97 protein-coding genes, 2 pseudogenes and 1 riboswitch (1 of these 100 only partly in view) are annotated in these 113,949 nt (G+C 72.3%); of the genes and pseudogenes, 37 read left to right on the top strand and 62 right to left on the bottom strand.

Annotation, left to right across the window (positions count from 1 at the left end):
* Positions 1-545 precede the first annotated feature (545 nt).
* Positions 546-2,081 carry a N,N-dimethylformamidase beta subunit family domain-containing protein gene (locus AB0F29_RS19595; RefSeq protein WP_361873610.1) on the top strand — a complete coding sequence of 512 codons (1,536 nt, stop codon included), beginning with the start codon at positions 546-548 and terminating at the stop codon, positions 2,079-2,081.
* A 178-nt stretch (positions 2,082-2,259) separates the two neighbouring features.
* On the opposite strand, the gene AB0F29_RS19590 is transcribed toward AB0F29_RS19595, so the two are convergent.
* The 4 genes from AB0F29_RS19590 to AB0F29_RS19575 all read right to left on the bottom strand — a co-directional run bounded on the left by AB0F29_RS19590 (position 2,260) and on the right by AB0F29_RS19575 (position 6,948).
* Positions 2,260-3,294, bottom strand: coding sequence for a hypothetical protein (locus AB0F29_RS19590; RefSeq protein WP_361873608.1), 1,035 nt, complete (start codon positions 3,292-3,294; stop codon positions 2,260-2,262).
* 10 nt (positions 3,295-3,304) lie between these two features.
* Positions 3,305-4,237: an N-acetylneuraminate synthase family protein gene (locus AB0F29_RS19585; protein ID WP_018956009.1), complete on the bottom strand. Its 933-nt coding sequence runs from the start codon at positions 4,235-4,237 to the stop codon at positions 3,305-3,307.
* A 12-nt stretch (positions 4,238-4,249) separates the two neighbouring features.
* Complete coding sequence (locus AB0F29_RS19580) at positions 4,250-5,491, bottom strand: acylneuraminate cytidylyltransferase (RefSeq protein WP_361873690.1); 1,242 nt, start codon at positions 5,489-5,491, stop codon at positions 4,250-4,252.
* 74 nt (positions 5,492-5,565) lie between these two features.
* Entirely contained in the window at positions 5,566-6,948 is a 1,383-nt protein-coding gene (locus AB0F29_RS19575) for a DUF6716 putative glycosyltransferase (RefSeq protein WP_361873606.1), read from the bottom strand.
* 208 nt (positions 6,949-7,156) lie between these two features.
* Here AB0F29_RS19575 and AB0F29_RS19570 point away from each other — a divergent pair, with 208 nt between their 5' ends.
* Entirely contained in the window at positions 7,157-8,140 is a 984-nt protein-coding gene (locus tag AB0F29_RS19570) for a glycosyltransferase family 2 protein (protein ID WP_361873604.1), read from the top strand.
* A complete protein-coding gene (locus AB0F29_RS19565; RefSeq protein ID WP_361873602.1) occupies positions 8,137-9,555 on the top strand; it encodes a polysialyltransferase family glycosyltransferase in 1,419 nt (472 codons plus the stop codon). The genes AB0F29_RS19570 and AB0F29_RS19565 overlap by 4 nt, the downstream gene beginning before the upstream one ends.
* Before the next feature lie 49 nt (positions 9,556-9,604).
* Here AB0F29_RS19565 and AB0F29_RS19560 read toward each other — a convergent pair whose 3' ends face one another.
* From AB0F29_RS19560 to AB0F29_RS19540, 5 genes are all read right to left on the bottom strand, one after another.
* Positions 9,605-10,678, bottom strand: coding sequence for an acyltransferase (locus AB0F29_RS19560; protein ID WP_361873600.1), 1,074 nt, complete (start codon positions 10,676-10,678; stop codon positions 9,605-9,607).
* Between the two features lie 58 nt (positions 10,679-10,736).
* Positions 10,737-13,163 carry a polysaccharide pyruvyl transferase family protein gene (locus tag AB0F29_RS19555; RefSeq protein WP_361873598.1) on the bottom strand — a complete coding sequence of 809 codons (2,427 nt, stop codon included), beginning with the start codon at positions 13,161-13,163 and terminating at the stop codon, positions 10,737-10,739.
* On the bottom strand, positions 13,160-14,548 hold the full coding sequence (locus AB0F29_RS19550; protein WP_361873596.1) for a tetratricopeptide repeat protein: 1,389 nt from the start codon (positions 14,546-14,548) through the stop codon (positions 13,160-13,162). Before AB0F29_RS19550 ends, AB0F29_RS19555 begins: the two co-directional genes overlap by 4 nt.
* Positions 14,549-14,618: 70 nt before the next feature.
* Positions 14,619-16,001: a polysialyltransferase family glycosyltransferase gene (locus AB0F29_RS19545; protein ID WP_361873594.1), complete on the bottom strand. Its 1,383-nt coding sequence runs from the start codon at positions 15,999-16,001 to the stop codon at positions 14,619-14,621.
* Between the two features lie 3 nt (positions 16,002-16,004).
* Complete coding sequence (locus AB0F29_RS19540; RefSeq protein WP_361873592.1) at positions 16,005-16,970, bottom strand: glycosyltransferase family 2 protein; 966 nt, start codon at positions 16,968-16,970, stop codon at positions 16,005-16,007.
* A 216-nt stretch (positions 16,971-17,186) separates the two neighbouring features.
* Here AB0F29_RS19540 and AB0F29_RS19535 point away from each other — a divergent pair, with 216 nt between their 5' ends.
* On the top strand, positions 17,187-17,648 hold the full coding sequence (locus AB0F29_RS19535; RefSeq protein WP_361873590.1) for a MarR family winged helix-turn-helix transcriptional regulator: 462 nt from the start codon (positions 17,187-17,189) through the stop codon (positions 17,646-17,648).
* Between the two features lie 9 nt (positions 17,649-17,657).
* On the opposite strand, the gene leuE is transcribed toward AB0F29_RS19535, so the two are convergent.
* A complete protein-coding gene (gene leuE / locus AB0F29_RS19530; RefSeq protein ID WP_361873588.1) occupies positions 17,658-18,350 on the bottom strand; it encodes a leucine efflux protein LeuE in 693 nt (230 codons plus the stop codon).
* Between the two features lie 239 nt (positions 18,351-18,589).
* Between leuE and AB0F29_RS19525 the strand changes: the two genes are divergently transcribed.
* Positions 18,590-19,630 carry a L,D-transpeptidase family protein gene (locus AB0F29_RS19525; RefSeq protein ID WP_361873586.1) on the top strand — a complete coding sequence of 347 codons (1,041 nt, stop codon included), beginning with the start codon at positions 18,590-18,592 and terminating at the stop codon, positions 19,628-19,630.
* A gap of 467 nt (positions 19,631-20,097) precedes the next feature.
* Here AB0F29_RS19525 and AB0F29_RS19520 read toward each other — a convergent pair whose 3' ends face one another.
* Both AB0F29_RS19520 and AB0F29_RS19515 read right to left on the bottom strand, forming a co-directional pair.
* Positions 20,098-21,270: a hypothetical protein gene (locus tag AB0F29_RS19520; RefSeq protein WP_361873584.1), complete on the bottom strand. Its 1,173-nt coding sequence runs from the start codon at positions 21,268-21,270 to the stop codon at positions 20,098-20,100.
* Entirely contained in the window at positions 21,270-22,061 is a 792-nt protein-coding gene (locus AB0F29_RS19515; protein ID WP_361873582.1) for an RNA polymerase sigma factor, read from the bottom strand. Before AB0F29_RS19515 ends, AB0F29_RS19520 begins: the two co-directional genes overlap by 1 nt.
* 578 nt (positions 22,062-22,639) lie before the next feature.
* Here AB0F29_RS19515 and AB0F29_RS19510 point away from each other — a divergent pair.
* Positions 22,640-23,815, top strand: a complete 1,176-nt coding sequence (locus tag AB0F29_RS19510) for a UDP-N-acetylglucosamine--N-acetylmuramyl-(pentapeptide) pyrophosphoryl-undecaprenol N-acetylglucosamine transferase (RefSeq protein ID WP_361873580.1) — start codon at positions 22,640-22,642, stop codon at positions 23,813-23,815.
* Positions 23,816-23,834: 19 nt separating this feature from the next.
* On the opposite strand, the gene AB0F29_RS19505 is transcribed toward AB0F29_RS19510, so the two are convergent.
* The 4 genes and pseudogenes from AB0F29_RS19505 to AB0F29_RS19490 all read right to left on the bottom strand — a co-directional run.
* The gene (locus AB0F29_RS19505; protein WP_361873579.1) at positions 23,835-24,020 is read right to left on the bottom strand and encodes a hypothetical protein; all 186 of its coding nucleotides are present in this window, start codon (positions 24,018-24,020) and stop codon (positions 23,835-23,837) included.
* Positions 24,021-24,117: 97 nt separating this feature from the next.
* A pseudogene (locus tag AB0F29_RS19500) lies at positions 24,118-24,255 on the bottom strand (low molecular weight phosphotyrosine protein phosphatase); the annotation flags it as partial.
* Positions 24,255-24,389, bottom strand: coding sequence for a hypothetical protein (locus AB0F29_RS19495; protein WP_361873578.1), 135 nt, complete (start codon positions 24,387-24,389; stop codon positions 24,255-24,257). The pseudogene AB0F29_RS19500 and the gene AB0F29_RS19495, both read right to left, overlap by 1 nt.
* 61 nt (positions 24,390-24,450) lie before the next feature.
* Positions 24,451-25,035 (bottom strand): annotated as a pseudogene (locus AB0F29_RS19490) (DegT/DnrJ/EryC1/StrS family aminotransferase); the annotation flags it as partial.
* Between the two features lie 124 nt (positions 25,036-25,159).
* Here AB0F29_RS19490 and AB0F29_RS19485 point away from each other — a divergent pair.
* The 3 genes from AB0F29_RS19485 to AB0F29_RS19475 all read left to right on the top strand — a co-directional run bounded on the left by AB0F29_RS19485 (position 25,160) and on the right by AB0F29_RS19475 (position 29,172).
* Positions 25,160-26,578: an AAA family ATPase gene (locus tag AB0F29_RS19485; RefSeq protein ID WP_173315280.1), complete on the top strand. Its 1,419-nt coding sequence runs from the start codon at positions 25,160-25,162 to the stop codon at positions 26,576-26,578.
* Positions 26,575-27,207 carry a hypothetical protein gene (locus tag AB0F29_RS19480; RefSeq protein ID WP_361873576.1) on the top strand — a complete coding sequence of 211 codons (633 nt, stop codon included), beginning with the start codon at positions 26,575-26,577 and terminating at the stop codon, positions 27,205-27,207. The genes AB0F29_RS19485 and AB0F29_RS19480 overlap by 4 nt, the downstream gene beginning before the upstream one ends.
* Positions 27,208-28,101: 894 nt before the next feature.
* Positions 28,102-29,172 (top strand): methyltransferase, encoded by a 1,071-nt coding sequence (locus AB0F29_RS19475; protein ID WP_361873575.1) that lies wholly within the window; start codon positions 28,102-28,104, stop codon positions 29,170-29,172.
* A 219-nt stretch (positions 29,173-29,391) separates the two neighbouring features.
* Here AB0F29_RS19475 and AB0F29_RS19470 read toward each other — a convergent pair whose 3' ends face one another.
* The 7 genes from AB0F29_RS19470 to AB0F29_RS19440 form a co-directional block, all read right to left on the bottom strand.
* On the bottom strand, positions 29,392-30,063 hold the full coding sequence (locus AB0F29_RS19470; RefSeq protein WP_361873573.1) for a potassium-transporting ATPase subunit C: 672 nt from the start codon (positions 30,061-30,063) through the stop codon (positions 29,392-29,394).
* 6 nt (positions 30,064-30,069) lie between these two features.
* Positions 30,070-32,184 (bottom strand): potassium-transporting ATPase subunit KdpB, encoded by a 2,115-nt coding sequence (kdpB, locus tag AB0F29_RS19465; protein ID WP_361873571.1) that lies wholly within the window; start codon positions 32,182-32,184, stop codon positions 30,070-30,072.
* A complete protein-coding gene (kdpA, locus tag AB0F29_RS19460) occupies positions 32,181-33,845 on the bottom strand; it encodes a potassium-transporting ATPase subunit KdpA (protein ID WP_361873569.1) in 1,665 nt (554 codons plus the stop codon). The genes kdpB and kdpA overlap by 4 nt, the downstream gene beginning before the upstream one ends.
* Positions 33,846-33,854: 9 nt before the next feature.
* Positions 33,855-33,944, bottom strand: coding sequence for a K(+)-transporting ATPase subunit F (kdpF, locus tag AB0F29_RS19455; protein ID WP_018955984.1), 90 nt, complete (start codon positions 33,942-33,944; stop codon positions 33,855-33,857).
* Entirely contained in the window at positions 33,941-34,093 is a 153-nt protein-coding gene (locus AB0F29_RS19450; RefSeq protein WP_199787770.1) for a hypothetical protein, read from the bottom strand. The genes kdpF and AB0F29_RS19450 overlap by 4 nt, the downstream gene beginning before the upstream one ends.
* A gap of 131 nt (positions 34,094-34,224) precedes the next feature.
* Positions 34,225-35,559: a diaminopimelate decarboxylase gene (lysA, locus tag AB0F29_RS19445; RefSeq protein WP_361873566.1), complete on the bottom strand. Its 1,335-nt coding sequence runs from the start codon at positions 35,557-35,559 to the stop codon at positions 34,225-34,227.
* A gap of 38 nt (positions 35,560-35,597) precedes the next feature.
* A complete protein-coding gene (locus AB0F29_RS19440; protein WP_361873564.1) occupies positions 35,598-35,933 on the bottom strand; it encodes an SAV_915 family protein in 336 nt (111 codons plus the stop codon).
* Between the two features lie 201 nt (positions 35,934-36,134).
* Between AB0F29_RS19440 and AB0F29_RS19435 the strand changes: the two genes are divergently transcribed.
* Positions 36,135-36,632 carry a universal stress protein gene (locus AB0F29_RS19435; RefSeq protein ID WP_361873563.1) on the top strand — a complete coding sequence of 166 codons (498 nt, stop codon included), beginning with the start codon at positions 36,135-36,137 and terminating at the stop codon, positions 36,630-36,632.
* 124 nt (positions 36,633-36,756) lie between these two features.
* Here AB0F29_RS19435 and AB0F29_RS19430 read toward each other — a convergent pair whose 3' ends face one another.
* From AB0F29_RS19430 to AB0F29_RS19420, 3 genes are all read right to left on the bottom strand, one after another.
* Positions 36,757-37,335: a hypothetical protein gene (locus AB0F29_RS19430; RefSeq protein ID WP_361873561.1), complete on the bottom strand. Its 579-nt coding sequence runs from the start codon at positions 37,333-37,335 to the stop codon at positions 36,757-36,759.
* A 52-nt stretch (positions 37,336-37,387) separates the two neighbouring features.
* Positions 37,388-38,257: a DUF4328 domain-containing protein gene (locus AB0F29_RS19425; protein ID WP_361873688.1), complete on the bottom strand. Its 870-nt coding sequence runs from the start codon at positions 38,255-38,257 to the stop codon at positions 37,388-37,390.
* 145 nt (positions 38,258-38,402) lie between these two features.
* Positions 38,403-40,013, bottom strand: coding sequence for a glycoside hydrolase family 20 protein (locus AB0F29_RS19420; RefSeq protein ID WP_361873559.1), 1,611 nt, complete (start codon positions 40,011-40,013; stop codon positions 38,403-38,405).
* Positions 40,014-40,472: 459 nt separating this feature from the next.
* On the opposite strand from AB0F29_RS19420, the gene AB0F29_RS19415 reads away from it, so the two are divergent.
* The 9 genes from AB0F29_RS19415 (at position 40,473) to AB0F29_RS19375 (ending at position 47,260) form a co-directional block, all read left to right on the top strand.
* Positions 40,473-41,066: a 2-oxo-4-hydroxy-4-carboxy-5-ureidoimidazoline decarboxylase gene (locus AB0F29_RS19415; protein ID WP_361873557.1), complete on the top strand. Its 594-nt coding sequence runs from the start codon at positions 40,473-40,475 to the stop codon at positions 41,064-41,066.
* A 226-nt stretch (positions 41,067-41,292) separates the two neighbouring features.
* Entirely contained in the window at positions 41,293-41,673 is a 381-nt protein-coding gene (gene sdhC / locus AB0F29_RS19410; protein ID WP_361873555.1) for a succinate dehydrogenase, cytochrome b556 subunit, read from the top strand.
* A gap of 5 nt (positions 41,674-41,678) precedes the next feature.
* The gene (locus AB0F29_RS19405) at positions 41,679-42,161 is read left to right on the top strand and encodes a succinate dehydrogenase hydrophobic membrane anchor subunit (RefSeq protein ID WP_361873553.1); all 483 of its coding nucleotides are present in this window, start codon (positions 41,679-41,681) and stop codon (positions 42,159-42,161) included.
* Between the two features lie 30 nt (positions 42,162-42,191).
* Positions 42,192-43,946: a succinate dehydrogenase flavoprotein subunit gene (gene sdhA / locus AB0F29_RS19400; RefSeq protein WP_361873551.1), complete on the top strand. Its 1,755-nt coding sequence runs from the start codon at positions 42,192-42,194 to the stop codon at positions 43,944-43,946.
* A complete protein-coding gene (locus AB0F29_RS19395; protein WP_215110459.1) occupies positions 43,946-44,722 on the top strand; it encodes a succinate dehydrogenase iron-sulfur subunit in 777 nt (258 codons plus the stop codon). The genes sdhA and AB0F29_RS19395 overlap by 1 nt, the downstream gene beginning before the upstream one ends.
* Positions 44,723-44,864: 142 nt before the next feature.
* Positions 44,865-45,467: a hypothetical protein gene (locus AB0F29_RS19390; RefSeq protein ID WP_361873548.1), complete on the top strand. Its 603-nt coding sequence runs from the start codon at positions 44,865-44,867 to the stop codon at positions 45,465-45,467.
* Between the two features lie 113 nt (positions 45,468-45,580).
* Positions 45,581-46,015 (top strand): hypothetical protein, encoded by a 435-nt coding sequence (locus AB0F29_RS19385; RefSeq protein WP_361873547.1) that lies wholly within the window; start codon positions 45,581-45,583, stop codon positions 46,013-46,015.
* A complete protein-coding gene (locus tag AB0F29_RS19380) occupies positions 45,988-46,494 on the top strand; it encodes a DCC1-like thiol-disulfide oxidoreductase family protein (protein ID WP_361873545.1) in 507 nt (168 codons plus the stop codon). Before AB0F29_RS19385 ends, AB0F29_RS19380 begins: the two co-directional genes overlap by 28 nt.
* Positions 46,495-46,504: 10 nt before the next feature.
* Complete coding sequence (locus tag AB0F29_RS19375) at positions 46,505-47,260, top strand: TetR family transcriptional regulator (RefSeq protein WP_361873543.1); 756 nt, start codon at positions 46,505-46,507, stop codon at positions 47,258-47,260.
* 10 nt (positions 47,261-47,270) lie between these two features.
* On the opposite strand, the gene AB0F29_RS19370 is transcribed toward AB0F29_RS19375, so the two are convergent.
* The 3 genes from AB0F29_RS19370 to AB0F29_RS19360 all read right to left on the bottom strand — a co-directional run bounded on the left by AB0F29_RS19370 (position 47,271) and on the right by AB0F29_RS19360 (position 50,783).
* Positions 47,271-48,824, bottom strand: a complete 1,554-nt coding sequence (locus tag AB0F29_RS19370; RefSeq protein WP_361873541.1) for an ABC transporter substrate-binding protein — start codon at positions 48,822-48,824, stop codon at positions 47,271-47,273.
* Positions 48,825-49,113: 289 nt separating this feature from the next.
* Positions 49,114-50,487: a metallophosphoesterase gene (locus tag AB0F29_RS19365; RefSeq protein ID WP_361873687.1), complete on the bottom strand. Its 1,374-nt coding sequence runs from the start codon at positions 50,485-50,487 to the stop codon at positions 49,114-49,116.
* A 50-nt stretch (positions 50,488-50,537) separates the two neighbouring features.
* Positions 50,538-50,783, bottom strand: a complete 246-nt coding sequence (locus AB0F29_RS19360) for an SCO4848 family membrane protein (protein ID WP_228922465.1) — start codon at positions 50,781-50,783, stop codon at positions 50,538-50,540.
* A gap of 133 nt (positions 50,784-50,916) precedes the next feature.
* Here AB0F29_RS19360 and AB0F29_RS19355 point away from each other — a divergent pair, with 133 nt between their 5' ends.
* The gene (locus AB0F29_RS19355; protein WP_361873539.1) at positions 50,917-52,254 is read left to right on the top strand and encodes a D-alanyl-D-alanine carboxypeptidase; all 1,338 of its coding nucleotides are present in this window, start codon (positions 50,917-50,919) and stop codon (positions 52,252-52,254) included.
* 76 nt (positions 52,255-52,330) lie between these two features.
* Here AB0F29_RS19355 and AB0F29_RS19350 read toward each other — a convergent pair whose 3' ends face one another.
* Positions 52,331-53,308 carry a YihY/virulence factor BrkB family protein gene (locus AB0F29_RS19350; protein ID WP_361873537.1) on the bottom strand — a complete coding sequence of 326 codons (978 nt, stop codon included), beginning with the start codon at positions 53,306-53,308 and terminating at the stop codon, positions 52,331-52,333.
* Positions 53,309-53,481: 173 nt separating this feature from the next.
* Between AB0F29_RS19350 and AB0F29_RS19345 the strand changes: the two genes are divergently transcribed.
* Together AB0F29_RS19345 and AB0F29_RS19340 are read left to right on the top strand one after the other, a co-directional pair.
* Positions 53,482-54,846 carry an FAD-binding oxidoreductase gene (locus AB0F29_RS19345; protein WP_361873535.1) on the top strand — a complete coding sequence of 455 codons (1,365 nt, stop codon included), beginning with the start codon at positions 53,482-53,484 and terminating at the stop codon, positions 54,844-54,846.
* 52 nt (positions 54,847-54,898) lie between these two features.
* Positions 54,899-55,654 carry a decaprenylphospho-beta-D-erythro-pentofuranosid-2-ulose 2-reductase gene (locus AB0F29_RS19340; RefSeq protein WP_361873533.1) on the top strand — a complete coding sequence of 252 codons (756 nt, stop codon included), beginning with the start codon at positions 54,899-54,901 and terminating at the stop codon, positions 55,652-55,654.
* 43 nt (positions 55,655-55,697) lie between these two features.
* Here AB0F29_RS19340 and AB0F29_RS19335 read toward each other — a convergent pair whose 3' ends face one another.
* Together AB0F29_RS19335 and trpS are read right to left on the bottom strand one after the other, a co-directional pair.
* On the bottom strand, positions 55,698-56,297 hold the full coding sequence (locus tag AB0F29_RS19335; RefSeq protein ID WP_361873531.1) for a 2'-5' RNA ligase family protein: 600 nt from the start codon (positions 56,295-56,297) through the stop codon (positions 55,698-55,700).
* Positions 56,298-56,421: 124 nt separating this feature from the next.
* Positions 56,422-57,480 carry a tryptophan--tRNA ligase gene (gene trpS, locus AB0F29_RS19330; RefSeq protein ID WP_361873529.1) on the bottom strand — a complete coding sequence of 353 codons (1,059 nt, stop codon included), beginning with the start codon at positions 57,478-57,480 and terminating at the stop codon, positions 56,422-56,424.
* Between the two features lie 236 nt (positions 57,481-57,716).
* Here trpS and rocD point away from each other — a divergent pair, with 236 nt between their 5' ends.
* Complete coding sequence (gene rocD / locus AB0F29_RS19325) at positions 57,717-58,922, top strand: ornithine--oxo-acid transaminase (protein WP_361873527.1); 1,206 nt, start codon at positions 57,717-57,719, stop codon at positions 58,920-58,922.
* A 54-nt stretch (positions 58,923-58,976) separates the two neighbouring features.
* Here rocD and AB0F29_RS19320 read toward each other — a convergent pair whose 3' ends face one another.
* The 3 genes from AB0F29_RS19320 to AB0F29_RS19310 all read right to left on the bottom strand — a co-directional run bounded on the left by AB0F29_RS19320 (position 58,977) and on the right by AB0F29_RS19310 (position 61,947).
* Complete coding sequence (locus AB0F29_RS19320) at positions 58,977-60,164, bottom strand: glutathionylspermidine synthase family protein (RefSeq protein WP_361873525.1); 1,188 nt, start codon at positions 60,162-60,164, stop codon at positions 58,977-58,979.
* Positions 60,165-60,169: 5 nt separating this feature from the next.
* Positions 60,170-60,442, bottom strand: a complete 273-nt coding sequence (locus AB0F29_RS19315) for a hypothetical protein (RefSeq protein WP_026290180.1) — start codon at positions 60,440-60,442, stop codon at positions 60,170-60,172.
* Positions 60,443-60,546: 104 nt separating this feature from the next.
* Positions 60,547-61,947: a PLP-dependent aminotransferase family protein gene (locus AB0F29_RS19310; protein WP_361873522.1), complete on the bottom strand. Its 1,401-nt coding sequence runs from the start codon at positions 61,945-61,947 to the stop codon at positions 60,547-60,549.
* 47 nt (positions 61,948-61,994) lie between these two features.
* Here AB0F29_RS19310 and AB0F29_RS19305 point away from each other — a divergent pair, with 47 nt between their 5' ends.
* Entirely contained in the window at positions 61,995-62,510 is a 516-nt protein-coding gene (locus tag AB0F29_RS19305; RefSeq protein ID WP_361873520.1) for a carboxymuconolactone decarboxylase family protein, read from the top strand.
* A gap of 80 nt (positions 62,511-62,590) precedes the next feature.
* Here the strand turns inward: AB0F29_RS19305 and AB0F29_RS19300 are convergent, their stop codons facing one another.
* The 4 genes from AB0F29_RS19300 to AB0F29_RS19285 form a co-directional block, all read right to left on the bottom strand.
* The gene (locus tag AB0F29_RS19300; RefSeq protein WP_361873518.1) at positions 62,591-63,580 is read right to left on the bottom strand and encodes a malate dehydrogenase; all 990 of its coding nucleotides are present in this window, start codon (positions 63,578-63,580) and stop codon (positions 62,591-62,593) included.
* Positions 63,581-63,819: 239 nt separating this feature from the next.
* Positions 63,820-65,088 (bottom strand): DUF2690 domain-containing protein, encoded by a 1,269-nt coding sequence (locus AB0F29_RS19295; RefSeq protein WP_361873516.1) that lies wholly within the window; start codon positions 65,086-65,088, stop codon positions 63,820-63,822.
* A 484-nt stretch (positions 65,089-65,572) separates the two neighbouring features.
* On the bottom strand, positions 65,573-66,262 hold the full coding sequence (locus AB0F29_RS19290) for a DUF3017 domain-containing protein (protein WP_361873514.1): 690 nt from the start codon (positions 66,260-66,262) through the stop codon (positions 65,573-65,575).
* A 23-nt stretch (positions 66,263-66,285) separates the two neighbouring features.
* Positions 66,286-67,167 carry a bifunctional methylenetetrahydrofolate dehydrogenase/methenyltetrahydrofolate cyclohydrolase gene (locus AB0F29_RS19285; protein ID WP_361873512.1) on the bottom strand — a complete coding sequence of 294 codons (882 nt, stop codon included), beginning with the start codon at positions 67,165-67,167 and terminating at the stop codon, positions 66,286-66,288.
* Positions 67,168-67,387: 220 nt separating this feature from the next.
* On the opposite strand from AB0F29_RS19285, the gene AB0F29_RS19280 reads away from it, so the two are divergent.
* Complete coding sequence (locus tag AB0F29_RS19280) at positions 67,388-68,026, top strand: RDD family protein (protein WP_361873510.1); 639 nt, start codon at positions 67,388-67,390, stop codon at positions 68,024-68,026.
* Positions 68,027-68,172: 146 nt separating this feature from the next.
* On the opposite strand, the gene AB0F29_RS19275 is transcribed toward AB0F29_RS19280, so the two are convergent.
* From AB0F29_RS19275 to purN, 3 genes are all read right to left on the bottom strand, one after another.
* Positions 68,173-69,702 carry a DUF2079 domain-containing protein gene (locus AB0F29_RS19275; protein WP_361873508.1) on the bottom strand — a complete coding sequence of 510 codons (1,530 nt, stop codon included), beginning with the start codon at positions 69,700-69,702 and terminating at the stop codon, positions 68,173-68,175.
* 224 nt (positions 69,703-69,926) lie between these two features.
* The gene (purH, locus tag AB0F29_RS19270) at positions 69,927-71,480 is read right to left on the bottom strand and encodes a bifunctional phosphoribosylaminoimidazolecarboxamide formyltransferase/IMP cyclohydrolase (protein ID WP_361873506.1); all 1,554 of its coding nucleotides are present in this window, start codon (positions 71,478-71,480) and stop codon (positions 69,927-69,929) included.
* The gene (gene purN, locus AB0F29_RS19265; RefSeq protein ID WP_361873504.1) at positions 71,467-72,123 is read right to left on the bottom strand and encodes a phosphoribosylglycinamide formyltransferase; all 657 of its coding nucleotides are present in this window, start codon (positions 72,121-72,123) and stop codon (positions 71,467-71,469) included. The genes purH and purN overlap by 14 nt, the downstream gene beginning before the upstream one ends.
* A gap of 261 nt (positions 72,124-72,384) precedes the next feature.
* On the opposite strand from purN, the gene AB0F29_RS19260 reads away from it, so the two are divergent.
* The gene (locus AB0F29_RS19260; protein WP_361873502.1) at positions 72,385-73,404 is read left to right on the top strand and encodes a hypothetical protein; all 1,020 of its coding nucleotides are present in this window, start codon (positions 72,385-72,387) and stop codon (positions 73,402-73,404) included.
* Here the strand turns inward: AB0F29_RS19260 and AB0F29_RS19255 are convergent.
* Entirely contained in the window at positions 73,394-75,277 is a 1,884-nt protein-coding gene (locus tag AB0F29_RS19255) for a DUF6350 family protein (protein WP_361873685.1), read from the bottom strand. The genes AB0F29_RS19260 and AB0F29_RS19255 overlap by 11 nt on opposite strands.
* A 126-nt stretch (positions 75,278-75,403) precedes the next feature.
* On the opposite strand from AB0F29_RS19255, the gene AB0F29_RS19250 reads away from it, so the two are divergent.
* Complete coding sequence (locus AB0F29_RS19250) at positions 75,404-76,690, top strand: helix-turn-helix domain-containing protein (protein WP_361873500.1); 1,287 nt, start codon at positions 75,404-75,406, stop codon at positions 76,688-76,690.
* 151 nt (positions 76,691-76,841) lie between these two features.
* Here AB0F29_RS19250 and sucD read toward each other — a convergent pair whose 3' ends face one another.
* The 6 genes from sucD to AB0F29_RS19220 all read right to left on the bottom strand — a co-directional run bounded on the left by sucD (position 76,842) and on the right by AB0F29_RS19220 (position 85,144).
* On the bottom strand, positions 76,842-77,726 hold the full coding sequence (gene sucD, locus AB0F29_RS19245) for a succinate--CoA ligase subunit alpha (RefSeq protein WP_018955930.1): 885 nt from the start codon (positions 77,724-77,726) through the stop codon (positions 76,842-76,844).
* Positions 77,727-77,747: 21 nt separating this feature from the next.
* On the bottom strand, positions 77,748-78,929 hold the full coding sequence (sucC, locus tag AB0F29_RS19240) for an ADP-forming succinate--CoA ligase subunit beta (RefSeq protein WP_018955929.1): 1,182 nt from the start codon (positions 78,927-78,929) through the stop codon (positions 77,748-77,750).
* A 470-nt stretch (positions 78,930-79,399) separates the two neighbouring features.
* Positions 79,400-80,644 (bottom strand): VWA domain-containing protein, encoded by a 1,245-nt coding sequence (locus AB0F29_RS19235; RefSeq protein ID WP_361873683.1) that lies wholly within the window; start codon positions 80,642-80,644, stop codon positions 79,400-79,402.
* Between the two features lie 101 nt (positions 80,645-80,745).
* Positions 80,746-83,355 carry a DUF5682 family protein gene (locus tag AB0F29_RS19230; protein ID WP_361873497.1) on the bottom strand — a complete coding sequence of 870 codons (2,610 nt, stop codon included), beginning with the start codon at positions 83,353-83,355 and terminating at the stop codon, positions 80,746-80,748.
* Positions 83,352-84,476, bottom strand: coding sequence for an AAA family ATPase (locus AB0F29_RS19225; RefSeq protein ID WP_361873495.1), 1,125 nt, complete (start codon positions 84,474-84,476; stop codon positions 83,352-83,354). The genes AB0F29_RS19230 and AB0F29_RS19225 overlap by 4 nt, the downstream gene beginning before the upstream one ends.
* 203 nt (positions 84,477-84,679) lie before the next feature.
* The gene (locus AB0F29_RS19220; RefSeq protein WP_361873493.1) at positions 84,680-85,144 is read right to left on the bottom strand and encodes a hypothetical protein; all 465 of its coding nucleotides are present in this window, start codon (positions 85,142-85,144) and stop codon (positions 84,680-84,682) included.
* Positions 85,145-85,296: 152 nt separating this feature from the next.
* Between AB0F29_RS19220 and AB0F29_RS19215 the strand changes: the two genes are divergently transcribed.
* Both AB0F29_RS19215 and AB0F29_RS19210 read left to right on the top strand, forming a co-directional pair.
* Positions 85,297-86,703: an SWIM zinc finger family protein gene (locus AB0F29_RS19215; RefSeq protein WP_361873491.1), complete on the top strand. Its 1,407-nt coding sequence runs from the start codon at positions 85,297-85,299 to the stop codon at positions 86,701-86,703.
* Positions 86,704-87,203: 500 nt separating this feature from the next.
* The gene (locus AB0F29_RS19210) at positions 87,204-88,895 is read left to right on the top strand and encodes a DUF5691 domain-containing protein (protein WP_361873489.1); all 1,692 of its coding nucleotides are present in this window, start codon (positions 87,204-87,206) and stop codon (positions 88,893-88,895) included.
* Between the two features lie 318 nt (positions 88,896-89,213).
* Here the strand turns inward: AB0F29_RS19210 and AB0F29_RS19205 are convergent, their stop codons facing one another.
* Positions 89,214-89,627: a cobalamin B12-binding domain-containing protein gene (locus tag AB0F29_RS19205; protein WP_003966859.1), complete on the bottom strand. Its 414-nt coding sequence runs from the start codon at positions 89,625-89,627 to the stop codon at positions 89,214-89,216.
* A 338-nt stretch (positions 89,628-89,965) separates the two neighbouring features.
* Here AB0F29_RS19205 and AB0F29_RS19200 point away from each other — a divergent pair, with 338 nt between their 5' ends.
* Positions 89,966-90,877, top strand: coding sequence for an alpha/beta fold hydrolase (locus tag AB0F29_RS19200; RefSeq protein ID WP_361873487.1), 912 nt, complete (start codon positions 89,966-89,968; stop codon positions 90,875-90,877).
* Positions 90,878-91,082: 205 nt separating this feature from the next.
* Positions 91,083-92,891, top strand: coding sequence for a M23 family metallopeptidase (locus AB0F29_RS19195; protein ID WP_361873485.1), 1,809 nt, complete (start codon positions 91,083-91,085; stop codon positions 92,889-92,891).
* A 96-nt stretch (positions 92,892-92,987) separates the two neighbouring features.
* On the opposite strand, the gene pcrA is transcribed toward AB0F29_RS19195, so the two are convergent.
* A complete protein-coding gene (gene pcrA, locus AB0F29_RS19190) occupies positions 92,988-95,429 on the bottom strand; it encodes a DNA helicase PcrA (protein WP_361873483.1) in 2,442 nt (813 codons plus the stop codon).
* A gap of 297 nt (positions 95,430-95,726) precedes the next feature.
* Positions 95,727-95,876, top strand: a riboswitch (cyclic di-AMP (ydaO/yuaA leader).
* Between pcrA and AB0F29_RS19185 the strand changes: the two genes are divergently transcribed.
* Positions 95,875-97,083: an NlpC/P60 family protein gene (locus AB0F29_RS19185; protein WP_361873481.1), complete on the top strand. Its 1,209-nt coding sequence runs from the start codon at positions 95,875-95,877 to the stop codon at positions 97,081-97,083. (Overlaps the previous riboswitch by 2 nt.)
* Before the next feature lie 45 nt (positions 97,084-97,128).
* On the opposite strand, the gene AB0F29_RS19180 is transcribed toward AB0F29_RS19185, so the two are convergent.
* Positions 97,129-97,482, bottom strand: a complete 354-nt coding sequence (locus AB0F29_RS19180; RefSeq protein WP_003966864.1) for a hypothetical protein — start codon at positions 97,480-97,482, stop codon at positions 97,129-97,131.
* Between the two features lie 246 nt (positions 97,483-97,728).
* On the opposite strand from AB0F29_RS19180, the gene AB0F29_RS19175 reads away from it, so the two are divergent.
* Positions 97,729-98,808, top strand: coding sequence for a C40 family peptidase (locus AB0F29_RS19175; protein ID WP_361873478.1), 1,080 nt, complete (start codon positions 97,729-97,731; stop codon positions 98,806-98,808).
* A gap of 42 nt (positions 98,809-98,850) precedes the next feature.
* Positions 98,851-99,621: a GNAT family N-acetyltransferase gene (locus AB0F29_RS19170; protein ID WP_361873476.1), complete on the top strand. Its 771-nt coding sequence runs from the start codon at positions 98,851-98,853 to the stop codon at positions 99,619-99,621.
* A 9-nt stretch (positions 99,622-99,630) separates the two neighbouring features.
* Here AB0F29_RS19170 and AB0F29_RS19165 read toward each other — a convergent pair whose 3' ends face one another.
* Positions 99,631-100,326 carry a response regulator transcription factor gene (locus AB0F29_RS19165; protein WP_007450924.1) on the bottom strand — a complete coding sequence of 232 codons (696 nt, stop codon included), beginning with the start codon at positions 100,324-100,326 and terminating at the stop codon, positions 99,631-99,633.
* Entirely contained in the window at positions 100,323-101,609 is a 1,287-nt protein-coding gene (locus AB0F29_RS19160) for a PspC domain-containing protein (protein ID WP_361873474.1), read from the bottom strand. The genes AB0F29_RS19165 and AB0F29_RS19160 overlap by 4 nt, the downstream gene beginning before the upstream one ends.
* Before the next feature lie 229 nt (positions 101,610-101,838).
* On the opposite strand from AB0F29_RS19160, the gene AB0F29_RS19155 reads away from it, so the two are divergent.
* Complete coding sequence (locus tag AB0F29_RS19155) at positions 101,839-103,191, top strand: PspC domain-containing protein (protein WP_361873472.1); 1,353 nt, start codon at positions 101,839-101,841, stop codon at positions 103,189-103,191.
* Positions 103,178-103,438 carry a hypothetical protein gene (locus tag AB0F29_RS19150; RefSeq protein ID WP_361873470.1) on the top strand — a complete coding sequence of 87 codons (261 nt, stop codon included), beginning with the start codon at positions 103,178-103,180 and terminating at the stop codon, positions 103,436-103,438. The genes AB0F29_RS19155 and AB0F29_RS19150 overlap by 14 nt, the downstream gene beginning before the upstream one ends.
* Here the strand turns inward: AB0F29_RS19150 and AB0F29_RS19145 are convergent.
* From AB0F29_RS19145 to guaA, 6 genes are all read right to left on the bottom strand, one after another.
* Positions 103,348-103,854: a DoxX family protein gene (locus AB0F29_RS19145; RefSeq protein ID WP_361873468.1), complete on the bottom strand. Its 507-nt coding sequence runs from the start codon at positions 103,852-103,854 to the stop codon at positions 103,348-103,350. The two genes, AB0F29_RS19150 and AB0F29_RS19145, sit on opposite strands and share 91 nt — an antisense overlap.
* A gap of 117 nt (positions 103,855-103,971) precedes the next feature.
* On the bottom strand, positions 103,972-105,240 hold the full coding sequence (locus AB0F29_RS19140) for a hypothetical protein (RefSeq protein ID WP_361873466.1): 1,269 nt from the start codon (positions 105,238-105,240) through the stop codon (positions 103,972-103,974).
* A 113-nt stretch (positions 105,241-105,353) separates the two neighbouring features.
* Positions 105,354-106,142, bottom strand: a complete 789-nt coding sequence (locus AB0F29_RS19135; protein WP_361873464.1) for a class II aldolase/adducin family protein — start codon at positions 106,140-106,142, stop codon at positions 105,354-105,356.
* A 101-nt stretch (positions 106,143-106,243) separates the two neighbouring features.
* On the bottom strand, positions 106,244-106,999 hold the full coding sequence (locus tag AB0F29_RS19130; RefSeq protein ID WP_361873462.1) for a class I SAM-dependent methyltransferase: 756 nt from the start codon (positions 106,997-106,999) through the stop codon (positions 106,244-106,246).
* Positions 107,000-107,083: 84 nt separating this feature from the next.
* A complete protein-coding gene (locus tag AB0F29_RS19125; RefSeq protein ID WP_361873460.1) occupies positions 107,084-107,695 on the bottom strand; it encodes a Uma2 family endonuclease in 612 nt (203 codons plus the stop codon).
* A 128-nt stretch (positions 107,696-107,823) separates the two neighbouring features.
* On the bottom strand, positions 107,824-109,410 hold the full coding sequence (guaA, locus tag AB0F29_RS19120; RefSeq protein WP_361873458.1) for a glutamine-hydrolyzing GMP synthase: 1,587 nt from the start codon (positions 109,408-109,410) through the stop codon (positions 107,824-107,826).
* A 358-nt stretch (positions 109,411-109,768) separates the two neighbouring features.
* On the opposite strand from guaA, the gene AB0F29_RS19115 reads away from it, so the two are divergent.
* Complete coding sequence (locus AB0F29_RS19115) at positions 109,769-110,077, top strand: chorismate mutase (RefSeq protein ID WP_361873456.1); 309 nt, start codon at positions 109,769-109,771, stop codon at positions 110,075-110,077.
* Positions 110,078-110,464: 387 nt separating this feature from the next.
* Here the strand turns inward: AB0F29_RS19115 and AB0F29_RS19110 are convergent, their stop codons facing one another.
* Both AB0F29_RS19110 and AB0F29_RS19105 read right to left on the bottom strand, forming a co-directional pair.
* Positions 110,465-112,249, bottom strand: coding sequence for a peptidase (locus AB0F29_RS19110; protein ID WP_361873454.1), 1,785 nt, complete (start codon positions 112,247-112,249; stop codon positions 110,465-110,467).
* 101 nt (positions 112,250-112,350) lie between these two features.
* Positions 112,351-113,949 carry the 3' portion of a GMC family oxidoreductase gene (locus AB0F29_RS19105; RefSeq protein ID WP_361873452.1) on the bottom strand. Its footprint extends 282 nt past the window's final position, so the window shows 1,599 of its 1,881 coding nt (coding positions 283-1,881); its start codon lies off the right edge, out of view; the stop codon is at positions 112,351-112,353.

The following is a 113,949-nucleotide window of genomic DNA, read 5'->3' as shown; positions in this document are numbered from 1 at the left end:
GTTGCGGGTATACCCGTTCGTCTTCCGGACCGGGGTCCGTGCGCTTGAGGTCGCGGTCAGCGAGGAGCGGCGAGGTGCCCGTCGCGAGACGGCGAACGTCTCCACCCACGACGACTGGCCCGCGACACCCCCTACAGGGGCGATGCCCTGTCCGGACGTTCTGCGACACGCCTCGAACGCTGTCCCGCGATGGCCGCTCACGGCTCCGGAACGGCGGGGTGCCGTCCATCATCCGCAGCAGCTTCCGGACCCCGGAGACGCTCCTCAACAGCCTTCCCACGTCCTGCTCCGCATCAGATCGTCGCGCTGGGGCGTGACCGGCTGATCGACCGGGCCTGGTCATCAGCGTGTGATGACGCATGGACCAAGATGTGACCACTGTGTGTTCGGACACATAGTGGTCACATCTCTATCCCGTGCTCTCCACACTCGTACGATGAGTGATCGTCGACAGGCATCACACGAACCTCTTGTGCTCCCCCCGTCGCACACGTATCGACGCGTGGGGCGCGAGGCCCGGCGTCCAGGCCTCGGAAGGTTCTTCCATGTCTTCTGTCTCGCGCCGTGCTGCCCTGGGCATTCTCGGGGTCGGGGCGGTGGGTGCCACCGGGCTGGTCTACGACTATGTGAACGATGACGTTCCGACCGATGTCCTGCCCACCCGCGCCGCCAGCCGCACCGGCAAGAACCCCGTGGTCACCGAGAACGCCCGCAGCGGCACCCGCGCCTGGCAGATCGAGGGCGACGAGACGCGCGCGGCGAACGACCGGGACGGGCAGATCCAGGGGTACGCCTCCACGACCTCGGCCGCGGCCGGGGAGTCGGTGGCTTTCCACGTATCGGTGCGCCCGGCCCAGGAGTTCACTGTCGCGGTGCACCGGATGGGGTACTACGGCGGGCAGGGCGGCCGTGAGGTGGCGCAGAGCCCCGCGTTGCGCGGTGTCGCCCATGCCGTGCCGGAAGCCCATCCGGAGCACGGGATGATCGACTGCGGCTGGCCCGTCTCCTGGACCCTGGACATCCCCGACAACTGGGTCTCCGGTATCTATCTCGCGGTGTTCACGACGAAGGACGGACACCGCGGCAGTACGCCGTTCGTCGTCCGGGAGACCGAGCGGGCGTCGGACATCCTGGTCGTTCTGCCCTTCACGACCTACCAGGCCTACAACGCCTGGCCGCAGGACGGGCGGACCGGCAAGAACCTCTACAAGGGATTCGACGCCCAGGGGAAGAACGGGGGGAACGTCGAGCGTGCCCTCAAGGTGTCGTTCGACCGCCCGTATTCCGACGGCGGACACCCTCTGTGGTTCGAGATGGACAGCAGTCTCGCCCGGTGGGCCGAGATGTCCGGCTACGACGTCACCTACGCCTCCAGCCTCGATCTGCACGAGGGCCGGGTCGATCCCACGAAGTACGCGGCCATGGTCTTCCCCGGGCACGACGAGTACTGGTCCCGGCAGATGCGTGACGTCGCCGAGAAGGCCGTCACCTCGCGCACCCATCTCGCGTATCTGGGCGCCAACAACATCTACTTCCACATCCGCATGGAGAAGTCGCCGTCAGGCACCGAGAACCGCGTCGTCGCCTGCTACAAGCAGGACCCCGACCCGACGCCGGACGAGCACGGTCCGACCGTGCGCTGGCGCGATCTGGAGAAGAAGCGCAAGCACGCCGAGCAGCGTCTGCTCGGCGTGCAGTACAACGGCATGCTCGCCAAGCCCGTACCGCTCGTCGTGCGCCGGTCCGACCACTGGCTGTGGAAGGGCACGGGACTCGCCGACGGCGACGAGATACCGGACCTCATCGGTATCGAGGCCGACGGTCGCGACCGCAAGACCAAGCTGCCGCGCAGGGCGGCCCAGCAGTTGCTGTCCCACTCGCCCTACCCGGACAGCATGGGGCGCGGTGAGCGGATCCAGAACACCAGCCTGGTCCAGCACCGCGACGGGACCATGGTGTTCGTCGCGGGCACCTTCTTCTGGCCGCTGGCGCTCATCTCCCCCGACCACATCGACAGCCGGATACAGACGGCGACCAGCAACCTCTTCGACCGGATGCTGACCCGCACCGTACGGGCGTAGGTCCTGTCGTCGAACTCCCGCCGTCGCCCGGAGGGCGGCCCCGCGGGGGCAGGTGCGTGCTCTCGGCGTGCCGGGCGCACGTCCTCGTACTGGACGTACTCGGGCGGGTGCCCGGTGCGGCGAGAGTGCGTGCAGGGCGCCGCGGGGCAGACGGCAGCTCGACGACAGGGCCTGGCCCTCAGGTCGCCACCGACGACAGCCGCTGCACCCCCCGCGCCGTCTCCGTGACCCCGCTCAGGAAGCCCTGGGCGCGGGGCGAGGCCGTGGCGCGGAGCCATTCCGGGGCGATGTCGCAGACCGCGACGTTCACGCCCGTGCCGGCCAGGGCCAGCGGGAGGGTGTGGACGACCGTGGAGGGGAAGCTGACGATCGTGCGGCCGATGGGGCCGCGGCGGGCGATGAGCTCCAGGGGGAGGTCCGGGCGGACGATTTCCAGGCCGGTGGCGGCTTCCAGGGCGTGGAGCTTCTCGGCGGACTCGCGGCGGTGGGCGAAGTAGCGGGTGGCGCCGTGGGCGCGGGCCAGGGCCGTGACCGCCTCCTGGTACGGGACGGGGTCGACGACGCCCGTCTCGACCAGGGAGGTGCCGACCAGGTCCGCGCCCTTGCCGATGCTGGGCGGGCCGAAGCGGGCGCGGGTCCAGGCGAAGGTGTTCGGGGTGACCGCGATGCCGGGCGGAGCCTCGACCGGCATCGCGGTGAACACCTCGACCGTGTGGTTCGCCGTCGGGGTGAATCGGCGGCGGGCCGTCGCCGTGACCGGGGCCAGGACCAGTTCGCGCGGTCCCGTGCGGCCTCCTCGGCGGTGCCAGCGCGTCAGGCGCTCGCCCCGGGCCAGTTGGGCGACGAACTCCATGGTGGCCGTGCCGTCGTCGACCACCGTGAGGCGGTCGGCGCGGACGAGGGTCAGCAGGAGCTGCACATAGCGGGAGAACGGGTCGCCGATCACTATGTGGTCCGCACGTCTGACCAGGCCGGCCAGGGCGCGCAGGGCCTTCAGGGGGGCGCCGGACTCGCCGCGCGCCTCCTGCCAGCGGACGGTGACGCCCTCGTCGCGGGCCAGCTCCGCCATCCGGCGCAGCTGACCGCGCGACATCGGGTCGACCGGGGGGAGGACGACGACCGTGGTGTCGGCCGGATCGTCTCCCCCCTGGGTGTGAACCCACTCCAGGACGTTCAGGAGCTGGACCGGGCTCTCGACGAAGGCGAGGTTCACCGGTCGGCGCTCAGACCGCGACCGGCTCGGGGGCCGGCGCGTTCTCGGTCTCGGCGACGACGCCCGCGACCCGGCGGAGCTTCTTCATCGGGCCGAGCTCGGACTCGTACACCTTCTTGACGCCGTCACCGAGGGAGGCCTCGATGGTGCGGATGTCGCGGACCAGGCGGGTCAGGCCCTGCGGCTCGACGGAGGCGGCCTGGTCGGAGCCCCACATGGCGCGGTCCAGGGTGATGTGGCGCTCGACGAACGTGGCGCCGAGCGCGACGGCGGCGAGGGTGGTCTGGAGGCCGGTCTCGTGGCCGGAGTAGCCGATCGGGACGTTCGGGAACTCCTGCTGGAGGGTGTTGATGACCCGCAGGTTCAGCTCCTCGGCCTTCGCCGGGTACGTGGAAGTGGCGTGGCAGAGCAGGATGTTGTCGCTGCCGAGGACCTCGACCGCGTGGCGGATCTGCTTCGGGGTCGACATGCCGGTGGAGAGGATGACCGTGCGGCCGGTGGCGCGCAGGGCGCGCAGCAGCTCGTCGTCGGTGAGGGAGGCGGAGGCCACCTTGTGGGCGGGGACGTCGAACTTCTCCAGGAAGGCGACGGCCTCGGTGTCCCACGGGGAGGCGAACCAGTCGATGCCGCGCTTGGCGCAGTGCTCGGCGATGGCGGTGTACTCGGCCTCGCCGAACTCGACGCGGTGGCGGTAGTCGATGTACGTCATCCGGCCCCAGGGGGTGTCGCGCTCGATGTCCCACTGGTCGCGCGGGGTGCAGATCTCCGGGGTGCGCTTCTGGAACTTCACGGCGTCGCAGCCGGCTTCGGCGGCCGCGTCGATCAGCGCGATGGCGTTGTCGAGGTCGCCGTTGTGGTTGATGCCGATCTCGCCCGTGATGTAGACGGGGTTGCCGGGGCCGGCGGTGCGGGTGCCGAAGGTGCGCAGGCGGGAGGTGCTCATGGTGGTGCTTCCTTACTCGGTGGGGACTGTGGGGACAGAGGGAGTGGTGGTGAGGGTGGGGCCGAGCAGCCAGGCCGCGATCTCGCGGATGGCGCCGTAGCCGCCGGGGGTGGTCGTGACGGCGCGCGCCGCGGCGCGTACCGAGTCGTGGGCGCTCGCGACGGCGACGGGCCAGCCGGCGAGCGAAAAGCAGGGCAGGTCGTTGACGTCGTTGCCGACGTAGAGGACCCGGTCGGGGGCGATGGACTGCTCGTCGCACCACCGCTTCAGCGCCTCGTCCTTGCGGTCGATGCCGTGCAGGACGGGGATCTGGAGCTTGCGGGCTCTGGCCGCGACGACCGGGTTCTGCTCGGTGGAGAGGATCAGGAGGGGGACTCCCGCCTTGCGCAGCGCGGCGATGCCCAGGCCGTCGCCCCGGTGCACGGCGACCGTCTCGCGGCCCTCGGAGTCGATCATGACCCGGTCGTCGGTCTGGGTGCCGTCGAAGTCCAGGACGACCGCGTCCACGTCCGCGAGGGAGGGCAGCGGGGAGGGGTCCAGGAGCGGGGCGAGCGCGCGGGCGCGGGCCAGGTCGTGCGGGTCGTCGATCTCCAGCACCCGCGCCGGGTCGGTGGGGACCAGGGCGGTGTGGCCGAAGAAGCGGTGGCGGTGGGTGCGGAAGCCCGCCGCGTCCATCGCGTAGGCGGCGCCGGTCTCCAGGTGGTCCTGGGGGCGGTCCTGGCGGCGGGGGCGTACGGACTTGTCGTGGTTGACGCCGTACGTTCCCTCCTCGACCGCGTGCCCGTCGCGCCAGACGAAGCCGTGGAACGGGGCGACCGTGACGGCCGTGTCCGCGCCCTCGTGGGCCACCGCCCTGGCGACGCCGTCGATGTCCTCGCGGGAGACGAACGGGCTGGTGCACTGGACGAGGAGGACCACGTCGACGCTCCGGGCCCGCTCGGCCTCGTAGACGTCCATCGCGTGCAGCACGGCCGCTTCGCTGGTGGCCGTGTCGCCCGCGATGGCGGCGGGGCGCTCGACGCAGTGCAGCCGGTGGGCGGCCCGCAGGTCGGCGGCGGCGCTCCGGGCGGCCTCCGCGATCGCCCCGTCGTCGGTGGTGACGACGACGTCGGTGACCTCGGGGGCGGCGAGCGCGGCACGGACGGCGCGGGCGACCAGGGGGATGCCGCCGACCTCGGCGAGGTTCTTGGCGGGGACGCCCTTGGATCCGCCGCGGGCGGGGATCACGGCGAGGACGGTCGGGGGCGGTCGCATCGTTGTCCCTGGGGTCATGGTGGCTGCTCCTGGAGTCGTGGGCCCCGAGGCCCCGGGGGTTCCCGCGGGGGTGGTCACAGCTCCCCCATCCGGCGGATCACGGGGGCGACGCGCTGGACGCCCTGGCGGTAGGCGCCCCGGGCCGCGTTGCGGACGGTTTCGCGCACCGCGCCCCGGACCCGGCCGGGCTCCTGCGGTGCGGCGGCCCCGGGCAGGGGCGTGCCGTCGGGGGCCAGGTGGTGGCGGCCGAGGATTCCGGGGAGGTAGCCGGGGGCGGTGGCGGGTGTGTAGTAGGGGGCCAGTGGCGGGAGTTGGCCGGTGGCGAGGAGGCCGGTCACCTTGGCGCGGGCCGTGTCGTAGGCGGTGCCGTACGAGCCGTCGGCGGCGACGCCCTGACCGGCCAGCCACTGGCCGTCGGGCCGGGGGCGAATCCCGCCGTCGAGCCGGTCCCAGGAGGTGAGGAGCCCGGAGCCGACGAAGTGGTGGTTGCCGAGCGTCTCGCGGACGCCGAGGTCGGTGAGGACGGCGGTCGGGATGCGGCGGTGGAGGGACTCCAGCGCGGCGGTCGAGGAGACCGTGACGAGGAGGTCGGTGCGGTCCAGTACCTCGCCCATGTGCCCGTACACCAGGCGGAAGTTGGGCGGCAGCCCGCCGGGCAGCTTCTGCGCGAGCTTCTGGTAGGGCAGTTCCTCGATGTGCGTGGTGTGCTCGCCGGGCTTGGAGCGCAGCTTCAGCAGCACCTCACGGCGCGGATGCAGCCGGGCGTGCTCGACGAGCCTGCGGAGCAGGTACGTACGGTCGGCGCGGGAGGCCGGCACGGAGGGCTGGGCGGCGAACACCACCGTGTCGCGGCCCTCTTCGGGGCGGTACGGGGCTCCGCCCAGGAAGGGGAGGGCTGCCTCCGTGACGGCCGAGGCGTCGGCGCCCACTCCCTCGTACACCGCGCGGAAACGCTCCGCGTCGTGGGCCGAGTTGGCGAGGACGACGTCCGCGCCGTGGCGGAGGAGGAGCCCGTCGGCGAGCTTCTCGTAGACGACGCCGACGTATCCGGTGACGACGACGGGCCGGCGCGGCAGGCCGAGGGCGGCGAGACCGTGCAGCATGGCCTGGACGCCGCCGCCGACGAGGGCGAGGACGACGAGGTCGTACCCCTCGTCGCGCACGGTGTGCAGGAACTCGACGGCGGTGACCTCGCGGACCCGCCCTGCGTCGATCCCGACCTCGCCGACCTCCGCGAGCTGGCGGGGCGTCGGGGTGGCCCGGCCGCGCAGCAGCAGCCCGCTGACCTCGACGGGCCGCGCGTCCGGGCCGTCCGCACCGGCGGTCAGGCGGCGCGCGGTGAGCGCGCCCCATTTCCACCGGGTGTCGGAGTCGGCGAGGACGGCGACCCGCAGCGCCGGTCGGGGCGCGGCGGGGGTTTCGGCCGGTACGGCCTCATTGCTGGTACGTGGGGGCACGTCCTAGAAGTTAGGAAGGCATTTCGATGCGCGGCCCAACGTGATGGCAACAGATGGTTAACAGCGAGCCGACGATTGGGGGGACGGACCGAAAAGGGCCTCAATTCCGGTTCCGGCAAAGGTGATTCACCTGAGCGACGGGCGTTGTTCACCTCCTGGGCGCATTACGGAAAAGGAATGAGCCGGAGCCGCACCTAACGTGATGCGCGTGGTTAAGCTCTCCGTCATCGTGCCGTTCTTCAACGTGCGGGCCTACGCGCCCGACACGCTCAGAAGTCTGCGGGCCAACGCCCGCGAGGACTTCGAGTTCCTTCTCGTCGACGACTGTTCGACCGACGGGACACCCCAGCTGCTGCGCCGGGCCGCCGACGAGATCCCCGGGGCCGTAGCCCTGCGGCACGAGGTGAACGGCGGTCTGGCGACCGCGCGCAACACCGGTCTGGAGGCCGCCCGCGGCGAGTACATCGCTTTCCTGGACGGCGACGACTGGCTGGCCCCCGGGCACTACGAGCGGCTGGTGGCCCGGACCGAGGCGCTGGGCTGCGACTTCGTGCGCACCGACCACGTCCAGGTGAACGGCAGGTCGCGGACCGTACGCCGGGTGCCGCACGGGCCGCACGGGGTGGTGAGCGACCCCCGGGCCGCGATCCTGCCCGCGCACCGCACCACGTCGGTGGACTACGCGTTCGCCTGGGCGGGTCTCTACCACCGGCGGCTGCTGGACCGGGGGCTGCTGCACTTCACCGACGGGCTGCGCACGGCCGAGGACCGGCCGTGGATCTGGCGGCTGCACCGGGAGGCGGAATCCTTCGCCGTCCTGGGCACGCTCAGCCATTTCTACCGGCGCGGGGTGGCCACGTCGCTGACACAGATCGGCGATGTGCGCCAACTCGATTTCCTGCGCGCTTTCGACCAGGTGATCGCCGAGACGGCCGCCGACCGTGACGCGGACGCTCTGCTGCCGAAGGCCGTGCGCACGTATTGCGCGGTCATCGCCCACCATCTGGGCGCCCTCGGAAAATTCGAACCGGCCGTGGCCCGCGAACTGAAGTCGCGCGGCGCGGCGGCCCTGGGACGCCTGCCGCAGCCTCTGCTGGACGAGGCTCTCGACGCCATGGACGTGACACGAGCGACCCGGGTGCGCAGGCTGCGCCGCCGCATGGTCGCCACGAAGGGGGCCTCGGCCGCATGACCATTCGGATCTTCCACGCCTCCTCGCCCGCCGCGACGGTGCTGCTCGCCGCGGCGGTCGACGCGGGCTGCTTCACCGGGCCCGACCGCCGGATCCTGCTGCTGTCCCGGACGGGGCCGGCCCCGGAGGCCGTCGCCGGCGTCACGGAGACCGCCGGTTTCGAGCGGCTGCGCGCCCGGTTCGACGAGGTCCGCTCGTGGAACGACGCGGTCTTCCCCTTCCACCCGGCCGGCTGGCTGCCCCGGGCCGACGACGCCCCGCTGTGGGAGCGCCACTTCCGGCGCGCCTGGGGTCTCGGCGACGAGGAGCTGGAGCTGGTCGTGGACTCCCCGCACGCCGGTCCCGCCCGCGCCCTCACCCAGATCTTCGCCGGTGTCCCGGTCGATGTGTACGCGGAGGGGCCCGGCGGCTACGGCCCGACCGGGGAGAAGATCCCCCCGCTGACCGGGGTCCGGGTGCGGCGGCTGCTCCATCCGGACCTGGTTCCCGGGGCGCGCCTGTTGTTGCTGGGCGAGTACGGGGTGGAGCAGCGGACCGTGCCGGCCGAGGCGATCACCGAGGTCGTCGCAGAACTGGCGGACGCGGCAGTGGAGTTGCCCGCCGTGGAGTCGCCCGCGCTGCTGCTCGGGCAGGATCTCGCGGGGGCCGGGCTGATCACGGTGGCCGAGGAGGCGGGGCTGCGGCTGGAGATGGTGCGCGGGGCCGCGGCCCTCGGCCACCGCCGGCTGGTGTTCGCGCCGGACCCGTACGCCCCCTGGGAGGACCCGGCGGAGCTGCGCGCCGAGGCGGACCTGCTGGGCGTCGAGCTGACCGTGCTGGACACCGCGCGGCCCGTCGTGGCCGATGTGCTGCTGCACCGGCTGCGGCCCGCGCTGGTCGTCGGCTGCACCTCGGCCGCCCTGTTCGGGGCGGCCCGGTTCCACGGCCTCCCGGTGGCGACCGCCGGCACGGGGCTGCTCCTGGAGCGGCTGACCCCGTACGAGAACGCCGAGCGGATACCGGCGACGCTAGCCGACGCCCTGTTTCCGGGGCTCGGTGACGCGGAGGCGGTCGCCGCGCAGCCGCCGTACTCCGGTGCGGAGATGCCGCACAACGGTGCGCAGCCGCCGTACACCGGTGTGGAGATGCCGCGCAACGGTACGGAGATGCCGTACGCCGGAGCGGAGTTGGACGGTCTACTCGCGGCCGTCGGCTTCGCGATGCGGCCGAGGGTCCGCCCTGATCTGCGCGCGGCGGCCGAGCGCTATCTGTCCACGCACCTGGACGACCACACCTGGCGCTACTTCAAGCGCCGCCGCCTGGCCTCGCTCGCACTGCCCGGAGTGGTCCCGGCCCGGCTGGCGTTCCTGCGGAGCAGTCCGGCCCTGCGCCGGGTGGCCCGGCGGGCCAGGGCGTTGCGGAACGGCCGGGGCTGAGCAGCGGCTGGGGGGGGGTGGGGAGTCCCTCCCGGCGGACGCGGCAGGGTCAGCCCAGCACCTTGCTCGCGCCCGCGCGGCCCCACAGCATGGCCGCGCCGAACGACAGCGCCGTCGTGGCCACCGTGATCCCGGCCACGAGCGCGGCGGCGGCCGGGCCTCCCAGGTCCGCCCGGACGAAGGCGTCGGTGAGGACGCCGAGCACGAGCACGTGCACCAGGTAGGCCCCGAACGACGCGTCGGCCAGCCGGGTCAGGGTGGGGCGCAGCCGCTCCGGGACGCGCAGGCCGTGCAGGGAGATCAGAACGCCGCAGCTGAACAGCGCCACCAGGACGTGGGCGTACGGGATCGCGTAGTGCACCTCGTGCTGGTACGCGATCACCCCGGCCAGTCCGGCCGCCGCGAGCAGCAGCCACGGGAGCCGCCGTCGGCCGAACGTACCGGCAGGGGCGGCGAGCAGCAGCGCCCCGAGCACCGCGTAGATCAGCTGGTACGGCCCGAACGCCCAGCCGAAGCGGGGCAGTTCACGGCCGGTGGCCTCGGCCAGGTCACCGAACAGCGACGGCGCGGACGCCAGGACCAGCAGCACCGCGCCGAGTCCCCACGGCCGCTTGCCCGACCTGACCAGCACGATCAGGCCCAGGACCATGATCACGGGGAGGTAGGCGTAGAGGTACCAGAGGTGGTAGGCGGGGCGGACCGAGGCGAACACGGAGTCCAGCGCCAGCTCGCCCACCGGGTCGTCGTTGGTTCCGCGCAGCCTGCCCCAGGCGAGGTAGAGCGCCGTCCAGACGGCGAGGGGCACCACGATCCGCACGATGCGCCGCCGCAGCCGTGCGCCGTCCTTCGGCGGGGCCCCGACCAGGACCACCCAGCCGGCGATGGCGAAGAAGAGGGGCACGGCGAAGCGGCCGACGGAGTCGGCGGTCAGCCCGGCCCAGTAGGTGCCGGACCCCTGCGAGGCCGTCCGGCCCACGGCGTTCACGAAGGCCGATCCGGCGTGCAGGCCGATCACACCGACCGAGCAGAGCAGCCGGATCAGGTCGATGTCGTAGCGGTGCTCGCGGACGGGACGGGGGGTCTCCGGGACCGTCGGGGCGGGGGCGGGGGGTGTGGTCGGCATGGTCCTCAGGGGGTGGACGGGGCGCACAGCAGGGATTCGGGCGGGGTGGGGCCGGGCGTCACGTCCGGCCCCCGGGGCGGGCGGCGTGGTCCCGGTCGGCGGCGGACCTGGGCGCGGGCACCGCGCGGCCCGCGCCCGGGTCGCCGAACGGGTCCGGCAGGCCGGTGAGTTCACGCAGTCGGGCGAGGTTTTCCCGGGTCACCGACCAGAGCAGGTCCTGCCGGTCGTGGACGTCGGCCACCGCCGCCGGGTGGTCGGCCAGGACCGCGCGGGCCCGTTCCGCGAGCCGGGCGCCGAGGGCGCGCTCGTGGACGGAGACGCCCCAGTCGGGCCGGTCGATGTCGGCCAGGAAGTAGGCCAGTTTGGGGTGCGAGACCAGGCTGACGACGGGGGTGCCGCAGCCGAAGGGGATCATCCCGGCGTGCCCGCGCATCCCGATCACCAGCCGGGTGCGCCGGTAGAGGTCCCTGATGGCGTCGTTGGAGAGCAGGTACAGGGGCTCCACGGGAATCGTGAGGCCGTGCTCCCGGCGCAGGTCGTCGACGAAGCGTTCGTCGGCGGGCATGTGCGCGGCGTAACGGACCTCGGCCGACGCGGACACGGCACGGATCGCCGAGGCCATCTCGGCGAGGAAGTGCCCGTAGTCGTGGCCGAAGCGGAGCCCGGCCCGGTCGTAGGCGCAGTTGACGAGCACGGTGTCCTCACGCGCGGCCGGTTCGGCGAGGCGGGGGTCGAGGTGGCGGGCGACCGTGGTGGGGCAGGGCTGGTAGCGCACCTTCTCGCGCAGCGACGCGGGCAGCAGTTCCCTGACCCGGGCGACGGAGCCGTGGTTGCGCAGCCCGAAGAACGCGGACCGCTCGACCAGGGCCCGCAGGGAGGCCGCGAACCGCTCGCGGCGGTAGCGCTGGCCGTCGAAGACGTTGTAGCCGACGGCGAAGACCGCCAGCGGGGCGGTGATCCGGGCGAGGACATCGTCGGGGATGTTCCACTGCCAGCCGCTGTTGCCGTTGGGCGCGGTGTCGGGGAGGAAGAGCCCGCCGCCCCCCACGATCACCGCCCGCCGGGCGTTGAGGCGTTCGAGGGAGGCCTCGTCGACCAGCAGGTGCGCGTGCTGCTGGTGCCAGCGGTCCGGGCCGGTGTCGGCGGTGAAGCAGCTGCGGACCGCTTCGGGCAGCACCTTGTCGCCCGCGTTCTCCTCCCCGTCCGCGAACAGGGCGACGTGGGCGAGCTGTTCAGCGGGCCGCGTACTGACGGGCTTGCGTTCGACTGCGGTCAAGGCGGCCGTACGGGCGTACCAGGCCCGGCAGTTGGCGTCGGCCGGGTCGGTTTCCAGGCCCGCGAGCGCATAGCCGCGGGCATCCTCGGTGCGGCCCAGCAGCCAGGCCAGCCGGGCCAGTTGGCCGAAGGCGCGGGGTGCGAAGTCCGGGGAGGCGGTCGCCAGCAGCAGGTGTGTCTCGGCTTCCTCGTACCGGGACAGCGCCATCAGGCAGACGCCGAGCGTCTCGTGGCAGCGCGGCAGGTCGGGGCGGCCCGCGACGGCCTCGCTCAGCAGGGCGACGGCCTCGTCGTGCCGGCCGCGTCCCCGGTGGATCTCGGCGAGCTGCCGGACCAGGTCGATCGGCGGCCGGGGCCCGGAGGGGAACGGGAGCGCGAGGTGCAGCAGCAGATCGGGGTGCTTGGAGCCGGGCAGGGCGAGGAAGGCGGCCCGGAACGCCTCGTCGTCCAGGTCGAAGCGCGCCCTGGCCGCCTGGGAGGGGGCGAAGCCGGCACGGGTCGCGGGAACGCCCGCGAAGTTCAGGACGACGACGTCCTCGGGGACCGGCAGGTCGTCGTGGAGCCGCCGCGCCGGGAAGTCGTCGCGGGAGTCCAGGGGTACGAGAGGTACGAGGAGGCCTGCCGGGATGTCCTTCGCGGCGGGCGGCACCGGACCGAGGTCCTGGCGCTGGATCACCAGCAGCCCGTCGTCGGGGACGCCGCCGCGCGGGTCCGGGGCGCCGTCGGGTCCGGGGCGCGGCACGGCGGCCACGCCCGTACGGAGTCTCAGCAGGGCGTCGAGCCGGCCGAGGACGACCATGGCGGGGGTGAGGGCGACCACGGTGTCGTACCCGTCGAGGCGGAACACGTCGTCGCGTCCGCCGGCCGGGCGCGGGATCAGCCGGGGGTGCAGTCGGCGCGCGGCGTCGAAGGCGGCGTCCGGCAGGCCGGGGTGCGGGACGACGACGTCCTCGCAGAGGGCCGGGTCGCTCAGCGCGAGGCTGCGCAGGAGGGCGTGGAGCCCGGGCAGTTCGTCCGCGTCGGCGACGTACACGGCGAAGGCGATCCGGCGCTTCCCGGTGACGGCGCGGCGGTCGTCGGCGGCCGCGGTCGCCGGGGTGGAGTCGGCCACCGTCGCGGATGCGGTCGCCGTGGCCAGGGGCCCCGTTGTGGGGCCGGTCGAGGAGCCGGGCGTGGAGTCGTTCGTCGTCGCGGGGTCGGGGTGTGTCATCGCAGGGTGATCCTCACCGCGGTGTCGTCCGTGTTCGCGGTCCGTGTCCCGACCCATTCCCGTTCGCGCGGGGACAGGGCCGCCGGTCCTTCGAACCCGATGAGGTCCACCCGGGCCGGGGTGCCCAGGAAGTCGAGGAGCCGCAGCACGGTGTACGCGGTGCTCGCGGGTCCCGCGCCGCCGGGCTCCTCGCCGAGCAGCGCCGGGTCGTGCAGCGGGCGGCGCAGCGTGGCGTCGCCGACCCGGTCCTGGGCGCCGGGGACGAGCCGGCTGCGCAGGGCGAGCCGCCAGTGCGGGAGCGGGTCGCCGAAGACCAGCCGGGCGCCCGCCCGCCGGTCCCAGCGGGGGCCCTTCCACGGGGTGTCGCCGCGCAGGGTGCAGGCGTGCAGGTCGGTGCGGGCGGCGGGGGCGGTGTGGCGCGGCTCGTCGCAGCGCACGACGAGGTCGTAACCCTGGATCAGGGCGGCCAGCGGGCTGCCGGGCCGCAGTTCCTGCTCGGCGGTGCGCGGGGTGTCGGCGACCAGGCACACCGTGCGGCCGGCGACGAGCCGGCGCAGCCCGGGTACGCCGATGGGCTCGGCCCCGCCCAGCAGCGGGTCGCCCATCGGGTCGCGGTCCGAGAGCCGGCGGTGCTCGGCGTAGAGCGCGGCGAGCCGGCGGACCGCCGGGTCCCCCGCCCCGTGTTCGGCGGTACGGAGCCGGACGAGGTCGGTGAAGGCGGCGCGGGCCTCGGCGGCGGGCAGGCGGCGCGACAGGCGGGCTGCGGCGCGGGACGCCTCCGTGTCCGCGCCGGACGCCTCCGTAACCGCGCCGGACGCCTCCGTGCCGGTGGCCCCCGCCGTGTCCCGGAACAACGTCAGCGCCTCGTCGATGCGGTCCCCGGCGGCGCGGAGGGTGGCGATCCGGCGTTCGACGTCGCGGGAGGCGGCGGTGTTCTGCTGGAGCGCGAGGTGGCGTTCGTAGGCGGTGATCGCCTCCTCGCCCCGGCCGAGCGCGTCCAGGGCGTTGCCGCGAAGCCGCCAGGCGCCCTTGGAGCGGGGGCGCACGACGGTCGCCTCGTCGGCCAGGGCCAGGGAGAGGCGGGCCTCGGCCTCGCCCCCGCTGTCCAGGGCCTGCTGCCCGGTCCGCAGCAGCGCGTCGAAGGCGTCGGCGCCCGGGGTGGAGCACGCGGTGGTCAGGGCGCCGATCGACGCGATGAGCCGGGTGCGGCGGGCGTCGGTGAGGGGGCCGGTGGCGGCGAGGGCGGCGAGGTGGTCACCGCAGAGCCGCAGGGCGGCCGGGAGCGCCGGGTCCGGTCCGCCGCCGGGGCGTCCCGCAGCCGGTGTTCCCGGCCGCCCCGCCAGGGCACGTACTGACGTGAGCAGCCCGGTGAGGGTCTGGCCCATGCTCGTTCCGCCGTTCTGTGAGTCGGGCTGTGGGTCGGACGCCGGCCCGGGTCCGCGCCCCGGCCCCGGGTCAGAGGCCCAGGGTGCTGCGGGTGCGCCGTACGGTGCGGCGCAGCCGGACCGCCGCGCCCCGGGGGCCGCCGCCGGGCAGGGTGAGGCTCTGGAGGCGGCGGCGTTTGAAGTAGTGCTGGGTCGTGGGGTCGAGCCGCTCCCGCAGCCAGGTCTCGGCGTCGGGGCGCAGCCCGGGGTTGAGCTTGGCCTGCATGCAGTAGCCGACGGTCCTCACCAGCGGGGCGAGGGTGTCCGGGGCGGTGCGCGGCAGCAGGGGGACGGCCCCGGCGCCGTGCGCGTCCAGGTCGGGCACGAGGTGGTCGGTGATCGTCAGCGGGACGCGGTTGCTGTTCTCGTACGGGGTGATGCGGTCGAGGACCAGGCGGGTGCCGACGCGGGCGACGGGGATGCCGTAGTAGGCGGCGGCGGTGAACATCGCGGTGGAGAAGCAGCCGACGACCAGGGTGGGCGCGCACCGCTCGTACAGCGTCTCCGCGAGCAGGGGGCCGTCCAGGGTGGTGAGCCGTACGCCGGCCTCGGCGGCGGCCTCGTCCAGGGCGCGGGAGTAGGTGGCCGGGGCGGTGGGATGGGGCTTGAAGAGGATGGAGGTGTGCCCGGCGCGGGCGGCTCCGCGCAACATCCGCACGTGCAGGTCCTCTTCCTCCTCGGGGGTGAGGATGCTGAGGGCGGCGAGGTACTGGCCGAGCAGCATCGCGGTGGGGGCGGCGGCTGCGGCGGCGGCGAGCTGCCTGTCCCCGTCGGCGGCGGCGGCGATCTCGGAGAGGACGGCGCGGAAGGCGTCGTCGGGGACGAGTTCCGGTTCGACGCCGGCCTCGGCGAGGAGGAGCGGGCGCAGCCCGGTGACCAGGTCGAGGTGGAGGACCCGCCGGACGCGGCAGGCGATGGACTGCGGCAGCCGGTTGCGGGTGGGGCCGTAGCTCATCAGGCCGTCGGCGTAGACGTGGACGGCGCTCTCGGAGAAGATCGCGGCCAGCGCGCGGGCCGGGTTGACCTGGATGGACTCGACGGCCAGGTCCACAGGGGCGTCGGGGGCGATGTCCCAGGCCAGGCGGAAGGCCCGCTGCCACAGGACGGTCTCCTCGGAGCGGGGACCCCAGCCGCTGGGGTGGTGCGGGCTGATCGCCTCGTTCCAGTCGACGACCGCGTCGAAGCGGGCGGCGAGGGAGCCGTAACCGCGCATCTCCTCCAGGCGCAGGGCCGTTTCGGGGACGGCCGCGTTGTTGGAGACCAGCAGGATGCGGTGGCTGTCGGTGGCCCGGCCGAACTGTCCGGCGTCGAGCGCGGCGGCGAGGGTGGCAGCCCCGTACAGGGTGGACACCTGGAAGATCTGGGTGCGCGGGGGCGTACGTACGGGCGTGGGTACGGGCGTGGGTACGGACATCGGTCAGGCGGCCTTCTGCTTGGTGCGCAGACGGCTGAGGAGCGTGCCGCGCTTGTCGTCGATCATCGTCAGGGTGCGGTCGAGCACGTCCTGCGGCATCCGGTGCAGTGCGGCGGCCGACTCGGAGCGCAGCCGCCGGGCGGTGGCGGGCTCGTAGTCGTCGGCCTTCTCGTTGTGGAAGGCGATCATCGCGCAGTAGGTGCGGACGGCCTTGGGCAGCAGGGTCTTCGCGTCCCGGTCCGTGCGCAGCTGGTCGAGCAGCGTGTCGTAGGCGGGGAAGAAGTCGAGTTGGCGGGCGTCCTTGATCTGGGTCAGGGAGGTGGTGACCCCGCGCCGGTAGAAGATGCCGTACAGCCCGAGCGCCGCGTAGGTGCGGGCGCGCAGATGGAGCTGCCAGATCCACAGCCGGTCCTCGGCGGTGCGCAGTTCGGTGGCGAAGCGCTGGGCGCCGTCGGCGAAGAGCCGCCGGTGGTAGATGCCGGCCCAGACGAACGGGTAGTCGACCATGGTCTCGCGCTCGGGCACCCCGATCCCGTCGCGGGGGTCGAGCAAGGTGTCCCGGAGGGGCGCGGGGGCGCGCCGCACGACGCGGGTGGTGCCGGTGGACTGGACGTGGTCGGTGCGGGCGAAGTCGCAGTCGAGGTCCTGGGCGGCGCGCACGAGCCGGTCCAGATGGCCGGGGGCGTACCAGTCGTCGCCGTCGAGGAAGGTGAGGTAGTCGCCCTCCGCGGCGTCGATGCCGCTGTTGCGGGCGGCCGCGATGCCGACGTTCGTACCGTGTCTGATCACCCGGGCGCGCGGCAGCCGCTCGGCCCACTGGTCGACGATGTCCTGCGTGCCGTCGGTGGACGCGTCATCGACCAGCAGGAACTCGATGTCCGGGTCCGCGTTGCGGGCCAGGCTGCCCAACGTGGTCGGAGCGTAGGGCGCGACATTGTGGAGCGGTACGACAACGGACAGTTTCGGCACGCGTGCCCTCGCCTTCGATCATGGTCCCGACAACCTAGTGAGACGGCGGGAGGATCGGGTGACGCCCGCCACGACAGCGGGTGAACTCTGCGCGTCCGCGGAATGACCGGGCACGCGCGCCGGGGAACGTCCCGGGCGCGCGGGCCGGAGAACGCCGGAGAACGCCAGACGACGGGGCTTGACCTCAACTTTGCTTGAGGTTCTACGTTCTGAGGCATGAACTACTCACACGACGACGCAGGACTCGCCCGCCAGCCGATCGGCTACTGGAGCTGGGCCGCGCACGAGGCGACGGTCACCCACATCCGTTCCGCGCTGGCCGAACACGGACTCACCCAGCCTCCCTGGTGGGTGCTGAACCAACTGGACGGTGCGGACGAGGAGGGGCGGGACCGGGCCGAGCTGGTCACCATGCTCAGCGGCTACCTCGACACCGGGGCGGACGGCATGGAGGAGGCCGTCGAGAGCCTCCTGGAACGGGGGCTGGTCACCGAGGACTCCGGGGCCCGGCTGCGGACCACCCCCGAGGGGCGGGCGCTGCGCGAGAAGGCGGTCGCCAGGGTCACCCGGGCGAGCGCGGAGATCCACGAGGGCATCCCCGAGGCGGAGTTCGTCGCCGCGCTGAAGGTGCTCCAGCGGATGATCCACAACGTCGGGGGAAAGGCCTGGCACCACTGAGGGCCGGAGCTACACGCTGCTGAACGAGAGCTTGGCCGCGAACCCGAGGAACAGGACACCCGCCGCGGAAGTGGCCCCCGCCGACAGTCGCTTACGGCGGCGGAAGGCGGCGGCCAGGCGGGTACCGCCGAAGATCAGCACCGAGAGGTACGCGAAGCTGGCGAGCTGGAGCAGCGTGCCGAGCACCAGGAACGACAGCGCCGGGTAGGCATAGCCCGGGTCGACGAACTGGACGAAGAAGGAGATCAGGAACAGGATCGCCTTCGGGTTGATCAGGCTGACCACCAGGGCCCGGCGGTAGGGCCGCTCCACGGGGGCCGTCGCCCCGGAAGTCCCGGCCGTCCCAGCCGTCTCGGCGTCGTCCACCGTCTCCGCCAGCTCGGCGGTGCGCCGGTGACGCTCGCGCCACAGCGACACGGCCGCCCGCAGCATCCCGATGGCCATCCAGGTCAGATAGGCCGCGCCCGCGTACTTGACGATCGCGAAGAGCAGGGGCGTGGTCTGGAGCAGGGACGCGGCGCCGAGCGCGGAGAGCGTCATCAGGACGGCGTCCCCGGTCCAGACGCCCGCGGCGGCCGAATAGCCGGTGCGCACGCCGCGACGGGCGGCGACGGAGAGCACGTACAGCGAGTTCGGCCCCGGCAGAAGAACGATCAGCGCCAGACCGGCGAGATAGGTCGGAAGATCGGTGACACCCAGCATGGACGGAGTCTCGCACGTCTGTACGGGGTGTCGTCCAGGGGGTTTCACCAGGCGGTATCGGTGGCCCGGTGGCGCCCGGGAGAGGGGGCGCCGTGCGCGCCGGACCCGGCCATGATCGGCCGGGCGACCCCTCGGGGGGCTGGACGCGCGGCCGGGGTACGACGGAGGATTCGGTGACCGGGCCGGACGGGAATCCGTACAGGAGGCGCCGGGCCGGCGGTGAGCCAGGGGGACCGAGCATGGCGGACACGAACAGCGGGTGGGACGGCCGGGGAGCGAGCGACCCGGGCGGGACGCGGTCGTCGGAAGCGACGACCGGACCGGGTCCGGGGCCGGGCATGGCCGCCGGGCGGTGTGCGGGCGGAAAGCCCCGGGGGCGTCGCGTCGCCGCCGTTTCTCTCGTCGCGCTGGCGGCCCTGGCAACGGGATGCGAGCCGGGGACCGCCGAAGGGGCGCAGGACGTGCCGCCGCCGGTGCGCGCCACGCAGGCGGCCGCGCCGACCCCGAGCCCCTTCCTCACGGCCCCCGCGCCCACGACCGAGGACGCGAAGCCGCGCACCGCACCCAGCCCGTCGGCGTCCACCGCCGCCCCGGCCCCGGCCCCGACGAGGGCCAGGCCGGCCCCGGAGCCGAGCTCCGCACCGCCGCCGCGCGTCCTGATGCGTACGGGGTCCGAGAGCGACCGGGTGCGGGAACTCCAGGCCCGGCTCCGCCAGATCGGCCACTTCGGGCGCAATCCCACCGGCTACTACGGCTCCGTGACCGCCGACTCCGTACGGTCCTTTCAGGCCAAGCGGCGGCTGCCGGCCACCGGAAGCACCGACGCGGTCACCTGGCAGCGGCTGCTGGCCATGACCCGGGTGCCGACGGCCGCAGAGCTGGACCCGCCGACCGAGCGGCCGGTGGCCGCGCCGGACGAACGGTGCCTGAAGGGCCGGGTCCTGTGCATCAGCAAGAAGAGCCGGACCTTGGCGTGGATGAACGACGGCAGGGTCGTCTCCGCGATGGACGTGCGCTTCGGCTCGGAGTACACGCCCACCCGGGAGGGCGTGTTCGAGGTGTTCTGGAAGTCCCGGGACCACGTGTCGACGCTCTACGACACCCCGATGCCGTACGCCCTGTTCTTCAGCGGCGGCCAGGCGGTCCACTACTCCGCCGACTTCGCGGCCAACGGCTACGGCGGCGCCTCGCACGGCTGCGTCAACGTACGGGACAAGAAGAAGGTCGCGGCCCTGTTCGACCAGGTGAAGAACGGCGACAAGGTCGTCGTCTCCCGGTGATCCGGAACAGACGGTCCGCTGCCTGCCGGTGATCCGGCGTAGACGGGCACGTGGAGGAGGAGAGGGCGCGGGCGGGACCGGGGGAACGTGTCCCGCCCGCGCCGATGCGCCGAGCCGAAGGTACGGGGGGAACCCCGGCTCGTTGCGCGGCCGATGACCAGTCGGCTCACTCTGTACTGCGCCCGGCCTCCGGAAAACGTCACACCCGGCCGCCCTGGCGGCTCGCGAGGCGCCTGGAACCGCAGGTCAGCGGGTGGTTCGGGCCGACAGCGAGCGGTCCGGATCAGCAACGGAAGGTTCTGTCGCCAACGGACGGACGGTTCAGGCAATCAGCGCGGCGGCGGTTCGTAACCAGCGGGGCCGGCGACTCAGGTAATCGAGTAATCAGCAGGACGGCGGTTCAGGCCGTCACGGAGCGGTTCATGCCGTCACGGAGCGTTCAGGCTGTCACGGAGCGGTTCAGGTCGTCAACGGGCGAGCACGGAGGCCACGCCGGAGCTCTTCGGGAGCGGCGGGGCCTCGGTGTCCGTCCCGGCGCCCGCGCCCGTCTCCGGGGCCACTCCGGAGCGCGGCACGGGGTGGAAGGAGACGGGCGGCAGCGCGCCGCCGTCACCGTCGCCCGGCCCGTTCTGACCGTCGTCGTCATCGTCACCGTCACCGGAACCGCCGGAGCCGCCGTTCCCACCGCTTCCGCCGCTCCCACCGTTTCCGCCACTCCCGCCACTCCCGCCACTCCCGCCGCTCTCGTCGAGGAGGCGGTCGCAGAAGCGCTCCAGGTTCTTCTCGCCCTTCGCGAACCGGATCAGCTGCCGTCGGCTCCGGTCGTCCAGGCTGCCGTCGCGGAAGGCCTTGCAGGCCTTGACGGACTGCTCGTACCAGTCCCCGGACTCCGTGTCGTCGCCGGGACCGCCGGGCTTCTCCTCCTGGCCCGCGCCGCCCCCGGCCGTCTCCTCGCGGCCGTCGCCGCCCGGCTTGTCCGGACTGCCCGGGCGGTCCTCGCCGGGCTCCCGGGCGGTGTCGCCGGTTCGCGCGCTGTCGGGGTGCTCGGGCCCGTCGGACTCCCGGGTCCCGGGCGAGGAGGGCTCCTCCGACGCGTCGGGCGGGGGCGTGTGCGCCGGGTCCGCCGGGTCGTCCGCGTGCCCGCCGGAGATCAGCGGGCCCGGGGTCACGGCGGCCGACACGGAGGTGGCCGGCGCGGGCGAGCCCTGCCCGCCGAACGTTCCGGCGAACACGCCGGTGCCGGCGGCCACCGCCACCCCGCCGAGCGCACAGCCCGCGAGCGAGGCGGCCAGGCCGAAACGGACCGGCCGACTCCAGCGCGAGCGGCGGGCCGGGGTCTGGGGGGCGGAGCCGAGGTGGACGGCGCGCAGCAGACCGGGCCGGCCGGGGACGGCGGCGGAGAGGCCGCCGAGCCGGTCCTCGCCGGTGCCGTGGCCGGCCTGCCGGAACGCGGCGAGGACCGCGTCCTCGCCGGGGAGTTCGCCTGCCGGGGGCCGGGACCCGGCGCGGGCCGCGCCGAGTGCTTCGGCGAGCCGGAAAGCGTCGGTGCGGGCCTCGTCGCCGACGGGGACGACCGGTTCGCCGCGGAGCAGTCTCTCCGCCGCGTCCTTGTCAAGCCACTCGTAGTGCTCGTCGGCCATCACATGTCCTTCTGCGTCCACGGTCGCGAATGCGTCACACCGGGAGTGATCCCGGCGGGCGCCACCGGACCGCTCCGCCCGGGGCGCTGCGCGGGTACGGCGCCGAGGCCGGCGCCACCGGCCGCCCCCTGACCCGCACCGCCGTCGGCACCCTGCGCCGGGTCCGGGACGCCGCCAACGGAAGCGCCACCCACGGAGGCGCCGTCCACGGAGGCGCCGTCCGCCCGGTTCGCCCCGGAGTGCTCCGCGCCGAGGAGTTCGGCCAGTCGTTTGAGGCCCCGGTGGGCGGCGGTGCGTACGGCGCCGGGCCGCTTGCCCAGGGTCTGCGCCGCGCTCTTCGCGTCGAGCCCGACGACCACCCGGAGCACGACGGCCTCGGCCTGGTCCTGCGGCAGCTGGGCGATGAGGGACATGGTGCGGTCCGTGTCCAGCGCCTCGATGGCGTCGCCCGCGGTGTCGGACTCGGCGGCCCGCGCGGTCAGCTCGGTCTCGTCGCCGCCGATCGCGGGGCGGCGGCTGCGCATCCGCAGATGGTCCAGCGAGCGGTTGCGCGCGATCCGGGCGGCCCAGCCCCGGAACCGGTCGGCGTCACCGCTGAACCGGTCGAGGTCGCGCGCTATCTGCAGCCACGCCTCGGACGCCACGTCCTCGGCGTCCGGCTCCCCGACCAGCGTCCGTATGTAGCCCAACAACCGTGGCTGCACCGCGCGGTACACAGCACGGAAGGCGTCCTCGTCCCCGTCCTGTGCCGCGAGCACCGCGGCAGTCAGCTCCGCGTCGTCCCCCAGCACTCCCTCAACCCGCTCTGCCGTCCTCGATCGCAGCTGGTCAACTGCTGCGCAACCCTGCGCGAACCAGCACGCTACGTGCTCGGCGGGGGCCGCGTCCACGACTTGTACAACCCGCAACAATTCGACGGCGGACTCACGGTGTGACAGAAAACGCAGTCATGGCGCTGAGATGAGTACGGGGTCGTGCTGCGACCCCGTGGAAGACGGCCGGGGCCTCTCCTGTGGGGGGTGGCGGCCCCGGTCGTCGCTCCCACGTGTGGCCCCTTGGCCTGGCGCTTCGTAGGCCGCATACCCCCTCCGTGACCAACGGCGTAACCAACGCGCCGGCGAATTCTTCTGGGCGGGCGCGTTCTCGGACGCCAGATACCCCAGTGACCAGCACTTTCCAGCGCTCACCCGAACCACCGGAGCTCAGTCGCCGCGTGAGCTCAGGACAAGCTCCTGGCACCCTCCATTCGGCTCCGCAGGCCACCGACGCGAAGAGCGCGCTCGAAGGCGCAACCCACGGCAACCCACGCGCCTCCGTCGCCAAGACGATCGCGAACGATCAGCGGACAGCAGCCATTAGAGTGCCCAGCGTGAACACCGCGCCGCAGCAGACGTCCATCTTCCGCCTGATCGTGACCGGAGGCGGCACCGGCGGTCACACCTACCCCGCCCTCACCGCGATCCGCACCTTGCAGGCACGCCTGGCCGCTTCCGGCCTCACCCTCGACGTCCTGTGGATCGGAACCTCGGAAGGTCTGGAAGCCCGGGTCACGAGCGCGGAGGGCATCCCGTTCACCACCGTCGCCACAGGCAAGATCCGGCGTCACTCGAACCTTCTGAAGATGGTGTCTCCGGCCAACGTCCGGGACATGGCGCGCGTCCCGCTCGGGGTCGCTCAGGCGCGCAGCGCGGTCGCTGCCTTCCGGCCGGACGTCGTGCTCGCCACGGGCGGCTACGTTGCCGTGCCGGCCGGGCTCGCCGCCAGGATGTGCCGGGTCCCGCTGGTCCTGCACGAACAGACCGTCCGCCTCGGCCTAGCCAACCGTAAGCTCGCCGGCTCCGCCGCGCGGATCGCCGTGTCCTCGGAGTCGACCCTGCCGCTCCTGCCGGAGAGCGTCCGGTCGGCGGCGGTGGTCACCGGAAACCCCGTACGACCGGAGATCCTGACCGGCCACCCGGACAAAGCAGTGACTGCCCTCGGCCTCCACACCTTCGACCGGCGCCTTCCGACGGTGTACGTCACCGGAGGCGCACAGGGCTCGCAGCAGATTAATAACGTGGTCGGCGGCGAACTGCCGTGGCTGCTGGAGCGCGCCAACGTGGTGCACCAGTGCGGTCCGGCCCACCAAGAGGCCCTGTCCGCACGCGCCATGGGACTTCCGGCCTCCCTGGCCGCCCGGTACCACCTCACAGCCTTCGTCGGACCGGAGCTGCCGGACGTCCTGGCCTTGGCCGATCTCGTGATCTCGCGCAGCGGCGCGGGCACCCTGGCCGAGCTGACCGCCCTTGGCAAGCCCGCGGTGTTCGTCCCGCTCGCCTCGGCGGCCGGCAACGAGCAGGCGCACAACGCCCGCCACCTGGAGGAGTCCGGGGCAGCGGTCGCCCTCCTCGGCGAGATCACCGGCGGCCACCTGCGCGAGGCGGTCGGCCCGCTCCTCGACGATCCGGAGCGCCGGGCCACGATGGCCGCAGCGGCCAGGGCCCACGGTCGCCCGGACGCTGCGGAAAGGCTCGTGGACGTGATCCTGTCCGCAGCATCCCAGTAACAGCGCCGTCGGCAGTGGTCTACGTGATCCGTCCACCGGTATGGAGCACGGTGCCGACTTCCATGAGCACAGCGCACTCGTGGAACGCAGCGTCGTCCTGGCCCATCGGGTCGGGCACGTCCCGGTCGCCGAGGTAGAGGCGCGGTTTGTTCTCGTTCTCCGGGCCGCAGACGACCTGGAGGGCGGCAAGAACGGAGACGTCCATGGCGAGTACTGTGTCCGCCCACTCCAGCATGTCCAGGGGCGCGGTGGGCAGTGAGGTCGTAGCCCAGCCGCCGCGCAGCGTTGATCATGGCCGAATGGGCTGGTTGGTCCTGCCATTTGCCGATCAGTCCGGCCGAGCGGACGGCCATATGTGGTCCGCCCCGTCGAGCGAGAGCAAGCTGAGCGAAGGGGCTACGGCAGTAGTTCCCCAGACACACGACGAGCAGATTCGACATCATGAGCCGCCTGTGGCCTTGAGTGCGTATCCGAGGGTGGTCACCACTCGGTGGACGTCTGCCTCGGTGAGGTGCTGGTGGAAGGGCAGGCTCAGGATTTCCCGGCTGACCCGTTCGGGTGGCGGGCAGGTCACGCGTCCAGCGTGCGAAGGCGGGCTGAAGGTGGTTGGGCGGGTAGTGAACGCCGACGCCGATACTCCTCGCCCGGAGGTGGGCGAATACGTGGTCCCTGTGCGGCACGCGTACCTGACACAGGTGCGGCACCGTGTGGCCGAGGTCGACGTCGACGAGCGCCACCCCCTCCAGCGCGTCCAGGGCATCGCTGTAGGTGCGCCACAAATGCCGCCGGGAACGCACGGTGGCGTCGAAATGGTCGAGTTGCGCCAGCCCGATGGCGGCGTTGATGGACGAGAGCTGATACCGCAAGCCGAAGCTTTCCACCTGATAGCCGGTGGTCTCAGCGCGCTCGCTCTGGGACTGCGTGACGCCCAGCATGCGGAGTCGGCGGACAGCGGCGGCCTCCTCGGGCGTACGAGGGATGGCGGCCCCGCCTTGGCCACACGTCAGTTTCTTGACCGGCCCGAAGGAAAAGCACGTCAAGGCCGTGTCGTCGGCACCGACATGTTTGGATCCGCAGTGAGAGCCGAAAGCATGGGCGGCGTCCTCGATGACCACGATGCCCCGCTCCGCCAGCTCCTCGCGAATGGAACTGAGGTCGACGGCCCGGCCACCGAAGAGCACCGGCTGCACGGCGGCCGTGTCGTCGGTGACTGCGTCCATGCCGGAACGCGGGGTAGCCAGATAGTGACCAAGCGCGGGAAGAGGCTGCCTACGCATTGGCGGTATGGCGGCCCTCCTCGCCAGTAGGCTTGTTGGAACCGCTCGACGAACTTCCGGAGGCCGCATGCTGACACGCATCGAAGTCCACGGGTTCAAGAACCTACTGGACTTGTCTATCGACTTCGGCCCCTTCACCTGCATCGCCGGGGAGAACGGCACCGGCAAGTCGAACGTTTTCGACGCCATCCAGTTCCTCTCTCTCCTCGCCGACCAGTCGATGATGGAGGCGGCCCAGGAGGTTCGAGGCGTACATGGCGAGCGTCAAGGTGACCCGCGTGACCTATTCTGGAAGGGCTTCGAGCCCGGCAACCACCGGATGCGGTTCGCTGCCGAGATGATCGTTCCGTTGCACGTGCAGGACGACTTCGGCCGGGCCGCGAAGGCCAGCAGCACCTTCTTGCGGTACGAACTGGAAGTCGGCTATCAGGAGCCGTCCGGACTCGACCGCTTCGGGCGCCTCACGCTCCTCCACGAGACGCTGGCCCACATCACCAAGGGCAAGGCTCCGCAGCACCTTCGCTTCCCTCACAGTGCCAAGCAGTTCCGCGACACCGTCATCCAGGGGCACCGTAGCGGCGCGCCGTTCATCTCGACGACCACCGAAGCCGAAGAGTCGATCGTCAAGATTCACCAGGACGGTGGCAGCCGAGGCCAACCCAAGCCGGCTGCGGCATCCCGGGCGCCAGCGACAGTCGTCTCCACCATCACCAGCAGCGACGACCCGACCATCCTCTCGGCTCGCCGCGAAATGCAGTCCTGGCGACGGCTTGCCCTGGAACCATCCGCTCTGCGCCGGTCCGACCGATACGTGGACCCGCACGTGATGGGCGCCGACGGCTCTCATCTGCCAGCGACCCTCTTTCGCGTGGCCCACGACACTCCCGGAGCGGATCCCAGCCAGGTATACGCCCGGGTTGCGGGACGCCTTTCGGACCTGACCGGCATCCATGTCCGTGATCTTGATGTCGATCAGGACGAGGTTCGGCAACTCCTCACGGTCAACGTGCACGAGGTGGCTGGCATGACGCTGCCTGCGCGCAGCCTCTCCGAAGGCACCCTGCGCTTTCTGGCACTTTGCGTTCTGCTCGAAGACTCGTCCGTACGTGGACTGGTCTGCATGGAAGAACCCGAGAACGGCATCCACCCAGCGAACCTCAACGCCATGGTCGACTTGGTACAGGACCTTGCCGTGGATCCGTCGGAAGAACCCGGCGCAGACAACCCGTTCCGGCAGGTGCTGATCAATACGCATTCACCCGGTGTCGTACAACTCGTCGGCAACGAGGATCTCCTGTTCGCCGACACTGCAATGCACAGAGGCGAGAATGGCACTCTGAACCGTGCCTTGCGTCTGCGTCCACTCGCCGGTACCTGGCGGGCCAACAAAGTGACGAGCGGCAGCTTCGTGACGAAAGCCGATATCCTTCCCTATCTCACCACGCCCGTCGGAGCGCAACTCACGCTGAGCGGGGACGCCGCGTGACCGCTCGTGTCCTGTTCATCGGCGAAGGCAGCAGCGACAACGGCCTCGTCCCACATATCGAGTCGATTGCCGTTCGTAAGGGACTCGACGTCTCGGTCACAGTCCCCGACTTCGGTCTGCTCCGACTGCCGACCGGGCACTCCGTACCAGACAAGCTCCGGGCCGCCCGCGCACTCGGAGGGAGCTACGACTTGGCAGTGGTACAACGGGATGCTGACCGAGGTCCTGCCCAGGACCGCGAAGACGAGATCGAGAAGGCGGTGGACGCCGAGTGGCCCGGCCTTCGGCACGTTGCCGTTGTGCCCGTCCGCATGCTGGAAGCCTGGCTCCTCCTCGACGAAGCGTGCCTGCGTCAAGTCGCCGAGAACCCTCGTGGTCGCGTCGGTCTTGATCTCCCCAAGGGCATGGCGGCGGAGAATATCGCCGACCCGAAACAGCTCCTCAAAGATTCGCTCGCGAGGGCGAGCGAATACAAGGGGCGCCGCCTCGCCCAGTTCCAGAAGCGCTTCTCGCAGCACCGGCTGCGCATGTTGGAACTCCTGGACCCCGAGGGACCCATCACCTGCCTTCCATCGTGGCGTGCTTTCGTAGAGGGCCTCGACGCTGCATTCGAGGTCCTCAACGAATGACCCACACGGGCACGCTCCACTATTCGGTTGCTTCACGGTGTCTCGACCTGGTGCGCAGCACCCTGCGGGAGTCACTCGAACCCCACAAGGGTGAAACCGCCGTTCGAGTCCTGCGCTCGTACGCACGCCAGCGGCTGACGTCCGTCCGTGCGTGCGTGAACAGTCTGCCCGGACGCCGGACGAGCTGGTCGCATCGCATGACCAACGCATGACCAACAGCGCCCAGGAACAGACAGAAACACCTGGGCACAGGCCGAGACAGCCGAAAGCCAGGAACCGGAACCTAGACGGCAAACTCTCAGGTCAAAGAGCTATTTCGACTGAGTGCGGCCGGGGGTGGCGGCCCCGGTCATCGCTCCAGCATGTGGCTCTCTGGCCAGGCACTTTCCACGCCGCAAAAAGCCCTCGTCACCAACGGCGTGACCAACGCGCCTGGTGTTCACCCGACGCGCCCCACGACACCAGGCTTGAGAAGGCGTTCGAGCTCGACATGGGGTGCCCTGTCCGGGCAGCGGACGCTGCCCGGACAGCGTCCGCTATGCGGTGGGCATGCGTAGGGGTAGGTGCGTTCCATCGGGTGGCTCGGGGCCGGGAGGCCGTGGGGAACGATCCGGCGGGGCCGTCGCGTACGGCCGGCGCACGGCGCCGCCTCGTGCGGGCTCGGCCTGCTCCGGCGGACGTGCCGCCGGCCGGATCAGGACCTGGCCGCCGGCCTCCCGCGCCGGGGCCCGTACCGCCCCGGACCGCGCAGATTCACGCATACGGGGTACATGACGCTCCCGCGTGCCGGACATACTCCGACCAGAGCCGTTCTGGCCGTCCCCCGCCTCGTTGTTCCGTGTACCGCACGGCCGAGGTCGCCGGGCGGGAAGAAGAGCAGAAGGAGGGCCGGCCGTGGACACGGACGCACGACAACAGGGGAAGGACGCGCGGGGAGGCGCGGGGCTCCTGGAGATCGCCTCGGGAGGGTCCTTCTCGCGTGCACTGGCCGTGGCGGCCAGGCTGGGGATCGCGGACGTCCTCGACGGCGGCTCCATGACGTCCGTCGACATCGCGGGACGGACCGGCAGTGACCCGGAGGTGATGCTCCGCCTCCTTCAGACCCTGGCCATGCGGGGAGTCTTCGTGCACGACGGGGACGGGCGGTTCCGGCTGGCGGAGAGCCACTCCGCCCTGCGCGGCGACCATCCCCGGTCCCTGCGTCACCACTGCATCCTGCTGGCCGAGACCTACGACGACGCCTTCGCCGGACTGTTCGGCACGGTCACGACCGGGCGCTCCGGGTTCGAGAACGTCTTCGGCCTGCCGCTGTACGCGTACCTCGGCCGGACCCCGGAGGCGGAGCAGGTCTTCGACGCCGCGATGGCGGAGCTGGCGAGACCGACGGCCGTGGCGCTCGCCGAGAAGTTCTCCTTCTCCGGGCCGGGGCGGCTGATCGACGTCGGCGGCGGGAACGGCACGCTGCTCATGTCGCTCCTGGCCCGCGATCCGGGCCTCGAAGGGACCTGTGTCGACCGGCCGGGCGTCTGCGCCCGGGCGGCGGCCGGCCTGGCGCAGGCCCCGGACCGTTCGCTCGCCGACCGGCTGCGCTTCCAGCCGGCGGACATCTTCGAGGAAGTACCCGAAGGCGGTGGGCTCTACCTGCTCAAGAACGTGCTGCACGACTGGTCGCCCGAGCAGGGAACGCGCATCCTCACGGCGGTACGGCGGGCCATGGAGCGCACCGCGCACGCCGTCGGCCCCACAGGACCGCGGCCCAGGCTGATCGTGCTGGAGCCCCTGCTCGACCAGGAGGCGGACGGCGCCCATGCCCTCTACCAGATGGTGCTCTGCGGAAAGGAGGTCCGCGGGTTCCGGACCGCCGACGACGTCTGGCGTCTGCACACGGCCGCCGGCCTCGAACCGCTCTCCGTCACGTTCCTGTCCGACGGGCACCACGCCTTCGAGAGCCGATGTCCGGAGTGATCAGGCTGCTGATCGAACTGCTGGTCAGGCTGTCATTCCCGGTCTTCGCGCATGCCGGCGGTCTCGCGCGTCGAGCCCGGCCGGCATCGCGCGCGTCGAGCCCGGTCGGCGGTCTCGCGCGTCGAGCACGGCTTCCCCTGCTTCGCCGAGCGCCACCCGGGTCACGCCCCGGGTGGCGGTGCTCGGCGATCCGGACCCCACCGTGTCCCGCACCGTCCCTCAGCCCCGGGTCAGGTCCCTGAGCGCGGTGTTCAGCTCCAGGACGTTCACCCGGGGCTCGCCCATGAAGCCGAGCAGCCGGCCGGTGGTGTGATCGGCGACGAGGTCCTCCACCTCCTTGACGTCGAGGTCGTTCTTCTCGGCGACCCGGTTCACCTGGAGTGCGGCGTACGCGGGGGAGATGTGGGGGTCCAGGCCGGAGCCGGAGGAGGTGACGGCGTCGGCCGGCACGTCCGCGGGCGTCAGCCGGTACGTGGGGGTGGAGTTGTCCTCGACCACGGCGGCCTTGGCTTCGGTCACCCACTGGACCAGTTCCTCGTTGTCCCCGGAGCGGTTGGTGGCCCCGGAGAGGATCAGGGAGTACCGCGTGTTGACGCTGTTGCTGCCGAGTCCGTTGGAGGGGCGCGGCTGGAACCACTTCAGGTCCGGGGCGGGTGACTCCTCGCCGTCCTTCGGCGGGAGGTCGTACCGCTGGCCGATGAGGGAGGAGCCGACGACCTGCCCGCTCCCGTCCTTGATCTCGGAACCGTTGGCCTTGTCGTGGAACAGGGCCTGGGCGACGCCGGTGACGGCGAGCGGGTAGAGCACCCCGCACACCAGGGTGAGGACGAGAAGGGCTCGCAGTCCGGCCCCGAGCACGCGCGCGGTGCTGCTGACGGAGTTGTTGGTCATGGCGGATCAGCCGATTCCGGGAAGGAGGGAGAGGAGCAGGTCGATGATCTTGATACCGACGAACGGGGCGACGATGCCGCCGAGTCCGTAGACGCCCAGGTTGCGCCGCAGCATCCGGTCCGCGCTCGCGGGCCGGTAGCGCACGCCCCTGAGGGCGAGCGGCACCAGCGCGACGATCACCAGGGCGTTGAAGATGACCGCGGACAGGATCGCGGACTCGGGCGAGGTGAGCCCCATGACGTTGAGCCGGTCGAGCGACGGGTACGCCACGGCGAACATGGCGGGGATGATCGCGAAGTACTTCGCGACGTCGTTGGCGATGGAGAAGGTGGTCAACGCTCCTCGGGTGATGAGGAGTTGTTTGCCGATCTCGACGATCTCGATGAGTTTGGTGGGGTTGGAGTCAAGGTCCACCATGTTCCCGGCCTCCTTGGCGGCCGAGGTTCCGGTGTTCATCGCCACGCCGACGTCGGCCTGGGCCAGGGCAGGGGCGTCGTTGGTGCCGTCGCCGGTCATCGCGACGAGCTTGCCGCCGGCCTGTTCCCGCTTGATGAGGGCCATCTTGTCCTCGGGCGTCGCCTCGGCCAGGAAGTCGTCGACCCCGGCCTCCTGGGCGATCGCCTTCGCGGTCAGCGGGTTGTCACCCGTGATCATGACCGTGCGGATGCCCATGCGCCGCAGCTCGTCGAACCGCTCCCGCATCCCCTCCTTCACCACGTCCTTCAGGTGGACGACCCCGAGGACGCGAGCGCCGTCAGCGTCTTCCACAGCCACCAGCAGCGGCGTGCCACCAGCCTGGGAAATCCGGTCCGTGAGCGCCTCCGCGTCCTCGGAGACACTGCCGTTCCGCTCCTTCACCCAGGCGATGACCGAGCCGGTCGCACCCTTGCGGACCTTCCGTCCGTCCAGGTCGACGCCGGACATCCGGGTCTGCGCGGTGAACTCCACCCACGCGGCTCCGGTCAGCTCCCCCTGGGTCCGCCCCCGCAGCCCGTACTTCTCCTTGGCGAGCACGACGATCGACCGGCCCTCCGGGGTCTCGTCGGCGAGCGAGGAGAGCTGCGCCGCGTCCGCGAGCGCGCCCTCGGTGACGCCCTCGACCGCGAGGAACTCGGCGGCCTGGCGGTTGCCCAGGGTGATGGTTCCGGTCTTGTCGAGGAGCAGGGTCGACACATCGCCCGCCGCCTCGACCGCGCGCCCCGACATGGCCAGGACGTTGCGCTGCACCAGGCGGTCCATGCCCGCGATGCCGATCGCGGACAGCAGGGCCCCGATCGTGGTGGGGATCAGGCACACCAGCAGGGCGGCGAGCACGATCAGCGAGGTCTGGTCGTCCGCGCCCGCGTAGATCGCGAAGGGCTTCAGGGTGACGACGGCCAGCAGGAAGACGATCGTGAGGGACGCCAACAGGATGTTCAGGGCGATCTCGTTGGGCGTCTTCTGCCGGGAGGCGCCCTCCACCAGGTTGATCATGCGGTCGATGAAGGTCTCGCCGGGCTTCGTCGTGATCTTGATGACGACGCGGTCGGACAGCACCTTCGTACCGCCGGTGACGGCCGAGCGGTCGCCGCCTGACTCGCGGATGACCGGGGCGGACTCGCCGGTGATCGCGGACTCGTCGACGGACGCGACGCCTTCCACGACATCGCCGTCACCGGGGATGGTGTCGCCGGCCTCGCAGACCACCAGGTCCCCGATGCGCAGGTCCGTCCCCGCGACCCGCTCCTCGTTGGGGCCGATGACCCGGCGGGCGACGGTGCCGGTCTTGGCCTTGCGCAGGGTGTCGGCCTGGGCCTTGCCCCGTCCTTCGGCGACGGCCTCGGCGAGGTTGGCGAAGACGGTGGTCAGCCAGAGCCAGGCGGTGATCGCCCAGCCGAACCAGTCGGTCGGGTCGGTGAGCGCCAGCACGGTGGTGACCACCGAACCGACCAGCACGACGAACATCACCGGCGACTTGACCATCACGCGCGGATCGAGCTTGCGCAGCGCGTCCGGGAACGACTTCAGCAGCAGCTGGGGGTCGAACAGCCCGCTGCCGACCCGGTTGGCAGCCCCGTGGCCTTCGGCCGGCGGTATGTCTCCGTGCGGCGCGCGCGTGGGGGTTGGGGTGACGGTGCTCATGAGGCGAGCCCTTCGGCGAGCGGACCCAGCGCCAGGGCCGGGAAGTAGGTGAGTCCGGTGATGATGAGGATCGTGCCGACGAGCAGCCCCGAGTAGAGGGGCTTGTCGGTGCGCAGCGTGCCCGCGGTCTCCGGCACCGGCTTCTGCCCGGCGAGCGAGCCGGCCAGGGCCAGGACGAACACCATCGGCAGGAACCGGCCGAGCATCATCGCGATGCCGATGGTCGTGTTGAACCACTGGGTGTCGGCGTTGAGCCCGGCGAAGGCGGAGCCGTTGTTGTTGGCGCCGGAGGTGTAGGCGTACAGGATCTCGGAGAAGCCGTGCGCGCCCGAGTTGGTCATCGAGTCGGCGGGGGTCGGCAGGGCCATGGCGACGGCGGTGAAGCCGAGCACGAGGGCCGGGGTGACGAGGATGTAGCAGGCCGCGAGCTTGATCTGGCGGGTGCCGATCTTCTTGCCGAGGTACTCCGGGGTGCGTCCGACCATCAGCCCGGCGATGAACACCGCGATGATCGCCATGATCAGCATGCCGTAGAGGCCGGAGCCGACGCCGCCGGGAGCGATCTCGCCGAGCTGCATGCCGAGCATGGTGATGCCGCCGCCGAAACCGGTGTACGAGGAGTGGAAGGAGTTCACCGCGCCGGTCGAGGTCAGCGTCGTGGCCACGGCGAACATCGACGAGCCGGCGATCCCGAAGCGGGTCTCCTTGCCCTCCATGGCGCCGCCGGCGATCTCGAACGCGGGCCCGCGGTGGGCGAATTCGGTCCACATCATCAGCGCCGTGAAGCCGATCCAGATGACGGCCATCGCGCCGAGGATCGCGTACCCCTGCTTCAGCGATCCGACCATCCGGCCGAAGGTCCGCGTCAGCGCGAACGGGATCAGCAGGATGAGGAAGATCTCGAACAGGTTCGACAGGGGGTTGGGGTTCTCGAAGGGGTGGGCGGAGTTGGCGTTGAAGTAGCCGCCGCCGTTGGTGCCCAGCTCCTTGATGACCTCCTGGGAGGCGACCGCGCCGCCGTTCCACTCCTGCGTACCGCCCATGAACTGTCCGACCTGGTGGATGCCGGAGAAGTTCTGGATCGCCCCGGCGGCGACCAGGACGATCGCGCCGATCACCGAGATCGGGACCAGGATGCGGACGGTCCCGCGCACCAGGTCGGCCCAGAAGTTGCCGAGTTCACCCGTACGCGACCGGGCGAAGCCGCGTACGAGTGCCACCGCGACGGCCATGCCGACGGCGGCGGACAGGAAGTTCTGCACCGCGAGACCGCCGGTCTGCACGACGTGGCCCATGGCCTGTTCGCCGTAGTACGACTGCCAGTTGGTGTTGGCGACGAAGGACGCGGCGGTGTTGAACGCCTGGTCCGGGTCGATCGAGGAGAAGCCGAGCGAACCGGGCAGCGAGCCCTGCACCCTTTGCATCAGATACAGGAAGAGAACGCTCACCGCCGAGAAGGCGAGCACTCCGCGCAGATAGGCGGGCCAGCGCATCTCGGTGGCCGGATTGGCGCCGATGGCCTTGTATATCCACTTCTCCGGTCGGTAGTTCTTCTCGGAGGAGTAGACCCTGGCCATGTAATCGCCCAACGGACGGTAGGCGAGGGCGAGGGCGGCGATCAGGGCTGTGAGCTGGAGCAGACCAGCGACCTGGGGACTCATTTCCTTGACTCAGAACCTCTCCGGGTAAAGGAGAGCGAGGATGAGATATCCGAGCAGGGACACGGCCACGACGAGGCCGACGACATTTTCGACGGTCACAGCTTGGTCACCCCCCGGGCGATGAGAGCCACCAGCGCGAATACCGCGATCGTGGTGGCGACGAAGGCCAGATCGGCCATCGCGAGCTCCTGATTGACGTGAGGAAGAAAATCAGCCGTTTGGCCAATACGAGCAAACCGCGTCTTCATCAGGGCGATAAGCCACCTTGACGGGGTCCATACGAATACCGGGAAACCCTTGACGCCGATCTGACGCGGCCGACCGGGCCGTGCGCACGCGGCCGTACGCCCACAGTGCCCACGGGCTGTCGGGACAGCCCTCAGGCGCCGATGTCGCGCCGCCGGAGGTCCTCCTGTGTCTCGCGCCGGATCAGCAGGCGTGCCGTGCCTTCGCGCACCGCGACGACCGGCGGCCGCCCGACGAGGTTGTAGGCGGAGGCCATGGAGACCTGGTAGGCCCCTGCCACGGGCACCGCGAGCAGGTCGCCGGAGCGGATGTCGCCGGGCAGGAGGACGTCGCTCGCGAGGACGTCGCCGGCCTCGCAGTGCCGGCCCACCACCGTGGCCGCGACCGGTTCGGCGGTGGCCGCGCGGCCGATCAGGCGCGGCGCGTAGCGGGCCCCGTACAGGGCGGGCCGGGGGTTGTCGCTCATGCCCCCGTCGACGGCCACGAACGTGTTCGGGCCGGTGTGCTTGACGGAGAGGACGCGGTACAGCGCCACCCCGGCCGGGGCCGCGATCGCCCGCCCGGGTTCGATGGCCAGCCTCGGCACGGGCAGGCCCGCCGCCGCACATCCGGTGGCGAGTTCCGCGCCGAGGCGGCGTGCGAGGGCGGTCAGGTCGAGGGCGGGCTCCCCCGGCCGGTAGGCCACCCCGTGCCCGCCGCCCATGTCGAGCTCCGGGAAGGTGGCGCCGTGGCTGTCCTTGACCCGGGCCATCAGTCCGACCATGCGCCGCACGGCCACCAGGTACGGCTTGACGTCGGTGATCTGCGAGCCTATGTGGCAGTGCAGGCCGGTCAGTTCGAGCTGCGGCTGGCCGAGCACACGGGCGATGGCGTGCTGGGCGGACCCGTCGGTGAGGGACAGGCCGAACTTCTGGCCGTCGGTACCGGTACGGATCTTCTCGTGGCCGCCCGCCGACACCCCGGGCACCACCCGCACCATCACCTTCTGCCGCCCCGCGGGGCCGGTCAGCGCGGCGATCCGGGCGATCTCCGACGGGCTGTCGACGACGATCCGCCCGACCCCGAGCCGTAGCGCCGTCTCGATGTCGCGCGGTGTCTTCGCGTTGCCGTGCAGCACCATCCGCTCCGGCGGGAACCCGGCGGCGTGGGCGAGTTCGAGTTCGCCGACGGAACAGACGTCCAGCCCCAGGCCCTCCTCGTCGATCCACCGCGCCATCGCCCGGGACAGGAACGCCTTGGCCGCGTACAGCACCTGGGCGTCGGGGAAGGCGGCCCGGTAGGTCCGGCAGCGTGAACGCACCTCGTCCTCGTCCAGGACGTACGCGGGAGTGCCGAACCGGTCGGCGAGGCCGGCGAGCGAGACCCCTCCGACGCTCAGGTCGGCGCCCGGGAGCCGGGCGGTGGAGGCGGGCCAGACGGACAGGTCGTCCAGTCCTGCCGGGGGCTCGGTGAGAACGGGAGCGGACATGGCGGCGTCTCCTCGGGAGGCGTGGGACGGGGCGCGGGTCACAGGGCGCGCGCGGGCTCTTCGGCCGCGCGCACCGGCGCGGCGGTGACGGCCGGGGCCGAGAGGACCGGGTCGACGACGATCCGGTCGACACCGAGGGGCTCCGTGAGGGAGCGCAGGGCCGGTTCGGCGAGCCTGATCGCGGCCTGGCCGGCGCCGAGGGCCGCGGTCAGCAGGCCGAGTCCGGTGAAGCCGACGGCGGTGCGCTCGCCCAGCGGCGTACGGAACATCCGCAGCGCGGGGCCGGCGGCTTCCGGCCGGACGGGCACGTACAGCAGCACGGCCCGGGCCTGTTCATCGGGGTCGGAGTCGTCGTCGTACGAGAAGAGGCACATGAGGTTTCCTCCGGGTGGAGCCACGATCGGCCGTCGTCGGGCCGCATGACGTCGAAGCTATGCCCGCCCCGGCGCGGGAAACCCTCCCGCCTTACGTGACGTTGACGGGCATCGCCCGGTTCATACGCATCGCTGACGCTCGCCTCCCCCGGCCCGCCCTTCAATGGAATTCCGGAACAGGACGAGGCGGGAGGCCGGACGGTGCGGCAGAGAATCGTGGTCGGCGTGAGCGGCTCCCCGGGGAGCCTGGCAGCCCTGCACCAAGCCACCGCCGAGGCGCGGGAACGCAACGCGGATCTGTACGCCGTGCTGGCCTGGCAACTGCCCGGCGGGGGTCTGGGAGGCCGTGCCACCTATGGCACCGCCGCGCTCCGGGAGTACCGGGAAGCCGCTGTCGACGAGCTGCGCACCCTTCTTGACGGTGCGTTCGCCGTGCGGAGACCGGGCGTCGCACTGTCCGGGCTCGCCGTGCGCGGCGAGCCGGGACCGGTTCTCGTCGAGGCGGCCGGGTCGGCCGACGGCCTCCTGGTCGTGGGTGCGGGCTCACGCGGCAGATGGCTGCCCGCCCTGCGCCCGTCGGTGGCGCGTTACTGCCTGGCGCACGCGGCCTGCCCCGTTCTCGCGGTGCCCCCGAACCCGCTCGAAGCCGAGCTTGCCGCCGTACTGGGCGACAACTGGACCCTGCCGCCCGGGCGGTAGGGAGGCCGGGGCGGACGGGAAGGCCCGGGCGGAAGGCGGAAGGGAAGGCTGGGGCGGAAGGAACGCCCCGCGCACGAGGAACAACCCGGGCCGTAGCGCGACGGTCCCGTGGAAGACCCGTTCGTCAGCCCCGGCCGCGGGCCCGTCGTGACATCACCGCGCGCAGGACCCGGCGGCCCTCCGTGGACAGGTCCAGCGCCTTGCGGAGTCCGGCGCCGCTGCCGGCCGTGCCGGTGGTCTCCGCCAGGATCTCCAAGATGCGGACCTGCCGTTCCAGCTCCCCGGCGACCAGCGGCCCCACGGCGGCCGGTTCACCGCCGCGGGCCGCCTCGATCAGCCGCTCCTCGTCCGGCGGCGTCTCCCCGTCCGGGGCGTCGAGCCGCCCGTGGATCCGCAGGGCGACCAGCGAACAGGCGTCCGCCCACCCCCGCAGTGGTACGGCGTCGAAGTCGGAGGGGGCGGCGCCGAGCATGGTCCGCACGAGCGCGGCCGGGCCATCGGTGACGGACTCGTGCTCCATCCCCGTCCGCACCGCCGCGAGCCGGATGGCCCAATCCTGTCCGTTCTCGCAGCTCGCCCAGAGCGGGCGCAGCGGCTCCGCCCCGGGCTCCGCGAGCAGCGGCAGGCACCGGTCCAGGCAGGCCAGCGCCCCGGCGGCCAGCGCGCGCTCGTCGGCTCGTTCGATCAGTTCCAGCAGACTCATCGACGTCTCCCTCGGTCTACCGGATACTGCGCCGAATGGCCGAAAATCGTCACTATGGGGCGGCGGGCTCCGGGGCCGCCCGCTCCGGGGCGGTCGCGGCCTGTCGGATGCCGGCCCGCTCCCCCTGCGTCCGCGTAACCGCGCGCACGAAGAGGACGGCGAGCACCGCGGCCACGAGGTCCAGCGCGTCGGCGGCCGCGACGAGGGCCGCCGCGTCGGCGATCTGCTCCGGCTCCTGGGCCCGGTTCCACTGGCTCACGGCGATGCGGGAGGCGAGGACGGAGACGATCCAGCCGCCCCACCACAGGTTCAGCACCGTTCTGGGAACCGTGCGCCACCCGCCATCGGGGTGGAGCGGGACGCTCGCCTCCCAGATGCCGCTCGCGACGCGGTAGGGGAACCAGAGGTTGGCGACCGGGACGAACCAGCCGCCCACCGCCCAGCCCGGCCCCATCCGCTGCACGCCGGGCTCGAAGACCTCGGCGTTCCGGCGGGTCCGGTGGAACCAGATGATGAAGAGGACGCCGGTGGCCAGGAACGCCGCCGTCTGGACCGACCCGGCAAGGTCGTACAGCTCCTGCGCCCGCAGCCCGGGGTCGGTGTAGATGTCGAGGGACTCGTCCGCCGCCAGCCCTTCCCACAGGCCGCGCAGGTGCAGACCGGCTCCGATGACGAACAGGTCGCTCGCGATGACGCAGCCCAGCAGGGCGATCACCGCGCGGGACAGGCCGACCGGCGAACGCGGCCAGACGCCGGCGTCCCGGTCTCCGGGGACGAGGCCGGGCACGGGGCCGGAAAGGGGCGCTGCCCCGGGGGCCGGGGCCTTCGCGCCGCCGGGCAGCGGGGGCCGGGTGCCCGAGCAGAAGGTGCACAGCCCGTCGTCGGTCACGGCCGTTCTGATACGACAACGGGTGCAGAGCATGGACATGGAGAAGTCCCCCCAAGGACGGGCCGGCGGTGTGTGGCCTCACGTCCCTCCCCAGGAGCCGCGCGGTCGGCGGACCGTAGCCCGTGGACGGAGTCGCTGTCCACGGGCTACGGTCCGCCGCCGGGGAACGCCCCCGGCCTCACCCCGCGCTGCCGGTCCGCTCCGCCAGTTCCTGGAACCGCGCCCAGCTCAGCGCCGGTTTACGCGGATCCCACAGCTTCTGCGAGGTCGCCACCAGCGGCATCCGGATGCCGTCCGCCACCTGCTGGGTGGTCTGCGCGTTCGCCAGGTCGCCCCAGACGGCGAACCGGCCGCCGAGGATCTGCTTCGAGTAGCGCTCCGCCACGGGCTCGGTGCCGCGCATGACCAGCGGGGTCCACTGCTCGTAGATCCGCTCGCCGGTCGGGTAGACGAACTCGTTGGGCTCGCCGAGCACGTAGTAGAGGAACTCGTCGTTGAGGTTCAGCATCTTGTAGCCCGCGGCGAGGTACTCCAGCGGCGGGCGGGCGCCGATCTCCTTGCCGGTCCAGTACTCGATCTCGATGTTCTCGTCGGCCTTGACCTTCGTGGCGCGGAAGAGCCCGTCGTTCCAGGCCTTGGCGGTCCGGCCCTTCGGGACGACGACGGCCGCGCGGTCGTTCAGCCAGCCGGTGGCCAGGTCCTCGATCGAGGCTCCGGCGCCGTGCTTCTCCTCCGCCGCGCGCTGGAGCTGCGGATAGGAGGCGGCCGGGTTCTGGACGGTCAGCGCCTGGTACTCGTCCGCGCCCAGGTGCCAGAAGCGCCCCGGGAACAGCTCGGTGTACTCGTCGAGGAGTTCGTCGATCAGCTTGGCCGCGCCCGGCTTCGAAATGTCGATGGAGCCCTTCGACTCCACGCCCGCGGTGTTGCGCAGCTGGAGGTCGGGGTGGGCGGCCAGCACCGCGCCGAGGTGTCCGGGCGAGTCGATCTCGGGGACGACCTCGATGTGCCGGCTGTTGGCGAGGGCGACGATCCGGCGGACCTCGGCCTGGGTGAGGGCCTCGTCGGAGACCACCTCGGGGTGCGACTTCGACTCGATCCGGAAGGCCTGGTCGTCGGAGAAGTGCAGGCCGAGCTGGTTGAGCTTGAGGTCGCCCATCTCCCGTATGCGGTCCTCTATCCACTCCGCGCTGTAGTGCTTGCGCGCGATGTCGAGGTTGAGCCCGCGCTGCGGCCGGTCCGGCCGGTCGTTGACGACGCCCTCGGGGAGCGTGCCGTCCGCCTTGACCGACTGCTTCAGGGTGCGGGTGCCGTAGAAGACGCCCGACTCGTCGGGTCCGGTGATCTTCACCTTCCGGTCGCGCACGGTGAGCGTGTACGACTCGGTGGGGCCCGCGTCCTTGTCGCCGAGCGCCAGCTCGACGTCCCCCGTCCGCGCCGGCTCGGCGCCCCGGTAGCGGATCTGCAGCTCCTTGGCGAGCAGCTCCGCCTCGTCGGCGAGCACCTGGCTGCCCTTGGCGATGACGACGGTGCTGTCCTTGCCCGGCTGCCAGCCGGGCCCCCGGGCCGGGGTGTGCTCGCGCACCGCGGGGATCGTGCTCGGTGTGCTGGACATCGGGTAGCTGCGGGAGGGCGACGGGGCGGCGGCCTCGGCGGAGGTGCCGGAGGGCGACGCCGTATCGCCGGACGATCCGCTGCCGGACCCCTCCGGCCAGACGACGACAGTGAGGGCGACGGCGGCCGCGGCCGTGACAGCCGCGCCGGTGACGAGGGCACCACGCGTGGGCGACATCGGGCAGATTCCTCCGTTGAGGGGGCAGAAGCGGGTGAAACGAGTGAAGAGGTGATGAAACGAGTGAACAGGGTGCAAGGTTGACATTTCTGCCGGGGTCTCGCCCATCGAGGGCTCCGGGGGATCGAACAGAACCCCGGTCGACGCAGGTCAGACACCCGTCACACGTTCCGAAACTCTCCCGTTCGGGTGATTTCCGCGCGGTCCGCCCGACGTCCGCCGACGGATCTCGCTAGCGTTGCGGCACATTCGTCTCTCCCTTCACTCCCGCCCCCGCGGAACTCACCCCCGCGCCGGGCAACCTCGGTACGTCCTGATCTGTCTTCCAGGGACAGAAGGTTCCTTTCGGGGCCACGGAGTCATAGCTGTCGTTGATACGAGGAGTCCACGCTGTCCAGGTCCAGCGAACCCCCCGCCGGCCTGCCGAAGCGATCCGCGCCCCCGGCCGGCCGTCCGGCCGTGCCCGCACAGCCGCGCCATCCACTCCCGGCCGACGGCCCGGAAGGCCCGGGAGGCCTGGGAGCACCGGGAAGCCCGGGAGCGCCGCCCGCGCCGCCCACCGTCGCACCGCCGGTTGATCATGCCCTCGGCCTGGCCCATTTCAACGACCTTCCCTTCGCCGCCGCCGAAGCGGCCTTCCTGGAGTGCTGCGGCAGTCTCCGCTGGGCCCACCGGATGGCCGCCCACCGCCCCTACCCGGATCTCGGCGCTCTACTGGCCGCGTCCGACGAGGCGGGCTACGACCTCGCGCCCCGGGACATCGCGGAGGCCCTGGCCTCGGAGCCGGCCCCCTGCCTGCACGACGACGCTCCCCGCGCCGCCCATCTGGCGCTGCGGGCCGCGCACGCGGCGTACGAGAGCCGGTTCGGCCACGCCTTCGTGATCTGCCTGGACGCCTGCCGGCCCTCCCAGCACGTCGACCAGGTGCTGGCCGGGATCCGGGTCCGGCTGGCGCACGACCCGGACGAGGAGCGGTCCGTGACCGCCGAGGAGCTGCGGCGACTCGCCCGGAGCCGGATCGTCGAACTGCTGGCGGCGGACCCGCGGCGCTAAGGGGTGCCGGAGGCCCGGCGGAAAAGGGTGTCGGAGGCCCGGCGGAAAGGGCTGCTCTAGACCGTACGTGCCTGTTTGATTGCCACTTTGATCACACGGGAGGCCCCGGCGCGAACGAACCGACAATGCGTCGCTACGATGGCCGGGGCCGGTGGACCGTACCCGGCCGGGTCAGACCGACAGTCAAGCCGGCCGACCCTCATCCCCGCTCCCGGAGGGTTCTTCCGTGCCGGCTGGAACGCTGTACCGCGGCCGGGAAGGCATGTGGTCCTGGGTGGCTCATCGAGTCACCGGTGTCCTCATTTTCTTCTTCCTGTTCGTACATGTCCTGGACACCGCTCTCGTCCGCGTCTCCCCCGAGGCCTACGACGAAGTCGTGGCCACGTACAAGACGCCGATCGTCGCGCTCCTCGAATACGGCCTCGTGGCCGCGATTCTCTTCCACGCGCTGAACGGTCTCCGGATCATCGCCGTGGACTTCTGGGCCAAGGGCCCGCGACTCCAGAAGCAGATGCTCTGGACCGTGATGGGCATCTGGATCGTGCTGATGATCGGGGCCCTGTACCCCGTCCTCGGTCACGCCGTACGCGACGTCTTCGGGAGCTGAGGCCCATGTCCAGCGAGACTTCTTCCGCAGCCGCGATCGGCGACGTCGAAGGCGTGAGCCTGTTCGACGTCGACCACCCTGCCCCGGTGATCGAGCCCCCGCGCAAGCGCACGGGCAAGACGCCCAAGGGATCGCGCACCAATTTCGAGATGTACGCCTGGCTCTTCATGCGCCTGTCGGGCATCCTCCTGACCGTCCTCGTCATCGGCCACCTGCTGATCCAGCTGGTGCTCGACGGCGGCGTCTCCAAGATCGGCTTCGCCTTCGTGGCGGGCCGCTGGGCCTCGCCGTTCTGGCAGGTCTGGGACCTGACGATGCTGTGGCTCGCCATGCTCCACGGCGGCAACGGCCTCCGTACGGTCATCAACGACTACGCCGAACGGGACAACACCCGCTTCTGGCTGAAGATGCTCCTGTACACCGCCACGGTGTTCACCGTCCTGCTGGGCACGCTGGTGATCTTCACCTTCGACCCGAACATCCGCTAGGCGCCGGGACAGAGGGACCAGAGGGAAACCATGCAGATCCACAAGTACGACACCGTCATCGTCGGCGCCGGCGGCGCCGGCATGCGCGCGGCCATCGAGTCGACCAAGCGCAGCCGTACCGCCGTGCTGACGAAGCTCTACCCCACCCGCTCCCACACGGGCGCGGCGCAGGGCGGCATGGCCGCCGCGCTCGCCAACGTGGAGGAGGACAACTGGGAGTGGCACACCTTCGACACGGTCAAGGGCGGCGACTACCTGGTCGACCAGGACGCCGCCGAGATCCTGGCGAAGGAGGCCATCGACGCCGTCCTCGACCTGGAGAAGATGGGCCTGCCGTTCAACCGGACGCCCGAGGGCCGCATCGACCAGCGCCGCTTCGGCGGTCACACCCGCAGCCACGGTGAGGCCCCGGTCCGCCGGTCCTGCTACGCCGCGGACCGCACGGGTCACATGATCCTCCAGACGCTGTACCAGAACTGCGTCAAGGAGGGCGTGGAGTTCTTCAACGAGTTCTACGTCCTGGACCAGCTGATCACCGAGGTCGACGGGGTCAAGAAGTCTTCCGGCGTCGTCGCCTACGAGCTGGCGACCGGTGAGATCCACGTCTTCCAGGCGAAGTCGGTCATCTACGCCTCCGGCGGCACCGGCAAGTTCTTCAAGGTGACGTCGAACGCCCACACCCTGACCGGTGACGGCCAGGCCGCCTGCTACCGGCGCGGCCTGCCGCTGGAGGACATGGAGTTCTTCCAGTTCCACCCGACGGGCATCTGGCGCATGGGCATCCTGCTGACGGAGGGCGCCCGCGGTGAGGGCGGCATCCTCCGCAACAAGGACGGCGAGCGCTTCATGGAGAAGTACGCGCCGGTCATGAAGGACCTCGCGTCCCGTGACGTCGTCTCGCGCTCCATCTACACGGAGATCCGGGAGGGCCGCGGCTGCGGTCCGGCCGGCGACCACGTGTACCTGGACCTGACGCACCTGCCGCCGGAGCAGCTGGACGCCAAGCTCCCGGACATCACCGAGTTCGCGCGGACGTACCTCGGCATCGAGCCCTACACGGACCCGATCCCGATCCAGCCGACCGCGCACTACGCCATGGGCGGCATCCCGACCAACGTCGAGGGCGAGGTGCTGGCCGACAACACCACCGTCGTCCCGGGCCTGTACGCCGCCGGCGAGGTCGCCTGTGTCTCGGTGCACGGCGCCAACCGCCTGGGCACCAACTCGCTGCTCGACATCAACGTCTTCGGCAAGCGCTCGGGCATCGCCGCCGCCGAGTACGCGGTGAAGACCGACTTCGTCGAGCTGCCCGAGAACCCCGCCCAGCTGGTCGCCGACCAGGTCGAGCGGCTGCGCAACTCCACCGGTACCGAGCGCGTCGCGACCCTGCGCCTGGAGCTCCAGGAGTGCATGGACGCCAATGTGATGGTGTTCCGCACCGAGCAGACGATCAAGACGGCGGTCGACAAGATCGCCGAGCTGCGCGAGCGGTACCTCAACGTGTCCATCCAGGACAAGGGCAAGCGGTTCAACACCGACCTGCTGGAGGCCATCGAGCTGGGCAACCTGCTCGACCTGGCCGAGGTCATGGCGGTCTCCGCGCTCGCCCGCAAGGAGTCGCGCGGCGGTCACTACCGCGAGGACTACCCGAACCGCGACGACGTCAACTTCATGCGCCACACCATGGCGTACCGCGAGGTGGCCGCCGACGGCGCCGAGTCGATCCGGCTCGACTACAAGCCGGTCGTGACGACCCGCTACCAGCCGATGGAGCGTAAGTACTGATGGCTACCCCGACCCTGGACAAGACCGACGGGACCGCGAAGCCCGAGGCCGGCTTCGCCGACTCCCCGTTCATCACCGCCACGTTCCGGATCCGCCGCTTCAACCCGGAGGTCTCCGACGAGGTCCAGTGGCAGGACTTCCAGATCGAGATCGACCCGAAGGAGCGTGTCCTCGACGCCCTTCACAAGATCAAGTGGGAGCTCGACGGGACTCTGACGTTCCGCCGTTCCTGCGCGCACGGTATCTGCGGCTCCGACGCGATGCGGATCAACGGCAAGAACAGGCTCGCCTGCAAGACGCTGATCAAGGACATCAACCCGGACAAGCCGATCACGGTCGAGGCCATCAAGGGCCTCACGGTCCTCAAGGACCTCGTGGTCGACATGGACCCGTTCTTCCAGGCGTTCCGCGACGTCATGCCCTTCCTCGTCACCAAGGGGAACGAGCCGACCCGCGAGCGGCTGCAGTCCGCCGAGGACCGCGAGCGGTTCGACGACACCACCAAGTGCATCCTGTGCGCCGCGTGCACGTCCTCGTGCCCGGTGTTCTGGAACGACGGCCAGTACTTCGGCCCGGCGGCGATCGTCGCCGCGCACCGCTTCATCTTCGACTCGCGCGACGAGGCCGGCGAGCAGCGGCTGGAGATCCTCAACGACCGTGACGGCGTGTGGCGTTGCCGCACCACGTTCAACTGCACGGACGCCTGCCCGCGTGGCATCGAGGTCACCAAGGCGATCCAGGAGGTGAAGCGCGCGCTCATCACGCGTCGCTTCTGACCCGCTCGTAGCACCTGTTACGTCGACAGGCCCCGTCCCCGCAGACTTGACCCTGCCGGGGGCGGGGCCTGTTGCTGCGCCGGGGGCCGCACGGGCGGTACGGTTCAGCGGAGCTGATGACCGAAAGAGAACGGGGATCGTCGTGAGCGAGCCGAATCCGTACGCGGACGACGCGTACAAGTGGGGCCCGCCCCAGCAGCAGCCGGGCCACCAGCCCACCGTCGCCGACGGCCAGGGGTACGGCCCTCCGGCGCCGGGGGCCCCGCCCGCGTACGGCTATCCGCAGCCGCTGCCGGAGTCCGCGACCCAGCCCGGCCCCGGTTACGGGTACCCCAACGCGGCGCAGCCGACGATGCCCGGCCAGTACCTCCCGGTGCCCCAGGGAGCGCCCGGCCAGGGCGGTGTCCCGATGCTGTCGATCGGCGACATCACCGTGATGAGCGACGCGATCGTCACCCCGTCCGGGACGATGCCGCTCAAGGGCGCGGTCTGGACGGCCACGGACATGTCGCGCACGGAGGAGAAGATCCCGACGCACGCGGTCGTACTGGCGATCGTCTTCGCGCTGTTCTGCCTGATCGGGCTGCTGTTCCTGCTCATGAAGGAGAAGCGGACCACCGGCTTCATCCAGGTCACGGTCACCAGCGGCGGCCGGCACCACGCGACGATGATCCCGGCCATGGGCCCGCACACCTTCCCCGCGGTGATGGGCCAGCTCAACCAGGCCCGCTCCATGAGCGCCTGACGCCCGGGGCGCTCTGACCCACCTCCCCCAGGACCCCTTCTTGAACATGTTCAAGAAGGGGTCTACAGTCATGCCCACAAGCATTTTTGAACGCGTTCAAGGGAGGGTGGGGCATGGACCTCACTGTTGTCGCGTACGTCATCTATCTGTTGATCACCGTGGCGCTCACCGTCTGGGTCGCGCGCACGCTCAGCCGCAACGGACGGATTTTCCTCGCCGATGTGCTGCACGGGAACGAGAAGCTCGCCGACGCCGTCAACCACCTGTTGGTGGTCGGCTTCTACCTGGTCAACCTCGGGTTCGTCACGCTCTACCTGAGATACGCCGACGGGGTGGCCAACGCCCGTGAGCTGTTCGAGGCCCTCTCGGTGAAGGTGGGCGTGGTGCTGCTGGTGCTCGGCGTCATGCACCTGGGCAATGTGTGGGTGCTCAGCCGCATCCGCCGCCGCAGCGCCCTGGAGCGGGAGCAGACCCCGCCCGTACCGCCGGGGGCCTGGACGCCGCCGGCCACCGAGGGACCGTGGGCCGCTCCCGCACCGGGGCGGTGAGCCCGGTGACCGAGGCCGCGCCCGCGGTGCCGGCGGGGCCCGCCTCGTACACCGCCGCCCGGACCGCGCCCGTACGCCGGCTCACCGTGCTCTACGACGCGCGGTGCCCGCTCTGCGTCCACCTGCGGCACTGGCTCCAGCGGCAGCGGCAGCTCGTCCCGCTGGACCTCGTACCGGCCGGATCGGCCGAGGCGCGGCGGCGGTTCCCGGAGCTGGACCACGCCGCGACCCTGGCGGAGATCACCGTCGTCGGCGACCTGGGACAGGTCTACCGGGAGACCTCCGCCTGGATCGTCTGCCTCTGGGCGCTGGCCGAGTACCGCTCCAGGGCCCACTGGCTGACCACGCCGGCGGGGCGGCCCTTCGCCCGGGGCACCGTCCTGGCCGCCGCCCGCTACCGCTCCCTGGCCCTCCCGCCCTGCGCCCCCGGGGTCCGTGAGTGCGCCGCCCCGCCCGGAGGACCGTGGGGTCCCCGATAACCTTGGGCCCGTGGAGAAGGAAGAGAAGAACGTGCAGGAGACCAAACCGGCCAAGGCCGCGAAGAGCGAGCAGACCCGCACGCTGATTCTCGAAACGGCGCTCCGGCTCTTCGCGGAGCGCGGCTACGACCGGACGACCATGCGGGCCATCGCCCAGGAGGCGGGCGTCTCGGTCGGGAACGCCTATTACTACTTCTCCTCCAAGGAGCACCTGGTCCAGGGCTTCTACGACCGGATCGCCGGCGAACACGCGGCGGCGGTCCGGCCCGTACTGGAGGGCGACCGGGATCTGACCGTACGCATCAGGGGCGTACTGCTCGGCTGGCTGGACGTGGCGGAGCCGTACCACCGCTTCGCCGCCCAGTTCTTCAAGAACGCCGCCGATCCGGACAGCCCGCTCTCCCCGTTCTCCGAGGACTCGGTGGCCGCCCGCGACGCGGCGATCTCCATCCACGAGCGCTGCATCGCCGGAGCGGACGTCAAGAGCGACCCGGAACTGGCGCCACTGCTGCCGCAGTTGATGTGGCTGATGCAGATGGGGCTGGTGCTGTTCTGGGTGTACGACCGCAGCGAGAACGCCGAGCGCAGCCGCCGGCTGGTCGAGCGCACCGCGCCGATCGCCGCCCGGGCGATCTCGCTCTCCCGGTTCCGGGTGCTGCGACCGCTGGTACGGCAGATCCACGGTCTGCTGGTGGAGTTCCTGCCGGGCACGGAGACGGCCGGGCCCCAGGAGCGAGACGCCCCCGGGGCCCGGCCGGCCGGCTGACCCGTGCGGATCAGATCCAGCTGAGTTCCCACAGGCGCCAGGTGCCGGTGCCGTCGGAGAGGTACTGGGAGCCGGCGACCTCGGAGTTGGCGACGACGTAGTCCTTCTTCTGCCACAGCGGCAGCAGGGGGACGTCCTCGCCGACCAGCGACTGCATCTCCTTGAAGTCGCCCGAGGTCCGGCCGCGGTCGCTGAACTGCTGCGTGGCGGCGATCAGCTGGTCCATCTTCTTGCTGGAGTAGCCGCTGTGCAGGACGTTCCCGGTGCCGACGAGCGGCTGGCTGAAGGTGTCGGGGTCCGGGAAGTCGGGGAACCAGCCGACGGTGTACATCTCGTACTTTCCGGCCGCGTACCCCTTCTGGTACTTCGTCCACTCCACGGCCTCGACCGTGACGTCGAACAGCCCGTCCTTCTCCATCTGACGGCGCAGCTCGGCGGTCTCCTTGGTGTACATGTCGCCCTCGCGGTAGGCGAAGTGGACGGGGACCGGCGTCTCCACTCCGGCCTCCTCCAGCAGTTGCGCCGCGCGCTTGGGGTCGGAGGAGGGGTAGGCGTCGAAGAAGGGGGTGCTGTGGCCGATGTAGCCGGTGGGGATCAGCGAGTACAGCGGGTCGACCGTGCCCTGGTAGACCTTCCGGACCAGGGGGCCCCGGTCGAGGAGCGTGGCGACGGCCTGGCGGACCTTCTTGTCCGCGAACGGCGATCCCTCGCGCTGGTTGAAGATGACGCTGCGGATCTCGGCGCTGGCGGCCTCGGTGACCCGCACGTCCGGGTCGTTCACGTTCAGTTCGGCGAGCGTCTCGGACGGCAGTTGACGGTGGGCGATGTCCACATCGCCGCTGTCCCAGGACGTCTGCAGTTCCTCGGAGGTCTTGAAGTAGCGGATGTTCACCGCCTCGCCGGTCTTCTTGAGCGCGCCCCGGTACTTCAGGTTCGGCACCAGCTCGGCGCTCTTCCCCGGCTCGTACGACTTCAGGACGTACGGTCCGGAGCCGTCGACCTGGTTGTCCTTGCGGAGCTTGTCCTTCGGGTACGTGGTCGGGTCGACGATCGCGGCGGCGCCGGTGGCGATCTTCTGCGGGAAGGTCGCGTCCTTGACGGACAGGTTGAACGTGATCGTGCGACCCTCGGTCGTCACCGTGTCGAGCGTGGGGAGGAGACCCGCGGGACCGACGTCCGACTTGATCGTGAAGATCCGGTCGAAGGAGTGCTTGACGTCCTCGGCGGTGATCTTGCGGCCGTTGGAGAAGGTCAGGTCGTCGCGGAGCTTGCACTGGTACGTCTGGAGCTTCTGCCCGACGAATCCGCAGCTCTCGGCGGCGTCCGGTTCCGGCGTGACGGCACCGGGCTTGAAGGTCATCAGCGACTGGTAGATGTTGCTGTAGATCGCCCAGGAACCCGCGTCGTACGCACCGGCCGGGTCGAGGGAGGTGACGACGTCCGACGTCCCGACGGTGATCGCGTCGGTCTTCGCCTCCCCCGACGGGAGCAGTTGCCAGGCACCGACGCCCGCTATCACCAATACCGCGAGAATCGCGAGAATCCGTACCCGGACCGACCGCATTGCCGTGCTCTCCCTTACCAGCCCCACCTCGGCGGTCGCGTTTGTGACGCGCACATCGCCGCATGTTCGCGCTTACCCAATCACACGATTTTCACATCTGGAAGAGTAAATGGGGCGCTCACAGCCTTTTATTGGACACGCGCCCGAACCTCTGTCCGAAAAGGCTGTTTCGCGCTTCCTACCTGCGGGTTTCCGTAGCTGACGGTGACTCTGCGGTGTGGATTTCATGACGAGGCAGCCGGGGCTCCCGGAACGTCGCACCCGCAACGGAGGCGGACGCGTCCTACGCCTACGCCTGACGGGAGGCCAGCTCCACGACGGTGATGTCGGAGGGGGCGCCCACCCGGACCGGCGGGCCCCAGGCGCCCGCACCGCGCGAGACGAAGAGCTGGGTGTCGCCGTAGCGTTCGAGCCCGGCGACGGTGGGGTTGGCCAGCTCGGCGAGGAGGTTGCCGGGCCAGAGTTGTCCGCCGTGGGTGTGGCCGGAGAGCTGGAGGTCGACGCCGTGCTCGACGGCGTCGTGGATGACGACGGGCTGGTGGGCGAGGAGGACGGCGGCCCGGCCGCGGTCCCGGTCGCCCAGTGCGCGGCCGAAGTCGGGCCCCTGCCCCTCGGTCTCGCCCGCGATGTCGTTGACGCCGGCGAGGTCGAAGCCCTCGATCTCGACCCGGGCGTTCTCCAGCGGGATCAGGCCCAGTTCGCGGACGTGGTCGACCCACTGCTCGGCGCCGGAGAAGTACTCGTGGTTGCCGGTGACGAAGAAGCTGCCGTGCCGGGCGCGCAGGGCGGCCAGCGGTTCGGCGGCGGAGCCCAGGTCCGCGACGGACCCGTCGACGAGGTCGCCGACGACGGCGACGAGGTCGGGCGAGGTCGCGTTGATCGTGTCGACGATCCGGCGGGTGTGGGCGCGGCCGAGGATCGGCCCGATGTGGATATCGCTGACCACGGCGATCCGGAAGCCGTGGGCGGAGCGGGGCAGTTTGGCCAGCGGGACGGTGATCCGCCGGACGCTGGGCCCGCGCAGCACGCCGTACGTGCCGTACCCGACGGTGGCGAGTCCGGCGGCGGCCGCCGCGCCGCCGACCACCCGGGAGACGAAGAGCCGCCGGGAGGGGCTGGGAGCGGGGACGGTGGGGGTGGCGGAGGTGGCGTCCCGGGCTTCCGCGGCGGGTTCCGCTTCCGGTTCCGCCACGGGCTCCGGGGCCGTACGCGCGACGGCTTCCGATCCGTTGGGGGCACCACCCGACCGGGACGGCACCAGCGCTTCGGCACGAGGGCGGGTCTCGCCCGCGACGTCGACGAGGGCGCCGGAAGCCGTTCCGCTTTCCGCCGCGCCCGTCCTCGCGTCGCGCCGGGCGAGAACCCGCAGGAGAAGGGGGCGTACCGCCTCACCCACGAACAGCGCCAGCGTCAGGTAGAGCAGACAGGCCAGCCAGAGGAACCCCGGCCAGGCCAGCACCTGCTGGAGCCAGAAGGGGGCTCCCACCCGGCCGGACGTCATGGCGCCGACGGTCAGCAGGGGCAGGACGAAGGCCGCGACGGTGCCCGCCCGGCGCAGCGGGCTGCCCGGCGCCGTCGTGTCACCGACGAAGCGGCGCCACAGATACCGGTGCACGGCGCCGAGCAGCGCCAGCACGACGAGCCCCACCAGAGCGAAGACCACTGCTGCCATCCGAGCTTCCCCATGTTCCCGTCGTCATGCGCGGTCGTCCGTCATGCGCGGTCGTCGCGCAAAGCCCTCACTCCGCGCAACCCGATCACGCCGACCGCCGTCCCCAGAGACAAGGACGTGATGGCGAGCAGCAGGTGCACCCAGAAGTACCCGGTCGGTTCGCCCGCGTCGTCGAAGGCGAGCCCGCTGCCGTCCTGCCACAGGTTCTTGACGAAAGTGATCCAGATGAACCAGCTCCACACCCCGAACGCGAGCAGGAACCAGGACACGCGGCGGCTGAGCTTCATGGGTCCAGTATCGCCGCCGCCTCCCGGCCCCCTCCCCCGGGGTGGCGTCCGAACGGGGCCGTCCCGGCGTTCCCTGCGGCGGGTCAGCCGGTCCGGGTCCGCATCCACACCTTCGCCCTGTACGTTTCCGACCGTGCCTGCTCTGAAAAAGATCGCCCTCACGGTCACCTCCGCCGCCTTGTTGTCCGGTTTCGTCCTGAGTCCCGCCGTGGCGGCCGACAAGGACAAGAGCGACGGCAAACAGCCCAAGCCGCCGAGCACGATGTCCAGCCTCGGCGGGGAGCAGCTCGCCAAGGCCGGCACCCAGGTCAATCTGGGCCCGGGGGCGCCGGTGCTGCCCAAGAAGCTGACCGGCCGGTCCTGGATCGTCGCGGACGCGGAGAACGGCGACGTCCTGGCGGCGCACAACTCGCACTGGCGGCTGCCGCCCGCCTCCACGATGAAGATGCTCTTCGCGGACACCGTCCTGCCCGCGCTCCAGCCCACCTCCCTGACCCACAAGGTGACGGAAGGCGAGCTGTCCGGGGTCGGCGAGGGCAGCAGCCTGGTCGGGATCAAGGAGGACCACACCTACACGGTCCACGACCTGTGGCTCGGGGTATTCCTGCGGTCGGGCAACGACGCGGTGCACGTCCTGTCGGAGATGTACGGCGGTATCCCGCAGACGGTGACCGCGATGCAGAAGCACGCCGAGGAGCTCCAGGCCCTGGACACCCGGGTGATCTCGCCGGACGGGTACGACGCGCCGGGCCAGGTCTCCAGCGCCTACGACCTGACCCTGATCGCCCGCAGCGGACTCCAGAAGAAGGACTTCCGTGAGTACGCGGCGACCGCGTCGGCCGACTTCCCCGGCGAGGAGAAGAAGGGGAAGAAGCGTGACTCCTTCGAGATCCAGAACACCAACCGGCTGATCACCGGGGACCTCGGCGTGGACCCGTACCAGGGCATCGCGGGCGTCAAGAACGGCTACACCACCCAAGCGGGCAACACCTTCACCGGCGTCGCCGAGCGCAACGGCAAGGTCCTGCTGGTCACGGTCATGAACCCGTCGGCGGAGGAGAGCCACGCCGTCTACAAGGAGGCCGCCCACCTGCTCGACTGGGGCTTCGCCGCGAGCGGCAAGGTGACCCCGGTCGGCGAGCTGGTACCGCCGAAGTCCGTGGACACCGGCACCGCGACCGGTGGCAAGGGCGCGGCACCCGCCGCCGGAGCCGACCAGGGCTCGGGGGGCCAGGCGGAGGCCGCGCACGCGTCGGCGGCCTCGGACGGTTCCAGCGGGGTCGGGATCGCCCTGGCGATCATCGGCGGTCTGCTGGTGTTCCTGGCCGGCGGGGTGTTCCTCGTCAACCGTCGCTGGCCGCTGGCCGGCCTGGCCCGCCGCACCCCGCAGGCGGCCGACCCGGCGGAACCCGTCGAGCCGACCGAGCCTGTCGCGCCGACTGCCTCGGCCGCCCCGACCGACAAGTCCTAGACGACCTCAAGTCCTGGACGGCCGACGCTTCCCAAGGCGTGTCCGGCGGATCTCGACCGGGTCCGCCGGACACGCCCTAGACGCGGGTGGAGCCGCCGGGTCCCGTGGCGGCTCCACCCGGTCCCTGCCCGTCCGCCCCGGGCCCGTCCGCGCCGGGGCCGTCGGCGCCGGGGGCCTGTTCGGTCTCCACGCGGACCTCCTCGTCCTTGCTGCCGGTCGCCGTCCAGGCGGCGCAGAACAGCAGCAGCTTCGCGGTGAAGTTGATCCACAGGAGCAGCGCGATCGGCACGCCGAACGCCCCGTACATGCTCTTGCCCGCGACCTCCCGCATATAGCTGCCGAGCAGCAGCTTGAGCAGTTCGAAGCCGACCGCCCCGAGCAGGGCCGCGACCACCAGCCGCCGCCGGGGCGGCTCCACCCCGGGCAGCAGCGTCAGCAGGTAGAGCAGCAGCAGGAAGTCGGCGACGACCGCGACCGCCAGGGCGGCCACCCGCAGCAGGACGCCGCCGGCCCCGTCCTCGGGGATGCCGATGAGGTCGGCGGTCCAGCCGACCGCTGTCGAGCCGATGGTGGAGACCGCCAGGGTGGCGAGCGCCGCGCCGCCGAGGCCGACCAGCAGCACGGCGTCCTTCACCTTGGCGACGACGGGGTTGGCCTCCTGGACGTCGTCCAGCTCCCAGACCGCGCGCAGGCACTCCCGCATGGAGCCGACCCAGCCGACACCGGTGAACAGCAGCAGCGCGCCGGCCACCAGGCCGACCGTGCCCGCGTTGGCGATCAGCCCGTCGATGCCCAGCTGGTCGGAGATGCCCGGCACCTGGTCGGCGATCTTGTCCTTGACGGTGTCGACCTGCTGGTCGCTCAGCAGGGCGGCGGCGACGGCCGCGCCGACCGCGATCAGCGGGAAGAGCGCCAGGAAGCTGATGAAGGTGATCGCCGCCGCGAGCCTGGCCCAGTGGACCCGGTCCAGCCGCTCGTAGGAACGCCACACGTGCGTTTCCATCAGCCGGGCGACCAGGGGCCCGATCACCGGGAGTTTCTTCAGCCAGTCCATGACGTCACGCGTACCCTCCTGGGCCCGGAACATCGGCGGCCCGCCCCCGGACTCTCCCGGACCCGTCCGGCGGAACTCCGCCACGCTCCGCCGACACTCACTCCGTCACCCGTTCCGGTGAGCGAATTCACCAATGCCGCGAAGGGGATTTCCCGGACGATACGGTCACCCTCATGTCCGTCGACACGGTGTCCTTGACCGGCTGGGGCCGCACCGCCCCGACGACCGCCGTGCGGTTTCGCCCCCGCACCCACGAGGAGGCCGCCGCCGTCGTCCGGGGGCGCGGGCCCCGGGGTGTCATCGCGCGCGGGCTGGGACGGTCGCCCGGGGACGCGGCGCAGAACGCGGGTGGCTCGGTGCTCGACCTCACGGGCCTGGCCAGGGTCGGCGGTGTCGACGCCGCCGTCGGCGTGGTGCGCTGCGACGCGGGGGTGAGCCTGGAGCGGCTGCTGCGGGTGCTGCTGCCGCTCGGCTGGCTCCCTCCGGTCGTGCCGGGGACCGGCAGGGTGACGGTCGGCGGGGCGATCGGCTCCGATCTCTCCGGCCTCGACCACCGCCGCTCGGGCTCGTTCGCCCGGCACGTGAGCGCCCTGGAGCTGCTCACCGCCGACGGCGAGGTGCGTACGGTGCTGCCGGGCACCGCCCTCTTCGACGCGACCGCCGGGGGCCTGGGGCTGACCGGGGTGATCCTGGGCGCCACCCTGCGCCTGCGGCGCGTGACGACCGGGCTGATGTCCGTCTCCACCGAGCGCGCCGGGGACCTGGACGATCTGCTGGCCCGCTTCACCGCGGGCGGCGACCGGCTGCCGTACGCCTCCGCCTGGATCGACCTGATGGCCCGGGGCCGGGCGACCGGACGCGGGATCCTCACCCGGGGGGAGCACGCGACCTCTGATATGCGCCTGGCGCACGCGGGGCGCACTCCACTCCCCTCGCGTTTCGGAGGGCCCCGGGGACGGTTCCGGCTCCCCGGCTTCCCGCCGGTGCCCGGCGGGCTGCTGGGCCCGGCCTCGGCCGCCCTGTACAACGAGGTCCGCTACCGGGGCGCACCCCGCGCGCGGACCGGTGAGCTCCGGCCGGTTTCCGCCTTCTTCCACGGCGCGGACGCCTTCCCGGACGCGAACCTGCTGTACGGCCGGGGCGGCCTGGTGCGCTACCGGTTCGCCGTCGGGTACGGCCGGGAGGAGACCCTGCACCGGGTCGTGCGGCGGATCGCGGCGCGCCGGACCCCCGCCGTGCGGGCCGTGCTCCAGCGGATCGGGGCGGCGGACCCGGGCCTGCTGTCGTTCGCCGCGCCCGGCTGGTCCCTGGCCCTGGATCTGCCCGCGGCCCTGCCCGGCCTGGCCCGCTTCCTCGACGACATCGACGAGGAGGTGGCCGCCGCCGGGGGCCGGGTCTGCCTGGCCGAGGACTCCCGGATGCGGCCGGAGACGGCGGCCGCGATGTACCCGGGTCTCGCGGACCTCCGGGAGCTGCGGGCACGGCTGGACCCGACGGAGGCGTTCCGCTCCGACCTGTCGCGCCGGCTCGGGCTGTAGGCCCCAGCGCTGCCCGCGTTTCTCCCCCACCCCCTCTGATCAGGAGTTTTCCGTGAAGGATGCCTTCGGCGCCCCGCAGTCCCTGCTCGTCCTCGGCGGCACCTCCGAGATCGCCCTGGCCACCGCGCGCCGGCTGGTCGCCCTGCGCACCCGCCGGGTCTGGCTGGCCGGGCGCCCCTCCCCGGCCCTGGAGTCGGCCGCCGTCGAGCTGCGCGGCCGGGGGGCGGACGTGCGGACCGTCGACTTCGACGCGCTGGACTCCGCCTCCCACGAGGTCGTCCTCGGCAAGGTCTTCGCGGAGGGCGACATCGACGTGGTGCTGATGGCGTTCGGGGTCCTCGGCGACCAGGCGCGGGACGAGGAGGAGCCGATGGCCGCGGTCCGGGTCGCCCAGACCAACTACACGGGGGCGGTCTCCGCCGGGCTGGTGTGCGCCGGCGCACTGCAGGCGCAGGGGCACGGTTCGCTGGTGGTCCTGTCGTCGGTGGCCGGGGAGCGCGCCCGGCGCGCGGACTTCATCTACGGCTCCAGCAAGGCGGGCCTCGACGCGTTCGCGCAGGGCCTCGGCGACGCGCTCCAGGGGACCGGGGTGCAGGTGATGGTCGTCCGCCCCGGCTTCGTCCGGACCCGGGCCACGGCGGGACGGCCGGAGCAGCCGTTCGCGACCGGCCCGGAGGAGGTCGCGGAGGCGATCGTCACGGGGCTGCGGCGGCGCTCGGAGAGCGTGTGGGTGCCCGGTTCGCTCCGGGTGGTGATGGCGGCGCTGCGGCACGTCCCGCGCCCGCTGTTCCGCCGGCTCCCGGTCTAGGGGATACGTCCACCGTCGGTCCGGGGACCGCGGCCCCGGGCGCTCAGGTCCGCAGCGACGAGGCCGACGGCGCGTCGATCGTGTAGCCGCCCTGGGCCGGGACGGCGGGCGTGCCGCCGCCCGCTCCGAACGGGAAGTCCCGGAGCTTGCGCCAGACGGCGTCCGGGCCCTGCTCGTACAGCGCGAAGGATCCGCAGGTCCAGGCGGCCTCGTACTCCGCGAGCTCCTCGTAGGCCCGGTCCATGGCCTCCTCGGCGATGCCGTGGGCCACGGTGACGTGCGGGTGGTAAGGGAACTGGAGCTCGCGCACCAGCGGGCCCGAGGCGTCCCGGACCCGCTTCTGGAGCCAGGCGCAGGCCGAGGCGCCCTCGACGACCTGGACGAAGACGACCGGCGACAGCGGGCGGAAGGTGCCGGTGCCGGACAGCCGCATCGGGAACGGCCGGCCGGCCGTGGCGATCCGGTCGAGGTGTTCCTCGATCGCCGGGAGGTCGGCCGACTGCGCCTCGGTCGGCGGCATGAGGGTGACGTGCGTGGGAATGCCGAAGGCGGCAGGGTCCCCGAAGCTCGCGCGGCGGTCCTGGAGCAGGCTGCCGTAGGGCTCCGGGACCGCGATCGAAACGCCGAGCGTTACGGTCCCCACGTCGTTCTCCTCCACCGTCGATGGTCGATTTTCGGTCATGCCGCGTGGGCCGGGTTTCCGGCCCACGCGTTCCGTCGCCGCAAGTGTGACCCCTGCGGCCATGATCTCGCCAGGGTCCTTGGACTCAGTGCTTCGCGGGCAGGAAGCCCATCCGGTCGTACGTCTGTGCCAGGGTCTCCGCGGCGACGGCCCTGGCCTTCTCCGCTCCCTTGGCCAGGATGGCATCCAGCGTCTCCGGGTCGTCCAGGTACTGCTGGGTGCGGGTCCGGAAAGGAGTGACGAATTCCACCATGGCCTCGGCCAGATCGGTCTTCAGCGCACCGTAGCCCTTGCCCTCGTAACTCCGCTCCAGATCCTCGACGGGGCTGCCGGAGAGGGTGGAGAGGATCGTGAGCAGGTTGCTGACGCCCGGCTTCTTCTCGGCGTCGAAGCGGATCACCGTGTCGGTGTCGGTGACCGCGCTCTTCACCTTCTTCGCCGTGACCTTCGGGTCGTCGAGCAGGTTGATGAGGCCCTTCGGCGTGGAGGCCGACTTGCTCATCTTCACCGCCGGGTCCTGGAGGTCGAAGATCTTCGCCGTCTCCTTGAGGATGTACGGCGCGGGGACGGTGAACGTCTGCCCGTACCGGCCGTTGAACCGCTCGGCGAGGTCCCGGGTCAACTCGATGTGCTGGCGCTGGTCCTCGCCCACCGGGACCTGGTTCGCCTGGTAGAGCAGGATGTCCGCGACCTGGAGCACCGGGTAGGTGAAGAGGCCGACGGTGGCCCGGTCGGTCCCCTGCTTGGCGGACTTGTCCTTGAACTGCGTCATCCGGGAGGCCTCGCCGAAGCCGGTGAGGCAGTTCATCACCCAGCCGAGCTGGGCGTGCTCGGGCACATGGCTCTGGACGAAGAGCGTGCAGCGCTCGGGGTCCACACCGGCCGCCAGCAGCTGCGCCACGGCGAGCCGGGTGTTGGCCCGCAGCTCGGCGGGGTCCTGCGGGATCGTGATCGCGTGCAGGTCCACGACCATGTAGAAGGCGTCGTGGCTCTCCTGCAGCGCCACCCACTGGCGCACCGCGCCCAGGTAGTTGCCGAGGTGGAACGAGCCCGCGGTGGGCTGGATCCCGGAGAGCACGCGCGGACGGGCGGCCGCACCGGTGCGGCCCGTCTGCGGCTGGTCGGTGGGGAGGTCAGAGGCCATGGCTCCATTGTCTCAGGTACGGGGGCGATCTCCGGCAGCCGGTGCGGGGCGGAGAGGGCGCGTACCCGCGGGAGCTCGGAGCACGGGAGCGCACGTCCGGGAAGAACCGCACATTTCGGCTGCCCGGCGTGCGACGGCGGGCGCGCCGGGCAATGGAGGTTTCCCGGCGCGGGTTCCGACCGACGATACAAAGTGGGCACCACCCCCGCCCACGCCGCACGACGAACGGAGATCCCGTGTCGATCACGGAAACTGCCATCGCCTCCGCCGAGGCGCACAGCGCGCACAACTACCACCCGTTGCCGGTCGTCGTGGCCTCGGCGGAGGGCGCCTGGATGACGGATGTCGAGGGCCGCCGGTACCTCGATCTGCTCGCCGGATACTCGGCACTCAATTTCGGCCATGGCAACCGTCGGCTCATCGACGCGGCCAAGGCCCAGCTGGACCGGGTGACGCTGACGTCCCGGGCCTTCCACCACGACCGGTTCGCCGACTTCTGTACGGAGTTGGCGGCGCTGTGCGGCATGGAGACGGTGCTGCCGATGAACACCGGCGCGGAGGCCGTGGAGACCGCGGTGAAGACCGCCCGCAAGTGGGGCTACCGGGTCAAGGGCGTGCCGGACGGCATGGCGAAGATCATCGTGGCCTCGGACAACTTCCACGGCCGCACGACCACGATCGTCAGCTTCTCCACCGACCCGGAGGCACGGGCCGACTTCGGCCCGTACACCCCCGGCTTCGAGATCGTCCCGTACGGGGACCTCACCGCGATGCGGGAGGCGATGACCGAGAACACCGTGGCGGTGCTGATCGAGCCGATCCAGGGCGAGGCCGGGGTGCTGGTGCCGCCGGCCGGCTATCTCCCCGGCGTACGGGAGCTGACCCGTGAGCGGAACGTGCTGTTCATCGCGGACGAGATCCAGTCGGGGCTGGGGCGTACCGGGAAGACGTTCGCGCTGGAGCACGAGGGCGTGGTGCCGGACGTGTACCTGCTGGGGAAGGCGCTCGGCGGCGGGGTGGTCCCGGTGTCGGCGGTCGTCTCATCGGCGGACGTCCTCGGCGTGTTCCGGCCCGGCGAGCACGGCTCCACGTTCGGCGGGAACCCGCTGGCCTGCGCGGTGGCGCTGGAGGTGATCGCGATGCTGCGGACCGGCGAGTACCAGCAGCGGGCGGCAGAGCTGGGCGACCATCTGCACCGGGAGCTGGGCCTGTTGACGGGCGGCGGCGCGGTGCGGGCGGTGCGCGGCCGGGGTCTGTGGGCGGGCGTCGACATCGCTCCGGCGCTGGGCACCGGCCGGGAGATCTCGGAGAAGCTGATGAAGCTGGGGGTGCTGGTGAAGGACACCCACGGCTCCACGATCCGGATCGCCCCGCCGCTGGTGATCAGCAAGGAGGACCTGGACTGGGGCCTGGACCGGCTGCGGGCGGTACTGAGCGCCTGAGGGAACCGGGGGCCGGGCAGCGGACCCGCACGGCCCCTGCCCGGCCTCCGGCTCTCAGAGAATGACGTGGGGCAGGAAGCGGGCGTACTCGTCCGTGACCGGCCCCGCCGACTCCCGGATGCCGAGCCCCGCCGCCTCGTCCTCGACGACCCAGGCGCCGAGCACCACCCGGTTGCCGTCGAAGTCGGGCAGCGGGGCTGCCTCCTGGTAGCAGCACGGCTCGTCGCGCGTCACGGGCGACGAGCCGGGGCCGTACAGCTCGACGCCGGCGCCCTCGCGGCCGAGCAGCGGCTTGGACACGTATCCGGCCCCGCCGGGACCGGCCAGCTCGCGCGGGCCGTCGAGGTAGGCGGGCAGCAGGTTGGGGTGGCCGGGGTACAGCTCCCAGAGGACCGCGAGCAGCGCCTTGTTGGAGAGGAGCATCTTCCAGGCGGGCTCGATCCAGCAGGTGGTGCCGGAGCCGCCGCCGTTGTCGAGGGTGTCCAGCACCTGGGGGCCGAAGCGGTCGGTGGCCAGCCACTCCCAGGGGTAGAGCTTGAAGCAGCTGCGGATGAACCGCAGCCGTTCGTCGACGAACCGGCCCGACAGCCGGTCCCAGCCGATCTCCTCGACGGACAGCGCCTCGGTGTCGAGCCCGGCCTGCTGGGCGGTCTCGCGCAGATACGCGACCGTCATCAGGTCCTCGCCCAGCTCGTCGCCGTCGGAGTGGACGAAGTGCAGCGGCCCGGGCGGCAGCAGGGGCGCCTGCCGCTTCCAGGTGTCGACCAGCCGCTCGTGCAGGGAGTTCCACTGGTCGGCCCCGGGGAACCGGTCCTCCATCCAGAACCACTGCGCGCTCGCGGCCTCCACCAGCGAGGTCGGGGTGTCGGCGTTGTACTCCAGCATCCTCGGCGGGCCGTTCCCGTCGTAGCGCAGGTCGAACCGCCCGTATACGGAAGGCAGTTCGGCGCGGCGGCGCCAGGACTCGGCGACCAGCGCGGCGAGGCGGGGGTCGGTGATGCCGAGGTCGTCGAAGCGGCCCTGCTCGACGATGTGCGCGGCGGCGGCCAGGCACATCGTGTGCAGTTCCTCGACGGTCTCCTCCAGCGCCTCGACCTCGGGCAGCGAGAAGACGTAGTAGGCGCTCTCGTCCCAGTACGGGCGCAGCGAACCGTCCGGGTAGCGGGTGAGCGGGTAGACGACGCCCTGCGCCTCGACGGTCTCCTGCCAGCCGGGGCGCGGCTCGATCGTGCGGCGTTCCACGGCGGTCAGCCGCCGCCGGAGCCGGAGCAGCCGAAGCCGCCGCGGTCGACGGCCGACTTGTCGAAGCTGCCGCCCTGCACCTTGCCGCTGTCGCTCTTGCCGCCGTAGTAGTACGAACCGTTGCCGCCGCTGCGGCACTCGGAGCTCGGCAGGGTCCGCTGCGTCGTGCGGTCGGCGCAGCGCTTGTCCGGCTCCGAGCCGCAGGACGTGATCGTCAGGGCGAGCAGCCCCATACCGCCGAGCACGACCGTGCTCGACCTCAGCCTTCGTGTGGACATGTTCGGTTCTCCCCCGTGGTACGCGATCGGATCCGGCTTCCTTTTTCCGCCACCGGACCTCTTGTCAGATTAGTGGGAGGGGGGTGCTGTTCGGAACCTGGCCCTCACGGGAGCACCCGGCACAGGGCGTCGAGGGCGCCCGCCCAGGCGCTCTCCGACGGCGAGCCGTAGCCGATCACCAGGGCGTCGCGGGCGGCCGGGGCGTCCGGATGCCGGTAGCGGGCGAGACCGTCCAGTGCCAGACCCTGGAACGCCGCCGCCTGGATCACCGAACGCTCGGCGCCCGGCGGGAGTTCGAGGACCGCGTGCAGCCCGGCCGCGATCCCGCTGACCTCGATGCCCGGGGCGCGCTCGGCGAGCGCCGCGACGAGCTGGTCGCGGCGGCGGCGGTAGCGCAGCCGCATGGCGCGCACATGCCGGTCGTACGCCCCCGAGGCGATGAACTCCGCGAGCGTCAGCTGGTCGGGCGAGCCGGACATCCAGCCGGACACGCCCTTCTCCGCCGCCACCTCCCCGACCAGGTCCCGGGGCAGCACCATCCAGCCGAGGCGCAGCCCCGGGGCCAGCGACTTGCTGGCGGTGCCGAGATGGACGACCCGCTCCGGGTCGAGGCCCTGGAGCGCCCCCACCGGCTGCCGGTCGTACCGGAACTCCCCGTCGTAGTCGTCCTCCAGGATCAGCCCGCCGGTGGACCGGGCCCAGTCGACGGCGGCGGCGCGCCGGTCCGGGTGCAGCGGTACGCCGGTGGGGAACTGGTGCGCCGGGGTCAGCAGGACCGCGCCCGCGCCGCGCAGCGCGGCCGGCTCGCCGGTCCGGGACCCGTGCTCGTCCAGGGGCAGGCACGGGGTGCGCAGCCCGGAGTCGGTGAGGAGGTCTCTGTGGACGTCGAGCCCGTACGACTCGACGGCGACGTCCCGGACCCCGCGCCGCCGGAGCACCCGGCCCAGCAGGGTCAGCCCGTGCGCGAAGCCGGAGCAGATCACGATGCGCTCCGGGTCGGCGTGGACCCCGCGCGCCCGCGCCAGGTACTCGGCCAGCACGGTGCGCAGTTCGACGCGGCCGTGCGGATCGCCGTAGCCGAAGGCCTCGTCGGGCGCGGCGGTGAGCGCCTTGCGGGCGGCCTTGAGCCAGGCGGTGCGCGGAAAGGCGGAGAGATCCGGCGAGCCGGGCTTCAGGTTGTACCCGGCCCCGGGCCGCGCCGTCCGGGGCCGGGCCGCCACATGGTCGGCCCGGCGCGGCGCGGACCGCTGGGCGACCCGGGTCCCCGAGCCCTGGCGGGCGGTGAGCCAGCCCTCGGCGACCAGTTCGGCGTAGGCGTCGGCGACCGTGTTGCGGGCGACGCCCAGGTCGGCGGCGAGCACCCGGGAGGACGGCAGCCGGGTGCCGGGGGCCAGGCGGCCGGAGCGCACCGCCTCCCGCAGCGCCTCCATCAGCCCGCTGCGGAGCCCCTGGCCGACCGGTTCCAGATGCAGGTCCGCGCCGAAAGTGGCCCAGGAATCCGTCATGCCAATGGACCATACCGGGGTGCCATCGGGGCCGTAGCGTCGTCCTCATGACCTCGACGCACGAGCACCACCACGCCCCGGCCGGCCTCTCCCCCGAGGAGCCGCCCCGGATCTCCGTCTCCCAGCTCCTCCCGGACGTCTACAAGGCGATGGTCCGGCTCGACATCGCCGCCCGCAAAGGCCTGGACCCCGTCCTGGTCGAGCTGGTGAAGATCCGGGCCTCACAGCTCAACCACTGCGCGTTCTGCCTGGACATGCATAGCAAGGACGCGCTCGCGGCGGGCGAGTCGGTCGAGCGGATCGTCCAGCTCAGCGCCTGGGAGGAGTCGCGGCACTTCTACACCCCGAAGGAGCTGGCGGCGCTGGCCCTGACCGAGGCGGTCACCGTCCTGACCGACGGCTTCGTCCCGGAAGAGGTGTACGAGGAGGCCGCCAAGCACTTCGAGGAGACCGAGCTGGCCCAGCTGATCGCCTCGATCAGCGTGATCAACGTCTGGAACCGTTTCGGCGTCACCGGCCGTCTGGGGCCCGGCCACTACACGCCCGGCGACCACAGCGGCTGACCGAGGGCTCCGCGGAGAGCATGCGTGAGCGCCCCCGGCAGCTGCTGCCGGGGGCGCTCGACGTGCCTCGGGTGCGGGTCTCAGATGAGGCCGAGTTCGCGGACCGCGTCGCGCTCCTCGGTGAGCTCCTTGACCGACGCGTCGATGCGCGCACGGGAGAACTCGTTGATGTCCAGACCCTGGACGATCTCGTACTTTCCGTCCTTCGTGGTGACCGGGAAGGAGGAGATGATGCCCTCGGGGACGCCGTAGGAGCCGTCCGACGGGATGCCCATCGAGGTCCAGTCGCCGGCGGCGGTGCCGTTGACCCAGGTGTGCACGTGGTCGATGGCGGCGTTGGCGGCCGAGGCGGCCGAGGACGCGCCACGCGCCTCGATGATCGCGGCGCCGCGCTTGGCGACGGTCGGGATGAAGGTGTCGGCCAGCCACGCCTCGTCGTTGACGGTCTCGGCGGCGTTCTTGCCGGCGATCTCCGCGTGGAAGATGTCCGGGTACTGGGTGGCCGAGTGGTTGCCCCAGATCGTCAGCTTCTTGATGTCGGAGACGGCGGCGCCGGTCTTGGCGGCCAGCTGCGAGATCGCGCGGTTGTGGTCCAGACGGGTCATCGCGGTGAAGCGCTCCGCCGGTACGTCCGGGGCGGCGGCCTGCGCGATGAGCGCGTTGGTGTTGGCCGGGTTGCCGACGACGAGGACCTTGATGTCGTCCGCGGCGTTGTCGTTGATGGCCTTGCCCTGCGGCTTGAAGATGCCGCCGTTGGCGGCGAGCAGGTCACCGCGCTCCATGCCCTTGGTGCGCGGGCGGGCGCCGACGAGCAGGGCGACGTTCGCACCGGCGAAGCCGACGTTCGGGTCGTCGGTGATCTCGATGCCGCGCAGCAGCGGGAAGGCGCAGTCGTCGAGCTCCATCGCGGTGCCCTCGGCGGCCTTGAGGCCCTGGGGGATCTCCAGGAGGCGCAGGTTGACCGGCACGTCCGGGCCGAGCAGGTGGCCGGAGGCGATGCGGAAGAGCAGCGCGTAGCCGATCTGGCCGGCTGCGCCGGTCACGGTGACATTCACGGGAGTGCGGGTCATGGCGGTCTCCGGTTTAGACAGCTGGCGGTGGGGGTCCCGGCCCCTGGTGCCGGACCCTGGTGCTGGACGCCCTCCCCGCCCCGACGAATCTTGACGTGAAGAGATATCCAGCGGTCAGGCTATCGGACCCGGCCCGGCCCGGCCGCCCGCCCCCCTGTGGCACCGCACACAACCGGTCACGCACCGCACCGATGGGCCCGGCCACGGGTCTCCTGGCTTCCGCCGCCCCGGGCCCGCCGTCACTCGCCCGGGTCGGTGCACCCCTTCGTGCCGGAGGTGAGCGTCGCGCAGGCCTTCGCGTCGGCCGCCTTCTTCACCGCGACCATCGGGGTGTACGCGTCGGTGTCCCCCATGACCTCGCTGTTCTGCGCTCCCCCGCCGGCGGTGATCCGCACGGTGTCGCCGATGGCCGCCTCGGAGAGCCGCGCCCAGGAGGCGGAGCAGACCTCGCTGTAGCGGACCTCGATCTTGCTGCCGCCGACCACGGCGCCGGCGACCGTACGGGCGAACTCGCCGCCGCAGCCCATCGCCTCGGGGTCCTTCCCGGCGCACTCCGCGCCGGTGCACTCGACGCCCACGGGCAGCTCCGGGGCAGCCTTCGTGGGAGCCACCGACGGGGTGGGGGTGGCCTTGGCCGCGTCGTCGCCCGGTGCGAGCAGCACCGCGCCGACCACGACGATCAGGGCGCCGACGGCCCCGACGGCGAGCATGGGGCCCTTCCCGCGGCCGCCGGGGGCTTTGCCGCGGCCGCCGGGGGCTTTGCCCGGTCGGGTGCCACGTATGTCCCGGCCGGAGCCGGAGCCGCGGCCGGTGCTCCCCGCCGCGTTCCGCTCACGATGCTGCCTGCCCTGGTTCGGCCGCTGCCCGCCCTGGTTCGGCCCGCCGTCGTACGGTCGGTCCTGGTGGTGGGCGGGGTGCGGTGCGGTGCCGCGCTGGGCGGGGACGAGGAGTTGGCGCGTGTCGTCGTCGCCGGGCTCGTGAGCCGCGCCGCCGTGCGGGTCCTTGCCGTAGGCGTCGCGGGGCGGGGCGTCCGTGCCGGCCGGGGCCGCGGCCGCCTGGCCCGCGGCGGCGGGAACCCGCGCGCCGGCGCCGGACGCGCTGTGCCGGCCGCCGCCGGCGGAGGACCGGCCGGACCGGCCGGCCGCCGGAGCGTCCGGAGCCGTCGTGCCGAGCTCGCCGAGCGCGGCACGGGCCTGCGTGATCCGGATGGCCTCCATCGTCATGTCGTGGCGCATCTCGGCCCGGCTCCAGGCCCGCTCCGCCAGCTCCCACATGGTCGTGAGGTGGTGCTGCGGGGTGCCCGTCACCTCGGCGAGGGCCACGACGGCACCGCGCGGGGCGAGCAGCCGCCCGTTGAGATACCGCTCCCAGGACGTCTTGCTGTAACCCGTGCGGTCGGCCACGGCGTTGATGTTCAGCCCGCTGCGGTCGACGAGCCTGCGCAGCTGGCTGGCGAACTCCCTGATCTGCGGGTCGAGCTCTTCGGGCAGTGCCTTCCAACGAGGCATCGCGTTTCCCCCCTCTTGTCCCCCGGACGTCATTGCTGTGCCCCGCTACGGCCGGTCCCCCGGTCCGCGCATCCCCGGTCCGTCCGCTGCCGTCCGGTCCGGACCGTCAGCTGGACTACCCACGAGGATGCGCGGAGCCAGGGTGTCAGTTCCTGACGAGGAGGCGCACGGAAGCGTTCGGGACGGATGCGTGTGTTCTCACGCGCCCCGAGTCCGCGTCGGCCACTGCTCCGCCTGCTCCGTGCCGCTCTGTGCGCCGTGCCAGTCTGCCATCGTTGCGCGGCGATCACACCGTGCCGGAATGGTCACTTCCGTGCCACAGGCCACAGTGAGCGCTTGTTCCGGTCCTTCCTGTCCATGACGCTGGACTCGGGACGGGGCAAGGCCGCCCATCTCGCCGCATACCGGTGCTTTCTGCCCGGTTGTCCCGTTCCGCCGTGGTGTCCGTCCCTCCTCGGGGGTGGGGACGGGCACCACGGATGCCCTAGCGGATCGTGAAACGGACCGCGTCCTCCAGGACCGGGACGTCGAGCCACGGCTCGGGCTGTGCGACGAGCGCGAGCAGCACGATCAGCGTGCCCATCAGCCCGTACGTGACCAGGTCGGTGAAGCGGGAACGTACCGCCAGCATTCCGACCGAGGGCACCACCCAGCGCAGCACGGCACCGGCGATCAGCGCACCGCCGATCAGGATCGTGCCGATGCGGAACGCCTGGTCGAACGGGTCGAGCACCACGATCAACAGTCCGAGGCCCGCCGCGCAGAGCACGGTGAGCAGCGGCCACTGCCGGGCCGGGGCGGGTGCGTCGCCCGACGCCGCCCTGCCGCCGCCCTCGGGCCGGGCCGTGTCCCGGGTGAACCGCGGGAACCGCCGCGACCGGCGGGGGCGCCCGTCGGCCGCGTCCGTGCCCGGGGCCGAGGCCGTGCCCGTATCGGGGGCCGCGTCCGTGCCCGTGGACGTGGCGGTGTCCAGCGTTGTGTCCGGGGACGCGGACGGGGCGGCGTCCGTGCCCTGGGCCGTCGCGTCTGTGACATCCGCGACCGGGACCCGGTCCGGGCCCGGTCCGGTGGACCCGGTGGCCCCGTCCCGCTCCTCCCGCTCGTCCGGTTCGCGCGGCTCGTCCGCCGCCCGGCCGGTGGGGGCGGGGTCGGCGGGACTCGTACCAGCACCCATGGGGTTCCCTCCGGATCCGGCCGTCAGCCCGTTGCCGCGGCGTCGGCGGCCTCGGCGGCGGCCCGCTCGGCGGCCTCGACCACGTTGACCAGCAGCTGCGCGCGGGTCATCGGGCCGACGCCCCCGGGGTTCGGGGCGACCCAGGCGGCCACCTCACGGACCCCCGGGTGCACATCGCCGACGATCTTGCCGTCCGCGTCCCGGCTGACGCCGACGTCGAGCACGGCCGCGCCCGGCTTGACGTCCTCCGGCTTGATCAGGTGCTGCACCCCGGCGGCGGCGACGATGATGTCGGCCTGCCGCAGGTGGGAGGAGAGGTCCCGGGTGCCGGTGTGGCACTGGGTCACGGTGGCGTTCTCCGACTTGCGGGTCAGCAGCAGCGGGATCGACCGGCCGATGGTGACACCGCGTCCGACGACCACGACGTGCGCCCCGTTGATCTCCACTCCGTGCGCGCGCAGCAGCTGGACGACGCCCTGCGGGGTGCAGGGCAGCGGGCCGGTCTCGTTGAGGACGAGACGGCCGAGGCTCATCGGGTGCAGGCCGTCGGCGTCCTTCTCCGGGTCCATCAGCTCCAGGATCCGGTTGGTGTCGATGCCCTTGGGCAACGGCAGCTGGACGATGTAACCGGTGCACTCGGGGTTGGCGTTGAGCTCCCGGACGACGTCCTCGATCTCCTCCTGCGAGGCGGTGTCGGGGAGTTCGCGCTGGATGGAGCCGATACCGACCTGGGCGCAGTCACGGTGCTTGCCGTTGACGTACCACCGGCTGCCCGGGTCGTCCCCGACGAGCAGGGTTCCGAGGCCGGGAGTGATCCCCTGGGCCTTGAGGGCCGCCACACGGACGGTCAGATCGGTTTTGATCGCGGCAGCGGTGGCCTTGCCATCGAGAATCTGGGCAGTCATGCGCCCATCCTCGCGGATGACCCCGCCCGCATACCAATTGCCGGTGCCGCCCCCGTACCGCACATTGCACTTGCACAACATCCGGGGCTCCGGACTGGACAAACATATGTTCCGCTTATAACGATGAAGGCCGCGGTTGTACGGGGGGCGGGCCGCTGATCGATGTCCTTCCTCCGTGTGGCCATCTCGTCCCCACACGTCTGTTGAAGGAACACCCCTTATGAGCTTCGGCGACCCGAACAACCCGTACGGGCAGCAGCCCGGCCAGCCGCCCCAGGGCCCGCCGCAGGGACAGCCCGGTTACGGCTACCCGCAGCAGGCTCCGCAGGGTGTACCGCCGCAGGGCTACGGCTACCCGCAGCAGCAGCCGGGGTACCCCCAGCAGCCCGGCTACCCGCAGCAGCCGGGCCAGCCCTACGGCGGCGGCTACCCGCAGCAGCCCGGCCAGGGCGGCATGCCGGAGCTGGCCCACTGGGGCCTGCGCTTCGGCGGACTGATCGTCGACGGGCTCGTCATGATGGTCCCGTACATCCTGGTCATCATCGGCGGTGGGATCGGCGACTCCTTCGGCATGATCCTCAGCGCCGTCGGCTTCATCGGCCTCATCGCCGTGGCCATCTGGCAGCTGTACCAGGAGGGCACCACCGGCCAGACGATCGGCAAGAAGGCCGTGGGCATCCGCCTGCTGCGCGAGGCCGACGGCCGCCCGCTGGGCTTCGGCATGGCCTTCGTGCGCCGCCTCGCCCACTTCCTGGACAGCATCGCCTGCTACATCGGCTGGCTGTGGCCGCTGTGGGACGCGAAGAAGCAGACGTTCGCGGACAAGGTCTGCTCGTCGGTGGTCGTCAAGGCCAACTGATCCACCTGGTCGATCCGATCATCTGATCCACCGCAGCACCTCGCACGTACGAAGGCCGCACCCGTTCACCGGGTGCGGCCTTCGCGCGTACGGGCCCGGGGCCGCTGCCAGTCGCCGGGGCGCGGTCAGCCGCCGGGGGGTCGCGGTCAGTCGCTCCGGACGCCCGGGATCTCCGCCGGCTCCGGTGACGTGCGCTCCATCACCACGAAGCTGCCGCCCCGGTGCTTGAGCCGGTAGGACGCCTCGGGGTGCAGCTGCTGGGCGTACGCCACCGGGTCCTGGATCGGACGGGACCAGCCGAAGTCCAGGTTGATGGCGACGATGTCGGGTGCGGTGCCCGGGGCTCCGCCGACCCAGTAGACGGTGCGGTCGGAGGTGAGGTGGGCCATCAGCGTGATGTCCGTCTCGACCCGCGCCCCGGCCGGGATGGCGTCGAGCGCCGCCCTGGCCGCCTGGCTGCGGGCGTCGTCGGTGCGGTAGGTCTCCGGGCGCAGCAGGTCGCGCAGCGGCAGGTGCTGGGTCATCGCGACGGCGATCGCGGCGGCGACGGGCACGGCGACCTTCGCGTACGAGGCGAGCCAGGGCCGGTGCGAGTCGCGGCTGCGGCGGACGCCGTCGGCCAGCGCGAGGAAGAGCACCGGCATGAGGATCGCGCTGTAGTGCCAGACCATGCCCCAGTGGTTGCTGTCCTGCGAGAGCAGCCGCCAGCCGAGCGTGGGAACGATCAGCAGCGTCAGCGGTGAACGCAGCGCCATGAACGCGGTGATGCCGATCAGGAAGACCAGCATCTCGATCTTGACGGAGGAGTTGAGGACGCCGAGGACGGAGTCCAGCATCGAGACGTCCTGCTCACCGTTCTTGTCGATCTTCTTCCAGTAGTCGTAGGTGCCCGCGCTGCTGGCCGCCGGGATGAGGACCATGAGTGTGACGACGAAGGCGGCGACCCCGAAGGCGGCGAGCAGCGCGCCCTGGAGGCGGCGGCCGTACACGAAGAGCAGGAAGCCGACGACCGCCACGGTGGCGCCCAGGTCCTCCTTGACCAGGACCAGGGGGAGCGACCACAGGAGCGCGGCCGTGTACCGCTTCAGGAGCAGGGCCCGGCAGACGAGGGCCAGCAGTGGTACGGCGAACGCGATCTCGTGGAAGTCGGCCTTCACCGCTTCCTGGATGCCCCAGGAGAGCCCGTACGCGACGGTGACGCAGAGCCCCGAGCGCCCGCCGAGGAGCTGCTGGGTGGTGCGACCGACGATGACCGCTCCCAGCGCGAACAGCGCGGCCTGCGCGAACAGCAGGGACTCGGCGGACGGCCAGAGCCAGTACAGCGGGGCCAGCAGCGCCACGATCGGGGAGAAGTGGTCGCCGAGGATCAGATAGCCGGGGCCCTTGATGTCGACGACCGGGGCGTCGAACCCGGCGTACGCCCGGACCTCCTGCTCGAAGATCCCCAGGTCCCAGGAGGGTGAGCCGAAGCGGCTGTACTGGAAGTACGCGTAGAGGAAGTAGAGCGCGCACAGGATCGCGCCGGCGACGAGGTACGGGAGCAGGGGTACGCGTTCGGCGGCGGCGTCGCCCGTACGCGGCGCGTCGTCGGCCGGACGGGCGTCCGGCCCCGGGCCCTGGGCGGGCAGGCGTCCCGGTCCGGACCGGTCCGTTCCACTCTTGTTCAGCTCAAGCACGGTGACTGCCCCCGCTAGGGATTTCCACGGCCGTTCATTAGAACAGAGCGGCGCGCCGATTCGGCACGACGGACACGGCCGAGGCCGCACCCATGTCGGGGTGCGGCCTCGGGACGGGCCGGGCCGGGTCGGGCCGGTGGACCGGCGGAAGAGGTCCGGGTCAGTGGTCCGGGTCAGTGGTCCCGCCAGGTGCCCCGGCGTGTGGTCCCGGCCTGTGGTCCCGGTCAGTGGAAGAAGTGGCGCGTGCCCGTGAGGTACATGGTCACGCCGGCCTTCTTCGCGGCCTCGACCACCAGCTCGTCGCGCACGGACCCGCCGGGCTGGACGACGGCCTTGACGCCGGCGGCCGTGAGGATCTCCAGACCGTCGGGGAAGGGGAAGAACGCGTCGGACGCGGCGTACGAACCGGCTGCCCGCTCCGCGCCCGCCCGCTCGACGGCGAGCTTCGCGGAGTCGACCCGGTTGACCTGGCCCATGCCGACGCCGACCGAGGCGCCGCCCTTGGCGAGGAGAATCGCGTTGGACTTGACGGCGCGGCTCGCCTTCCAGGCGAAGGCCAGCTCCTTCAGCTCGGCCTCGGAGAGCGCGTCGCCGGTGGCGAGCGTCCAGTTGGCCGGGTCGTCGCCGTCGGCCTGGAGCCGGTCGGCGACCTGGAGCAGCGCGCCGCCGTCGATGGCCTTGACCTCGAACGCCGTGGCCGGGGCCTCGGGGGCGAGCAGCACCCGGATGTTCTTCTTGCGGGCCAGCACCTCGACGGCGCCGTCCTCGTACGCCGGGGCGACGATGACCTCGGTGAAGATCTCCGCGACCTGCTCGGCCATCTCGACGGTCACGGGGCGGTTGACGGCGATGACGCCGCCGAACGCGGAGAGCGGGTCGCAGGCGTGCGCGTTGCGGTGCGCGGTCGCGACGTCGTCGGCGATGGCGATGCCGCACGGGTTGGCGTGCTTGATGATCGCGACGCACGGCTCGGCGTGGTCGTAGGCGGCTCGGCGGGCGGCGTCGGTGTCCGTGTAGTTGTTGTAGGACATCTCCTTGCCGTGCAGCTGATCGGCCTCGGCGAGACCGCCGTCGCCGGAGGTGTAGAGCGCGGCGGGCTGGTGCGGGTTCTCGCCGTAGCGCAGGACGTTCTTGCGCGTGTAGGTGTCGCCGAGGAACTCGGGGAGGCCCGAGGCGTCGGCGGCCGCGTAACCGTCCGCGAACCAGGAGGCGACGGCCACGTCGTAGGCGGCGGTGTGCTGGAACGCCTCGCCGGCGAGCCGCGCGCGGGCGGTCAGGTCGAAGCCGCCGGCCTTGACGGCGGCGAGGACGTCGGCGTACCGCTCGGGGCTGGTGACGACGGCGACCGAGGGGTGGTTCTTGGCGGCGGCGCGGACCATCGAGGGGCCGCCGATGTCGATCTGCTCGACGCACTCGTCGTCGGAGGCGCCCGAGGCGACGGTCTCCTTGAACGGGTAGAGGTTCACCACGACCAGGTCGAACGGCTCGACGCCGAGCTCGGCGAGCTGCTCGCGGTGGGAGTCGAGACGGAGGTCGGCGAGGATGCCGGCGTGGACGCGGGGGTGCAGCGTCTTGACGCGGCCGTCCAGGCACTCGGGGAAGCCGGTGAGCTCCTCGACCTTGGTGACCGGCACTCCGGCGGCGGCGATCCTCCCGGCGGTGGAACCGGTGGAGACGAGTTCGACACCCGCCTCGTGCAGACCGCGGGCGAGGTCTTCGAGCCCCGTCTTGTCGTAGACACTGACCAGAGCGCGGCGGATGGGCTTATTCACCGACATGACCGAGATGAACCTTTCGTCCCTCAATGCGATAGCCGTCACGGGCGATCCGCCCCACGGCCTCGACGAGCAGCGATCGCTCGACTTCCTTGATGCGTTCGTGGAGGGCGGCTTCGCCCTCCGGGGTGTCCTCCTCGGTCACCTCGACCACGCCCTGCGCGATGATCGGACCGGTGTCGACGCCGTCGTCGACGAAGTGGACGGTGCAGCCCGTGACCTTGACGCCGTACGCGAGTGCGTCACGCACTCCGTGGGCGCCGGGGAAACCGGGCAGCAGGGCGGGGTGGGTGTTGACGGTCCGGCCGCCGAACGCGGCGAGAAACGCCGGACCGACGATCTTCATGAAACCGGCGGAGACGACGAGGTCCGGGCGGTGCGCGGCGACCTGCGCGGCGAGCGCCCCGTCCCACTCGGCGCGGGTCGCGTGGTCCTTGAGCTTGCACACGAACGTGGGGATTCCGGCCCGCTCCGCGCGCTCCACGCCACGGGTCCCGTCGCGGTCCGCGCCGACGGCGACGACCCGTGCCCCGTACGCCGCCGGGGCGTCGCCGATGGCGTCGAGCAGCGCCTGGAGATTCGTACCGGATCCGGAGACCAGCACGACCAGCCGGGCAGGAGAGGCGGAGGGGGGCGGGGAGGCCACGTCGGGGCCCTTTCTCACGTGATGACCGCAGGGTGACGCAGGTGCGGCATGCTCTTTGTAGGGTCGTACGAAAGTATCGCTTCGCCCGATACGGGGAACCCTACGAACGGGCCGACCGTCAGCAACGATACCGGCACACCCGACGGCCCCCACGGGACGGGGGCGTGACCGGGAGGTAGCGTCAGGGGACAGCGAGCCGTCCACCGGGCGGACGAACCGTCCTACGGGCGGACATGACGAGATGGGGAAGACGTTCACCACATGCCGGACCGACGCCGTCGCACCGCCTTCCGCCTCCCCCTGCCCGAGCGGTCCGCTCCCCTGATGCGGGAACGCCTGCCCTCTTCGCCGGACTCCTCGTCCCCGGGCTCCTCGCCGGCGGGCTCCTCGCCGACGGGGCCCTCCTCACCCCCGGGGCACTCCTCGCCGGATTCCTCCTCAGGATCCGCACCGGCCTCCGGCTCCGCCGCGAAGCCCCAGGAGGACAACCCGTTCGCCGCGCCGCCCGTGGACCGTCCGGACCAGCCGTGGCAGCCGCGCCGCCCCGCCGGGTCCGACGGGTCTGAGGGGTCGAACGGTCCGGACGGTCCGGACGGGAACGGTGGGCCCGACGGGGACGGCTCCGCCGGGGGCCGCCCGTCGTGGGGCAGCCAGTGGAGCAGCAAACAGCCCGGCCGGGGCAACGGCGGCTTCGGCGGCGGCCCCGGAGGGAACGGCTCCGGCGGTCCGGGAGGCAAGGGCGGATCCGAACGCGGCGGTCCGGGCGGACTGCGCTGGGACCCCAAGGACCCCGCACAACGGCGTGCCCGCTACGCGGTGCTCGGCGGCATGTGGGCCTTCTTCTTCGCCCTCTTCGACCTCTCGGAGCTCGCCCTCCTCCTGGGCGCGCTCTCGACGTACTGGGCGATCAGCGCGCTCCGCACCCCGATGAAGAGCGCCTCCGCGACGGACCGCACGGCGGCGGGCGGCACGGCAGCGGCCGGGACCGCTGCGGGGACCGGGACGAGGGCCACGGCGGGCGACGTCTCCGGCGCCTCGCCCACCGTGCCCACGCACGCCGCACCGCCGAACGTCAGCAGCAGGCAGCAGACCACGGCGGCGGTGAGCGGACTGGTGACCGGCCTGCTGGCGCTGCTCATCGTGGCGACCACGTTCACCGTGCAGCTCGTCTACCGCGACTACTACACCTGCGTGAACGACGCCCTGACCAAGACGGGCGCGCTGTCCTGCAACGACCAGCTGCCGAAGCCGCTGGAGCCGTTCTTCGGCGTCAAGGAGTAGGCCCCGGGCGGTCCGCTTCCGGCGCGGGACGGCCCGCGGCGAAACCGGCGGCATCAGCAGAATCGGCGGGGTCGGCCTCACCAGCGGGGCCGCCGGGACCAGCGGGGAAGTCGGCCATCAGGCCGCCGGACCCCCGCTTCAGGGAGGCCCAACGGGCCTCCCTGAAGTCTTTCTCGTGCCAGTCCTTGTCGTGCCGGTCCTTCTCCTGCCGGTCCTTGTCGTGCCGGTCCTTGTCGTGCCGGTCCTTGTCGTGCCGGTCTTTCTCGTGCCACGGGTCGGTCGGCAGGAAGTCGTACGGCTCGAACCGCGCGTCGTCGCCCCTCTCCACCCCCCGCCCAGCCCCGCCGAGCAGAGCGCCGGAGGCCGTTTCGGGGCCCGTCCCGGGGGCCGGAACGGCGGACGCGGCGGAACGGTCCTGCGCAGCGACCGCCGTCCTCCCCCGCCCGGGCCACGACGCCCACCAGCGGCGCGGACGCCCGATGGCGGCCTGTGCCTCCGCCCCCGCCTTCTCGTCGGACGCCGTCGCATTGGCTGTCGCTTTCGTCGGCGTCGGCGCCGGCGCTGTCACCGGGGTCTCGACCGCTTCCGGTACGCCCCTGCGCCAGGCCCAGCCCGGGGTGCGCAGGCGCCACAGCCGCAGCAGCAGGACCGCGGGTACGCCGATGCCCGCGGTCCACGCCAGTGCCGCCGGCCCGGCCAGCCACCACACCGGGCCGAACTCCCTCAGCGCCCCGGTGCCGAGCGGCCCGCCGGCCACCGCCATGAGCAGCCCCGTCGCGGCACCGCAGGCCAGCGCGGCGAGCAGCGTCACCAGCACCGTCTCGCGCCGGCTCCACGCCTGAGCACGGGGCGCGTCGGCGGGCGCGGCCCTGCGGGCGGTGAACCAGGCGACCGCCAGCGCGGCCGCCACCGGCACCGCCAGGGCCGCCCAGCTCAGCAGGGAGCCCGGCCCCTGGTCCGGCACGGCCGCCAGCAGGGGGAAGTGGGGCGCCGCCGAAGTCCCGTCGAGGCCCAGCGGGGTGGCGGTGGCTCCCGTACCGAGCGAGAAGCCGGGCCCGAGCCCGTACGAAGCTCCCCACAGTGCGGCGTTCGGCACGAGCGAGGCGGCCAACAGAAGCACGGCGAACCGTCCCGACCAGTCGCCCGCGAGCCCCAGGAACGCCTCCTGCGCCGCCCCCGCGTTCCGGCCGAGCGCCACCGCGACCAGCAGCGCACCACCCCCGAGCAGCACCGCCACGCCCACCGCCGCCGACCGGCACACCGCCTCGGCCCGGTCCCGGAAGAGTGTCCGCGCGATCGCCTCCTGAAGCACCAGGGGAGACCAGGACGGCAGGGGCCCGAGTGGCCTGCCGGCCGCCGTCCACACCCCGGCCGCCGCCGCACCGGCCACCACCAGCGCCACAGGGAACACCAGCGTGTCCGGGTCCGGGCGCAGCGAACCGCCCCGCGCGCCGGCCGCCGCCCCCGCCACGACCAGCAGGTATCCCGCGGTCACCGCGCAGAACGCGCCCGCCTGCGAAGGCCTGGGCCGCCCCTCCTCCGGCTCCGCCGCATCGCGCGCCGCGCGGTGCGCCAGCCAGATCGGGCCCACCACGAGCAGCAGCGGCACCAGGGAAACGGGGGCGGGAACGCCGCTCAGGGTGTCGGGCCGCACGAGCCCCGTGCCGTGCGCGAGCAGCCAGACCCCGGCCGCCGCTCGCAGCGCAGCGCCCGGCCCGCTGTCGGGATACGGGGAGCTGATCCACAACACCATGACCAGCACCGTCAGCACCCCGAGGCCGAGCCCGGCGGCGACGGCTCCCCGCACCAGGGCGGAGGCCAGGGCCAGGGTGCGGTTCCGCTCGACGGTCGCCTTCGGGCTGCGTTGCGTCATCTGGGTCACGCGGCCCATGCTGCCAACGACACGCGCTTATTCCGCGTAACGCGCGAACAGCCGTTGTGTCGCCCAATATACGTTTATGTACTTTTTCACCCAGTGCGGCGCTGCCGGGGGTCGTCCATGACCCGGAGCACGACCGACGAGGCCGCCGCACCGCAGCTGCCCTCCCCCAAGGAGCGCCGCAGACTGCGCGAGGCGAAATCGCTGAGCGAGGAACAGGTGGCGGCGGCGGTCGGCGTCACGCGCGCCACCGTGCGCTCCTGGGAGACGGGGCGCACGAGCCCGCGCGGACGCAAGCGCGCGCTGTACGCGAAGCTCATCGCCCCCGAACCGGCGGCGCCCACCCCCGAACCGGACGCGCCCACCACGACGCCACCAGCGGCTGTGTCTGTGGCTGCGGTTGTGTCTTTGGCTGCGGCTGCGGCTGCGGCGACGCCGGAGCCCACACCCGAAGTCCCTCCCGAAGCCCCTCCGGAGGTCCAGGTGCCGGTGGTGGCGGCCGCAGAGGCGAAGGGCGAGGCGGAGGCGGAGGGCGAGAGGGGGACGGAGGGCGAGAGGGAGGGGGCGGAGGCGGCCGGCGAGCGGCGTCTCTCCCCCGCCGAGGCGTTCGACGAGCTGTACGCCCGGACCGCCCCCGGCCTCGTCCGGCAGGCCTATCTGCTGACCGGCCGCCGCGCCCTGGCCGCCGAGTCCGTCGAGCGTGCCTTCCAACTGGCCTGGCACCGCTGGCCGGAGGTGGCCGTCGACCGCGACCCGGCCGGCTGGGTGCGCGCGGCGGCGTACGAGTACGCGATGTCCCCCTGGCACCGGCTGCGCCACGCGCACCGGCACCCCGACGCCCCGCCCACGGAACCGGGGAAGCAGGCGCTGTTCGACGCGCTGCTCGACCTGCCCCCGGCCTACCGGCGCACGCTCCTCCTGTACGACGGGGTCGGCCTGGACCTCCCGGAGACCGCGGCCGAGACGGAGGCCAGCACCCCGGCTGCGGCGGGCCGTCTGATGACCGCCCGCGCCGCCGTCGCCGAGCGGCTCCCCGAACTCGCGGCCGCCGGCTCACCTGCCGAGCAGTCGGCCCTGCTGCACGACCGGCTCGGCGGGCTCGCGCGCGCCGAGCACGTCCCCGTACCGCGGCCGGCCCGTGCCGTGCGCACCGGCAGCGAGGACAAGGCCAGGCTGTGGACCCGGGCCGCCATCGCGGGTGTCGCGCTGCTCATCGCCGTGACCGGACTGACCCTGTACACCGCGCCCACCCACTACGAGCCGCCGATCGCCCCCGCCGAGCGGGTCGGGGGCGTACCGCCGCGCGGTGGCCCCCTGAAGCTCACCGCCCAGGACCTGAAGCTCCAGAAGTCGCTGCGCGAGCAGCTGTCGCACGGTCCGGAGCGACTGACTCCGCAGCTCCGGTGAGCCGTCACGCGGACTGAGCCGTCACCCGGACGGCGGGCGCGTACGCGAACAGCAGGCGCATACGCGAACGGCCCGGGCCCGCACTCCCTGTGACACAGGGAGTGCGGGCCCGGGCCGTTCGCAGCGTGTCTCCGCCGCCTGACCGACCGCGTCAGGCGCCGAGGATCTCGCGCGCCAGCTTGGCGGTCTCGGTCGGCGTCTTGCCGACCTTGACGCCGGCGGCCTCAAGGGCCTCCTTCTTCGCCTGGGCGGTGCCCGAGGAGCCGGAGACGATGGCGCCGGCGTGGCCCATGGTCTTGCCCTCCGGGGCGGTGAAGCCCGCGACGTAACCGACGACCGGCTTGGTGACGTTCTTCGCGATGAAGTCGGCGGCACGCTCCTCGGCGTCGCCGCCGATCTCGCCGATCATCACGATGAGGTCGGTCTCCGGGTCCGCCTCGAACGCCGCGAGGGCGTCGATGTGCGTGGTGCCGATGACCGGGTCGCCACCGATGCCGACGGCGGACGAGAAGCCGATGTCACGGAGCTCGTACATCATCTGGTAGGTCAGCGTGCCGGACTTCGACACGAGACCGATGCGGCCGGGCTTGGTGATGTCGCCCGGGATGATGCCGGCGTTGGACTGGCCGGGGGTGATGAGACCCGGGCAGTTCGGGCCGATGATCCGGGTCTTGTTGCCCTTCGCGCCGGCGTACGCCCAGAAGGCGGCCGAGTCGTGGACGGCGATGCCCTCGGTGATCACGACGGCGAGCGGGATCTCGGCGTCGATCGCCTCGACGACGGCGGCCTTGGAGAAGGCCGGCGGCACGAAGAGGACGGATACGTTCGCGCCGGTCTTCTCCATCGCCTCGGCGACGGATCCGAAGACCGGTACCTCGGTGCCGTCGAAGTCGACGGAGGTGCCGGCCTTGCGCGGGTTCACGCCACCGACGATGTTGGTGCCGTCGGCGAGCATGAGCTTGGTGTGCTTCATGCCCGTCGCGCCGGTCATCCCCTGGACGATGACCTTGCTGTCCTTGGTGAGGAAGATAGCCATGGTGGTCTGAGTCCCTCTTCCTTACTTCGCAGCCGCGGCGAGCTCGGCGGCCTTGTCGGCCGCGCCGTCCATGGTGTCCACACGCTGCACGAGCGGGTGGTTGGCGTCGGAAAGGATCTTGCGACCCAGCTCCGCGTTGTTGCCGTCGAGACGCACGACCAGCGGCTTCTCGACCTTCTCGCCCTTGGACTCGAGCAGCGCGAGCGCCTGCACGATGCCGTTGGCGACCTCGTCACAGGCGGTGATGCCACCGAAGACGTTGACGAAGACGGACTTGACGTCCGGGTCGCCGAGGATGATCTCCAGGCCGTTCGCCATGACCTCCGCGGAGGCGCCGCCACCGATGTCGAGGAAGTTGGCGGGCTTCACGTTGCCGTGGTTCTCACCGGCGTACGCGACGACGTCCAGGGTCGACATGACCAGACCGGCGCCGTTGCCGATGATGCCGACCTCGCCGTCGAGCTTGACGTAGTTGAGGTTCTTGGCCTTGGCGGCAGCCTCGAGCGGGTTGGCTGCGGCCTTGTCCTCGAGCGCCTCGTGACCCGGCTGACGGAAGTCGGCGTTCTCGTCGAGAGACACCTTGCCGTCCAGGGCCAGGATCCGGCCGTCCTTGGTCTTCACCAGCGGGTTGACCTCGACGAGGAGCGCGTCCTCGGCGACGAAGGTGTCCCACAGGGTCACCAGGGCCTCGGCGACACCCTCGGCCACGTCGGCCGGGAACTTCGCCAGGGCCACGATCTCGCGGGCCTTGACGATGTCGACCCCGTCGACGGCGTTGACGGGGACCTTCGCGAGGGCCTCGGGGGTCTTCTCCGCGACCTCCTCGATGTCCATGCCGCCCTGCACCGAGGCCATGGCCAGGAAGGTGCGGTTGGTGCGGTCGAGGAGGTACGAGACGTAGTACTCCGCCTCGATCTCCGGGGACAGCTCGGCGATCATCACCTTGTGGACCGTGTGGCCCTTGATGTCCATACCGAGAATGTCGGTCGCCCGGGCGACCGCCTCGTCGGGGTCGGCCGCCAGCTTGACGCCGCCGGCCTTGCCTCGGCCACCGACCTTCACCTGCGCCTTGACGACAGACTTGCCGCCCAGCTTCTCGGTCGCCTCGCGGGCTGCCTCAGGCGTGTCGATGACTTCACCGGCCAGCACCGGTACACCGTGCTTGGCGAAGAGGTCCCTCGCCTGGTACTCGAACAGGTCCACGCGCGTCCGTCCCTTTTAGTGGTATCGCGGTTCGTTCTTCTGCGTGGGCGTGCCGCGACGGGCAACGTGACTGCGCGGTCACAAGGAAGGCGTACACGGTGTCCCGGGTACGCGGCATGTCCATCCGGCAGGTTATCCCCGCGCTCCGTGTGACCCTAAATCGCAGATCACACCTGAGCGGTGATAACGGTCACAAGGGGTGGCCCCTCCGGCTCACGGGTGGGGCCGCCCGGGAGCCGGAAGGGGCTGATCGGCACCGGAACGCCCGGCCCGGGTCCCCTGGGCCGAGTACTCCGATGTGGTGAAACGGCGCGGCCTCTCGGCGCGGGCACCGCGTCCGTCCCAGGGCGTGAGCAGGTCGCCCTTTTCGGAGCGCGGCAGAGAGCGCGGGAGAGATCGTGTCGGGCATCGGACCGCCCAGGCCGGACCGGAGGCCCTGGGCGTGTAGGAACGGTCGCGCAACTCCCTGGTTACTGTTGGGTCTCCTTGTCCGGTATGGGCAGTGGCCTCTTCTCGATCGCCGCCGCCATGACGTCCGGGAAGAGATCCGGCGTACAGGCGAACGCCGGTGCGCCCAGCGCCCCGAGCGCCGCCGCGTGCTCGTGGTCGTACGCGGGTGCGCCCTCGTCGGAGAGCGCGAGCAGCGTCACGAACTGCACGCCGGAAGCTTTCATCGCGGCGGCCCGCTTGAGCATCTCGTCGCGTATGCCGCCCTCGTAGAGGTCGCTGACGAGGACGACGACGGTGTCCGCGGGGCGGGTGATCTTCGACTGGCAGTAGGCGAGCGCCCGGTTGATGTCGGTGCCGCCGCCGAGTTGGGTGCCGAAGAGGACGTCGACCGGGTCGTCGAGCCGGTCCGTGAGGTCGACGACCGCCGTGTCGAAGACGACGAGCCGGGTCGAGAGGGTGCGCATGGAGGCGAGCACCGCACCGAAGACCGCGGCGTGGACGACCGACGCGGCCATCGAGCCCGACTGGTCGATGCACAGGACGATGTCCTTCTTGACGGACCGGGCGGCGCGCCCGTGGCCGATGAGGCGCTCGGGAACGATCGTGCCCGTCGGCGGCGCGCCGTCGGCACCCGGGACGGGGAGGTAGTTCTTGAGGTTGGCCCGGATGGTGCGGTTCCAGTCGATGTCCCGGTGGCGAGGCCGGCTGATGCGCGCCGAGCGGTCCAGGGCGCCGGTCAGGGTGGCCCTGGTGCGGCTCTCCAAACGCCTCTCCAGGTCCTCGACGACCTTGCGGACGACAACGCGCGCGGTCTCCTTCGTCGTCTCGGGCATCGCCTTGTTGAGGGAGATCAGGGTGCCGACGAGGTGGACGTCCGCCTCGACCGCCTCCAGCATCTCCGGTTCGAGGAGCAGGGCCGCCAGGCCGAGCCGGTCGATCGCGTCGCGCTGCATGACCTGGACCACGGAGCTGGGGAAATAGGTCCGGATGTCGCCGAGCCAGCGGGCGACGGAGGGCGCCGACGCGCCGAGGCCCGCCGAACGGCCACCGGAGCCCCGGCCGCCGGGCTTCTTCCCCGCGCCCCCGCCGTACAGCGCCTCCAGCGCACCGTCCATCGCGGCGTCCTGGCCGGTGAGGGTGCGCCCGGCGCTGTCGGCACTGTCCGCGCCCAGCACCATCCGCCAGCGCCGCAGCCGTTCGGCGTCGGGCACGTGCGGGGCGGTGGGCCGCGCCGTCCCGGAGGCCTGTGCCGTCGTCCGTTCCATCGTCTCCCCCGTCGGGTCCGTCGCGTCCGTCGTGCCGTGGCCCCTCGTACCCGGGTCCGTCGCGCTGTGGTCGATCGTGCCCGGGTCCGTCGTGGTCGTCGTCATCCGGCTGCCTCCCCGGGCTCCGGTCGGCGGCCGATCAGCAGGCGCAGCACCGGCTCCACCGCGTCGGCCCGGACCCGGTCGAGACCGGGTCCGAAGCCCCCGGGCGCCCGGGCGTCGTCGTCGCGGCGGGTGCCCTCGGGGACGGGCCCGCGCCGGACCAGCTCGCCCAGAGTGCGCCGTACGCCCGGGTCGTACGCGGAGAACGTGCGGCGCAGCAGCGGCAGCACATCGGTGAACATCTCGGCGGGGACACCGGTCAGCCAGGCGTCGACGAGGCCGAGCAGCCGCTCGTCGTGGACCAGCAGCAGGCCGCCGCCCGACGCTCCGCCGACGAACCCCTCGATCCAGGCGGCGGCGTCGGCGGGAGGCGTTCCGGGCGAGAGCGCCAGGCCCATCAGCCGGGCCGCCTCGTCCTCGGCCAGCCGTCCCTCGTCCAGGAGCAGCCGGGTGGCCCGACCCCGGATGACCCCGGCGACCGTGCCCCGGGCCGCCAGCTTGTGCAGAACGGCGTCCCAGCGCTCCCGCAGTCCTTCGGCGGGGGCCGCTCCGGCGAGCAGGAGCCCGATCGCACCGTGCACGGCCTCCACCTGACGGCGCAGCGCCTCCGCCCCGTCGCCGTCGAGGCCGGTGCAGGCGGGCGGCAGACCGACGCAGATCCGCTCGGCGAGTCCGACGGCGACCTCCGCGAGCGCCGCCGTGTCCGTGGAGCGGACGTCCCCGTACCGCAGGGAGCGGGCCAGGGCGGGCAGCGCGTCCGCGAGGTGGCCGACGTCCGCGTCGAGCGCGGCCCGGTCGGCGAGGGCTCGCATCACGACGGGCAGCGCGTCGGGCAGTCCGGCCAGGAGGCAGTGTCCGGCGAGTGCGGTGACGTCTGCCAGCGCGGTCGCCGCCACGGCCCCCGACTCGGCCTTCGCGGTGGCGGCGGTGAGCACGGTGGTACCCCACACGCCCGCCTCCGCGACCCGGACGTGCAGCTCCGGTTCCCAGCTCAGCCGCCAGCTCTCCCGGAAGGTGCCGGTGCTGCCCCTGCCCTCGACCGGGTCGCCCCAGCCGACGTCGAGGAGGCGCAGCCGGTGCAGGAGGCGGCTACGGGCGGCGTCGGTCTCCTTGCGCAGGTCGAGGTCCAGCTCGCGTTCCGACGCCTCGGGTTTGAGCCGGAGGGTGCGCTGGCTGCGGGTCAGGTCCCGTTGCAGCGGGACGGCAGGAGCGGCGTCCGGCACCTCACCGAGGGTCTCGCCGACGATCAGCCGGTCCCGGACGAGGGCGAGCGGGACGTCGGACCCCTCGCACATGACGGCCCGCACCGCGTCGGTCGTCTCGCCGAGGCCGGCCAGCGGGCGGCCCCGGAGGGCCGCGAGGGTCTCGGCGAGCCGGACGGCCTCGATGACGTGGGCGGTGGAGACGAACCGGTCCTCCTCGCGCAGCAGTCCGGCGACCTTGGTCATCCATCGCTCGATCGGCCGGTCGGCGACGTCGAAGAGGTGCCCGTACCAGCCCGGCGAGTCGATCCCCGCCCCGTATCCGCTGTGCCGGGCGAGCCTGCGGTGGGTCCAGGGCACCCAGGTGAGGTCGGCCTTGACCTTCGGGAGGCCCTTGAGCAGGGCGCGGTCGGCGGCGAGGGTGGTCCGCGCGGCGAGGGCGGGAACGTGCCAGGCGCCGCAGACGACGGCGACGTCCTCCCCGAACTCCTTGCGCGCGGTACGCAACTGGATCCGCATGTACGCCTCGCGCACCGCGTCCCGGGGCTGCCCACCGTCGCCGTACGCCTCGCGGAGAGCGCTCATGGCCTCCGCCAGCGCGACGAACGGCGCGAGCGCGTCGCCCCCGTCGCCCACCACCTCGTCCCCGTCGCCCACCTCGTCCCCGTCGCTCTCGTCCACCGTGGCTCCGGGCGGGCCGCCGGTGGGTGTCGCTCCGGTGGACGTCGCTCCGGTGGGTGAGCGGTGCTCGACGACGTCCTCCCACCAGCGTTCGGGATCGTCGTATCCGGCGGTCTCGGCGAGGACCCGGATCGGGTCGACGACCGGCGTGGCTTCTTCCTCGGCCCGCTCTCCCGCCGCCGACTCCTCGCTCCCGATGCCCGGCGCGGGCTCCTTGAGCGCGAGGGAGTGGGCGGCGGGGAGGTCGATGAAGCGGACCGGGACGCCGTGGTCGAGAGCCCAGCGGATGGCCACCCACTCGGGCGAGAACGCGGCCATCGGCCAGAAGGAGGCCCGCCCCGGGTCGTCCACGGCGTGCGCGAGCAGCGCGACGGGGGGCCGCATCCGCGGGTCGGCGGCGAGGGGCAGCAGCGCGTCGCCCTCGGGTGGCCCCTCGATGAGGACGGCGGCCGGACGGGCCGCCGCGAGCGCGGCGAGGACCGCGCGGGCCGAGCCGGGGCCGTGGTGCCGCACCCCCAGGAGCCAGGGCCCGGCGGCCACGCGGGGCCCCGGCCCGCCCGTTCCGGTGGTGGCCGAGGCCCCGGTCACCGCTGCCGTCCCGGGCGTGGCCGGCACCCCGGCCGTCGTGGGAGCCCCGGCCGTGGGGGGCGCTCCGGTCGTGGGGGGCGCTCCGGTCGTGGACGGCGCCCCGGTCGTCGTCGCCGCAGTCCCGGCGGGGCTCGTCATGCGGATACCTCGCGGCAGGCGCGGTAGAAGTCCTTCCAGCCGTCCCGCTCGCGGACCACGGTCTCCAGATACTCCTGCCACACCACCCGGTCCGCCGCCGGGTCCCGGACGACCGCGCCGAGGATGCCGGCCGCGACGTCGCCGGGGCGCAGGACGCCGTCGCCGAAGTGGGCGGCGAGTGCGAGACCGTTGGTGACGACGGAGATCGCCTCCGCCGTGGAGAGCGTGCCGGAGGGGGACTTGAGCTTGGTGCGCCCGTCGGTGGTCACTCCGTCGCGCAGTTCGCGGAAGACCGTCACCACACGGCGGATCTCGGTCAGGCCCTCCGGCGCCGCGGGCAGGTCGAGCGAGCGGCCGATCTGGTCGACGCGCCGGGACACGATGTCGACCTCGGCGTCCGGGGTGGCGGGCAGGGGCAGCACGACGGTGTTGAACCGGCGGCGCAGCGCGCTGGACAGCTCGTTGACGCCGCGGTCCCGGTCGTTGGCCGTGGCGATGAGGTTGAACCCGCGGACGGCCTGGACCTCCTGCCCCAGCTCGGGGACCGGGAGCGTCTTCTCGGACAGGATCGTGATGAGCGAGTCCTGCACGTCGGCGGGGATGCGGGTCAGCTCCTCGACCCGGGCGGTCATCCCCTCGGACATCGCCCGCATCAGCGGACTGGGCACCAGGGCGTCGCGGCTGGGGCCGTGGGCCAGCAGCTGGGCGTAGTTCCACCCGTAGCGGACGGCTTCCTCGGGCGTCCCCGCCGTGCCCTGCACGAGCAGGGTCGAGTCACCGCTGACGGCGGCGGCGAGATGCTCGGACACCCAGGTCTTGGCCGTGCCGGGGACGCCGAGCAGGAGCAGCGCCCGGTCGGTGGCGAGCGTGGTCACGGCCACCTCGACCAGGCGGCGCGGGCCCACGTACTTCGGTGTGATCACCGTGCCGTCCGGCAGGGTCCCGCCCTGCAGGTAGGTGGCGACGGCCCAGGGCGACATCCGCCAACGGGCGGGCCTCGGGCGGTCGTCGGCGGCTTCGAGCGCCTTCAGCTCGTCGGCGAACGCGTCCTCGGCGTGCGGGCGGAGCGCCTCGGCGCCCGCCTCCGGCTCGACGGCCGCGGTGGTTTCGGACACGGTCATGGATCCCCCTCCAGATCGTTCGACCTGATGTGGTTCCCACCGTGCACCATGCCACTGACAACGGGCCCTGACCGCAGGTCAGGACCCGTTGGGAGGTGCGCGGGACCAAGCCGGCCGCCCCCGCCGGGCCCGCGCTCCACCAGTCACTCAGGCGCTCAGGCGCTCGGCCTGTCAGCCGGTCAGCCGGTCAGCCGGTCAGCCGGTCAGCCCACGATCGGGGACACGGCGACACAGCCGCCCGCCGTGAGCATGCCCTCCCCCTTCGCCTCCTTGATGACCTTGCCCTTGTACGTGATGGTGCAGGTGACGTCGGCGCCGCCCGCGTCCAGGGCCACCGGCATGACGGCGGGCGGCATGATGCCGCGCAGCTCGACGGTCTTCTTCCACGGCAGAGCCGGCGCGGTGACGGTCTCCAGCTTGGGCTCCATGGCCTCCCCGCCGCCCCCGTGGTACGTGATCTCGTCGACGCTCTTGCCGGTGACCTCGTACGTGACCTCGTACTTCTCGTCGACGGTCGTGTCGACCGCCTTGCCGACCGCCTCGTCAACCGACTCGGCCGAGCAGGCGCCGAGGCCGAGCACGAGACCGGCGATCGCGAGGGCGTGGGCAGCGGCGCGTACCGGGCGGGTGGTTCTGGCGGTACGTGCGGTGCGGATGGTGCGGTTCATTCGGGATCCCCCCTGGATCGGACCGGGCACGGATTCTTCCGTACGCGGAGATCGCAGAGAAACGCAAGGGATGGGCAAAGTCAAATCCCGCTCGGATCGGCTGCTTCGCAGGTCGGAGGGGTTTGTCAGTGGTGCCCCCTACCGTCGGGGGCATGCTGCTATCTCACGGGGGAGAACCCTCGCCCACCGGTGGACCGGTGGCGCGCTGGTCGGTGGAACAGGTGCTGGCACTGGCTCCTGACGAAGCGTCACGCAAAGCGGGCACGCGGCTCGGCGCGGCCGGCCCGTGGACGGGCACGGGCCGGGACGCGGCGGGCGCGGTGTGGGGCCTGTGCACGGGGAGCGGGAGCACGCCGTACCGCACGGTGATCGACACCACCGGCCCGGCCTACTCCTGCAGTTGCCCGAGCCGGAAGTTCCCGTGCAAGCACGCGCTGGGGCTGCTGCTGCTCCTGGCGTCCGACGAGTCCGCGTTCCGGCCCGGTGAGCCGGCCGACTGGGCCGCGCCGTGGGTCGAGTCCCGGCGCGAACGCGCGGCGGAGAAGGGCGGGCCCGCCGCGGGCGGTGACACCGCGCGGGGCCCCGCCGACCCCGCCGCCGCCAGGAAGCGGGCGGAGCGCCGTGCCGAGCGCGTCACGGGCGGGGCCCAGGAGCTGGAACGGCGCCTGGCCGACCTGCTGCGCGGCGGACTCGCCGCGACCGACCGCTCGGGGTACGGCCTGTGGGAGGAGACCGCGGCCCGCATGGTCGACGCCCAGGCCCCAGGGCTCGCAGCCCGGGTGAGGGAGCTGGCCGCGATCACCGGGTCCGGCCCGGGCTGGCCGGTCCGCCTGCTGGAGGAGTGCGGCCTGCTCCATCTGCTGGACACGGCCTGGCTCGGCCGGGAGCGGCTGCCGGGCCCGCTGGCCGCGACCGTGCGGACGAGAGTGGGACTGCCCGTGTCCGCCGAGGGCGCCCCGGTCCGTGACCACTGGCTGGTCCTCGCGCAGTACGACACCCCGGACGGCAAGATCGTCGCCCGGCGGATCTGGCTGTACGGGCGGGAGTCGGGCCGTACGGCTCTGCTGCTCTCGTTCGGCGCGGCGGGCCGGCCCCCGGCTCAGGCGCTGCCGGTGGGCGCGACGATCGACGCCGAGCTGACGCCGTATCCGGGCGGCGGGCAGCTCCGTGCCGAGCTGGGCGAACAGTTCGGGGCCATGGCCCCGGCCGGGCCCCCGCCGGGGGTCGCCGCGGCGACCGCGCCGGCCGTCTACGGGGACGCCCTGCGGGAAGACCCCTGGCTGGACGCCTGGCCGGTCATACTGCGCGACGTCGTACCCGTGCCGGCCAAGGACGGCTGGCAGGTGGCGGACGCGGGCGCCGACTCCGCGCTGCCGATCGCCCCGGCCGCGCTGTCCCGGCCGGGGCTGTGGAAGCTCGTCGCCCTGTCCGGCGGTGGGCCGGTCACCGTGTTCGGCGAGATCGGCCACCGCGGCTTCGACCCGTTCGCGGCCTGGGACCCGGGCGAGGCGAAGGAGGGCGGGCGCACCACGGGCGGCTCGATCGTCCAACTGGTCTGACCTCGCGCGCTGGTCCGACCCGCGCGACCGGGCGCCCGGCCCGGCGCGCCCGGGCGACACCCCACCCCGCCCGGCAGAACCCGACCCCCCTGCCCCACCTGCCCACCGCACCCAACGCCCCGGGCACGCCGACCCCGACCCGTCCCCCGCTCACCGCCCGACGACGTCGCCCCACCCGGGCGGCGCGCCCCGACGGCCCACCCCAACTGCCCACAAGCACCCGACCCCCCGCCTCACCTGCCCACCGCACCCGACGACCTGGTCCCAAACGCCCACCGCCCGCGAACTCCGGCCCGTCCCCCGCTCGCTGCCCGCCGCGCCTCCGTGCCGCCCCAGTCCGCCTGCCCGGCACACCCCGCCGACCGCGCCGCCCGCCCGCCCGCCACCGCGAACTCCGGCCCGCCGCCTCGGCCCGTCGCCCCGGCCCACCGCCCTTCCCCCCGCCATCAGTCCGCCGCCCCAGTCCGACATCCGCGTACTTCTGCCGCTGGAGGGGAAAGATGCCTCGCTCGACCAGACCCACCACCACCACTACCACCGCCGCTGCCGCTGCCGCGGATACGGCCGTTACCGCCGTTCCCGCCGCCGCTCGCGCCTCCGTCGACTCCCTCCCCTGGGAGGAGCTCGTCACCTCGGCGCTCCTGGGCACCGACCGCCGCCCCCCGACGCCGCACGGCGGCCCCGTACCGGCCGATGCGCCCACCGCCCTGCTGGACGCCGCCGCGCTGCACACCGTGCGGCAGCGGGCCGGGCTGCTGCCGGCCGTGCCGGATGCGCGGCCCGAGCCCGCGGCACCGGATCCCCGCCCGGCGCTGCCCGAGGCCGCCCGGCACCGGCTCGCCCACCTGCTGGCCGACCGTGCCGCGCCTTCGGGCAGCGGGCGCCGCGGGGCCGCCCCCGACCTCACCGAGCTGATCCCGCAGTGGCTGGCCACCGCCAACCGGAAGGGTTTCCGCGCCCCGGCGGCCCTGTTGCCGCAGCTGCTGGACGCCGCCCGCGCCCGTACGGACCTGCGCCCGCAGGCACTCGCGTTCGCCGGGCCGCGCGGTCTGTGGCTGGCCGGGCTGAATCCCGACTGGAAGTTCGCCCTGCGGGGCGCGGCGAGCAGTGCGCTCCACTCCGACGTCACGGACCCGGAAGCGGTGCACCGGCTGTGGGAGGAGGGGCTGTTCGCGGAGCGGGTCGCGCTGCTCGACGCCGTACGGGCGCAGGATCCGCCCGCGGCGCTCGCCCTGCTCGGCACGACCTGGCCGGCCGAACGGGCCGAGGACCGGCTGATGTTCCTGGACTCCCTGCGGTCCGGGCTCGGGGGCGACGACGAGCCGTTCCTGGAGCAGGCCCTCTCCGATCGCAGCCGCAATGTCCGCGCCACCGCCGCCGAACTGCTGTCCGCCCTGCCCGAGTCGGCGCTCGCCGGGCGGATGGCGGCCCGCGCGATGTCCTGCGTGAACCCGGACCGTACCGGGGGCAGCGTCTCCATAGCCGTGGAGGCGCCGCACGAGTGCGACGCGGCGATGCAGCGCGACGGCGTCGCCGCGGTCCCGCCGAGCGGCCGGGGCGAACGGTCCTGGTGGCTCGGCCAGTTGGTGGAGGCCACCCCGCTGGGCCGCTGGGAGGAGCGGTTCGGCGGACGTCCCGCCGATGAGGTCGTGGCCCTGCCCGTCGCCGACGACTGGGCTGACGAGCTGCACGCCGCCTGGTGCCGGGCGGCCGTGCGGCAGCGGAATCCGCAGTGGGCCCGGGCCCTGCTCGGGCGCCCCTCAGCGCCCCCGGCGAGCAGCCCCGGGGCGGCCTCGATCGCCGAGCGCTCGAAGCTCCTCGCGATCCTGGAGCAGGCCGAACGCGCTTCCTGGGTGGCCGGGTTCATCGCCGCGCACGGCCTCTCGGAGGCGTTCCAGCTGCTCGGGGTGTGCACGGTCCCCTGGGCCGGGCCGCTCGGGCGTGCGGTGGTCGACGCTCTCGACATCGCGCGGGACGGCGGGAGCTATCCCTGGAGTTTCAGCGGAGTGATGGGCCTCGCGGAGCGCTGTCTGGATCCGGCCGAGGCCGACCGGCTGGAGGTCCTCACGGCCGCGCAGGACGAGCAGGAGGGGGCATCGCCGGGGGCGGGCGGCTACTGGTCGGAAGCCTTCCAGCGCCTGGTCTCCACCCTGCGGCTGCGCGCCGCGATGGAGGCGGAACTGATGTCCTGATGCGGGGGGGGGAGAGAGCGGCGCGGATCTGCCCGCCGCCGCGAGGGAACGGAGCTGACCCGGCCACCGCCGTGACAAACGACGACTAAGACGCGGGGAGGACGCGGGCACGCACGCACCCGGGCGACCTCGAGAACGCGGAAGACTCGGGCCCGCGCCCGGGCGGCGGCGACCGCGAGCACACACGCACGCCGGCGACCGCGACCGCGAGCACACACGCGGGCGAGGGCGAGGGCGGCAGCGACGCCCCGGGACGGCGACGGAACAGCCGTCGCCCGCGCGGGCCCGTACGCAGCGGGCCCGCTCCGGGGCCGGTGGTCAGGCCTGCGCGGCCTGGCGGACGTTGGCGTTGACCCACGTGACGATCTCGGTCGTCGTCGCCCCCGGGGTGAACAGCTCCGCGACGCCCAGCTCCTTCAGCGGCGCGATGTCGTCCTCCGGGATGATCCCGCCGCCGAACACCTTGATGTCCTCCGCCTCCCGGGCCTTCAGCAGCTCGATCACCTTGGCGAACAGCGTGTTGTGCGCCCCGGAGAGGATCGAGAGGCCGATGGCGTCGGCGTCCTCCTGGATCGCCGTGTCGACGATCTGCTCGGGAGTCTGGTGGAGCCCCGTGTAGATCACCTCCATACCGGCGTCCCGCAACGCCCGCGCGATGACTTTGGCCCCGCGGTCGTGGCCGTCGAGTCCCGGCTTGGCCACCACCACACGGATCGGACCGGTCACACCCATCACTGCCTCCACCTGGTCTCCCGCGCCTGAAGGGCCGGGGATGTGAACGAACGTTATCCACAGCATCCCGCAAGGCGCTGTTTCGCGGCAGGCGGGGAGGGGGAAATCACATGTGGGACCTGTTCGCCGGGCGCCATTGCCCCGTACGTGACCGATCGGACACCCCAGGGGAGCCGCCACGAGGTGGTCGTACCACCGCGCCGCCAGCCGCACGGCACGGTGGTGCGGCCCCCGTGGCCCGCACGTCCGCGACCCTCGCGGACGACAGAGACTCACTCCATGGGCGTACGGGCACGGGAGCCGTCTCCTCCCCCGTACGCCAGTGCAGGAGGCCGGCCGTGAAGCTCCTCCCTCTCCTCTCCCCGCTGCCCCGCCTGTCGTCCGCGTTCCTCGGCGCCACCGCGCTGGAGCTGGCCGTCCTCGCCGGGCACCTGATCGCCTACCCCTTCGGCCTCACCCCGGAGCGCCGCCGGTCCCCCCGCCCGCCGACCCGGCCCCCGAGCACCGGGGCCGACGGACCGGATCACGGTGGGACCACCCCGCCCCAGGCCGCCGCTCCGCCCGAGACCACCGCCCTGCCGGTCGCGGCCGCCGCCGCGCCGCCCGTCGTCCTGCTGCACGGCTTCATCGACAACCGTTCCGTGTTCGTCGTCCTGCGGCGCGCACTGACCCGGCACGGCCACCGCCACCTGGAAGCCCTCAACTACTCGCCGCTGACACGCGACATCCCCACCGCCGCCGAACTGCTCGGGCGGCATGTGGAGGACATCTGCGAGCGCACCGGGCACAGCCGGGTCGACATCGTCGGGCACAGCCTCGGCGGCCTGATCGCCCGGTATTACGTACAGCGACTCGGCGGTGACCGGCGGGTGCGCACTCTGGTGACGCTCGGAACCCCGCACGGGGGCACCGCCGTCGCCCGAGGGGCGGGCGTTCACCCCATCGTGCGTCAGATGCGCGGCGGTTCCTCGGTGATCGAGGAGCTGCGCGCCCCCGCTCCCGGCTGCCGGACCCGGTTCGTGAGCTTCTGGAGCGAGTTGGACCAGGTGATGGTGCCGGTCGGAACCGCGCGCGTCGACCATCCCGATCTCGACGCGGTGAACGTACGCGTCACGGGCATCGGACACCTCGCGCTGCCCGTGCACCCGACGGTGGCCGCCGCGATCCGTGAGGCTCTTGAGGCACCGGAGGCCGGAGAGGACACCGCCGCCGCCGCCGGATCCACCGCCGGGGCGACGTCCGCGGCCTGAAATAGAACATCAGTCGAACGTAAGGCCAAGGCTGCGTCTGCCGTCCACCGAAAGACGGCCGATTGCCCGTTTCCTACGAACGCAAAACCTGTCGAAGATTGTCGTCCTCACATACCGCCGGGTACAGTCGCGGCCACTGCTTCCCCCTGGGACTCCCCTGACCGGGAGCCAGAACAGTCCTGCTGCCGAGGCGAGAGAGAAGTTGGTGAACGACCAGCACCCCCACGCCGGGCATGTCGGGTACGACGACCGATCGACCGGCAGCTTCGACACCGACCCGCTCTTCGGCTCCCTTCCGGGCGGCCACGACACCGGCTACGACGCGGGTCACCCCGCCGCCGGACACGGCGACACCACCTACGGCGCCGGTTACGACACGATGTACGCGACCGGACAGCCGGACCACAGCGGCTCGTACGACTCCTCCGCGTGGAACACCGACACCGGCGCACAGCAGACACCCGCCTACGACGGTTACGCCGCCCAGGAGCAGACCCCGCAGCAGTGGGACACCTCCGGGGCCTGGCAACAGGTCGCCGACCAGAACCTGACCGGGCAGTGGGCGACCGCCGACACCGGCGCGTTCCCCACCACCGGCTTCCCCGGCGCCCCGTACGGCACGGACACCGCGTACGCCACGGAGGCGTACGGCGCCGGGGCCTACGGGACGGACGCCTACGACACCGGTACGTACCCGACCGGTACCGCATACGGAGCCGACGGCGTCCACGGAGTCCACAGCGCCGACGCCTACGAGACCGGGTCGTACCCGACCGGCGCGTACGGCGCGGCGGCCGTCGCCGCCGACACCGGGACGTACGCCACCACCGCCTTCACCGCCGGCACGTTCGACGTGGGCACCCATGACACCGGTGCGCATGAAACCGGTGCGCATGACACCGGTTCGTACGACTTCGGCGCCTACGAAACCGGCGCTTACGGCACCGTTTCCTACGGCACGGGTACGTACGACACGGGCGCCTACGACGCGACCGCGTGGAACTCCGGCGCCACGCCCGGGGACACCGCGTACGAACCCGAACAGACGTCGCACCCGCTGTACGAACAGCAGCCGGCCGACGCGACGGCGCCCGGGGCGGCGGCCGAACCGGACGGTACGGCCGAGGAGCCGGAGACCGGCCCCCACTCCACCGCCGAGTTCGCCGCCCTCGCACCGGACGCCGTGCCGGAGCCGGAAGCCGGGGACGACTTCCCCGCCGCGCACTCCGTCAACCGCACCGCCGTCCGCCCCCCCGCCCCCCGCAACCGGGCCCGTCGGCGTACTCCCGCCAAGCGTTCCGCCCTGCTGACCGTCGCGGTGCCCTCCGCCTGTGTGATGAGCGTCGCGGGCATCGCCGCCGCCTCGGTCGGCGGGATGCCCGGCGGCGAGGAGAAGCCGGAGGAGACGACCACCTCGCTGGCTGTGGCCGACCCCAGCACGGTCAAGCCGGTCGCCGCGAACAACCGGCTGGACAGCCAGCTGGAGCAGCTCTCCGAGGGCAGCGACGACTTCCGTGAGCGCGCGAGCCGCACCCAGGAGCGCATCGACCTGCGGGAGCGGCAGGCGGCGGAGAAGAAGAAGCGCGAGGAGGAGGCCGCACGCCGCGAGGCGCTGCGTCCCAAGTTCGTCCTGCCGGTCAAGCAGCACGGGCTCAGCGCCTACTACGGCCAGGCGGGCGTCAACTGGATGTCCGTGCACTCGGGCATCGACTTCCCCGTCTCGTACGGCACTCCGGTGATGGCCGCGACCGACGGCACCGTACGCACGCAGCTGAACAGCGCCTACGGGGTCATGGCGATCGTGACCGCCGCCGACGGCACCGAGACCTGGTACTGCCACCTCAGCAGCACCAAGATCCGTTCCGGGCCGGTGAAGGCCGGCGACGTCATCGCGTACTCCGGGAACTCGGGCAACTCCACCGGTCCGCACCTGCACTTCGAGGTCCGGCCCGGCGGCGGCTCGGCCATCGACCCGCTGGCGTGGCTGCGCAGCAAGGGCATCGACCCGAGCTGAGACGGACATCACGAGCACGGACAGACGGAAGCGGGAGAAAGGGCTTCGGCCCTTTCTCCCGCTTCCGTCTGTCCGGCCCGGCCTGCCCCCGCCCGTCTACAGCTTCTCGACCGGCGCGTACCGCAGCAGCAGCTTCTTCGGGCGTTCGTCGCCGAAGTCGACCGTCGCCTTGGCCTGGTCGCCGAAGCCCTCGACGGCCGTCACCGTGCCGAGCCCGAACTGGTCGTGCGTGACCCGGTCCCCGGCCACCAGGGTGACCGTCGGCTTCTCCGCGCCGCCGCGCCGCGTCGCGAATCCCGAGGGCCCGGAGCGGGAGCGGGAGGAGGACAGTGAGGACGTGATGCCGGAGGTGGGCCCCGCGGGGGCGGCCATCGGGCCCTTGCGCCGCCAGTCCAGGTGCGCTTCCGGGATCTCCTCCAGGAACCGCGAGGGCGGGTTGTACGAGGGCTGGCCCCAGGCGCTGCGCATCGCGGCCCGGGTCAGGTAGAGCCGCTCGCGGGCGCGGGTGATGCCGACGTACGCGAGGCGGCGCTCCTCCTCCAGCTCCTTGGTCTGGCCGAGGGCCCGCATGTGCGGGAAGACCCCGTCCTCCATGCCGGTAAGAAAGACGACCGGGAACTCCAGCCCCTTCGCCGTGTGCAGGGTCATCAGCGTGATGACGCCGGAGCCGTCCTCGTCCTCGTCGGGGATCTGGTCGGAGTCGGCGACGAGCGCGACCTTCTCCAGGAACTCCGCGAGCGTGCCCGCGCCCTCCTCGTCGCCGCGCTCCTGCTCGAATTCGAGGGCGACGGCGGCGAGTTCCTGGAGGTTCTCGATGCGGGTCTCGTCCTGCGGATCGGTGGAGACCTGGAGCTCGGCGAGATAGCCCGTGCGCTCCAGGACCGCTTCCAGCACGACGGCGGGGCCGGCGCCGGACTCGACGATCGTGCGCAGCTCCTCCATCAGCGTGTTGAAGCGCTTGACCGCGTTGGACGAGCGGGCGGCCATGCCGTACGCCTCGTCGACACGGCGCAGTGCCTGCGGGAAGGAGATCTTCTCGCGCATCGACAGGGCGTCGATCATCGCTTCGGCGCGGTCGCCGATGCCGCGCTTGGGAACGTTGAGGACGCGGCGCAGCGGGACGGTGTCCTCGGGGTTGGCGAGGACCCGGAGGTAGGCCAGGACGTCCCGGACCTCCTTGCGCTCGTAGAAGCGCACACCGCCGACGACCTTGTAGGGCAGGCCGACGCGGATGAAGATCTCTTCGAAGACACGGGACTGGGCGTTGGTCCGGTAGAAGACGGCGACGTCGCCCGCCTTGGCGTCGCCCGCGTCGGTGAGCCGGTCGATCTCGTCGGCGACGAACTGCGCCTCGTCGTGCTCGGTGTCGGCGACGTAGCCGGTGATGCGGGCGCCGCTGCCGGCGTTGGTCCAGAGGTTCTTGGGGCGGCGGCTCTCGTTGCGCTCGATCACGGCGTTGGCGGCGGAGAGGATCGTCTGCGTGGAGCGGTAGTTCTGCTCCAGCAGGATCGTCGTCGCGCTCGGGTAGTCCTCCTCGAACTGGAGGATGTTGCGGATGGTCGCGCCCCGGAAGGCGTAGATCGACTGGTCCGCGTCGCCCACCACGCACAGCTCGGCGGGTGCGTCGGCCTCCCCGGCCGGGCCGACCAGCTCCCTCACCAGCGTGTACTGGGCGTGGTTGGTGTCCTGGTACTCGTCGACGAGGACGTGGCGGAAGCGGCGGCGGTAGTGCTCGGCGACGTCGGGGAAGGCCTGGAGCAGGTGGACCGTCGTCATGATGATGTCGTCGAAGTCCAGGGCGTTGGCCTCGCGCAGGCGGGCCTGGTAGAGCGCGTACGCCTGGGCCAGGGTCTTCTCGAAACCGTCCGCGGCCTGCCCGGCGAAGGTCTCCTCGTCGATGAGCTCGTTCTTGAGGTTGGAGACCTTGGCGGTGAAGGACTTCGGCGGAAACTGCTTCGGGTCCAGATCGAGGTCGCGGCAGACCAGGGCCATCAGGCGCTTGGAGTCGGCGGCGTCGTAGATCGAGAACGACGAGGTGAAGCCGAGCTTCTTCGACTCGCGGCGCAGGATGCGGACGCACGCGCTGTGGAAGGTCATGACCCACATGGCGTTGGCGCGAGGGCCGACGAGCTGCTCGACGCGTTCCTTCATCTCGCCCGCGGCCTTGTTGGTGAAGGTGATCGCGAGGATCTGCCCGGGGTGCGTCCCGCGCTCGGCCAGCAGGTGGGCGATGCGGTGGGTGAGGACGCGGGTCTTGCCGGAGCCGGCTCCCGCGACGATGAGCAGCGGGGACCCGGCGTGCACGACGGCGGCGCGCTGCTCGGTGTTCAACCCGTCGAGCAGGGCGGCGGAGTCGATCACCGGGCGCGCGTGACCGTCCCGGTAGTACCCGTCCCGGGGCGGCGGGGGCGCGTCGTAGACGCCTCCGAAGAGTCCCTCCGGCACCGCTTCGGGCGCGTGGTCCTCGGGGGGCGGCGGGGGGCCGTCCTCCACGGGCTGGAGGCCGGTCAGGAAACTGTCGTCAAAGAGGCTGCTCATCGCCTCCTGAGTCTAGGCGGCCGGACTGACAACCTTCGGCCGAAGCCGGGAAGCGGCCGTCGGCACCGGGGAATCGCCCGCCTCTCCCCCGTACGCGCAGAGACCGGACGTCGACGTTCCGTGAAGGAGTGCCCGGTGGGAGGGGGTGCCGGGCCCCCGATCCGGAAAGGTCACGAAAATGTATCGGGCATATCGCTCATCGTCCTTCCCAGCGGCGGGGCCGGTTGGCTAGCGTGCTCGGTCAGGTGGCCCGTACCTCCCTGGGGCGAACCACGCCCGACGGGCGCCTCTGCCGAATCCGTCCTGCCGCCCAGGCCGTTCGGAACCGGGGACCCACACGCGACACCGGGGTGAATCGGTCCGTGCCCTCGCGGCCGGACCGTAGGACAGCCTTCCGTTCCGTCCGAACCCGACAGCTAACCCGGTAGGCGGCCCACGGAAGGAGATGCCGGTCTTGGCATCGCATCGCAAGCCGCGCACGAAGGTGCGCACCACCACACCCGCCGTCGGGCTGACGACGGCCGCGCTGGCCTCCGTGACGCTGCTCTCCACGCAGAGCGCCACGGCCGCGCCGGCGGAGCCGAAGCCCGCCATCGAAGAAGTGCGGAAGAAGGTCGACGCCCTGTACCGGCAGGCGGGCACCGCGACCCAGGAGTACAACCGGGCCAAGGCCGCCTCCGCGTCCCAGCAGACGAAGGTCGACTCGCTGCTCTCCGACGTGGCGAAGCGGGCCGAGAAGATCAACGAGGCGCGCCGGGCACTGGGCTCCTACGCGGCGGCCCAGTACCGCAACGGGGGCATCGCGCCCGCGGCGACGTTCTTCCTGGCGGAGAACCCGCAGGGGTACTTCGACCAGAGCCGGCTGATGGACCGGGCGACGGAGCGGCAGCAGAAGGCTGTCGACGAGGTCCGTACGCAGCAGGCCTCGGCGGCGAGGAAGCGCGCGGAGGCGGTGAAGAGCCTGGAGACCCTCACCGAGACGCAGGCCACGCTCGCCTCCAGCAAGAAGGACGTGCAGTCCAAGCTCACCGAGGCCCGGGGCCTGCTGTCGAGGCTGACCGCCGAGGAGAAGGCGCGGCTGGCGGAGCTGGAGCGCAGACAGGAGGCCGAGGCGAAGGAGAAGGCGGCGAAGCTGGCCGCCCGGCAGGCCGCCGAGGCGAAGGAGAGGGCCGAGGCCGAGGAGAAGGCCCGCGAGGAGGCGGCGAAGGAGTCCGGCGGCGGTTCGGGCACGGGCTCCGGATCCGGTACGGGTACGGGAACGGATCCGGGCTCCGGGTACGGCACCGGTACGGACAGCGGCTACGCCACCAAGGCGGAGAAGGTCCTGGCCTTCGCCCGCGCCCAGATCGGGAAGCCGTACGTGTGGGGCGCGTCGGGCCCCTCCAGTTACGACTGCTCGGGGCTGACGCAGGCGGCGTGGCGGGAGGCGGGCGTGACCCTGCCCCGGACGACCTGGGACCAGGTGGAGGTCGGAACGCGGGTCGCCACGTCCGATCTGGTCCCCGGAGACCTGGTCTTCTTCTACGACGACATCAGCCACGTCGGCATCTACAAGGGCGACGGGATGATGATCCACGCCCCGAAGCCGGGTGCGAACGTGCGCGAGGAGTCGATCTACTCCATGCCGATCTACGGAAGCGTGCGCCCGGCGTAGTGCGTGATCCGGGGGCGGCTTCTCAGCGGCCGCCCCCGGAACGCCTCAGGTCCAGACCGTGGCGATGAAGATGTTGGCGGCCGTCAGTCCGCCGACCGCGGCGAACGCGCCCTTGTCCACCGTCTCGTCGTCCCGCTTGACGTAGACGAGGGCGAGGATCACGACCAGCAGCGCGAGCTTGATGCCGATCTTGACGTTGTTCACGGTCTGGTCGTCGGCCTGATTGAGCCCGACCAGGGCGATGCCGGTGACGAGCATGGTCAGCGCGCCGTGCAGCATGGCGGGGGTGAAGCGGGCGGTGCCCGCTCCCATGGCCTTCATCTGCGTCAGGAAGCCGCCCAGCAGGGAGGCGATGCCGATGATGTGCAGGGCGACGAAGACATTGATGAGTACGTCCATGGCTCCGGAGCCTAGCCAGGGCCGGGGATGCGCCCTTCAGTGAGGCACACCTTCCTTGTGCGCTACCTCCGGCATTGAACGCATTGCCCTGATATGTGGACGCATCGGTGATCAACCAAGACCGATGAAACGTCACATCAGGGCAATAGCAGTCATGGCGACTCTTTTCCCGGCCCCGGGATTAGCGTCCTTCACGGACCCGCCGGTATATCCCGGCGGACAGCCGACAGGAAGGATGCCGCCCCCGTGGCAGCGCACCGCAGGTCAGCTCACCGAAAACCCAAGCAGCGCCCGCTCACCGGCTCTGCTGCCCGCACCGCCGCCACCCTGGCGCTCGCCGGGGCAGCCACCGCGGGATCGGTCACCGGGGCGGGCGCGGCCCCCGCCGAACCGGCGCCCACCGCCGCGCAGGTCAAGGCGAAGGTCGACCGGCTTTACCACGACGCCGAGGTCGCCACCGAGAAGTACAACGGGGCGAAGGAGGAGGCGGCCACCGCCACCCGCGCCGTCGACGCACTGGCCGACGAGGCCGCCCGTCGCACCGCCCGCCTCAACACCGCCCGGCACGCCCTCGGTTCGCTGGCCACCGCGCAGTACCGCAGCGGAACCCTTGACCCGGCCCTGCAACTGGCGCTCTCCTCCGACCCCGACGCCTATCTGCAACGCGCCTCCTACCTCGACCGGGCGGGCGACCGGCAGAGCGGCCTCCTGCGCGGCATCCGGCGGCAGGTCTCCCAGATCACCCGCGTCAAGGCTCGCGCCGACCAGGAGACCGAACGCCTCGCCGCCCGCCGCGCCGAGCTGCGCGAACACCGCACCGCGATCCGCACCAAGCTGGCCGACGCCCGCAGGCTGCTGGACACCCTGACCGCCGACGAGCGCGCCGCCCATGCGCGCTCCGCCGACGCCCGGGGTGCCGGCGGCCCGGCCCACGCCGACCGCTCGACCGTCCGCGGCGGTCCGGTCGCGGCCCCCGGGTCCCGCGCCGCCCAGGCCATCGATTTCGCGTACGGCGCGATCGGCAAGCCGTACGTCTGGGGCGCGACGGGCCCGAACGGCTTCGACTGCTCGGGCCTGACCCAGGCGGCCTGGAAGGCGGCGGGCGTGAGCCTGCCGCGCACCACCTACACCCAGATCAACGCCGGAGCCCGGGTCCCCCGCTCCGAACTGGCCCCCGGTGACCTGGTCTTCTTCTACTCCGGGATCAGCCACGTCGGCCTCTACATCGGCGGCGGCCAGATGATCCACGCCCCGCGCCCCGGAGCGCCGGTCCGCATCGCGCCCGTCGACCAAATGCCTTTCGCCGGAGCGACCCGGGTGGCATAGTCCGCCGCGCAGGTCCCGATCTCCCGCCGGAGGAATCCCCGTATGACGTCGATGGCGAACGCCGTCCAGGACTACGCCCGGGCGCTCGCGCTGCGCTCCCCGGACCACTACCGGGTGGGCCCGTTCACCGTCCGGCACAACCCGGGCTGGGAGCTGAAGTACGCCAACTACGCCATCCCCGACCGGGGCGCGGAACCCACGGCGGACGATGTGGCGGCCCTGGTCGACGCCTTCGGGAAGCACGAACGGCTCCCCCGCCTGGAGTTCCTGCCCGCCTGGGCCCCGGCCGTCGAACCGGCCCTGCTGGCCGCCGGTTTCACCGTGGAGAACCGCGCCCCGCTACTCGTCTGCGGTCGCGAGGACCTCCGGCCGCCGAAACCGGTCGACGGCCTCCGTATCGGCACACCGGTCACCGAGGCGGAGTTCACCGAGGCCGCCCGCGTCCAGCACCACGGGTTCGGCGGCGAGGGCGAGCCGGAGCCGGGAATGACCGACTGGCTGCGCGCGGCGGCCGGCGGCGGCGGGGTCGCCGCACTGGCGGTCCTCGACGGCGCGCCGGCCGGGGCCGGCGGCTGCTCGGCCGCGATCGACGGCCTGAGCGAGCTGGCCGGGCTCGCCGTCGCCGCCCGCCACCGCCGCCGGGGCGTGGGCGCCGCGCTCTCCGCCTGGCTGACGGAACGGGCCCTCGATCAGGGCTGCCGAGCGGTCTGGCTGGAGCCGGGCGACCCCGGCGTCGAGCGGGTCTACGCGGGCATCGGCTACCGCCGGATCGGCGAGAAGGTCAACATCTCGCTGGAGCCGGACGACCGGTGAGCAACGGTCTCAGACCAGCCGTCGAGCCGTCGCCCACCGGGTCAGCTCGTGCCGGTTGGAGAGCTGGAGCTTCCTGAGGACCGCCGAGACGTGCGACTCGACCGTCTTCACCGAGATGAACAGCTGCTTGGCGATCTCCTTGTACGCGTAACCGCGGGCGATCAGCCGCAGCACCTCGCGCTCGCGCTGGGTGAGGCGGTCCAGGTCCTCGTCGACCGGCGGGGCGTCCGTGGAGGCGAAGGCGTCCAGGACGAAGCCGGCCAGCCGCGGCGAGAAGACCGCGTCGCCCTCCTGGACCCGGAAGACCGAGTTCACCAGGTCGGTGCCGGTGATCGTCTTGGTGACATAGCCGCGCGCACCGCCCCGGATGACGCCGATGACGTCCTCCGCGGCGTCCGAGACGGAGAGCGCGAGGAAACGGACCGGGTTCTCGGCCGTGCCCATCATGGGGGCGCAGCGGCGGAGCACCTCGACGCCGCCGCCGCCCGGGAGGTGGACGTCGAGGAGGACGACCTCGGGGCGGGTCGCCGTGATGACGGTGACCGCCTGGTCGACGTCGGCCGCCTCGCCGACCACCTCGACGCCGGTCTCCTCGGTGCGGCCGATCTCGGCCTGCACCCCGGTGCGGAACATCCGGTGGTCGTCGACGAGCACGACCCGTACCCGTCGCTCCGGGCCCCCGGTGGCTTCGGTGTTCTCGGTCATTCGCTCGCCCTCTCCATCTCCAGCTCGACCTCGGTGCCCCCGCCGGGCACCGAACGCAGCCGGGCGCTGCCGCCGTTGCGCTGCATCCGGCCGATGATTGATTCTCGTACGCCCATCCTGTCCCCGGGAACCTCGTCGAGGTCGAATCCCGGGCCCCGGTCCCGTACGGAGACGAAGACCGTGCGGCCCTCGACCTCCGCGAAGACCTGGACGGCGCCGCCCTCGCCACCGTACTTGGCGGCGTTGACCATCGCCTCGCGCGCGGCCTGCATCTGTGCGGTCAGCCGGTCGTCGAGGGGGCAGTCGCCGACCACGACGACCTCCAGCGGGACACCGTGCTTGTCCTCGACCTCGGCGGCGGCCCGTTTGACCGCCTCCGCCAGGGTCTCCGGTTCGTCGTCCTCGTCCTTGCCGGTGCCCTCGGGGTTGTAGAGCCAGTTGCGCAGCTCGCGCTCCTGGGCGCGGGCGAGGCGTCTGACCTCGCCGCCGTCGTCGGCGTTGCGCTGGATCAGGGTGAGGGTGTGCAGCACGGAGTCGTGGACGTGGGCGGCGACCTCGGCCCGCTCCTGGGCGCGGATGCGCATCAGGCGCTCCTCGGAGAGGTCCTGGGTCATCCGCACCAGGTAGGGGCCGGCGAGCAGGGCGATGCCGGTGAGTACGGCGATGGCCGCGGTGAGCACGTTGCCGAGCTGGGCGGCCGAGCCGCGCACCACCAGGAACACGGCGAGGCCGAGGCCGACGAGGGCCACCCCGGCGAGGCCGCGGGCCAGGTGCAGCAGCTTGCGGTTGCGACCGGTCTCCATCCAGCGGGCGCGGCGGGCGTTGTCCGCCTGCCGCCAGACCAGGACGGAGCCCGCGCCGATCAGGAGGGTGGGCCAGATGTAGCGGTCGGCCTCGCTGCCCATGTCGACGTTGACGACGAACGCGACGGCCCCGATGGTCAGGGCGACCAGCGCGAAGACCTGGCCCCTGTCCGGTTTGCGGAGCTTGCGGCGGCCCTCCGCCGACGTCTCGAACACGGAGCGCGGGGCGTCGACGCCGCCGACGCCGAGCGGCACGACAATCCAGAACACCGCGTAGAGCACCGCGCCGAGGCCGTCGGTGAAGAACAGCCCGAGGAAGAGGAACCGCACCCAGGCGACGGGCAGCCCGAGGTGTCCGGCGAGCCCGCGCGCGACACCGCCGAGCAGCCGGCCGTCGGCGCTGCGGTAGAGCTTGCGCGGTGCGGGCTCCTCCGGGTCGGCGGCGACGGAGCTGGCGGCTCGGGCGGTGGCGGCTGGCATACCCCGATCGTCACACGTGCGGACGCGGGGCGGCATCAGGGTCGGCCCCCGAAGTGACCCTGATGCTGTCCCCAGCGCACGCCTGATGACAGCTCCCCTCCCCCGCGACGACAGGGCCTGGGCCCGGCGCGTGTGCCCCGGCCCCTCAGGGGCGTCACCGGGCAATATCAGGGACCGGCCAGGGTCGGCGCGGGTCCCGGCGGGGGGTGCGGACCGTCACCATGGAGGCATGACCGCTCCCTCGGACGCCGCTCCCGGCGTCGCGCCCCCCGAAGCGCCGAAGCCGACGCTGCGGCGCACCCCGCGACAGAAGGTCGTCGCCGGGGTGTGCGGCGGACTCGGCCGGTACTGCGACGTGGATCCGGTGATCTTCCGGATCGTGCTCGGTGTGCTGTCGGCGACCGGAGGCATCGGTCTGATCTTCTACGGCTTCGCCTGGCTGCTGCTCCCCGCGGACGGCGACGACGAGAACGAGGCGCGCAAACTGCTGTCGGGACGGGTCGACGGGGCGTCCCTGGTGGCGCTGCTGCTGGCGCTGATCGGCTGCGGGCTGTTCCTGTCGATGCTGCACAACCGGGACATGCTGGCGTTCGCCGCGCTGCTGACGCTGGCCGTCGTCGGGTTCTCCGTGTGGACGCAGTCCCGGCGGACGGCGGGGGCCCCGGAGGACCCGGCGGCCCCGCCCGGCGCGCCGGCGGCCCTGCCCGGCCCCGTGCATACGGGCGGGCTCGGCACGCCGCCACCGGAGGTGAAGGCCCCGCCGACACCGGGCAGTCCGTCGTGGTGGCGGGGCCCGATCGTCAAGGACGGCACCACGGGGCCGGTCGGCCCCGGCTATCTGTGGGGTCCGCCGGACACGGACGTCGGCACGGCGCACGCCGGGGCGACGTCCGGGCGGCCCGCTCCGGACGCCCCGTTCCTGAAGCCGCAGCCGTCGCCCGCGGAGCGCGGGCCGCGCTCCATCGGCGGTCCCGTCTTCCTGACGGCGCTGGTGGCGGGCGGTCTGGGCACCGGACTGAGCTGGGAGCAGCAGCCGCTGGGCACCGCCCTCCAGATCGGCCTGGTCGCCGCTCTCGCCGTCTTCGGGCTCGGCCTGCTGATCGCCTCGCTGCTGGGGCGGACCGGGTTCGGCACGGTCCTGATGGCGATGGTCACGGCGGGTCTGCTGGCGGGCGCGGCGGTGCTGCCGAAGGACATCGACACCTCGTGGGCGCGCCAGGAGTGGCGGCCGGCGTCGGTGTCGGCCGTCGCCCCGCACTACGAGCTGCGTACGGGCGACGCCCGGCTGGACCTGTCCGGACTGAAGGTGGCCAAGGGCACGACCGTGCGCACGGGGCTCGATGTGGCGGCGGGGCGGGCGGCCGTCGTCGTCCCGGAGAACGTGACGGTGAAGGTGCGCGCCGAGGCGGGTCTCGGGGAGATCCTGCTGGAGGAGGGGCAGCGGGTCCAGGTCCGGATCAACAGCGACGAGGCGAAGCGGCGGACGCTGCCGCCGCCCGCGGGCACGAAGCCCGCCGGAACGATCGAACTGGTGCTGGAAGTCGGCATCGGACAGGTGGAGGTCACCCGTGCTGCGTCATGAATTCCGGCCCGGCCGCGCGGTGGCGGGCCTGGCGATGCTGGGCCTGGCCGGCGGGTACGCGGCCGACGCCGCCGGGGCCTGGGAGGTCCCGTGGACGTTCTTCCTGCCGCTGTTCCTCGGCGGGCTGTGGCTGGCCGCGACGGTGACGTGGGCCGCCTACATGCTGCGGCGGCGCGAGGCGAGGAAGGCGTCGGCGGAGAACACGGTGGCGCCCGCGAGCACCAGCGGCAGCCACGCCATCAGATAGGGCAGGTCGTTGCCGTAGTAGTAGGGGGTGGCCTGCCAGCTCACGGTCAGCCAGAGGCTCAGCGAGATCAGCGCGCCGCCGAGCGCCGCGAGGCGGGCCCAGAGCCCGACGAGGGTGCCGAGGCCGACGAGGAGTTCCCCGATCGCGATGGCGTGACCGAAGCCCTCGGGGCTCTTCAGCGCCAGGTCGACGAGGGCGGGGATCGCGGAGGAGTCGCGCACCCCGCGCATCATCTCGCCGATGGAGCCGGTGCCGGTCGCGGACAGGAACGCGCTGTCCGTGAGCTTGTCGAGGCCCGCGTACACGAAGGTGACGCCGAGGAAGACGCGCAGCGGCAGCAGGGCGTACGTGCCCGCCTGCTCCCTCAGTGTCCTGCGCTCGCCCAGACCGTACGATCCGCCGCCGTAACCGTTCATCACCACTGCCCTGCTTCCCGAGATCCCGTCACCTCGACCATACGTACGCCCTCGGCGCGCTGCTCACCAGGGCTGGGACGCGATCGGCGGCGGGAATTCGCCCGGGGCCGGTACCGGTCAGTCCGTGACGTCGATCGGGCAGCGGTTGGTCTCCACCCCGGCGGCGGTGACGACCTGGACGTCCACGGTCCCCGGCTCGACCTCGACCGGGACGGGCACGGTGAGAACGGTGTCGGTCGGGTTGGCGAAGCCTCCGGCGACCGGGATCAGCGGTACGTGGACATGGACCGTGCCGATCCGTACGACGAGCCGGGCCAGCCGGTCGGGGCCGCCCGCGCCGGGCGGTACGAAGCCCGCGCCCCGGATCTCGATGTCGTCGCCGGTCCGGATGGGGGCGTCCAGGTCCCCGGCCTCCCGGGCCCGCACGACGGACAGCACGACGGGACGGCCGCCCTCCGCGTACTTCCCGGCGAAGTAGGTCGCCGCCGAGACCGCCACCAGCAGCGCGAGCCCCCACGGCAGGTCGGGCAGCTGCTCGGGGCGGCGGGCCAGTCGCACCGCGGCGAACAGCACGGCGACGGCGCTGACCAGCACGTACTGCACATCGGTGAAGGAGCCGCGCCCCGAGTCGTCGGTGAGCAGGTCGGCGGCGCGCGGCCGGTCGGCGCGCAGCTTCTGGAGCCGCTGGCCCAGCACCCGTACGGTCACCACGCGGCGCACGACGACGGCGACGGCGCACACGAGCGCCAGCACGGCCACGACCCCGGCGGAGCGCACGAGGTCGAGGCCCTCGATCAGCGCGTCCCTCTTCTCCGGGTCGGAGGCCCCGGCCAGTTGCAGCGCGAGCACGAGAACGGCGAAGACTGCCAGCAGCACCCAGGCCCCGGCGACCGTCCGGGAGGTGGAGAGCCGGTTGTCCTCCCCGATCAGCGGAGCGAGGAGGCCGCCCCGGGCGCGGTGGAAGCGGGCGGCGGCGGTGAGCAGCCCGGCCGTGAGGAGGGCGGCGATCAGCCCGGCGGTACGGGCGGTGGACCAGCCGGCCCCGATCGCGGTGAGGCTCGCACCGACGAGGAGGGCCCCGGCCGCACCCCAGACGGCGAACAACGTCCCCCGCCAGACCTGGTGGAGCCAGGCGTCACCGGCTTCCCGTGCCCGCTCGGCGACGGTACGGGCGGACCCGGTCAGCTCGTCGGACACCCACTGCCGGGACGCGGACGGTGACTGGGCGACCCCGGCGGGAAGCCCCTTGCCTGCCGCCAGTTCGTCCCGTTTGGCCAGGAACGCGGCGACGGCGCGCCGGTGTCCGCGACGGGCTCCGTGCGGGCAGTCGCCACACGTACAGCCGCCGCTGTGCGTGCCGCTCGTCCTGGATTCGTCCAACGCCACGGAGGATTACGCCCTTTCCCGCCCCGGTACAGCCAACTCACTCGCGATATCCGCGAATTGTGCCGTACCGGGCGGCCGCTGCCCGCATCGGGGCGGCCGACGGGCGGGGGCCGTCAGAATGTTCGAGCGATCCGCTGCCACAGGGGCTGGTAGTTGATCCAGGCCACCAGGTCGCCGCCGAGGTGGTCGCGGGTGGTGACGGCGTCCCGGTGCGAGATGAGGACGGGTTTCCCGGCGGCCCGCGCCAGCAGCTGCACCTGGCAGGCGCGCTCCATCGTGAGGAACCACCAGGCCGCCGCGTCCACCGAGCCGCCGACGGTCAGCAGCCCGTGGTTGCGCAGGATCACCGCCTTGTGCGGCCCGAGCGCGGCGGCGATCCGCCGGCCCTCGTCCTCGTCCACGACGACCCCGGAGTAGGCGTCGTACAGCGCGTGGTCCTCGTAGAAGGCGCAGGACTCCTGGGTGATCGGCTCGATGGGCTCCCCGAGCGCGGAGAGCGCCCGCCCGTGCACCGAGTGGGTGTGCGCGACGGCCACGGTGTCCGGGCGGGCCCGGTGAACCGCCGCGTGGACGGCGAACGCGGCCTGGTTGACGTGGAAACGGCCCCGGACCACCTGGCCGTCGCCGTTGACGAGGATCAGGTCCTGCGGGGCGAGGTCGGCGAAGGGCGCGCCGAACGGGTTGACCCAGCAGCAGTCGGCCAGCTCGGGGTCACGGGCGCTGATGTGTCCGGAGACCCCGTCCTCGTACCCGAGCTGCCCGAACAGCCGCAGCGCGCCCGCCAGCCGCTCCCTGCGGTACGCGCGTTCCTCGTCCGGTGAGGCGTGCACGGGCGGCATCGCGAACTGGAGCTGTTCGACGGGGATGGGGGCGGGGGCGGGCACGGCGACATGCTCGGACATGGCGGCTCCTCGGGTTCCCTGGGCGTACGCGACCGGAAGTTACCGCCGGGTGGGCCAGGTGGCCAGAGGTGTGACGCCCTTGGGCGGGGTCAGGTGCCGCGTCAGGCGCTGAGCACCAGATAGGCGAGCGTGAGGTACGAGCGGTAGCCGCCGTAGTAGCCGGTGCGGCGGGCGTCGATCTCGGCCGTCACCTCGGCGTGCAGCGGGTGGTCCGGGTGTTCCAGTGCCCAGCGCTGCCCGCGGCCGATCGGCCCCTCGGACTCGAAGAGGTCCCATTCGCGCTCGTCGGCGACGGTGACCTGGAGTGCGCGCAGCCCCACGGACTCCGCCAGCCGGATCAGCTCCAGCAGCGACCCGAAGTCGCCGGGCTCGGCCCCGATGCCCTCCAGTGCGGCGGGGGTCGGTTCCTTCAACCAGATCCCCTCGCCGAACAGGATCCGTCCGCCGGGGCGCACGGTGGCGGCGAGGGCGGTGAGGGCCTCACGGGTCGTGCCGGGCCAGGCGTGCGAGGAGCCGATGGAGACGGCGAGGTCGTACCCGCCCTCGGTCCACTCGGCGGCGGGCACCTCGTGGAACCGCACCCGGTCCGCGAGCCCTCGCGCCTCTGCGAGTCTCCGCCCGCGCGCCACGGCTGCCGGATCGGTTTCGACGCCGTCCCCGGTGGAGCCGGGCGCGGCTTCGACGAGCCGCATCAGCAACTCGCCCCAGCCGGAGCCGAGGTCGGTGATCCGCGATCCGGGAGCGGGATCGCAGGCGGCGATCAGCCGGGCCGCGTGTTCCTCGGAGAGCGGGGTGTTCCAGGTGAGGCGGTCGTTACCGGCGGCGGACACGATGGCGCGGACTTCTTGGGCGGACATGGGGGAGGAGCCTGGCACGGGGGGCGGGGCCCGTGCCAGCGGTTTCCAGGTCCAGGGCCCCGGTCCAGGGCCCAGGTCCAGGACCTAGGGGCGGCCTCGGTGGTAGATCTGCGTGAGGTCGATGTCGACCGGGAACGGGACGTCGAGGTTCATCTTCTTGCGGTGGATTCCGGTGGGCGTGTACGTGTCCGTCGCCGGGTCGAGTTCGTAGACGTAGACGACGGGCAGGTCATCCGGTCCCTGCTCGACCCGCCAGAAATGCCGCACCCCGGCCTCGGCGTACTTGCGCGGTTTGACGCCTCGGTCCCGGTCCTCGGAGTCGGGCGACACGACCTCGACGGCCAGGACGACGTCCTCCGGTGCATACCAGGTCTGGTCGGCGCCGGTGTCCGCCTCGGCGCGGTACACCAGCAGATCGGGCTCCGGGCGATTTCTGCGGTCCAGCCTGATCGTCATCTCCCGGTCCACGTCCAGATCCGCCGGCACGTGCGTGAGCAGTGCCGTCTCCAGCAACCACATGGCTCGCGTGTGGAACTTACGCTGCGGACTCATGAAGACGAGACTCCCGTCGATCAGCTCGGTGTGGGGCGGGAGGCCCGGAATCCGGTCGAGGTCGTCCGCCGTCCAGCCGCCCTCCGGCGGGACAGGCCACCGGTTCGGCTGCTGCTCAAGCCTGTGCTCGGGTGCGGCGCTCATAATTGCTCCCATACGCCGAAGTCTCGTCTCTTCACTCAGCGTACCCACCCGATACGACAATGCCGCCGCCCAGACGAATGAGCGACGGCATCGGCGTTGACCTGAGGGCTCTCAGGAGGCGGGAGGGGTCACTCCCACTCGATCGTCCCCGGCGGCTTGCTCGTCACGTCGAGGACGACGCGGTTGACGTCGGCGACCTCGTTGGTGATGCGGGTGGAGATCTTCGCCAGCGTCTCGTACGGCAGACGCGACCAGTCGGCCGTCATGGCGTCCTCGGAGGAGACCGGGCGCAGCACGATCGGGTGGCCGTAGGTGCGGCCGTCGCCCTGGACGCCGACCGAGCGGACGTCGGCGAGGAGGACCACCGGGCACTGCCAGATGTCGCGGTCCAGGCCGGCCGCCGTCAGCTCCTCGCGGGCGATGGCGTCGGCGTCGCGGAGCAGGTCCAGGCGCTCCTTGGTGACCTCGCCGACGATACGGATGCCGAGGCCGGGGCCGGGGAAGGGCTGGCGCTGGACGATCTCCTCGGGGAGGCCCAGCTCCTGGCCGACCATGCGGACCTCGTCCTTGAACAGCTGGCGCAGCGGCTCGACGAGCTGGAACTCGATGTCGTCGGGGAGTCCGCCGACGTTGTGGTGGGACTTGATGTTGGCGGTGCCGGTGCCGCCGCCGGACTCGACGACGTCCGGGTAGAGCGTGCCCTGGACGAGGAAGGCGACCTCCGGGCCGTCCTCCTGGAGGATCTCCAGCTGGGCCTGCTCGAAGACGCGGATGAACTCGCGGCCGATGATCTTCCGCTTCTGCTCGGGGTCGGAGACCCCGGCCAGGGCGTCGAGGAAGCGCTTCTGTGCGTCGACCACCTTGAGCTTCGCGCCGGTCGCGGCCACGAAGTCCTTCTCGACCTGCTCGGTCTCGCCCTTGCGCATCAGGCCGTGGTCGACGTACACGCAGGTGAGCTGGGAGCCGATGGCCTTCTGGACGAGGGCCGCGGCGACCGCGGAGTCCACGCCGCCGGAGAGGGCGCAGATGGCGCGCTTGTCGCCGACCTGCTCGCGGACGAGCGCGATCTGCTCCTCGACGACGTTGGTCGTGGTCCAGTTCGGCTCGATGCCCGCGCCGCGGTAGAGGAAGTGCTCCAGGACCTGCTGGCCGTGGGTCGAGTGCATGACCTCCGGGTGGTACTGGACGCCGTAGAGCTTCTTCTCGTCGTTCTCGAAGGCGGCGACCGGTACGACGTCGGTGGACGCGGTGACGGTGAAGCCCTCGGGGGCCGCCGAGCAGGCGTCGCCGTGCGACATCCACACCGGCTGCTCGGTGGGCGTGCCCTCGAAGAGCGTGGAGCCCGCCTTGGAGACGTGCAGCGGGGTACGGCCGTACTCACGGGCCCCGTTGTCGTCGACCGTGCCGCCGAGCGTGGTGGCCATCAGCTGGAAGCCGTAGCACATGCCGAAGACGGGCACCCCGGCCTCGAAGAGCGCGCGGTCCAGGGACGGCGCGCCCTCCGCGTACACCGACGAGGGGCCGCCGGAGAGGATGATCGCGCGCGGGTTCTTCGCCAGCATCTCGGCCACCGGCATGGTGGACGGGACGATCTCGCTGTAGACCCGGGCCTCACGGACACGGCGGGCGATGAGCTGGGCGTACTGCGCGCCGAAGTCGACGACGAGGACCACGTCGGCCGTGGCGTCGGGGGCGGCGGGGGGTGCTGCTGGCACGGGGGCGGCCTTCCGGCGGTGGTGAAGGGGGTTGGTTCTTCCGATTCTACCGGCCGTGCGCGGACCCTCCGCCGGGCCGGCGGAGGGGGCCGGCGGCCTCGGGACCGGTGCTCGTCGCGTCTCAGGATCCGGGCCCCGTTTTGTGGGGGCCGCTGGAGCGGGGCCATACTGTGCCCCATGCGTCAGCACACGACCTTCGTCTTTACCTATGGCATCCGGCCCGCCGGCTGCCATGGTCGTGCTGCTTGAGCTACTGACAAGCAACGTTCCAGGCGCCCCGGGCCAGCAGGCCCGGGGCGTCTCGCGTGTCCGGGCCTTCTCGCCCCGGGGGGCCGTCACCCCACCGGGAGTCACCACCATGAGCAGCACCACCGGCACCGCCGCCGTCACCCCCGCCGAGCTGACCGGCGCCCGCACCGACGAGGCCGCCGTCCTGATCGGCGGCGCCCGGGAGCGCATCGACGCCCTCGACGACCGGATCATCGGCCTCGTCCAGGAACGGATGGCCGTCTCGGCGGTGATCCAGCAGGCCCGCATCGCCTCGGGCGGCCGACGGGTCAACCTCTCCCGGGAGACGGCCGTACTCGGCCACTACAGGGACGCGCTGGGCAAGCCGGGCACCGCGCTGGCGATGACGCTCCTGGAGCTGTGCCGCGGCCGGGTGTGAGGCCGGCCGGCGGAACCCGGACGGAACGGTTCTCCGTATGCCGCACGGGGGCCGTATCTACGTTCGGGACCCGTCTCACCCGTACGGCGCGTGACCGGGGGCGCGGTGCCTTCGTTGAGCCCGATGTCCGTGCCAACCAGGGGCGGCACCGGAGGAAACCACGCGTGGCTCCGCCGGGACGTGTGACGTACCGCAGGTACGTCGTGGGACCACGTCCCGGCGTAAGTGACCGGTCCGCAGGGGACAGCAGCCCGGTCACCCCATATGCGGCCGTACCCGGGGACGCCCGGGTCGGTCGCATCGGAAGTATCCCGGCGGAGGCCGGCTCCCCTCCTCCGCCCCTTCTCTGTCCTCCTCTGCCCCTTCTCCGTCCTTCTCCGCCGCCGGTCAGGCGTGCCGCCCAGCCCGTCGCCGTGCCGCCGTGAACAGCACCAGGCCCCCCGCCAGCGCCGCGGCCGCCGTGCCCGAGGCGATCAGGGCGCTCGATCCCGTCGAGGCGAGGCCGCCCCCGCCGCCAGCGCCCCCGGCCGTACCCGCCGGGCCGCCGCCGGACGTGGTGGAGGCCGAGGGTCCGGAGGTGCCGGACGGGCTCTCCTCCGGGTCCGGGGCCGAGGCCGGCGGGGTGGACGGTTCGCCGGGGCCGCCGGCGGGGCCGCCCGTCGAGCCGCCGGAGTCGGAGCCGCCGCCCTCGCCGTTGAGGATCAGGTGCGCGGTGTTGTTGGCGGGCTCGGGGTCGAACGGCAGTGCCGGGTTCTGCGGCCGGGTGCCGCGGACGGTCACCTCGCCGCTCGCGCCGATCAGGGCCTTGTCGATCCGCAGCTCGAAGGGCAGGCCGAGGTCGGCCCCTTCCCACACGGTCATCGAGGTGGCGCAGACGTAACGCGGGGCGGGGCTCTTCTGGTCCTCGCGGTACTTCCCGTTAGCGGTCACCGCACGGCAGCGGTCCGGCTTCGCGGTGACCGACGCCCCCTGCGGGACGGTGAAGTCGACGGTGGCGACGGGCTCGCCGGAGCGGAGGTGGCCGATCCAGGCGGGACCCTCGTTGCGGAAGCCGATGTCGGCCTTCACCGTGGTCCCGGCGGCTCCGGACGCCTCGTCGCCGTACGCCACGAAGTCGGCCGTGTTCTTCGTACGGAAGTCGGCCTCCTGCTGGTTGTCCTCCGGGGTGAGGTCACTGGCCCGGGCGGTCGCGCCCTGGTGGGAGGCCTTCGCCGGGACCGCCTTCAGCGCGGGGCCCGCGCCCCGCGCGAAGGGGGCGCCCGTACGCTGGGCGGCGCGCTCGGCGGCGCCGTCCTCGTGGATGCGGTAGACGAAGGTGTCGTAGTAGGCGCGGGTGGTGGCCTCGATGGTCAGCGGGGTCGCCAGGGTGTACGTCTCGCCCGCCTCGAAGGCGCCCTCGACGGAGCAGAGGGCCGTGGTCCAGCCGATGCCCGGGGCGTCCGGGCCGTCCGGGCCGTCCGGGCCGTCCACGGTGTACTCGCAGTTGGCGTAGCGCTGCGGAATGTCGAGGCCGCGGGAGTACATGAGGGTGAGCAGTACGCCGCCGGCGTCCCGGCTGCCCCGGTTGGTGAAGGTGATCGGGGCCTCCTGCTCGTCTCCCGGGTTCAGCTCCTGGTCGAAGGGCAGCCGGTGCATGACCAGGTCGGGGCCGCCGACCGTGAGCCGGGTGGTGAACGGGGTGAAGGTGGCGCCCTCCGCCTCGCCGGTCACCCTGATCGTGCCCGTGTCCCCGGCCCGGCTGCCCTCGGCGGCGGTGACCAGGAGGTCGGCGGCGGGCCGGCTGCCCGGCCGGATGCCCCGGTCCTCGCAGACCGCCTTCGCGCCGGTGACCTCGCAATCCGCGCCGCCGGACTCGCCGTCGAACGCCACCTCGGCGACGCCCTCGATGCCGCTGAGGTCGAACGTGAGCGTGAAGTCGCCCTCGTAACCGTCGTTCTCCTCGTCCTGGCTCGGGTTGTCGATGGTGAACCCGAGCGTGGAGTGCCGCGGCTCGCCGCTCTCCGGGTACGGGTTCAGCCCCGTCCCGGCGGGGCCGCCGAGGGCGAACACCGGTACGTCGGCGGCCCCCGCCGGGGCGGCCGCCCCGGCGAGCGAGGCCGCGGCCAGGAGACCCGCGGCGGCGAGGGAGCCCGCCGCACGGCGCAGCGCGATGCTCGGGGTGAAGGGTGTCATCGGGGACCTCTGGGACTCGGCGGAAGCTGTGTGACCGCTGTGACGGTCGTCGCGGTACGGGTTCGACCGCGCAGCTCACCGAAGAGTTGCCCGGAGGAAGATCACGGATTGGGTACGGGGGTGTTCCCGACGCCCTTCACGTCCGCCCCGGCCTCCGCCGTCCCCTTCGGCGGCACCACGGGGATGCCCAGGAACGGCAGCTTCAGCGCGCCGAACGCCTCCTTCGGCACGGTCGGCGCGAGCGGCTCGACAGGGGTGAGCCGCACGTAGGCCTCGCCCTGCTCCGGACGCGGGTCCGCCTCGCCCTTGTTGGGCCACAACGACATCGCGCGCTCGGCCTGGGCGGTGATGGTCAGCGAGGGGTTGACGCCGAGGTTGGCGGAGACCGCGGAGCCGTCGACGACGCTGATGCCGGGGTGGCCGTAGAGGCGGTGGTACGGGTCGATGACGCCCTCGTCGGCGTTCGCGCCGATCGGGCAGCCGCCGAGGAAGTGGGCGGTGAGCGGGGTGCCCATCAGTTCGCCGACGTTGGAGCCGGCGAAGCCGTTGATCTCCTCGGCGAGCAGGGTGGCGCTGTGGGTGGCCTCCGGTATCTGGGTCGGGTTGGGCGCGCCGTGGCCCTGGCGGGCGGTGAGCAGGCCCTTGCCGATGCCGCCCGGTTTGCGGTACGTCGTCAGGGAGTTGTCCAGCGACTGCATGACCAGGCCGATGATGGTGCGCTCGGACCAGTGGTGGTTGGAGAGCGAACGGGCGGCGAGAGTAGGGTGCTTGACCATGTTGGCGAGCCAGCCGCGCACCCGGTGGGCCCCGTAGGGCACCTGGAGTATCGACATCGCGCCCATGGCGTTGGAGCCCTTGCCGTAGCGGACGGGCTCGATGTGGGTGTTGTCGTCCGGGTGGATCGAGGAGGTGATCGCGACGCCCCGCGAGAAGTCGGCCTTCGCGGTGCCGTGCTTCTTGCGGTAGCGGCGGTCGCTGGTCTGGGAGCCGACCAGCGCCTCGGAGTTGGTACGGGTCAGCTCGCCGAGCCGCGCGGAGAGCCGGGGCAGCAGCCCCCGGTCCTTCATGGTGTGCAGCAGGGTCTGGGTGCCGTACGTGCCCGCGGCGACGACGACCTTGCGGGCGCGCAGCTTCGTGGGCTTCGCCCTGCGGCGGCGGTCGGTGGGGACGGTGAGGACCCGGTAGCCGCCCTCGGGGTCGTCGGTGACCGCGACGACGGAGGTCATCGGGTGGATGACCGCTCCGGCCTGCTCGGCGAGGTGGAGGTAGTTCTCGTTGAGGGTGTTCTTGGCCCCGTGGCGGCAGCCCGTCATGCACTCGCCGCACTCGGTGCAGGCCTTGCGGGCGGGGCCCGCGCCGCCGAAGTACGGGTCGGGGACGGTGGAGCCGGGCCTGGCCCTCGCGGCGCCGTCGGCGTCCTTGCCGTCGCCGAAGAAGACGCCGACCGGGGCCAGGTGGAAGGTGTCGCCGACGCCCATGGCCTCGGCCGCGGCCTTGAGGTGGATGTCTGAGGGGGTCATCGTCGGGTTGAGGCGGACCCCGAGCATGCGGCGGGCCTGGTCGTAGTACGGCTTCAGCTCGTCCTGCCAGTCGGTGATCGAGGCCCACTGCCGGTCCTCGAAGAACGGGGCGGGCGGCACGTACAGCGTGTTGGCGTAGTTGAGCGATCCGCCGCCGACCCCCGCCCCGGCGAGCACCAT

Origin of the sequence: Streptomyces sp. NPDC026589 (assembly GCF_040638385.1) — a bacterium.
In the GTDB taxonomy this organism is placed as follows: Bacteria; Actinomycetota; Actinomycetes; order Streptomycetales; family Streptomycetaceae; genus Streptomyces.
This window is presented reverse-complemented; position numbering and strand designations above follow the sequence as displayed.

Coding starts and splice junctions, on each gene's coding strand:
- AB0F29_RS19595 (WP_361873610.1), top strand. CDS start 546: ATGTCTTCTGTCTCGCGCCGTGCTGCCCTGGGCATTCTCGGGGTCGGG.
- AB0F29_RS19585 (WP_018956009.1), bottom strand. CDS start 4,237: ATGAGCACCTCCCGCCTGCGCACCTTCGGCACCCGCACCGCCGGCCCC.
- AB0F29_RS19580 (WP_361873690.1), bottom strand. CDS start 5,491: ATGCGACCGCCCCCGACCGTCCTCGCCGTGATCCCCGCCCGCGGCGGA.
- AB0F29_RS19565 (WP_361873602.1), top strand. CDS start 8,137: ATGACCATTCGGATCTTCCACGCCTCCTCGCCCGCCGCGACGGTGCTG.
- AB0F29_RS19560 (WP_361873600.1), bottom strand. CDS start 10,678: ATGCCGACCACACCCCCCGCCCCCGCCCCGACGGTCCCGGAGACCCCC.
- AB0F29_RS19555 (WP_361873598.1), bottom strand. CDS start 13,163: ATGACACACCCCGACCCCGCGACGACGAACGACTCCACGCCCGGCTCC.
- AB0F29_RS19550 (WP_361873596.1), bottom strand. CDS start 14,548: ATGGGCCAGACCCTCACCGGGCTGCTCACGTCAGTACGTGCCCTGGCG.
- AB0F29_RS19545 (WP_361873594.1), bottom strand. CDS start 16,001: ATGTCCGTACCCACGCCCGTACCCACGCCCGTACGTACGCCCCCGCGC.
- AB0F29_RS19535 (WP_361873590.1), top strand. CDS start 17,187: ATGAACTACTCACACGACGACGCAGGACTCGCCCGCCAGCCGATCGGC.
- leuE (WP_361873588.1), bottom strand. CDS start 18,350: ATGCTGGGTGTCACCGATCTTCCGACCTATCTCGCCGGTCTGGCGCTG.
- AB0F29_RS19525 (WP_361873586.1), top strand. CDS start 18,590: ATGGCGGACACGAACAGCGGGTGGGACGGCCGGGGAGCGAGCGACCCG.
- AB0F29_RS19520 (WP_361873584.1), bottom strand. CDS start 21,270: ATGGCCGACGAGCACTACGAGTGGCTTGACAAGGACGCGGCGGAGAGA.
- AB0F29_RS19505 (WP_361873579.1), bottom strand. CDS start 24,020: ATGGACGTCTCCGTTCTTGCCGCCCTCCAGGTCGTCTGCGGCCCGGAG.
- AB0F29_RS19485 (WP_173315280.1), top strand. CDS start 25,160: ATGCTGACACGCATCGAAGTCCACGGGTTCAAGAACCTACTGGACTTG.
- AB0F29_RS19470 (WP_361873573.1), bottom strand. CDS start 30,063: ATGACCAACAACTCCGTCAGCAGCACCGCGCGCGTGCTCGGGGCCGGA.
- kdpB (WP_361873571.1), bottom strand. CDS start 32,184: ATGAGCACCGTCACCCCAACCCCCACGCGCGCGCCGCACGGAGACATA.
- kdpA (WP_361873569.1), bottom strand. CDS start 33,845: ATGAGTCCCCAGGTCGCTGGTCTGCTCCAGCTCACAGCCCTGATCGCC.
- AB0F29_RS19450 (WP_199787770.1), bottom strand. CDS start 34,093: ATGAAGACGCGGTTTGCTCGTATTGGCCAAACGGCTGATTTTCTTCCT.
- lysA (WP_361873566.1), bottom strand. CDS start 35,559: ATGTCCGCTCCCGTTCTCACCGAGCCCCCGGCAGGACTGGACGACCTG.
- AB0F29_RS19440 (WP_361873564.1), bottom strand. CDS start 35,933: ATGTGCCTCTTCTCGTACGACGACGACTCCGACCCCGATGAACAGGCC.
- AB0F29_RS19430 (WP_361873561.1), bottom strand. CDS start 37,335: ATGAGTCTGCTGGAACTGATCGAACGAGCCGACGAGCGCGCGCTGGCC.
- AB0F29_RS19425 (WP_361873688.1), bottom strand. CDS start 38,257: ATGCTCTGCACCCGTTGTCGTATCAGAACGGCCGTGACCGACGACGGG.
- AB0F29_RS19420 (WP_361873559.1), bottom strand. CDS start 40,013: ATGTCGCCCACGCGTGGTGCCCTCGTCACCGGCGCGGCTGTCACGGCC.
- AB0F29_RS19405 (WP_361873553.1), top strand. CDS start 41,679: ATGTCCAGCGAGACTTCTTCCGCAGCCGCGATCGGCGACGTCGAAGGC.
- sdhA (WP_361873551.1), top strand. CDS start 42,192: ATGCAGATCCACAAGTACGACACCGTCATCGTCGGCGCCGGCGGCGCC.
- AB0F29_RS19395 (WP_215110459.1), top strand. CDS start 43,946: ATGGCTACCCCGACCCTGGACAAGACCGACGGGACCGCGAAGCCCGAG.
- AB0F29_RS19385 (WP_361873547.1), top strand. CDS start 45,581: ATGGACCTCACTGTTGTCGCGTACGTCATCTATCTGTTGATCACCGTG.
- AB0F29_RS19370 (WP_361873541.1), bottom strand. CDS start 48,824: ATGCGGTCGGTCCGGGTACGGATTCTCGCGATTCTCGCGGTATTGGTG.
- AB0F29_RS19360 (WP_228922465.1), bottom strand. CDS start 50,783: ATGAAGCTCAGCCGCCGCGTGTCCTGGTTCCTGCTCGCGTTCGGGGTG.
- AB0F29_RS19350 (WP_361873537.1), bottom strand. CDS start 53,308: ATGGACTGGCTGAAGAAACTCCCGGTGATCGGGCCCCTGGTCGCCCGG.
- AB0F29_RS19345 (WP_361873535.1), top strand. CDS start 53,482: ATGTCCGTCGACACGGTGTCCTTGACCGGCTGGGGCCGCACCGCCCCG.
- trpS (WP_361873529.1), bottom strand. CDS start 57,480: ATGGCCTCTGACCTCCCCACCGACCAGCCGCAGACGGGCCGCACCGGT.
- AB0F29_RS19315 (WP_026290180.1), bottom strand. CDS start 60,442: ATGTCCACACGAAGGCTGAGGTCGAGCACGGTCGTGCTCGGCGGTATG.
- AB0F29_RS19310 (WP_361873522.1), bottom strand. CDS start 61,947: ATGACGGATTCCTGGGCCACTTTCGGCGCGGACCTGCATCTGGAACCG.
- AB0F29_RS19305 (WP_361873520.1), top strand. CDS start 61,995: ATGACCTCGACGCACGAGCACCACCACGCCCCGGCCGGCCTCTCCCCC.
- AB0F29_RS19300 (WP_361873518.1), bottom strand. CDS start 63,580: ATGACCCGCACTCCCGTGAATGTCACCGTGACCGGCGCAGCCGGCCAG.
- AB0F29_RS19295 (WP_361873516.1), bottom strand. CDS start 65,088: ATGCCTCGTTGGAAGGCACTGCCCGAAGAGCTCGACCCGCAGATCAGG.
- AB0F29_RS19290 (WP_361873514.1), bottom strand. CDS start 66,262: ATGGGTGCTGGTACGAGTCCCGCCGACCCCGCCCCCACCGGCCGGGCG.
- AB0F29_RS19285 (WP_361873512.1), bottom strand. CDS start 67,167: ATGACTGCCCAGATTCTCGATGGCAAGGCCACCGCTGCCGCGATCAAA.
- AB0F29_RS19280 (WP_361873510.1), top strand. CDS start 67,388: ATGAGCTTCGGCGACCCGAACAACCCGTACGGGCAGCAGCCCGGCCAG.
- purH (WP_361873506.1), bottom strand. CDS start 71,480: ATGTCGGTGAATAAGCCCATCCGCCGCGCTCTGGTCAGTGTCTACGAC.
- AB0F29_RS19260 (WP_361873502.1), top strand. CDS start 72,385: ATGCCGGACCGACGCCGTCGCACCGCCTTCCGCCTCCCCCTGCCCGAG.
- AB0F29_RS19255 (WP_361873685.1), bottom strand. CDS start 75,277: ATGACGCAACGCAGCCCGAAGGCGACCGTCGAGCGGAACCGCACCCTG.
- AB0F29_RS19250 (WP_361873500.1), top strand. CDS start 75,404: ATGACCCGGAGCACGACCGACGAGGCCGCCGCACCGCAGCTGCCCTCC.
- sucD (WP_018955930.1), bottom strand. CDS start 77,726: ATGGCTATCTTCCTCACCAAGGACAGCAAGGTCATCGTCCAGGGGATG.
- AB0F29_RS19235 (WP_361873683.1), bottom strand. CDS start 80,644: ATGGAACGGACGACGGCACAGGCCTCCGGGACGGCGCGGCCCACCGCC.
- AB0F29_RS19230 (WP_361873497.1), bottom strand. CDS start 83,355: ATGACGAGCCCCGCCGGGACTGCGGCGACGACGACCGGGGCGCCGTCC.
- AB0F29_RS19225 (WP_361873495.1), bottom strand. CDS start 84,476: ATGACCGTGTCCGAAACCACCGCGGCCGTCGAGCCGGAGGCGGGCGCC.
- AB0F29_RS19220 (WP_361873493.1), bottom strand. CDS start 85,144: ATGAACCGCACCATCCGCACCGCACGTACCGCCAGAACCACCCGCCCG.
- AB0F29_RS19215 (WP_361873491.1), top strand. CDS start 85,297: ATGCTGCTATCTCACGGGGGAGAACCCTCGCCCACCGGTGGACCGGTG.
- AB0F29_RS19210 (WP_361873489.1), top strand. CDS start 87,204: ATGCCTCGCTCGACCAGACCCACCACCACCACTACCACCGCCGCTGCC.
- AB0F29_RS19205 (WP_003966859.1), bottom strand. CDS start 89,627: ATGGGTGTGACCGGTCCGATCCGTGTGGTGGTGGCCAAGCCGGGACTC.
- pcrA (WP_361873483.1), bottom strand. CDS start 95,429: ATGAGCAGCCTCTTTGACGACAGTTTCCTGACCGGCCTCCAGCCCGTG.
- AB0F29_RS19185 (WP_361873481.1), top strand. CDS start 95,875: ATGCCGGTCTTGGCATCGCATCGCAAGCCGCGCACGAAGGTGCGCACC.
- AB0F29_RS19180 (WP_003966864.1), bottom strand. CDS start 97,482: ATGGACGTACTCATCAATGTCTTCGTCGCCCTGCACATCATCGGCATC.
- AB0F29_RS19170 (WP_361873476.1), top strand. CDS start 98,851: ATGACGTCGATGGCGAACGCCGTCCAGGACTACGCCCGGGCGCTCGCG.
- AB0F29_RS19165 (WP_007450924.1), bottom strand. CDS start 100,326: ATGACCGAGAACACCGAAGCCACCGGGGGCCCGGAGCGACGGGTACGG.
- AB0F29_RS19160 (WP_361873474.1), bottom strand. CDS start 101,609: ATGCCAGCCGCCACCGCCCGAGCCGCCAGCTCCGTCGCCGCCGACCCG.
- AB0F29_RS19155 (WP_361873472.1), top strand. CDS start 101,839: ATGACCGCTCCCTCGGACGCCGCTCCCGGCGTCGCGCCCCCCGAAGCG.
- AB0F29_RS19145 (WP_361873468.1), bottom strand. CDS start 103,854: ATGAACGGTTACGGCGGCGGATCGTACGGTCTGGGCGAGCGCAGGACA.
- AB0F29_RS19135 (WP_361873464.1), bottom strand. CDS start 106,142: ATGTCCGAGCATGTCGCCGTGCCCGCCCCCGCCCCCATCCCCGTCGAA.
- AB0F29_RS19130 (WP_361873462.1), bottom strand. CDS start 106,999: ATGTCCGCCCAAGAAGTCCGCGCCATCGTGTCCGCCGCCGGTAACGAC.
- AB0F29_RS19125 (WP_361873460.1), bottom strand. CDS start 107,695: ATGAGCGCCGCACCCGAGCACAGGCTTGAGCAGCAGCCGAACCGGTGG.
- AB0F29_RS19115 (WP_361873456.1), top strand. CDS start 109,769: ATGAGCAGCACCACCGGCACCGCCGCCGTCACCCCCGCCGAGCTGACC.
- AB0F29_RS19110 (WP_361873454.1), bottom strand. CDS start 112,249: ATGACACCCTTCACCCCGAGCATCGCGCTGCGCCGTGCGGCGGGCTCC.